Source organism: Enterococcus sp. AZ129, assembly GCF_051714505.1.
GTDB lineage: Bacteria > Bacillota > Bacilli > Lactobacillales > Enterococcaceae > Enterococcus > Enterococcus faecalis.
This window is the reverse complement of the sequence record NZ_JBIORY010000001.1, coordinates 1,684,901-1,800,243: the sequence shown is the minus strand read 5'-3', so window position 1 is coordinate 1,800,243 and position 115,343 is coordinate 1,684,901. Positions and strand designations below refer to the sequence as shown.

Annotated in this window: 114 protein-coding genes, 1 other RNA gene and 4 pseudogenes (2 of these 119 running past the window's edge); 90 read left to right on the top strand and 29 right to left on the bottom strand. The window is 36.4% G+C overall.

Going from position 1 to position 115,343, the window contains the following annotated elements; all coding sequences use genetic code 11:
• From IGJ90_RS08980 to IGJ90_RS08905, 16 genes are all read left to right on the top strand, one after another.
• On the top strand, positions 1 to 481 hold the end of the coding sequence (locus tag IGJ90_RS08980; RefSeq protein WP_002366903.1) for an NAD(P)/FAD-dependent oxidoreductase. It extends 731 nt beyond the left edge of the window; 481 of the gene's 1,212 nt are visible here — the last part of the coding sequence; its start codon lies off the left edge, out of view; the stop codon is at positions 479 to 481.
• Positions 482 to 794: 313 nt separating this feature from the next.
• On the top strand, positions 795 to 3,218 hold the full coding sequence (locus IGJ90_RS08975) for a DNA translocase FtsK (RefSeq protein ID WP_002366902.1): 2,424 nt from the start codon (positions 795 to 797) through the stop codon (positions 3,216 to 3,218).
• Between the two features lie 130 nt (positions 3,219 to 3,348).
• The gene (locus IGJ90_RS08970; protein WP_002356983.1) at positions 3,349 to 4,050 is read left to right on the top strand and encodes a GntR family transcriptional regulator; all 702 of its coding nucleotides are present in this window, start codon (positions 3,349 to 3,351) and stop codon (positions 4,048 to 4,050) included.
• A 117-nt stretch (positions 4,051 to 4,167) separates the two neighbouring features.
• Positions 4,168 to 4,917, top strand: a complete 750-nt coding sequence (locus IGJ90_RS08965) for an ABC transporter ATP-binding protein (protein WP_010822976.1) — start codon at positions 4,168 to 4,170, stop codon at positions 4,915 to 4,917.
• The gene (locus tag IGJ90_RS08960) at positions 4,907 to 6,736 is read left to right on the top strand and encodes an ABC transporter permease (protein ID WP_010713274.1); all 1,830 of its coding nucleotides are present in this window, start codon (positions 4,907 to 4,909) and stop codon (positions 6,734 to 6,736) included. Before IGJ90_RS08965 ends, IGJ90_RS08960 begins: the two co-directional genes overlap by 11 nt.
• Positions 6,737 to 6,860: 124 nt before the next feature.
• Positions 6,861 to 7,934, top strand: a complete 1,074-nt coding sequence (gene rlmN / locus IGJ90_RS08955) for a 23S rRNA (adenine(2503)-C(2))-methyltransferase RlmN (RefSeq protein WP_002356987.1) — start codon at positions 6,861 to 6,863, stop codon at positions 7,932 to 7,934.
• 289 nt (positions 7,935 to 8,223) lie between these two features.
• The gene (locus IGJ90_RS08950; protein ID WP_002362058.1) at positions 8,224 to 9,552 is read left to right on the top strand and encodes an APC family permease; all 1,329 of its coding nucleotides are present in this window, start codon (positions 8,224 to 8,226) and stop codon (positions 9,550 to 9,552) included.
• A gap of 240 nt (positions 9,553 to 9,792) precedes the next feature.
• Positions 9,793 to 10,761: a competence type IV pilus ATPase ComGA gene (gene comGA, locus IGJ90_RS08945; RefSeq protein ID WP_002374519.1), complete on the top strand. Its 969-nt coding sequence runs from the start codon at positions 9,793 to 9,795 to the stop codon at positions 10,759 to 10,761.
• Positions 10,718 to 11,764 carry a competence type IV pilus assembly protein ComGB gene (comGB, locus tag IGJ90_RS08940; protein ID WP_002366897.1) on the top strand — a complete coding sequence of 349 codons (1,047 nt, stop codon included), beginning with the start codon at positions 10,718 to 10,720 and terminating at the stop codon, positions 11,762 to 11,764. The genes comGA and comGB overlap by 44 nt, the downstream gene beginning before the upstream one ends.
• Positions 11,764 to 12,039: a competence type IV pilus major pilin ComGC gene (gene comGC / locus IGJ90_RS08935; protein WP_002366896.1), complete on the top strand. Its 276-nt coding sequence runs from the start codon at positions 11,764 to 11,766 to the stop codon at positions 12,037 to 12,039. The genes comGB and comGC overlap by 1 nt, the downstream gene beginning before the upstream one ends.
• Positions 12,036 to 12,482: a competence type IV pilus minor pilin ComGD gene (comGD, locus tag IGJ90_RS08930; RefSeq protein ID WP_002366895.1), complete on the top strand. Its 447-nt coding sequence runs from the start codon at positions 12,036 to 12,038 to the stop codon at positions 12,480 to 12,482. The genes comGC and comGD overlap by 4 nt, the downstream gene beginning before the upstream one ends.
• Positions 12,448 to 12,774, top strand: a complete 327-nt coding sequence (locus tag IGJ90_RS08925; RefSeq protein WP_025186644.1) for a type II secretion system protein — start codon at positions 12,448 to 12,450, stop codon at positions 12,772 to 12,774. The genes comGD and IGJ90_RS08925 overlap by 35 nt, the downstream gene beginning before the upstream one ends.
• Positions 12,764 to 13,198: a competence type IV pilus minor pilin ComGF gene (gene comGF / locus IGJ90_RS08920; RefSeq protein WP_002366893.1), complete on the top strand. Its 435-nt coding sequence runs from the start codon at positions 12,764 to 12,766 to the stop codon at positions 13,196 to 13,198. The genes IGJ90_RS08925 and comGF overlap by 11 nt, the downstream gene beginning before the upstream one ends.
• Positions 13,198 to 13,551, top strand: coding sequence for a competence type IV pilus minor pilin ComGG (comGG, locus tag IGJ90_RS08915; RefSeq protein WP_002366892.1), 354 nt, complete (start codon positions 13,198 to 13,200; stop codon positions 13,549 to 13,551). Before comGF ends, comGG begins: the two co-directional genes overlap by 1 nt.
• A gap of 128 nt (positions 13,552 to 13,679) precedes the next feature.
• On the top strand, positions 13,680 to 14,687 hold the full coding sequence (locus IGJ90_RS08910) for a class I SAM-dependent methyltransferase (RefSeq protein WP_002357063.1): 1,008 nt from the start codon (positions 13,680 to 13,682) through the stop codon (positions 14,685 to 14,687).
• A 24-nt stretch (positions 14,688 to 14,711) separates the two neighbouring features.
• Positions 14,712 to 15,899 carry an acetate/propionate family kinase gene (locus IGJ90_RS08905; RefSeq protein ID WP_002357064.1) on the top strand — a complete coding sequence of 396 codons (1,188 nt, stop codon included), beginning with the start codon at positions 14,712 to 14,714 and terminating at the stop codon, positions 15,897 to 15,899.
• 111 nt (positions 15,900 to 16,010) lie between these two features.
• On the opposite strand, the gene IGJ90_RS08900 is transcribed toward IGJ90_RS08905, so the two are convergent.
• The 4 genes from IGJ90_RS08900 to IGJ90_RS08885 all read right to left on the bottom strand — a co-directional run bounded on the left by IGJ90_RS08900 (position 16,011) and on the right by IGJ90_RS08885 (position 18,544).
• Complete coding sequence (locus IGJ90_RS08900; protein WP_002357065.1) at positions 16,011 to 16,484, bottom strand: universal stress protein; 474 nt, start codon at positions 16,482 to 16,484, stop codon at positions 16,011 to 16,013.
• A gap of 176 nt (positions 16,485 to 16,660) precedes the next feature.
• On the bottom strand, positions 16,661 to 16,993 hold the full coding sequence (locus IGJ90_RS08895; RefSeq protein ID WP_002357068.1) for a hypothetical protein: 333 nt from the start codon (positions 16,991 to 16,993) through the stop codon (positions 16,661 to 16,663).
• A 7-nt stretch (positions 16,994 to 17,000) separates the two neighbouring features.
• A non-coding RNA gene (gene ssrS, locus IGJ90_RS08890) (6S RNA) lies at positions 17,001 to 17,194 on the bottom strand.
• A 72-nt stretch (positions 17,195 to 17,266) separates the two neighbouring features.
• Complete coding sequence (locus IGJ90_RS08885) at positions 17,267 to 18,544, bottom strand: replication-associated recombination protein A (RefSeq protein WP_002366890.1); 1,278 nt, start codon at positions 18,542 to 18,544, stop codon at positions 17,267 to 17,269.
• A 128-nt stretch (positions 18,545 to 18,672) separates the two neighbouring features.
• Here IGJ90_RS08885 and IGJ90_RS08880 point away from each other — a divergent pair, with 128 nt between their 5' ends.
• The 29 genes from IGJ90_RS08880 to IGJ90_RS08740 all read left to right on the top strand — a co-directional run bounded on the left by IGJ90_RS08880 (position 18,673) and on the right by IGJ90_RS08740 (position 47,971).
• Positions 18,673 to 19,350 (top strand): DNA-3-methyladenine glycosylase, encoded by a 678-nt coding sequence (locus IGJ90_RS08880; RefSeq protein WP_002366889.1) that lies wholly within the window; start codon positions 18,673 to 18,675, stop codon positions 19,348 to 19,350.
• Positions 19,307 to 19,792, top strand: a complete 486-nt coding sequence (locus tag IGJ90_RS08875) for a DUF3013 family protein (RefSeq protein WP_010713278.1) — start codon at positions 19,307 to 19,309, stop codon at positions 19,790 to 19,792. The genes IGJ90_RS08880 and IGJ90_RS08875 overlap by 44 nt, the downstream gene beginning before the upstream one ends.
• A 15-nt stretch (positions 19,793 to 19,807) precedes the next feature.
• Positions 19,808 to 20,755: a 50S ribosomal protein L11 methyltransferase gene (prmA, locus tag IGJ90_RS08870; RefSeq protein WP_002366887.1), complete on the top strand. Its 948-nt coding sequence runs from the start codon at positions 19,808 to 19,810 to the stop codon at positions 20,753 to 20,755.
• Between the two features lies 1 nt (position 20,756).
• Entirely contained in the window at positions 20,757 to 21,509 is a 753-nt protein-coding gene (locus IGJ90_RS08865; RefSeq protein WP_104659670.1) for a 16S rRNA (uracil(1498)-N(3))-methyltransferase, read from the top strand.
• Positions 21,510 to 21,723: 214 nt separating this feature from the next.
• Complete coding sequence (locus IGJ90_RS08860) at positions 21,724 to 23,937, top strand: RelA/SpoT family protein (protein WP_002366884.1); 2,214 nt, start codon at positions 21,724 to 21,726, stop codon at positions 23,935 to 23,937.
• Positions 23,938 to 23,960: 23 nt separating this feature from the next.
• The gene (gene dtd / locus IGJ90_RS08855; protein WP_002366883.1) at positions 23,961 to 24,407 is read left to right on the top strand and encodes a D-aminoacyl-tRNA deacylase; all 447 of its coding nucleotides are present in this window, start codon (positions 23,961 to 23,963) and stop codon (positions 24,405 to 24,407) included.
• A gap of 139 nt (positions 24,408 to 24,546) precedes the next feature.
• Positions 24,547 to 24,768: a hypothetical protein gene (locus IGJ90_RS08850; protein WP_002383130.1), complete on the top strand. Its 222-nt coding sequence runs from the start codon at positions 24,547 to 24,549 to the stop codon at positions 24,766 to 24,768.
• Entirely contained in the window at positions 24,765 to 26,066 is a 1,302-nt protein-coding gene (gene hisS / locus IGJ90_RS08845) for a histidine--tRNA ligase (protein WP_002366882.1), read from the top strand. The genes IGJ90_RS08850 and hisS overlap by 4 nt, the downstream gene beginning before the upstream one ends.
• A 17-nt stretch (positions 26,067 to 26,083) precedes the next feature.
• The gene (gene aspS, locus IGJ90_RS08840) at positions 26,084 to 27,853 is read left to right on the top strand and encodes an aspartate--tRNA ligase (protein ID WP_002366881.1); all 1,770 of its coding nucleotides are present in this window, start codon (positions 26,084 to 26,086) and stop codon (positions 27,851 to 27,853) included.
• 149 nt (positions 27,854 to 28,002) lie between these two features.
• Positions 28,003 to 28,839, top strand: coding sequence for a bifunctional hydroxymethylpyrimidine kinase/phosphomethylpyrimidine kinase (locus IGJ90_RS08835; protein WP_002394562.1), 837 nt, complete (start codon positions 28,003 to 28,005; stop codon positions 28,837 to 28,839).
• Positions 28,823 to 29,329, top strand: coding sequence for an ECF transporter S component (locus tag IGJ90_RS08830; protein WP_002357086.1), 507 nt, complete (start codon positions 28,823 to 28,825; stop codon positions 29,327 to 29,329). The genes IGJ90_RS08835 and IGJ90_RS08830 overlap by 17 nt, the downstream gene beginning before the upstream one ends.
• A complete protein-coding gene (locus tag IGJ90_RS08825; protein ID WP_252654238.1) occupies positions 29,326 to 29,895 on the top strand; it encodes a TIGR01440 family protein in 570 nt (189 codons plus the stop codon). Before IGJ90_RS08830 ends, IGJ90_RS08825 begins: the two co-directional genes overlap by 4 nt.
• 142 nt (positions 29,896 to 30,037) lie before the next feature.
• Positions 30,038 to 30,916 carry a YitT family protein gene (locus IGJ90_RS08820; protein WP_002357090.1) on the top strand — a complete coding sequence of 293 codons (879 nt, stop codon included), beginning with the start codon at positions 30,038 to 30,040 and terminating at the stop codon, positions 30,914 to 30,916.
• 421 nt (positions 30,917 to 31,337) lie between these two features.
• Positions 31,338 to 32,375 (top strand): sugar-binding transcriptional regulator, encoded by a 1,038-nt coding sequence (locus tag IGJ90_RS08815; protein WP_002357092.1) that lies wholly within the window; start codon positions 31,338 to 31,340, stop codon positions 32,373 to 32,375.
• A gap of 39 nt (positions 32,376 to 32,414) precedes the next feature.
• On the top strand, positions 32,415 to 33,416 hold the full coding sequence (gap, locus tag IGJ90_RS08810; protein WP_002357093.1) for a type I glyceraldehyde-3-phosphate dehydrogenase: 1,002 nt from the start codon (positions 32,415 to 32,417) through the stop codon (positions 33,414 to 33,416).
• 126 nt (positions 33,417 to 33,542) lie between these two features.
• Positions 33,543 to 34,736 carry a phosphoglycerate kinase gene (locus IGJ90_RS08805; RefSeq protein ID WP_438768001.1) on the top strand — a complete coding sequence of 398 codons (1,194 nt, stop codon included), beginning with the start codon at positions 33,543 to 33,545 and terminating at the stop codon, positions 34,734 to 34,736.
• A 48-nt stretch (positions 34,737 to 34,784) separates the two neighbouring features.
• Positions 34,785 to 35,540 (top strand): triose-phosphate isomerase, encoded by a 756-nt coding sequence (gene tpiA / locus IGJ90_RS08800; RefSeq protein WP_002362045.1) that lies wholly within the window; start codon positions 34,785 to 34,787, stop codon positions 35,538 to 35,540.
• A gap of 131 nt (positions 35,541 to 35,671) precedes the next feature.
• Entirely contained in the window at positions 35,672 to 36,970 is a 1,299-nt protein-coding gene (gene eno / locus IGJ90_RS08795; RefSeq protein ID WP_002357098.1) for a phosphopyruvate hydratase, read from the top strand.
• A gap of 353 nt (positions 36,971 to 37,323) precedes the next feature.
• Positions 37,324 to 38,148, top strand: a complete 825-nt coding sequence (locus IGJ90_RS08790) for a toll/interleukin-1 receptor domain-containing protein (protein WP_002360036.1) — start codon at positions 37,324 to 37,326, stop codon at positions 38,146 to 38,148.
• 16 nt (positions 38,149 to 38,164) lie between these two features.
• On the top strand, positions 38,165 to 39,526 hold the full coding sequence (locus IGJ90_RS08785; protein ID WP_002366879.1) for a deoxyguanosinetriphosphate triphosphohydrolase: 1,362 nt from the start codon (positions 38,165 to 38,167) through the stop codon (positions 39,524 to 39,526).
• A 211-nt stretch (positions 39,527 to 39,737) separates the two neighbouring features.
• Complete coding sequence (locus IGJ90_RS08780; RefSeq protein ID WP_002357102.1) at positions 39,738 to 39,953, top strand: hypothetical protein; 216 nt, start codon at positions 39,738 to 39,740, stop codon at positions 39,951 to 39,953.
• Positions 39,954 to 40,096: 143 nt separating this feature from the next.
• On the top strand, positions 40,097 to 42,868 hold the full coding sequence (locus tag IGJ90_RS08775) for a sigma 54-interacting transcriptional regulator (protein ID WP_438767998.1): 2,772 nt from the start codon (positions 40,097 to 40,099) through the stop codon (positions 42,866 to 42,868).
• Positions 42,869 to 42,939: 71 nt separating this feature from the next.
• The gene (locus IGJ90_RS08770; RefSeq protein WP_002389037.1) at positions 42,940 to 43,359 is read left to right on the top strand and encodes a PTS sugar transporter subunit IIA; all 420 of its coding nucleotides are present in this window, start codon (positions 42,940 to 42,942) and stop codon (positions 43,357 to 43,359) included.
• Between the two features lie 11 nt (positions 43,360 to 43,370).
• Positions 43,371 to 43,841, top strand: coding sequence for a PTS sugar transporter subunit IIB (locus IGJ90_RS08765; protein WP_002357106.1), 471 nt, complete (start codon positions 43,371 to 43,373; stop codon positions 43,839 to 43,841).
• Between the two features lie 15 nt (positions 43,842 to 43,856).
• A complete protein-coding gene (locus IGJ90_RS08760) occupies positions 43,857 to 44,648 on the top strand; it encodes a PTS mannose/fructose/sorbose/N-acetylgalactosamine transporter subunit IIC (RefSeq protein ID WP_002374532.1) in 792 nt (263 codons plus the stop codon).
• On the top strand, positions 44,629 to 45,462 hold the full coding sequence (locus IGJ90_RS08755) for a PTS system mannose/fructose/sorbose family transporter subunit IID (RefSeq protein WP_002384383.1): 834 nt from the start codon (positions 44,629 to 44,631) through the stop codon (positions 45,460 to 45,462). Before IGJ90_RS08760 ends, IGJ90_RS08755 begins: the two co-directional genes overlap by 20 nt.
• A 10-nt stretch (positions 45,463 to 45,472) precedes the next feature.
• Positions 45,473 to 46,549 (top strand): SIS domain-containing protein, encoded by a 1,077-nt coding sequence (locus IGJ90_RS08750; RefSeq protein ID WP_438767995.1) that lies wholly within the window; start codon positions 45,473 to 45,475, stop codon positions 46,547 to 46,549.
• Positions 46,543 to 47,547, top strand: coding sequence for an SIS domain-containing protein (locus tag IGJ90_RS08745; protein WP_002357110.1), 1,005 nt, complete (start codon positions 46,543 to 46,545; stop codon positions 47,545 to 47,547). Before IGJ90_RS08750 ends, IGJ90_RS08745 begins: the two co-directional genes overlap by 7 nt.
• Before the next feature lie 73 nt (positions 47,548 to 47,620).
• Positions 47,621 to 47,971, top strand: coding sequence for a DUF2200 domain-containing protein (locus tag IGJ90_RS08740; RefSeq protein WP_002366875.1), 351 nt, complete (start codon positions 47,621 to 47,623; stop codon positions 47,969 to 47,971).
• Positions 47,972 to 48,170: 199 nt separating this feature from the next.
• Here IGJ90_RS08740 and IGJ90_RS08735 read toward each other — a convergent pair whose 3' ends face one another.
• On the bottom strand, positions 48,171 to 48,530 hold the full coding sequence (locus IGJ90_RS08735; protein WP_002364154.1) for an iron chaperone: 360 nt from the start codon (positions 48,528 to 48,530) through the stop codon (positions 48,171 to 48,173).
• Positions 48,531 to 48,680: 150 nt separating this feature from the next.
• Positions 48,681 to 48,830, bottom strand: a complete 150-nt coding sequence (locus IGJ90_RS08730; protein WP_002357118.1) for a hypothetical protein — start codon at positions 48,828 to 48,830, stop codon at positions 48,681 to 48,683.
• Between the two features lie 208 nt (positions 48,831 to 49,038).
• Here IGJ90_RS08730 and IGJ90_RS08725 point away from each other — a divergent pair, with 208 nt between their 5' ends.
• Positions 49,039 to 50,874, top strand: a complete 1,836-nt coding sequence (locus IGJ90_RS08725) for an LTA synthase family protein (protein WP_002370980.1) — start codon at positions 49,039 to 49,041, stop codon at positions 50,872 to 50,874.
• A gap of 35 nt (positions 50,875 to 50,909) precedes the next feature.
• Here IGJ90_RS08725 and IGJ90_RS08720 read toward each other — a convergent pair whose 3' ends face one another.
• The 3 genes from IGJ90_RS08720 to yeiL all read right to left on the bottom strand — a co-directional run bounded on the left by IGJ90_RS08720 (position 50,910) and on the right by yeiL (position 53,333).
• A complete protein-coding gene (locus tag IGJ90_RS08720; protein WP_002366871.1) occupies positions 50,910 to 52,091 on the bottom strand; it encodes a multidrug effflux MFS transporter in 1,182 nt (393 codons plus the stop codon).
• Positions 52,092 to 52,200: 109 nt separating this feature from the next.
• The gene (locus tag IGJ90_RS08715) at positions 52,201 to 52,596 is read right to left on the bottom strand and encodes a DUF3224 domain-containing protein (RefSeq protein ID WP_002366870.1); all 396 of its coding nucleotides are present in this window, start codon (positions 52,594 to 52,596) and stop codon (positions 52,201 to 52,203) included.
• Positions 52,597 to 52,667: 71 nt separating this feature from the next.
• Positions 52,668 to 53,333 carry a transcriptional regulator YeiL gene (gene yeiL, locus IGJ90_RS08710; protein ID WP_002366869.1) on the bottom strand — a complete coding sequence of 222 codons (666 nt, stop codon included), beginning with the start codon at positions 53,331 to 53,333 and terminating at the stop codon, positions 52,668 to 52,670.
• An 89-nt stretch (positions 53,334 to 53,422) separates the two neighbouring features.
• On the opposite strand from yeiL, the gene IGJ90_RS08705 reads away from it, so the two are divergent.
• From IGJ90_RS08705 to IGJ90_RS08690, 4 genes are all read left to right on the top strand, one after another.
• Positions 53,423 to 54,073 carry a YczE/YyaS/YitT family protein gene (locus tag IGJ90_RS08705; RefSeq protein ID WP_002366868.1) on the top strand — a complete coding sequence of 217 codons (651 nt, stop codon included), beginning with the start codon at positions 53,423 to 53,425 and terminating at the stop codon, positions 54,071 to 54,073.
• Positions 54,074 to 54,390: 317 nt separating this feature from the next.
• Positions 54,391 to 57,096 carry a cation-translocating P-type ATPase gene (locus IGJ90_RS08700; RefSeq protein ID WP_002377094.1) on the top strand — a complete coding sequence of 902 codons (2,706 nt, stop codon included), beginning with the start codon at positions 54,391 to 54,393 and terminating at the stop codon, positions 57,094 to 57,096.
• A gap of 69 nt (positions 57,097 to 57,165) precedes the next feature.
• Complete coding sequence (locus IGJ90_RS08695; RefSeq protein WP_002366867.1) at positions 57,166 to 57,702, top strand: GNAT family N-acetyltransferase; 537 nt, start codon at positions 57,166 to 57,168, stop codon at positions 57,700 to 57,702.
• Between the two features lie 69 nt (positions 57,703 to 57,771).
• Positions 57,772 to 58,212: a hypothetical protein gene (locus IGJ90_RS08690; protein WP_002385841.1), complete on the top strand. Its 441-nt coding sequence runs from the start codon at positions 57,772 to 57,774 to the stop codon at positions 58,210 to 58,212.
• Positions 58,213 to 58,292: 80 nt separating this feature from the next.
• Here IGJ90_RS08690 and IGJ90_RS08685 read toward each other — a convergent pair whose 3' ends face one another.
• From IGJ90_RS08685 to IGJ90_RS08675, 3 genes are read right to left on the bottom strand one after another with little or no spacing between them, the layout of a single operon-like run.
• Positions 58,293 to 58,466 (bottom strand): hypothetical protein, encoded by a 174-nt coding sequence (locus tag IGJ90_RS08685; protein WP_016630088.1) that lies wholly within the window; start codon positions 58,464 to 58,466, stop codon positions 58,293 to 58,295.
• Positions 58,453 to 58,614 carry a hypothetical protein gene (locus IGJ90_RS08680; protein ID WP_002357133.1) on the bottom strand — a complete coding sequence of 54 codons (162 nt, stop codon included), beginning with the start codon at positions 58,612 to 58,614 and terminating at the stop codon, positions 58,453 to 58,455. Before IGJ90_RS08680 ends, IGJ90_RS08685 begins: the two co-directional genes overlap by 14 nt.
• Positions 58,615 to 58,647: 33 nt before the next feature.
• The gene (locus IGJ90_RS08675) at positions 58,648 to 59,004 is read right to left on the bottom strand and encodes a hypothetical protein (RefSeq protein ID WP_002357135.1); all 357 of its coding nucleotides are present in this window, start codon (positions 59,002 to 59,004) and stop codon (positions 58,648 to 58,650) included.
• A gap of 179 nt (positions 59,005 to 59,183) precedes the next feature.
• Here IGJ90_RS08675 and IGJ90_RS08670 point away from each other — a divergent pair, with 179 nt between their 5' ends.
• The 5 genes from IGJ90_RS08670 (at position 59,184) to IGJ90_RS08650 (ending at position 66,333) form a co-directional block, all read left to right on the top strand.
• Complete coding sequence (locus IGJ90_RS08670) at positions 59,184 to 60,518, top strand: FAD-dependent oxidoreductase (RefSeq protein WP_104659667.1); 1,335 nt, start codon at positions 59,184 to 59,186, stop codon at positions 60,516 to 60,518.
• A complete protein-coding gene (locus IGJ90_RS08665) occupies positions 60,508 to 61,974 on the top strand; it encodes a helix-turn-helix domain-containing protein (protein WP_002390305.1) in 1,467 nt (488 codons plus the stop codon). The genes IGJ90_RS08670 and IGJ90_RS08665 overlap by 11 nt, the downstream gene beginning before the upstream one ends.
• A 276-nt stretch (positions 61,975 to 62,250) precedes the next feature.
• Entirely contained in the window at positions 62,251 to 63,756 is a 1,506-nt protein-coding gene (glpK, locus tag IGJ90_RS08660; protein ID WP_002357138.1) for a glycerol kinase GlpK, read from the top strand.
• Between the two features lie 20 nt (positions 63,757 to 63,776).
• A complete protein-coding gene (gene glpO / locus IGJ90_RS08655; RefSeq protein ID WP_438767989.1) occupies positions 63,777 to 65,606 on the top strand; it encodes a type 1 glycerol-3-phosphate oxidase in 1,830 nt (609 codons plus the stop codon).
• A 7-nt stretch (positions 65,607 to 65,613) separates the two neighbouring features.
• Positions 65,614 to 66,333 (top strand): MIP/aquaporin family protein, encoded by a 720-nt coding sequence (locus IGJ90_RS08650; protein ID WP_002357140.1) that lies wholly within the window; start codon positions 65,614 to 65,616, stop codon positions 66,331 to 66,333.
• A 79-nt stretch (positions 66,334 to 66,412) separates the two neighbouring features.
• Here the strand turns inward: IGJ90_RS08650 and IGJ90_RS08645 are convergent.
• Positions 66,413 to 67,917 (bottom strand): annotated as a pseudogene (locus tag IGJ90_RS08645) (helix-turn-helix domain-containing protein).
• Between the two features lie 561 nt (positions 67,918 to 68,478).
• The gene (locus IGJ90_RS08640) at positions 68,479 to 70,398 is read right to left on the bottom strand and encodes a PfkB family carbohydrate kinase (protein WP_438767987.1); all 1,920 of its coding nucleotides are present in this window, start codon (positions 70,396 to 70,398) and stop codon (positions 68,479 to 68,481) included.
• A 146-nt stretch (positions 70,399 to 70,544) separates the two neighbouring features.
• Here IGJ90_RS08640 and rihC point away from each other — a divergent pair, with 146 nt between their 5' ends.
• The 3 genes from rihC to IGJ90_RS08625 are packed head-to-tail and all read left to right on the top strand — an operon-like array spanning position 70,545 to position 73,388.
• Positions 70,545 to 71,498, top strand: coding sequence for a ribonucleoside hydrolase RihC (rihC, locus tag IGJ90_RS08635; RefSeq protein WP_002383111.1), 954 nt, complete (start codon positions 70,545 to 70,547; stop codon positions 71,496 to 71,498).
• 16 nt (positions 71,499 to 71,514) lie between these two features.
• Positions 71,515 to 72,888: a C4-dicarboxylate transporter DcuC gene (gene dcuC / locus IGJ90_RS08630; RefSeq protein ID WP_002360057.1), complete on the top strand. Its 1,374-nt coding sequence runs from the start codon at positions 71,515 to 71,517 to the stop codon at positions 72,886 to 72,888.
• A gap of 11 nt (positions 72,889 to 72,899) precedes the next feature.
• Positions 72,900 to 73,388 carry a GNAT family N-acetyltransferase gene (locus IGJ90_RS08625; protein ID WP_033625524.1) on the top strand — a complete coding sequence of 163 codons (489 nt, stop codon included), beginning with the start codon at positions 72,900 to 72,902 and terminating at the stop codon, positions 73,386 to 73,388.
• Between the two features lie 215 nt (positions 73,389 to 73,603).
• Here the strand turns inward: IGJ90_RS08625 and IGJ90_RS08620 are convergent, their stop codons facing one another.
• On the bottom strand, positions 73,604 to 74,632 hold the full coding sequence (locus IGJ90_RS08620) for a lactonase family protein (RefSeq protein ID WP_002366856.1): 1,029 nt from the start codon (positions 74,630 to 74,632) through the stop codon (positions 73,604 to 73,606).
• A 191-nt stretch (positions 74,633 to 74,823) separates the two neighbouring features.
• On the opposite strand from IGJ90_RS08620, the gene clpX reads away from it, so the two are divergent.
• Both clpX and yihA read left to right on the top strand, forming a co-directional pair.
• Positions 74,824 to 76,077, top strand: coding sequence for an ATP-dependent Clp protease ATP-binding subunit ClpX (clpX, locus tag IGJ90_RS08615; protein WP_002357154.1), 1,254 nt, complete (start codon positions 74,824 to 74,826; stop codon positions 76,075 to 76,077).
• A 97-nt stretch (positions 76,078 to 76,174) separates the two neighbouring features.
• Positions 76,175 to 76,756 carry a ribosome biogenesis GTP-binding protein YihA/YsxC gene (gene yihA / locus IGJ90_RS08610; protein WP_002357155.1) on the top strand — a complete coding sequence of 194 codons (582 nt, stop codon included), beginning with the start codon at positions 76,175 to 76,177 and terminating at the stop codon, positions 76,754 to 76,756.
• Between the two features lie 16 nt (positions 76,757 to 76,772).
• Here the strand turns inward: yihA and IGJ90_RS08605 are convergent, their stop codons facing one another.
• On the bottom strand, positions 76,773 to 76,925 hold the full coding sequence (locus tag IGJ90_RS08605) for an SPJ_0845 family protein (protein ID WP_002357156.1): 153 nt from the start codon (positions 76,923 to 76,925) through the stop codon (positions 76,773 to 76,775).
• Positions 76,926 to 77,102: 177 nt separating this feature from the next.
• Between IGJ90_RS08605 and yidD the strand changes: the two genes are divergently transcribed.
• On the top strand, positions 77,103 to 77,405 hold the full coding sequence (yidD, locus tag IGJ90_RS08600; RefSeq protein WP_002357157.1) for a membrane protein insertion efficiency factor YidD: 303 nt from the start codon (positions 77,103 to 77,105) through the stop codon (positions 77,403 to 77,405).
• 2 nt (positions 77,406 to 77,407) lie between these two features.
• Positions 77,408 to 78,289 carry an ROK family protein gene (locus tag IGJ90_RS08595; RefSeq protein WP_002360061.1) on the top strand — a complete coding sequence of 294 codons (882 nt, stop codon included), beginning with the start codon at positions 77,408 to 77,410 and terminating at the stop codon, positions 78,287 to 78,289.
• Positions 78,290 to 78,329: 40 nt separating this feature from the next.
• Here the strand turns inward: IGJ90_RS08595 and IGJ90_RS08590 are convergent, their stop codons facing one another.
• A complete protein-coding gene (locus IGJ90_RS08590) occupies positions 78,330 to 78,941 on the bottom strand; it encodes an FUSC family protein (protein WP_002366855.1) in 612 nt (203 codons plus the stop codon).
• A 102-nt stretch (positions 78,942 to 79,043) separates the two neighbouring features.
• Here IGJ90_RS08590 and IGJ90_RS08585 point away from each other — a divergent pair, with 102 nt between their 5' ends.
• From IGJ90_RS08585 to IGJ90_RS08565, 5 genes are all read left to right on the top strand, one after another.
• Positions 79,044 to 80,003, top strand: coding sequence for an aromatic acid exporter family protein (locus IGJ90_RS08585; RefSeq protein WP_002360063.1), 960 nt, complete (start codon positions 79,044 to 79,046; stop codon positions 80,001 to 80,003).
• Between the two features lie 117 nt (positions 80,004 to 80,120).
• On the top strand, positions 80,121 to 81,074 hold the full coding sequence (locus IGJ90_RS08580) for a hypothetical protein (protein WP_002360064.1): 954 nt from the start codon (positions 80,121 to 80,123) through the stop codon (positions 81,072 to 81,074).
• 154 nt (positions 81,075 to 81,228) lie between these two features.
• Entirely contained in the window at positions 81,229 to 82,566 is a 1,338-nt protein-coding gene (gene murC, locus IGJ90_RS08575) for a UDP-N-acetylmuramate--L-alanine ligase (protein ID WP_002357163.1), read from the top strand.
• A 198-nt stretch (positions 82,567 to 82,764) separates the two neighbouring features.
• Positions 82,765 to 83,250: a MaoC/PaaZ C-terminal domain-containing protein gene (locus tag IGJ90_RS08570; protein ID WP_002357164.1), complete on the top strand. Its 486-nt coding sequence runs from the start codon at positions 82,765 to 82,767 to the stop codon at positions 83,248 to 83,250.
• Complete coding sequence (locus IGJ90_RS08565; protein ID WP_002360066.1) at positions 83,243 to 83,929, top strand: Bax inhibitor-1/YccA family protein; 687 nt, start codon at positions 83,243 to 83,245, stop codon at positions 83,927 to 83,929. Before IGJ90_RS08570 ends, IGJ90_RS08565 begins: the two co-directional genes overlap by 8 nt.
• Positions 83,930 to 83,974: 45 nt before the next feature.
• On the opposite strand, the gene IGJ90_RS08560 is transcribed toward IGJ90_RS08565, so the two are convergent.
• The 3 genes from IGJ90_RS08560 to IGJ90_RS08550 all read right to left on the bottom strand — a co-directional run bounded on the left by IGJ90_RS08560 (position 83,975) and on the right by IGJ90_RS08550 (position 87,082).
• On the bottom strand, positions 83,975 to 85,777 hold the full coding sequence (locus IGJ90_RS08560; protein WP_002366851.1) for a glycerophosphoryl diester phosphodiesterase membrane domain-containing protein: 1,803 nt from the start codon (positions 85,775 to 85,777) through the stop codon (positions 83,975 to 83,977).
• Between the two features lie 100 nt (positions 85,778 to 85,877).
• Positions 85,878 to 86,486 (bottom strand): TVP38/TMEM64 family protein, encoded by a 609-nt coding sequence (locus tag IGJ90_RS08555; protein ID WP_002383106.1) that lies wholly within the window; start codon positions 86,484 to 86,486, stop codon positions 85,878 to 85,880.
• Positions 86,487 to 86,707: 221 nt separating this feature from the next.
• Entirely contained in the window at positions 86,708 to 87,082 is a 375-nt protein-coding gene (locus IGJ90_RS08550) for a VOC family protein (RefSeq protein ID WP_002419919.1), read from the bottom strand.
• Positions 87,083 to 87,279: 197 nt separating this feature from the next.
• On the opposite strand from IGJ90_RS08550, the gene IGJ90_RS08545 reads away from it, so the two are divergent.
• The 4 genes from IGJ90_RS08545 (at position 87,280) to rplS (ending at position 90,494) form a co-directional block, all read left to right on the top strand.
• Positions 87,280 to 88,641 (top strand): Nramp family divalent metal transporter, encoded by a 1,362-nt coding sequence (locus tag IGJ90_RS08545; protein ID WP_002360069.1) that lies wholly within the window; start codon positions 87,280 to 87,282, stop codon positions 88,639 to 88,641.
• A gap of 107 nt (positions 88,642 to 88,748) precedes the next feature.
• Positions 88,749 to 89,273, top strand: a complete 525-nt coding sequence (rimM, locus tag IGJ90_RS08540) for a ribosome maturation factor RimM (RefSeq protein WP_002360070.1) — start codon at positions 88,749 to 88,751, stop codon at positions 89,271 to 89,273.
• Positions 89,263 to 90,003, top strand: a complete 741-nt coding sequence (gene trmD, locus IGJ90_RS08535; protein WP_002381776.1) for a tRNA (guanosine(37)-N1)-methyltransferase TrmD — start codon at positions 89,263 to 89,265, stop codon at positions 90,001 to 90,003. Before rimM ends, trmD begins: the two co-directional genes overlap by 11 nt.
• Positions 90,004 to 90,146: 143 nt before the next feature.
• On the top strand, positions 90,147 to 90,494 hold the full coding sequence (rplS, locus tag IGJ90_RS08530; protein ID WP_002357176.1) for a 50S ribosomal protein L19: 348 nt from the start codon (positions 90,147 to 90,149) through the stop codon (positions 90,492 to 90,494).
• Between the two features lie 121 nt (positions 90,495 to 90,615).
• Here the strand turns inward: rplS and IGJ90_RS08525 are convergent, their stop codons facing one another.
• A complete protein-coding gene (locus IGJ90_RS08525) occupies positions 90,616 to 91,521 on the bottom strand; it encodes a polysaccharide deacetylase family protein (protein ID WP_104659665.1) in 906 nt (301 codons plus the stop codon).
• Positions 91,522 to 91,751: 230 nt separating this feature from the next.
• Here IGJ90_RS08525 and yqeK point away from each other — a divergent pair, with 230 nt between their 5' ends.
• The 8 genes and pseudogenes from yqeK (at position 91,752) to IGJ90_RS08485 (ending at position 99,674) form a co-directional block, all read left to right on the top strand.
• On the top strand, positions 91,752 to 92,330 hold the full coding sequence (yqeK, locus tag IGJ90_RS08520; RefSeq protein ID WP_002385850.1) for a bis(5'-nucleosyl)-tetraphosphatase (symmetrical) YqeK: 579 nt from the start codon (positions 91,752 to 91,754) through the stop codon (positions 92,328 to 92,330).
• A gap of 90 nt (positions 92,331 to 92,420) precedes the next feature.
• Positions 92,421 to 92,528, top strand: a pseudogene (locus IGJ90_RS08515) (DUF4767 domain-containing protein); the annotation flags it as partial.
• A gap of 231 nt (positions 92,529 to 92,759) precedes the next feature.
• Positions 92,760 to 93,003, top strand: a pseudogene (locus IGJ90_RS08510) (hypothetical protein).
• Between the two features lie 82 nt (positions 93,004 to 93,085).
• Positions 93,086 to 94,488 (top strand): annotated as a pseudogene (locus tag IGJ90_RS08505) (IS3 family transposase).
• 717 nt (positions 94,489 to 95,205) lie between these two features.
• A complete protein-coding gene (locus tag IGJ90_RS08500; RefSeq protein ID WP_002374582.1) occupies positions 95,206 to 95,904 on the top strand; it encodes a hypothetical protein in 699 nt (232 codons plus the stop codon).
• Positions 95,905 to 96,021: 117 nt separating this feature from the next.
• Positions 96,022 to 96,678 carry a hypothetical protein gene (locus IGJ90_RS08495; protein ID WP_002374584.1) on the top strand — a complete coding sequence of 219 codons (657 nt, stop codon included), beginning with the start codon at positions 96,022 to 96,024 and terminating at the stop codon, positions 96,676 to 96,678.
• Between the two features lie 22 nt (positions 96,679 to 96,700).
• Positions 96,701 to 98,491 (top strand): C47 family peptidase, encoded by a 1,791-nt coding sequence (locus IGJ90_RS08490; RefSeq protein WP_438767983.1) that lies wholly within the window; start codon positions 96,701 to 96,703, stop codon positions 98,489 to 98,491.
• A gap of 430 nt (positions 98,492 to 98,921) precedes the next feature.
• Entirely contained in the window at positions 98,922 to 99,674 is a 753-nt protein-coding gene (locus tag IGJ90_RS08485) for a DeoR/GlpR family DNA-binding transcription regulator (protein ID WP_002369238.1), read from the top strand.
• Between the two features lie 40 nt (positions 99,675 to 99,714).
• Here IGJ90_RS08485 and IGJ90_RS08480 read toward each other — a convergent pair whose 3' ends face one another.
• From IGJ90_RS08480 to IGJ90_RS08470, 3 genes are all read right to left on the bottom strand, one after another.
• On the bottom strand, positions 99,715 to 101,118 hold the full coding sequence (locus tag IGJ90_RS08480; protein WP_002357183.1) for a PTS galactitol transporter subunit IIC: 1,404 nt from the start codon (positions 101,116 to 101,118) through the stop codon (positions 99,715 to 99,717).
• Positions 101,119 to 101,212: 94 nt separating this feature from the next.
• Positions 101,213 to 101,515: a PTS fructose transporter subunit IIB gene (locus IGJ90_RS08475; protein WP_104659664.1), complete on the bottom strand. Its 303-nt coding sequence runs from the start codon at positions 101,513 to 101,515 to the stop codon at positions 101,213 to 101,215.
• A 1-nt stretch (position 101,516) separates the two neighbouring features.
• Positions 101,517 to 102,011, bottom strand: a complete 495-nt coding sequence (locus IGJ90_RS08470) for a PTS sugar transporter subunit IIA (protein ID WP_002397416.1) — start codon at positions 102,009 to 102,011, stop codon at positions 101,517 to 101,519.
• Between the two features lie 222 nt (positions 102,012 to 102,233).
• Between IGJ90_RS08470 and lacA the strand changes: the two genes are divergently transcribed.
• Both lacA and lacB read left to right on the top strand, forming a co-directional pair.
• On the top strand, positions 102,234 to 102,662 hold the full coding sequence (lacA, locus tag IGJ90_RS08465) for a galactose-6-phosphate isomerase subunit LacA (protein WP_002357188.1): 429 nt from the start codon (positions 102,234 to 102,236) through the stop codon (positions 102,660 to 102,662).
• Between the two features lie 25 nt (positions 102,663 to 102,687).
• The gene (lacB, locus tag IGJ90_RS08460; RefSeq protein ID WP_002357189.1) at positions 102,688 to 103,203 is read left to right on the top strand and encodes a galactose-6-phosphate isomerase subunit LacB; all 516 of its coding nucleotides are present in this window, start codon (positions 102,688 to 102,690) and stop codon (positions 103,201 to 103,203) included.
• A 245-nt stretch (positions 103,204 to 103,448) separates the two neighbouring features.
• On the opposite strand, the gene IGJ90_RS08455 is transcribed toward lacB, so the two are convergent.
• On the bottom strand, positions 103,449 to 103,715 hold the full coding sequence (locus IGJ90_RS08455; protein WP_438767980.1) for a hypothetical protein: 267 nt from the start codon (positions 103,713 to 103,715) through the stop codon (positions 103,449 to 103,451).
• Positions 103,716 to 104,316: 601 nt separating this feature from the next.
• Here IGJ90_RS08455 and IGJ90_RS08450 point away from each other — a divergent pair.
• From IGJ90_RS08450 to IGJ90_RS08430, 5 genes are all read left to right on the top strand, one after another.
• Positions 104,317 to 104,748, top strand: a complete 432-nt coding sequence (locus tag IGJ90_RS08450) for a PTS sugar transporter subunit IIA (protein WP_002419913.1) — start codon at positions 104,317 to 104,319, stop codon at positions 104,746 to 104,748.
• Between the two features lie 14 nt (positions 104,749 to 104,762).
• Positions 104,763 to 105,260, top strand: coding sequence for a PTS system mannose/fructose/N-acetylgalactosamine-transporter subunit IIB (locus tag IGJ90_RS08445; RefSeq protein ID WP_002357192.1), 498 nt, complete (start codon positions 104,763 to 104,765; stop codon positions 105,258 to 105,260).
• Positions 105,261 to 105,293: 33 nt separating this feature from the next.
• Positions 105,294 to 106,145 carry a PTS mannose/fructose/sorbose/N-acetylgalactosamine transporter subunit IIC gene (locus IGJ90_RS08440; protein ID WP_438767978.1) on the top strand — a complete coding sequence of 284 codons (852 nt, stop codon included), beginning with the start codon at positions 105,294 to 105,296 and terminating at the stop codon, positions 106,143 to 106,145.
• On the top strand, positions 106,120 to 106,989 hold the full coding sequence (locus IGJ90_RS08435; RefSeq protein ID WP_181038684.1) for a PTS system mannose/fructose/sorbose family transporter subunit IID: 870 nt from the start codon (positions 106,120 to 106,122) through the stop codon (positions 106,987 to 106,989). Before IGJ90_RS08440 ends, IGJ90_RS08435 begins: the two co-directional genes overlap by 26 nt.
• Positions 106,990 to 107,063: 74 nt before the next feature.
• Positions 107,064 to 108,050 (top strand): hydroxyacid dehydrogenase, encoded by a 987-nt coding sequence (locus IGJ90_RS08430; RefSeq protein WP_228241911.1) that lies wholly within the window; start codon positions 107,064 to 107,066, stop codon positions 108,048 to 108,050.
• Between the two features lie 421 nt (positions 108,051 to 108,471).
• On the opposite strand, the gene larD is transcribed toward IGJ90_RS08430, so the two are convergent.
• The 4 genes from larD to larA are packed head-to-tail and all read right to left on the bottom strand — an operon-like array spanning position 108,472 to position 112,523.
• Positions 108,472 to 109,182 carry a D/L-lactic acid transporter LarD gene (gene larD / locus IGJ90_RS08425; protein WP_002357197.1) on the bottom strand — a complete coding sequence of 237 codons (711 nt, stop codon included), beginning with the start codon at positions 109,180 to 109,182 and terminating at the stop codon, positions 108,472 to 108,474.
• 14 nt (positions 109,183 to 109,196) lie between these two features.
• Positions 109,197 to 110,471: a nickel pincer cofactor biosynthesis protein LarC gene (gene larC, locus IGJ90_RS08420; RefSeq protein WP_002408834.1), complete on the bottom strand. Its 1,275-nt coding sequence runs from the start codon at positions 110,469 to 110,471 to the stop codon at positions 109,197 to 109,199.
• A complete protein-coding gene (gene larB / locus IGJ90_RS08415; protein ID WP_002379543.1) occupies positions 110,468 to 111,211 on the bottom strand; it encodes a nickel pincer cofactor biosynthesis protein LarB in 744 nt (247 codons plus the stop codon). Before larB ends, larC begins: the two co-directional genes overlap by 4 nt.
• Before the next feature lie 37 nt (positions 111,212 to 111,248).
• A complete protein-coding gene (gene larA / locus IGJ90_RS08410) occupies positions 111,249 to 112,523 on the bottom strand; it encodes a nickel-dependent lactate racemase (RefSeq protein WP_104659658.1) in 1,275 nt (424 codons plus the stop codon).
• A 159-nt stretch (positions 112,524 to 112,682) separates the two neighbouring features.
• Here larA and IGJ90_RS08405 point away from each other — a divergent pair, with 159 nt between their 5' ends.
• The 4 genes in view from IGJ90_RS08405 to IGJ90_RS08390 are tightly spaced (at most 18 nt apart) and all read left to right on the top strand, a layout consistent with a single transcriptional unit that may run on beyond the window.
• Complete coding sequence (locus IGJ90_RS08405) at positions 112,683 to 113,339, top strand: Crp/Fnr family transcriptional regulator (RefSeq protein ID WP_002361998.1); 657 nt, start codon at positions 112,683 to 112,685, stop codon at positions 113,337 to 113,339.
• Between the two features lie 18 nt (positions 113,340 to 113,357).
• Positions 113,358 to 114,344: a cobalt transporter CbiM gene (gene cbiM, locus IGJ90_RS08400; protein ID WP_002408836.1), complete on the top strand. Its 987-nt coding sequence runs from the start codon at positions 113,358 to 113,360 to the stop codon at positions 114,342 to 114,344.
• The gene (locus IGJ90_RS08395) at positions 114,344 to 115,129 is read left to right on the top strand and encodes an energy-coupling factor transporter transmembrane component T family protein (RefSeq protein ID WP_010816597.1); all 786 of its coding nucleotides are present in this window, start codon (positions 114,344 to 114,346) and stop codon (positions 115,127 to 115,129) included. The genes cbiM and IGJ90_RS08395 overlap by 1 nt, the downstream gene beginning before the upstream one ends.
• Position 115,130: 1 nt before the next feature.
• Positions 115,131 to 115,343 carry the beginning of an ABC transporter ATP-binding protein gene (locus IGJ90_RS08390; RefSeq protein ID WP_002361995.1) on the top strand. The gene runs 501 nt beyond the window's last position, so 213 of the gene's 714 nt are visible here — the first part of the coding sequence; the start codon lies at positions 115,131 to 115,133; its stop codon lies beyond the right edge, outside the window.

Sequence of the window (115,343 nt, the reverse complement as noted above, 5' to 3'; positions counted from 1 at the left end):
AGCAGGCGACTTGGCAGAACTTTCTGCTAAAACAATTATTTGGACAACGGGTGTTAGTGGGAGCCACGTTGTAGGCGATTCTGGATTTGAAGCTCGTCGTGGTCGTGTCATGGTTCAACCAGATTTAACAGATGCGAACCATAGCAACGTCTATATTATTGGTGACTGCTCAGCAGTTATGGATACAGAAACCAATCGACCTTACCCAACAACAGCACAAATCGCCTTGAAGATGGGCGCTCATGCTGCTAAAAATATTCAAGCACAATTGAAAGGGGAAGCAACTAAACCTTTCAGCTTTAAATCACAAGGTTCTGTTTGTTCTGTCGGAAATACACGTGCTTTAGGAATTGTTGGTAAAACAGACATTAAAGGATACCCAGCTTCATTCATGAAAAAAATTATCATGAACAAAGCGCTCTTTGAAACAGGTGGTACCAAAGAAATGATGGCTAAAGGTCGTTTCGACTTATACCATTAAGAATCAGCAAAATAAGAAATAATGAGGTCGGGACAGAACCGTTTAGCTCCGAGAAATAAGAAGAAATTTCCGAAAATTGCTCTTTAATTTTTGGAGAATTTCGGCTTATTTCCGAAGGAGTTGGTTCTGTTCCCGCCGTTTATCAGTTTTTGAGCGTAGAGCAAAAATCCAAAGTGATTTTTGTCCCACGCTCATTTTTCTTAAATGAAAGTTTTTAAAAAATTTCCATGATTTTTCAAGTAAAATGAGGTGGGCACTTTTGTTCGATTCCATTTTTATGTATAATGAGAAGTGATGGAAAGAGGGAAGTTAAATGGCACAAAAAAGAGCAACAAATAAGAAAAAAAGTACGACAAAGAAAAAGACCAAAAAACAACAGCAACAACAAGAACGTTTAAATTATATGTTTCTTGGCCTGATTTTTATTTTATTCGGTGTCTTTGGACTCTTTCGCTTAGGGTTTTTAGGCACGTTATTAGCGAATTGTTTACGCTTAGTTGTAGGTAATACCTTTCCATTTGCAGCGATTTTACTAATCCTGTATGGCTTATTAGTCATGATTTATGGGAAAGATTTTCCGTTAAAAAGAGGGCGCCCTATTTTTGGGGCTGTTCTGATTTATATTAGTGTTTTGTTATTTTTCCATGCCTTTATGTTTCGAAATGTTAGTGGCAGTCAACCAGATATTTTAGGTAACACTTGGGAATTTTTGCAAAGCGATTTAAAAGCCAACCAAGTGACGCAAAACGTAGGGGGCGGTATGATTGGCGCGCTGCTTTATCAAGGAACGTACTTTTTGGTGGCACAATTTGGCAGCTATTTAATTGCCACATTGCTACTGTTAGCGGGTATTTTCTTGATGAGTATGTGGGATTTTCAGCAAATTGTTGATCATTTCCAAAGTATTCAAGATCGCCTAAGTCATGTTTCGGCAAAATCACAGGCGCGACAAGAAGAAAAAGAGGCGAAGCGAGCAGCGAAGAAAGAAGCCAAAGCTGCAGAACGCCAAGCAAAAATTGAAGCCGCTGCCCAACAAAAATTACAAGAGCGGGAACGCATGGAACAAGCGGCAGCCGAGCGCTTAACAAAAACACCAGTTGAAACCCACCAACCAATGGTGGAAGAACCGGCTGCACCAACGCCTGTTCAAATTGATTCGTTTCAACAGCAAAATCAGGCGATGCCTGTACCACCAATCGCAGCAACAAAACCGCAACGAGAGCAGGAAGAAGAGGCGTCAGATGAAGCTGGTGTTCTCGAATTTGAAATTTCTGAAGAAGCGGAAGATCGTGATTATCAACTACCACCAACTGATTTGTTAGATACAATTCAAGCAACGGATCAAAGTGGTGAATATGAAAAAATCGAAAAAAATATTGGCGTCTTAGAACAAACCTTCAAGAGTTTTGGTGTTGATGCTAAAGTAGTCAAAGCTAGTTTAGGACCATCTGTCACAAAATTTGAAGTTCAACCCGCTGTTGGGGTAAAAGTTAGCAAAATTGTTAACTTGACGGATGACATTGCTTTAGCGCTTGCGGCCAAAGATGTTCGTATGGAGGCTCCAATTCCTGGGAAATCACTAATCGGGATTGAAGTTCCTAATAGTGCAATTAGTACAGTATCCTTTAGAGATATTGTTGAGGCACAACCAAGTCATCCAGACAAACTATTAGAAGTACCTTTAGGTCGAGATATTTCAGGGATGGTTCAAACTGCGGATCTATCAAAAATGCCGCATTTATTAATTGCGGGATCGACAGGGAGTGGGAAATCGGTTGCTATCAATGGCATCATCACAGGTATTTTGATGCAAGCGAAACCCCATGAAGTAAAATTAATGATGATTGACCCGAAAATGGTAGAATTGAATGTGTATAACGGGATTCCTCATTTATTAACGCCAGTGGTTACTAATCCGAGAAAAGCGGCCCAAGCCCTACAAAAAGTAGTTCAAGAAATGGAATTTCGTTATGAAAAATTTGCAGCAACAGGCGTCCGAAATATTACTGGTTACAATCAACTAATTCAACAGAAAAATGCGGAAGATGGCGAAAATCGTCCGATTCTGCCATTTATTGTTGTCATTGTGGATGAGTTAGCTGATTTAATGATGGTGGCAAGTAATGAAGTAGAAGATGCGATTATCCGCTTAGCCCAAATGGCACGGGCAGCGGGTATTCATATGATTTTAGCGACACAACGGCCAAGTGTGGATGTCATTACAGGAATCATCAAAGCAAATGTCCCTTCTCGAATGGCTTTTGCGGTCTCAAGTGGGACAGACTCGCGTACCATTATTGATACCAACGGGGCGGAGAAACTATTAGGTCGAGGCGATATGCTCTTCTTACCAATGGGAGAAAATAAACCAATTCGTATCCAAGGGGCCTTTATCTCTGATCAAGAAGTCGAACGAGTGGTTGCGTTTGTAACGGACCAACAAGAAGCTGAATATCAAGAAAGCATGATGCCAACAGATGAACCGACCACTTCAGGCGGTGGCGAAGCTCCTCAAGATGAGTTGTTTGAAGAAGCGAAAAACTTGGTGGTTGAAATGCAAACAGCTAGTATTTCATTGCTACAAAGACGTTTTAGAATTGGCTATAATCGTGCGGCTCGCTTAGTAGATGAATTGGAAGCACACGGAGTTATTGGACCATCAGAAGGTAGCAAACCAAGAAAAGTCTTTCTACAAGCGGAATCAGAAGAGGCAGCACCTGAAACACCAGAACAATAAACAAAAAGAACAAAAATAGATAAATTTATCTATTTTTGTTCTTTTTTTATAATTTCAGCAAAGCATCATGTTATAATCATAATTTTCTGGTAAAATAGAAAGGAATAGTGCGGTTGGGAGGGAGCGTATCATGAGAAGAAAGAGCGTGCTTTATTTAGAAGTAGCAGATCAGATTAAAGAAGATATTTTGAGTGGCAAGTATCCAGTAGGAACGTTTTTACCAACAGAAACAGAATTGGAAGAGATGTTTAACGTTAGTAAAATTACGATTCGGCGGGCAATCGAAATGTTAGCAACAGAAGAATTTGTTGAGAAAAAAAGTGGCCGAGGCACAACTGTGTTAAGCAATCGTCCCTATAATAAACTATCAAAAGCAGGGACATTCACTGAATTTTTGAATGAATCAGGTCAGAAAGTAACTAAAAAGGTTTTACAAGTTGAAAACTTGACGTTGTCAAAAGAGATGCCTGCTTATCAATTTTTAGGAGAAGAAGTGGTTCACCTTTCACGGTTATATCTAATCGATGAACAACCCTATATTTATTTTAATTACTATTTGCCAGCTGCCATGAAAGACGTATCATTGACTGAATACAAAGAAGAATCCTTGTATCGTTTGATGGATCGACATGCCATTGAAATTTATAAATTTGAAGACCGTTTTGAAGTTGCAACTTTGACAGAAGCAGAGCAAAAGATGTTGCAAACAACTGAAACAACGGGCTTAAAAAGAATTCGGCGTTCGTTAAGCCCAACAGGTCGTTGCGTAGAATATTCAGAAGCTATTTATAATACGAAGATTCATCCTTATGTGATTGAATATGAAGCATAACTTTTAAAAGAATAACAGTGCACTTACAGTAATGTAAGTTCATTGTTATTCTTTTCTATTGTCGTTTTTTTTCGTTTTCGATACACTAAATGAGTGAGAAGAATAGGAGTGGAAAATATGTTAGAAGTACAAAATTTGAAAAAAGTTTACGGAAACGAAATTAAATATGAAGCTTTAAAAGGGATTAATTTAACTGTCCAAGATGGTGAATTTATTGGTATTATGGGACCTTCTGGAAGTGGGAAAAGTACACTTTTAAATTTATTGGCAACAATCGATAGTCCAACAGACGGTGAAATACTTTTAAATGGAAAAAATCCAAACAATTTGAATCAAGAACAAATTGCTAAATTCCGTCGTACAGAATTAGGATTTGTTTTTCAAAGCTTTAATTTAATGCCAACATTAACTGTTGAAGAAAATATTATTTTGCCATTGACGCTTGATGGAGAAAAAGTCTCTGTAATGAAACGACAATTAGCAGAATTAAGTGAGCGTTTAGGTATCAATCATCTGTTGAAAAAACGAATTGCAGAAATTTCTGGTGGACAAGCACAGCGTGTCGCCGTTGCTCGGGCAATGATTCATCATCCACAATTATTATTGGCTGATGAACCAACAGGAAACTTAGATACGAAATCATCTAAGGATGTGATGGGCTTGTTACAACAATTAAACGAAGAAGAAGCGGCGACTATTTTAATGGTAACCCATGATCCGCTAGCCGCAAGTTATTGCAAGCGCATCGTCTTTATTAAAGATGGTGAATTAATCGATGAAATTGTCCAAAACGGCAACCAAAAAGAGTTCTACGATTTAATCATGATGAAACTGGCTGAGATTGAAGGTGTCGATAATGAATTTTAATCAGTTTGTTATAAGAAACACGATTCGAAATAAGCATTTATACTTGGCTTATTTCCTAAGTACAATGTTTTCTGTGATGATCTTTTTTACGTTCACTGGTTTTGTCTTTCACCCAGCCTTAGCTAATGGTTTAAATCCTAAAGCACAAATGGGAATGACGGCTGCGGCAATTATAATCTATGGTTTTTCTTTCTTATTCGTTTTATACTCGATGGATGTCTTTATCCAATCTCGGAAAAAAGAGTTTGGAACCTTGATGATTCAAGGGATGAGTCCAAAACAGTTAAAGAAAATGATTTTTATTGAAAACTTAGTGATTGGTTTCTTTGCTACAATTTTTGGTAGCATTTTAGGTGTTGGATTTTCACAGTTTATTTTATGGATTAGCAATTTATTGATGCATCTAGGTTTAGGTTTTTATTTGCCAGTGATGCCGTTTATCATTACTGTCATTTCATTTGCGGTCTTGTTCTTAGTAATTTCTTTCTTTATTCAATTCCGCTTGCCAAAAGCGACACTTCAAGAGCTCTTAAAAGCAGGAGAAATGGGTAAAGGTGAAATCAAAAGCTCTAAAGTTAAATCTTTCTTAGCCGTGTTGCTTTTAGTTGTCGGTTACGGAATTGCTTTAGTTGCTAAGGGACAGTTGGTTTTAATGGTGATGTTCCCAGTAATTTTCTTAGTTATTTTAGGGACAAAATTCTTATTTGACCAATTGAGTGTTTCTGTCATTGAACGTTTAAAACGGAAACCAAAAATCTTTTGGAAAAAAACCAATATGGTTGTTTTATCAGATTTGGCTTTCCGCATGAAAGATAATGCACGTTCGTTCTTCTTGGTTTCGGTGATTTCAACGGTCGCTTTTGCTGCCATTGGAACGTTATACGGCGTGAACGAGATGATTTTTAAAGGAATAAGTTCTGTACCGTACGAACTGACATTGTCTGATTCGACCAACCCAGAAAATCAAGAAATGAAACAATTTGCGACAAAAACATTCCAAGAAAAAAATATTCAGTTTGATGAAGTGGAGTATCCACAATTTACAACAAATGAAGGTATCCGCTTAATTCAAGCATCAGAATATAATAAGTTAGCAAAAATGATTGACGAACCAACGATTGATGGGAATAGCGTTGTTAATTTAAAACAAGAAAATGTTCCTTCAGATATGTTTGTGGACGTAAAAACAGTTAGTTTAGCTAACAATCAAACTTTAAAAGTCGATAAAATCTCTAAAACCAATGTTTTGCCAACAGCTGGAGGGATTTTAGTTGTTCCTGATACAACACCGTTAGACGGAGTTAAAAGTGAAATAAATACCATTTGGCAGCCCAAAGCAGGAACTGATCGTGAAGAATTGATAAAAGCAGAAAATATCATTGGTGACAAGTACCCAATGTTACTAGGAACAGCTGCAATGTCGGCAGCCATTACGCAATTTTATACGCCAGTTCTTTTTGTCGGACTATTTATCGGTATCGTGTTCTTTGTTTCGGCGGGTAGTTTCTTATACTTCCGTTTATACAGTGATATGAATACGGATGTTGAAAAATTCAAGATGATTTACAAACTTGGCTTGACGAAAAAAGAATTGAAGAAAATGATTTACCAACAAGTAGGTATTTTATTCTTTACCCCAATTGTTGTTTCATTTATTCATGGAGCTGTTGCTTTGAAAGCAATGTATGCTGTCTTAGATCAGCCAATGCAATTAGCTGGCTGGGAAGTTTTAGGTGTTTTCTTATTGATTCAGGTCGTTTACTATTTAATTGCCAGAACGTTCTACTTCAAAAAAGTTTATCACTTAGTGAAAGATTAATTATAAAAAATCGTTAAGCATGCGTGCTTAACGATTTTTTATGAGGATCTTCGTGATATTGCATTCAAAGTGAGAATACGTTATAGTTATGAAGCGAATGTAATAGCAGAAATGAGGAAAAGAAATGCAGAAAGAATCCATTTATGGACTGACGAGAGAACAGCTTGTGGACTGGTTTTTAGCCCATGGCGAGAAGAAATTTCGCGCAACACAAGTGTGGGAATGGTTGTATACAAAACGTGTTGCTTCGTTTAGTGAAATGTCGAACATTTCTAAATCGTTGATGACTTTATTAGAAGAAAATTTTTCATTAAATCCATTAAAACAAGTCATTGTGCAAGAAGCGCAAGATGGTACCGTGAAATATTTATTTGAATTACCAGATAAAAATATGATTGAAACAGTCTTGATGCGTCAAGAATATGGATTATCTGTTTGTGTGACCACTCAAGTTGGCTGCAATATTGGGTGTACATTTTGTGCTAGTGGGCTATTAAAAAAACAAAGAGATTTAACTGCTGGCGAGATTGTTGCCCAAATTATGTGGGTGCAACATTATTTCGATGAACGTGGGTTGGATGAACGTGTTAGCCATGTCGTTGTGATGGGAATTGGTGAACCATTTGATAATTATGCAAATGTCATGAACTTTTTACGAACGATTAATGATGATAAAGGTTTGGCCATTGGTGCCCGCCATATTACAGTTTCAACAAGTGGTTTAGTGCCAAAAATTCGTGAATTTGCAGACAGTGGACTACAAGTAAACTTAGCAATCTCATTACATGCTCCTAACAACGAAGTCCGTACATCAATTATGCGGATTAATCGTAGTTTTCCAATTGAAAAATTAATGGCAGCAATTGATGAATACATTGAAAAAACCAACCGACGTGTTACATTTGAATATATTATGTTGAGTCAAGTGAACGACCGACCAGAACATGCTCAACAATTAGCAGATTTACTACGGAATAAGAAAAAACTTTCTTATGTTAATCTGATTCCGTATAACCCGGTGAGTGAACACGATCAATATAGCCGAAGCTCTAAAGAAGCGGTTTTAAAATTTTATGATGTACTCAAAAAGAATGGCATCAATTGTGTTATTCGTAAAGAACACGGAACAGATATTGATGCGGCTTGCGGACAATTACGCAGCAAACAAATGAAAAAAGAAAAAGTCAAAAACCAATAACGTAGTTAAAATCGGATCAGAAAGGTTTCTTTTTGATTCGATTTTTCGTTTATTTAATAAAAAATCGTCGGTTTTTCCATTCTTGCTTATAAACAAAAGATGAATGCTCTAAAACTTTTATGACAAATTTTCTTTTTGTGGTTTTCAAACTTGAAATTCTAAAAGAAATAGCTATACTGAAAAGAGATCGTCACAGAATTTTTCATGAAAACAGCTATTATTTTCGTTATCTTTTCAAGAAAGTGAAATTTTGTTACGCTTGTTTAGTTTAAATGAAATGAGGGAGTCTATGGAGAAAAAGCAATTAAAAAGAGAGATAACAACGTTTGGTGCGTTATCCACGGTAATGGGTACGGTGATTGGCGCTGGTGTTTTCTTTAAAGCTGCGAGTGTCGTTGGACACGCACAGTCAGCTAGTTTAGCTATCTTTGCTTGGGTGTTAGGTGGTGCCTTAACCATTTGTGCAGGATTAACCAGCGCCGAACTTGCTACAGCAATCCCTGAAACAGGTGGCGCAGTGAAGTATATTGAATATACATATGGTAAATTAGCTGGTTTTCTTTTAGGGTGGGCACAAAGTATCATTTATTATCCTGCCAACATTTCGGCGTTATCCATTATTTTTAGTACACAACTAATCAATTTGTTTCATCTATCGGCAAATTTATTGATTCCAATTGCCATTCTTGCGGGAACCAGTATCACGATAATTAATTTATTAGGAACAAAAATTGCTTCTTTGGTCCAATCAACAACATTGGTGGTAAAACTGATTCCAATTGCCTTGATTTCTTTAGTAGGATTATTTACTCCAGGACAGGTAGCTGTTTCACTTTTTCCTGTTGAAACAACAGCGAATACTGGCTTTTTAGTTGCTTTTAGTGGCGCCTTAGTCGCCACCATGTTTGCTTATGATGGCTGGCTAGGTGTGGGTAACGTGGCTGGTGAAATGAAGCGACCAGAAAGAGACTTGCCTAAAGCCATTATTTTTGGTTTGTTATTGATTACTTTAATTTATGCTTTAATTAATTTTGTGTTTCTAAAAACATTACCAATTGAGCAAATCGCTGGGAATTTGAATGCAGCTTCGGATGCTTCTGTGGCTATTTTTGGACCAATTGGCGGCAAAATCGTAACTATTGGGATTTTAATCTCTGTATATGGTGCGTTAAACGGCTACACAATGACAGGGATTCGGATTCCTTATGCCTTAGCCTTAGATAATCTGATGCCTTTTAGCCGTCAGTTTCAAAAGTTGTCTAAACGCTTTGTTGTTCCTTACGTTGCTGGAATTTTCCAGTTAGCTGTAGCCATTATCATGATGTTTTTCGGGACCTTCGATTTATTGACGGATATGTTAGTTTTTGTTATGTGGCTGTTTAATCTATTAATTTTCTTAGCCGTTTTTATTTTAAGAAAACGAGAACCTGAATTAAAACGACCGTATAAGGTTCCTGGCTATCCAATTATTCCAATTATCGCAAGTCTAGGTGGTATCTTCATCTTGGTTACAACGAGTATTACACAGCCTATTCTAGCATTGATTGGTATAGGAATTACGCTTCTAGGAATTCCAGTTTATTTAGTTAATAAACAAAAAACGAAGCCAAAAACGTAAACGATCCAATCGGATTATCATAGTTTTTCTCAAAAATTTTGTGATTCAGAGAAATTTTTGAAAACTAAACGCAAGATTTTTTTAGTATAATACTAAGTGTCTAGGAGTTCCACTATTTTGGGGAAGATAGATGGACAGCGCAAACTTCAAAAAAAGAACCTTCATCTTACTGGTGAAGGTTCTTTTTTTTGCTGAAATCATAAAATAAATGCGTAGTTTATTAGTGAGAGGAGGAAATGAATGACTGAAAATGTAAAAAAATTAGCTCATCAATTAATTGAATGGGGCGTCCTTCATGGGGCGCAAGACGTTTATTTTTTACCCAATGATACCGAAATAGCTATCTCTTTTCGGACAGGGATGCAACGGACACCTTACACACAAGTTTCCGCAGAAATAGGCGAAAAGTTAATTTTCCACTTTAAATTTATAGGCGGCATGGATGTCGGAGAAAGACGAAAAGCACAATTAGGCGCGACAACTTATCTAATTGGCGAGACGAAGCAACGCTTGCGTTTATCATCTGTGGGAGATTTTCAGAATCGAGAGAGCTTGGTAATTCGTTTTTTGCACCGATTTGGTGAACAAGCTGAACATTTTTTCTTTCCCCACCAGCTGAATGAAATTGAAGCATCTTGTCAGAAACGAGGACTTTATTTATTCAGTGGGCCAGTTGGTTCTGGGAAAACAACAACCATGTATCGTGTGGCTAAACAAAGAAGTGGCGAACAACAAGTGATAGCGATTGAGGATCCTGTTGAAATTGAGGAAAAGCAGTTTTTACAGTTGCAAACAAATGAAAAAATTCAGTTAACGTACGAAGCCTTGATCAAAGTTTGCTTGCGCCATCATCCTGATATTTTGATTATTGGTGAAATTCGTGATGGCGAGACGGCTCAAGCAGTTATTCGAGCAGCCTTAACGGGTCATACTATCTTTGCGACAATTCACGCCCGTAACTTATTGGGGGTGCAACGGCGTTTGATAGAATTAGGTGGCCCAGAGCATGAATTGGCTGAATGCTTGCAAGGTATCATTTACCAACAGATTTTGACAACCACGATTAATAAGGAACAAGTAGCGGGAATTCTATATGATTATTTCTTCTTTAAGGAAGCCGTTATAAAGAGTAGTTGGCAAAAGAATCTAAGAAAGGCGTGGGCGTATGGGTTTATTACAGAAAAAACGTATTTTCAAGCCATCGAATAAATTAACGAAAAAACAACAGCAGCTTTTTCTGAAACTATTAGCGGATTTACTTGCAAATGGTTTTAATATACAAGAAAGTTTTTCCTTCATGAAAAAATCAAACGCCTTACCTCAGCACAGTATAACTTTTTTAGTTGAAGGCTTTTCCTCAGGCATTGCCTTACAAGCTTTAGTTGAAGAATTAGGATTTTCAACAATGGTCTCGGCACAATTGTCGTTTGCTACTGCACACGGGGATTTGGTAGGGACACTACAAGCGATTTCCGAACATTTTTTTCAAACGGAAAAATATCGGCAACAGTTCTATAAAATAATTAGTTATCCGCTGCTCCTGATTGTTTTTTTGATTCTCGTCATTGTTGGTATTCGGCAATTTTTATTGCCCCAATTAATGGAAAATGATGCCAATAGTTATTCTAAAAATATTGGGATTCTTCTGATTGTTTACAGTCCATACATTCTGGTTACCTTAGTTTTTGTCCTCTCATTTAGTTTCTTCATTTTAAACCGTTATTTGAAGCATCAGTCTGCTATTCAGCGGGCCTTCGTATATCTGAAACTGCCAATTATTCGTGGCCTTTATCGGGAATACGTCAGTGCTTTTTTTGCACTAGAATGGGGGAAGTTGCTTGCACAAGGATTAGAAATGAAAGAGGTCATCGATTTGATGCGCCATACAACCAATTACCCCTTAATGAAAGAATTAGCTGGAGCAATTAGTGAAGGACTGCTAGTTGGTGAAACCTTACATAGACAATTAGCTGCTTATCCTTTTTTTACAAAAGCATTGGGCTTAATGATTCAACAAGGAGAAGTAAAAGGAAAATTAGGCAAGGAGTTGATGGTTTATAGTAATGTCTGTTTCCAAGGTTTTTTCAAAAAAATTGAACGAGTCATTACCCTTGTTCAACCATTTGTTTTTATCATAATTGCTTGTTTAATTATCGGTGTCTATGGGGCGATGTTGCTGCCTATTTATGGCAATATGGAAGGAGTTTTATAATGAAAAAGAAACAAAAATACGCGGGGTTTACATTATTAGAAATGTTGATTGTCTTATTGATTATTTCCGTATTGATTTTACTTTTTGTCCCTAACTTAGCGAAACATAAAGAAACAGTTGACAAAAAAGGCAATGAAGCAATCGTAAAAATTGTAGAATCACAAATCGAGCTCTATACACTAGAAAAAAATAGGACGCCTTCCTTAAATGAATTAGTCAACGAAGGCTACATTACTAAAGAGCAGTTAGATAAATATACAGCAGAAAAGCAATGAACAAGTCAGCAGGATTCACATTAATGGAAACACTTGCTAGTTTAACGATTGTTTGCTTTATGACTATGCTCCCAACACTCGCTATTCACCGCTGGCAAGAAACGTTAAAAATTGAACAGTTTCTTGCTACGGTAGAAAAACAACTTCGTTTTGCACAACAGCAAGCAATTGTTTTAGAGGAAACACAAGAAGTTTGGTTTTTTGAAGAACAACAAAGCTTTTCATTTCCTGATAAATTGAACCAATCAGCTCGAAGGACTTCGCTAGCTGTACCTGAAAAAATGACAGTGAGTGGTCCAAGCAAGCTCAGTTTTCTTCATTCGTCAGGGAACAATGGCCGTTTAGTGAAATATATTTTTACTTGGACTGAAAAGAAACAGCAACTTATTTTACAATTTCAAATGGGGAGTGGCAAATATACGAAGAAAATTAACTATTTATAGCGGTTTTATTTTATTAGAGAGTCTCGTTAGTTTTAGTATTGTATGTGTGGTAGCAGGGATATTCTCCCTGACTATTACACAATTAATTCAGCAAAATTATCAACGTGAGCAAGAATTAACGCGCACTCGTCTAGGATACGAAGCAATTTTATTTTTAGAGCAGACGGGTGATTTACGTTTCAAAGAGCGGATATATCAAGGAGAAACTTACCGATTTTCTTTGATGGAGAACAAGGGAAGATGGATACTAAAAGTCACAGATTCAAGAGGAGCGATTTTGATTGGTCAATAAAAAATATGCGGGTTTTACGATGTTAGAGTGTTTAGTGGCACTAGTCGTTTTAAGTTGTATGTGTCAATTGTTTCAGTTGATGATTCAACAAAGTTTTATCGGAAATCAATATTTGAAAAACAATGATTCGAAATCCTGGCATATTTTTTTAATTCAATTAGAAAAAGAATGTCAAAAGCTCGTTTTCCAAACAGGCTCTGCTCAAGAGATTTCTTTCCTCGACTCAGAAACAAACAAGACTATTTCAATTCAAATCAAAGAAGATAAAATTATTAAGCGAGTCAATGGTAAAGGCTATCAACCGCTGTTAATTGGTATCAAAAATGGACAGTTTAAAAATGAAGGACAATCGTTTACTTTGGAAGTTACTTTTACTTCTGGAAAAACATTTGATAGTTCTTTTCCAATAAAGGGAGAATTTTAATGAGGCAAAAATATTCAGGAAACTTATTGTTCACGGCCGTGGCATTTGTTTATTTGATGAGTTTTCTCGCCCTTCAGTTACTAGAAGAACGTCAGTTAACACAAAAATTTACGCAAGCTACCCAGGAATACTATGCAGGGAAAAGTATCCTTCATTTATTTCTTGCAGATGTTAAACAAAATAGACGAAAGTTAAAAACAGAAGAAAAGCTCATGTACGAGCAAGTAACCCTCGATTATACATACAAAAATGAACAATTAAGAATAACTGTTTTATTAAACAAATCTGGTCGAAAATACCAATATCAAGAGAGAGTTTCTCATCAAAAAAAAGCGGAAACAATGCTGGAATAGCGTTGTTTTTCTACAAATTATTAGATTTTAGAAGAAAGACAGTAAAGGCATTGATTATTCTTTCTTTTTTCGTTAAAATAAAACAGGTATGGAAGTTGTTACATTTTGAATAGAATAGAGGTGCTAATTTGTTCCCAGAAAAAATTGAAGAGGCTTTCGAGCCAATGGAACAAGCAATCCAGTTATTGCAACAGTCATTGGATACTTCTTTTTTAGATGCGTATATTGAAAATGGTGAAAATATTTTAGATGATTTTCAAGTACGAGTACTTGACGGAGTACCTAATCCAGAGACAGTGAAACAATTAGAAACGCTGTATCATACGATTAAAAAAATTGATTTAGCTCCTGAAGATGTGCGACGCTTGTCCCAATTACTTTTGTTAAAAGGAACGAGAAAAGAGCAGCTTCAAGCAAATCATCAATTGACGCCAGACGGTATTGGCTTTTTGTTTGTTTATTTAGTAGAACAATTAACAAATAAATCAGAGCCATTAAAAATTTTAGATCCTGCTTCAGGAATGGGAAATTTACTGTTAACGGTTCTGCTGAACCTTGAAACAGCTGGTTACAAAGTTTCTGGTTATGGTGTGGATATCGATGAAACACTTTTGGCAGTATCTTCTGTGAACAATGCTTGGTCACAAGCCAATATTCAGTTGTTCCATCAAGACGGATTGCAAGATTTGTTATTGGATCCAGTTGATTTAGCATTAAGTGACTTGCCGATTGGCTACTATCCAAATGATGAGCGAGCAAAGGGATTTGCTGCTGCTGCGGAGGAAGGCCATAGTTATGCGCATCATTTATTAATGGAGCAAGCTATGAAATACGTGAAGCCAGCAGGGTTTGGCTTATTCTTAATCCCGACCAATATTTTAGAGACTGAGCAAAGTGAATTCTTTAAAAATTGGTTGACAAAAAATGTCTATTTACAAGGAATGATACAGTTACCTGATGAATTGTTTAAGTCAGAACAATCACGTAAAAGTATCTTGCTTGTTCAAAACAAGGGTGCAGATGCTGAGCAAGTGAAGGAAGTTTTGTTAGCAAAACTTGCCTCTTTGAAAGATATCAATAAAGTAACGGAGTTCTTTAAACAATTTGAAGCTTGGAAAGCTTCAAATTTAAAATAAAATAGTAACGAAGAGGAGAAAATTATGTCTAAAACAATTGCAATTAATGCAGGTAGTTCAAGTTTAAAATGGCAATTATACCAAATGCCAAATGAAGAAGTGATCGCTAAAGGAATCGTTGAACGTATTGGCTTAAAAGATTCTATCTTCACAATTAAATATGGTGAAGGACAAAAATATGAAGTAATTGTTGATATTGATAACCATGAAGTGGCAGTAAAAATGTTACTAGACCAATTAATCGACTTAAACATTTTAGGTTCTTATGATGAAATTACTGGTGTTGGTCACCGTGTAGTTGCTGGTGGAGAAGAATTTAAAGATTCTGTTGTTATTACAGACGAAGTATTAGAAAAAATTGAAGCTTTATCTGAATTAGCACCTTTACACAACCCAGCGAATGCAATGGGGATTAAAGCATTTAAACATATCTTACCAGAAATCATTAGCGTGGCAGTCTTTGATACGTCGTTCCACACAACAATGCCAGAACACAACTATTTATATAGTGTACCGCGTGAATACTATGAAAAATTTGCTGCACGTAAATATGGGGCACATGGAACAAGTCATCGTTATGTCTCTCAACGTGCTGCAGAAATGTTAGGTCGTCCAATTGAAGACTTGAAAATTATCACTTGTCACTTAGGAAATGGTGCTTCAATCACTGCAGTTGATGGTGGTAAATCAGTCGATACATCAATGGGCTTCACTCCTCTTGCTGGCGTTACAATGGGGACTCGTTCAGGGGATGTTGATGCGTCACTATTGCCTTATTTAATGACAAAACTTGGCTTGACTGATGTACAAGACATGGTTGATATTTTAAACAAAAAATCTGGTTTATTAGGTTTAACAAATGGTTTATCAAGCGACATGCGTGATATTCAATCAAACTTAGATAAACCTGAAGTTCAAACAGCATACAACATTTTTATCGATCGTATTCGTAAATACATTGGTAGCTATGTCACTGTTATGAATGGCGTTGATGCGATTGTCTTTACTGCTGGAATCGGTGAAAATGCAGTTGGCGTTCGTAAAGATATTATTGATGGCATGACTTGGTTTGGTTGTGAAATCGATGATGACAAAAATAATGTACACGGTGAAGAAGCAGTTATCTCAACTGATGATTCAAAAATCAAGCTTCTATTAGTACCAACTGATGAAGAGTTAATGATTGCCCGTGACGTAGAACGTCTAAAATAATTAAACGAACACACCTTGTGAGATGCTCTCACAAGGTGTGCTTAATAGGTAAATAAGAAGAAACTGAGCCAACTATCAAAAGTGATAGTTGGCTCAGTTTCTTTTTATTCTTTATTTTTCTTCATTTTTTGGTAATTTGTTGTCTAAATCCGTCCGTACAACGAGAACATCGCAGCTAGCGTTACGGATAACTGATTCAGAGACAGAGCCAATAAATAAACGCTCAACGGCATTTAATCCAGTTGCTCCTAACATAATTAAATCAATGTTGTATTCTTTTGGTAATTCTTTGGCAATAATGTTCTTAGGAGAACCATAGGCTAGAACGCTAGAGACTTTTGTTTGTCCCATATCCACCGCTTGTTGTTGGTAGGTGTCTAAGGTTTCTTTTGCCATTGACATTGCTTCTTCTGCTAGCGCACCATCAAAAGAGGACACTGATTGGAAAGAGCGCGTATCAACAACATGTGCTAATAGTAATTCAGCATCGTTTCGTTTAGCGACGTTGACCGCTTTTTTAAAGGCTAAGTCTGCTTCGTCAGAACCATCGATTGCTATCATAATTTTTTGATATTGTTGTAACATAATAACCGCTCCTTTCAGCGTAAAAAAATCATTAATTGTTTCTATAATAATTGTAAAACAAACAAAGAAAAAAAGAAACTGAAACCGCTTCTTTTTTTCTGAATATTGGCATTTTTTTGTAAAAAAAACTTCGTTCAAAAAAATCTTTTTGAACGAAGTTTTAAATTCATCGTCTTTTATGACATTTTTTTTGCAAAAGTTAAACTAAACAACGTTGAAAGTAATAAAACAAAAAAGATAAAACCAATTGACAATAACGGGCGATTAAAAATAGCCGCTAGAACACCTAGAATGGCGATAATCAAGTAATAACGCCCAAAACGTTCGATAAACTGTTGACTTTCTGTTGCAGTTTCTTTTTTTAAGAGTGGTAAAAAAGCTGCACTTTTCTTCATCAAATAATAACTGGCTACGCCTGTGACAACGGCGAGTAATAGTACGAGTATACGAATCATCTTGTCCTCCAAAAAAAAACAACTTGCCAGAGCAAATTGTTTAGAAATCTTCATAAAAATGGTAAAATCCGTCGATGCCGGTAATCGTCCTAGAGTATTGAACCCGCAAGATAAGCAGGTGGGTTCCTCGATCGCAGTATTGAACTACCAAAAGAAAAGGCATGTTACCAACTTTGATACAAGCAGGATCCCTAGATATCAATAAAAATGTTCGGTCAACACAGTGAAAGGACAACGCGTACATCACAGATTTACCATCTTTATAATAGCATACTCTCTCAAAATCGGCAACGAGATTGTTTCTTTTTTTGAAAGCGTATTATTTTGTTATTTTTTCTGTTTCCATTCTTGGATACGCTTGAGTTGCTGATGTAAGGCTTGTTCATATTTACCAATATCGATCGGTTCGTAATAACGTGCCTCTTTTAATTTGTCAGGTAAGTATTGCTGATTGACCCAACCGTTTTCAAAATTATGTGGATATTGATAACCAATACCACGGTTTAATTCTTTGGCTCCAGCATAGTGGGCATCACGCAAATGATCAGGAACGTCTCCCACAGAGCCTTGTCGAATATCTGCCAAAGCAGCATCAATCGCTGTGACTGCAGAATTTGATTTTGGCGATAAACATAAATCAATGACGACACTGGCTAGAGGAATCCTAGCTTCTGGAAACCCTAGCTTTTCGGCGGCTTGAACAGCGGTGACTGTCCGAGCGGCGGCCGCAGGATTCCCAAGACCGATATCCTCGTAAGCAATGACCATTAAACGACGACAAATAATCGGTAAATCACCTGCTTCAACTAAGCGACCCAAATAATGAAGTGCAGCATCTACATCGCTTCCTCGAATTGACTTTTGGAAAGCGGAAATCACGTCATAATGGGCATCGCCATCTTTATCATGCGTTAAGGCTTTTCGTTGCACGCACTCTTCAATAATCGGTAAGGTGATCTTAATTTCGCCTTGTTCATTTTTGGGTGTTGATTTAACAGCTAATTCTAGTCCATTTAGCGCACTACGTAAGTCACCGTTCGTTGCGCGTGTCAAATGTTGTAATGCTTTTTCTTCTAAGTGGACGGGATAATCGCCTAAGCCACGTGTGCTATCGGTTAAGGCTTCTTGAATCGCTTGCTGAATGTCTGTTTCTGTTAAGGGCTTTACTTCAAAAATTTGCGTGCGACTACGAATCGCAGGGTTAATTGTAATATATGGATTTTCGGTAGTTGCTCCAATCATAATAATTCGTCCGTTTTCTAAATGAGGGAGCAAAAAATCTTGTTTTGTTTTATCTAATCGGTGAATTTCATCAAGCAGTAAAATCACTGTGCCACTCATTTTGGCTTCTTCAGCAACGATTTGTAAATCCTTTTTGGTGTCTGTGGCCGCGTTCAACATGCGAAAGGCATAATTTGTTGAACCAGCGATTGCGCTGGCAATACTGGTTTTTCCAGTGCCAGGCGGCCCATAAAGAATCATCGATGAAAGCATTTTGGCTTCGACCATCCGACGAATAATTTTACCAGGGTCGACTAAATGTTGTTGACCAACTACTTCGTCTAAGTGACGAGGTCGCATTCGATAGGCTAAAGGTTGTTGCATAAAAGGACCTCCTTTTTCATAATCATCTTATTATAACATAAAGAACGTACATTCGCTTTTTGGTGGTTTTTTGGGTTTTAGATGGATATAGCGGAAGGTTTCGTGTATGATAGGGAGTGGTGAAAGAAATGAAAGAAACGATAAATATCTTTAACACAAAAACAACTGAAGAAGTGGCACAATACTTGTTAGGGATGTATTTAGAGCACGAAACAGCAACAGGCGTTTTAGGTGGGTACATTGTGGATGCAGAAGCTTATTTAGGTCCTGATGATGAGGCGGCCCATAGCTTTGGCTTGAGAAAAACGCCACGCTTACAAGCCATGTATGACAAACCAGGCACGATTTATTTATATACTATGCACACGCATTTAATTTTAAATATGGTGACACAAGAACAAGGCAAACCACAAGGGGTGATGATCCGCGCGATTGAACCTGTTGAAGGTGTCGACAAAATGATTGAAAATCGCCAAGGACGTCAAGGCGTGGAATTGACCAATGGACCAGGTAAATTAGTTGCAGCCTTAGGAATTGATAAGCAATTATATGGGAAGTCGATTTTTTCTAGTTCGTTACGGCTCGTGCCAGAAAAACGAAAATTTCCGAAAAAAATTGAGGCACTACCACGAATTGGGATTCCCAATAAAGGTCGTTGGACAGAGTTGCCTTTAAGATACGTCGTGGCTGGCAATCCATATATTTCTAAACAAAAAAGAACAGCAGTAGACCAAATAGATTTTGGCTGGAAGGATGAAGAAAATGAAAAAAGCAACAATGCTCACATACTTAGAGGAACAACTTGAAAAACACTTAGCAGATTACGAAGTAGGCCTTGATTGGGATCGCAAAAACCATACCATCGAAGTCATTGTTCGTTTATATGCAGAAAACAATGAGCAAGTGGCGATTGATGATGTTGATGGTACGCTTTCAGAAGAAGAATTCATTGAATTTGAAGATGGTTTGTTATTTTACAATCCGCAAAAGTCTGTCGTTGATGACGAAGAGTATTTAGTCACAATTCCTTATGAAGGAAAAAAAGGGCTACGCAAAGCAGTTTTAGACGGATTCATTCACTATTTAAAAGTGGTTTTAGATGAAGGGCAAAGTGATTTGTTAGACTTTTTATCAGATGAAACAGCGGAAGTTTTTGAATTGCATTGGGAGCCAGCAGATTTTGAAGCGATGATTAAAAAAGTGGCAGAAACAGAAAAAGAACAATGGATTGCGTATCCAAGTTATTAATTTAGAGGTGAGAACATGAAGTGGACAGAAGTAAAAGTAGAAACGGCTAGCGAAGCAGTTGAAGCAATTTCAAACATTATGATGGAAGCTGGCGCAAGTGGTGTGGCCATTGAAGATGCGTTGGACATTGAAAATTTTGAAAGTGATCTGTATGGGGAAATTTTAGATAAAGAGCAATTCACCCACATTAAAGAAGGGGCGATTGTGATGGCTTATTTTCCTGAAACAACCTTCTTACCAGAAATTTTACCATTTATGAAAGAAAATATTTTACGCTTGCCAGAGTACGGCTTATCCATTGGTAAAAACGAAATGACAATTAGTGAAGTAGCAGAAAGCGACTGGGCAACTGCTTGGAAAAAATATTATCATCCTGTCCGTGTCACACGATTCTTAACGATTGTTCCAAGTTGGGAAGCCTATCACCCACAAGATGAAGCAGAAAAAATTATCACATTGGATCCGGGCATGGCTTTCGGTACAGGCACGCATCCAACGACTCGTTTAACCTTGCAAGCTTTAGAAACTGTTTTACGTGGTGGCGAAACAGTTCTAGATGTAGGAACGGGTTCTGGTGTTTTGAGTATTGCAAGTCGCTATTTAGGGGCTAAAGACGTCTACGCATATGATTTAGATGAAGTAGCAGTTGCAGCGGCAAAAGAAAATATGGATTTAAATCCCATTGCGGCCGATGTTCATGTGTCAGCCAATGATTTACTAAAAGGGATTGACCATTCTGCTGATGTAATCGTCGCAAATATTTTGGCAGATATTATTGTGTTAATGATTGAAGATGCTTGGCGTTTGCTAAAACAAGACGGTACCTTCATTATTTCTGGAATTATTGAAGATAAAAAAGCAATGGTTTTAGAAGCACTAACGAAAGTCGGTTTTGTGGTGGACCAACTCTTTAATCAAGGCGATTGGTATGCGATTATCTTGAAGAAACCAGAGGAAGAGTAAAATGCAACGGTATTTCATGAAAGAAGATTATCAAGAAAAAGATTTGTATAAAGTCGCAGATGAAAACTATCATCATATTGTGCGAGTTATGCGAATGACGCCGAATGATCGTTGTTATTTAGTATTTCAAAATAAAACTGCCATTTTAGCTGAGATTGTGGAAATTGATTCAACATCTGTTTACTTTAAAGAAATTAGTAAAGAAGAAATGGACAAAGAATTGCCAATTGAAGTGACGATTGCGTGTGGGTTACCAAAAGGGGACAAGTTAGAATGGATTGTTCAAAAAGGCACGGAGCTAGGTGGCAATCAGTTTATCGGCTTTCCTGCGAAAACTTCCGTTGTCAAATGGGACCACAAAAAAAGAGCAGCCAAAGAAAAAAGATTACAAAAAATTGCCACAGAAGCGGCGGAGCAATCGCATCGGCAGCAGACACCAACTGTTTCTTTGGTGGAAAAAACACAAGAAATCATTGCGCAATTTGACTCATATGACACAGTCTTGGTTGCGTATGAAGAATCAGCAAAACAAGGAGAAAAAAGTCAATTAGCACAAGTGTTATCCACTTGCCAGCCAGGCGCACGTTTGTGTGTGCTCTTTGGACCTGAAGGTGGCTTTGCACCGCAAGAAATTGAACAATTTCTGCAGGCTGGGGCGAAACTTTGCGGGTTGGGTCCGAGAATTTTACGAGCAGAAACAGCACCGTTGTATCTTTTAAGTGCGGTTAGCTACCAAATGGAACTTTTAAATTAAACGAAAGCCCGCCTGTAAAATTCTTGTAGGCATTCTCTTTGAATAAAGAGAGAGTAAAAAAGCGACAGTGATTGAAATTTAAGGGAAATTTAGTATAATAGAGTTGTTGAAAGTGCTACTGTTTCAAGTGGTACTTTTCTTTTTTATTAAAATAGATAAAACGTGAACGAAGTGTTCTTTATCCAAAGGTCACCTTCATAGAGGAGTGAATACCATGCCAAAAGAAGAAATACTGACAGGCCCAGCGGTCATCAAAATTGTAAGTACCTATATGGGACCAGAACATGTTGAGTTGGTTCAAAAAGCATTAACTTATGCTGAAAAAGCACACGAAGGTCAAGTCCGACAATCAGGTGAACCTTACATCATCCATCCGATTCAAGTGGCAGGCATTCTGGCTGAATTACATATGGATCCCCATACTGTAGCAACAGGATTTTTACATGATGTTGTCGAAGATACGGACGTAACACTGGACGATTTAAAAGAAGAATTTGGCGAAGACATCGCAATGTTAGTCGATGGCGTAACGAAACTAGGAAAAATTAAATATAAATCTCATGAAGAACAATTAGCCGAAAATCATCGGAAAATGTTATTGGCAATGGCGCAAGATTTACGGGTTATTATGGTGAAACTAGCCGATCGTTTGCACAATATGCGCACATTAAAGCATTTACGTGAAGATAAGCAACGACGGATTGCACAAGAAACTTTAGAAATTTATGCGCCTTTAGCACATCGCTTAGGGATTAGTCGAATTAAATGGGAATTAGAAGATACGGCCTTACGTTATATTAACCCCAACCAATACTATCGAATTGTTAATTTGATGCAAAGCAAACGCGATGAACGTGAAGCTTATGTGGCAGAAGCAGTCGAAGATATTCGTTTAGCTACGGAAGATTTAGAAATTTACGCAGAAATATATGGTCGACCAAAACATATTTATTCAATCTATCGTAAAATGAAGGACCAAAAGAAACAATTTAATGAAATCTATGACTTATTAGCCATTCGTGTTATTGTCGATTCCATTAAAGATTGCTATGCCGTGTTAGGGGCGATTCATACACGTTGGACACCAATGCCAGGTCGCTTTAAAGATTATATTGCTATGCCAAAAGCGAATATGTATCAATCTATCCATACGACAGTTATTGGGCCAAAAGGGAATCCAGTAGAGGTCCAAATTCGGACCCATGAGATGCACCAAATCGCCGAATTTGGGGTGGCAGCTCACTGGGCCTATAAAGAAGGCAAAGCGGAAAAAATTGAAACAGATGAACTGACGAAGCAAGTCGATTGGTTCCATGAAATTATTGAATTACAAGATGAAAGCTATGATGCTTCTGAATTTATGCAAGGTGTGAAAGAAGACATTTTTAGTGACAAAGTCTATGTCTTTACGCCAAGTGGAGATGTAACCGAACTGCCAAAAGGCTCCGGACCACTAGATTTTGCCTACAGTATCCATACTGAAATTGGGAATAAAACAACCGGTGCGAAGGTCAACGGCAAAATGGTACAGTTAGACTATGTCCTAAAAAATGGGGATATTATTGAAGTCCTAACATCACCGAATTCTTTCGGACCTAGTCGCGACTGGCTGAAAATGGTTAAAACAAGTAAAGCCAAAAATAAAATCAAACGTTTCTTTAAAGAACAAGACCGTGAAGATAACATTATTAAAGGGCATGATGCTGTCATTAAATACATGACAGAAATCGGCTTTACACCGAAAGAATTTTTAACGAAGAATAAAATGGCGGAAGTGCTAGATAAATTTAAATTTCAAACGGAAGATGATTTATTTGCGGCAGTAGGTTATGGCGAAGTAAGTGCGCAAGTAGTGTGCAATCGTTTAACAGAAAAAGAACGCCGCGAACAAGAGTTGGAACGCCAACGTCAAGAAGCAGAAGAGTTGCTAAATCAGCCAGCTAAAAAAGAATCAGAAAAAATGAAAGTTCGTCATGAAGGCGGCATCGTGATTCAAGGGGTGGACAACCTATTGATTCGTTTAAGCCGCTGTTGTAATCCAGTGCCTGGTGATGAAATCGTTGGTTACATTACCAAAGGACGGGGCGTTTCAATTCATCGTGCGGACTGTCCTAACGTACAACATCAAGAAGAATTATCACAACGTCTAATTGAAGTTGAATGGGAAGATACCGAGCACAGTCGCAAAGAATATGCTGCCGATTTGGAGATTTACGGCTATGATCGTAGTGGCTTACTGAGTGATGTTTTACAAGTCATTAGTTCGATGACAAAAAATTTAGTTGGCGTTGAAGCTCGTCCATCCAAAGATAAGATGGCCCAGATTCATGTCACTGTGAAAATTCAAAACCTTTCTCATTTAAAAACCATCGTTGACAAAATTAAAAGTGTACCAGATGTTTATAGTGTTCGTCGAACCAATGGGTAAGTGTTAAAAGTGAGGCAAAAAAGATGAAAGTAGTTATTCAAAGAGTCAGTCAAGCACAAGTTGCGATAGAAGAGCAGATAGTGGGACAAATCAAACAAGGCTTCATGGTGCTGGTGGGCATCCATCAAGAAGACACGCCAGAAGATGTGGCTTATGTTGTTGGCAAAATCAGTAAATTACGTGTTTTTGAAGATGACGAAGGAAAAATGAATCGCAGTATTCAAGAGATTGAAGGATCAATTTTGAGTATCTCTCAATTTACCCTCTATGCAAAAACTAAAAAAGGCAATCGTCCCAGTTTTATTGAAGCGGCTCGTCCAGATGTGGCGATTCCTTTGTATGAATTATTTAATCAACAATTAGAAGCAGAAGGAATAGCGGTAGCCACAGGAGAATTTGGCGCGGATATGCAAGTGTCGTTGAACAATGATGGTCCAGTGACCATTGTGATTGATACACGAGAAAAATAATTGATTTTCCTGTCGGAACCCCTTGACTTTCTAAGAGAACTTTAGTAGTTTATAGATAATATTAAAAATCTACGAAGGAACGAGTAAGTTTCATCTGTCTGCGAAGAGAGAGTTGCCGTGGCTGAGAGCAACTTCAACAGTGAAAGTGAAAGACATTCTGGAGATGGACGGAAGAAAAGCCGTCCCGTTACGAGCGTTAATCGTTGAGGAAAGAGTAAAATCTTTCAAAACTAGGTGGTACCGTGTAAAAGAGACTTTTACGCCCTTGTATGTTCAACATACAAGGGCTTTTTTCATTTTTAGAAAAAAGAAAATGGCGCACACATTTTTGTGGAATGATAGAAGGAGAGAAAGACAATGAGTTATCAAAAACCAAAAGGAACAAACGATATTTTGCCAGGAACTTCTGAAAAATGGCAATTTGTGGAAGAAACAGCTCGTTTGATTTTTAAAGATTATCAATACCAAGAAATCAGAACCCCGATTTTTGAACATTATGAAGTGATATCTCGCAGTGTTGGCGATACTACAGATATTGTTTCAAAAGAAATGTATGATTTTTATGATAAAGGAGATCGTCACGTGACGCTACGTCCTGAGGGGACAGCGCCAATTGTTCGGGCCTTCGTTGAAAATAAATTATATGGTCCGGAATATACGAAACCATATAAAACCTATTACATGGGGCCGATGTTCCGCTATGAACGCCCACAAGCTGGTCGTTTGCGTCAATTCCATCAAATTGGTGTGGAAGCATTTGGTAGTGAAAACCCAGCATTGGATGTTGAAATCATGGCTATGGCTTTGGATTTCTTCAAACAATTAGGCATCCAACAAATCAAATTAGTCATTAATTCCTTAGGGGATAAAGAAACACGTGCTACGTACCGTCAAGCATTAATTGATTATTTAGAGCCCCATATGGCAGAATTAAGCGAGGATTCACAACGTCGCTTACACGAAAATCCATTGCGGGTGTTAGACAGCAAAGATAAAAAAGATAAGGTGATTGTCGCAGAAGCGCCCTCCATTTTAGATTATTTAAATGAACCATCTAAAGCACATTTTGAAGCAGTAACTGATATGTTAGATTTACTAGAAATTCCTTATGAAATTGATAGTAATATGGTTCGCGGCCTGGATTATTACACACACACAATTTTTGAAATTATGAGTGAAGCGCCTAAAATGGGTGCGCAATCAACTATTTGTGCAGGAGGCCGATACAATGGTTTAGTTGAAGAATTAGGCGGCCCAGACACACCAGGTTTTGGTTTTGGTATGGGCATTGAGCGAGTGTTGTTAACAATGGAAGCTGAAGAAGTTGTGATTCCAGCGTTATCTGAATTAGACGCATATGTGGTTGGGATTGGTTCAGACACCAACGTCGCAGCTTTGCAACTTGTTCAAAGCATTCGTAACTTTGGTTTCTCAGCTGATCGTGATTACATGAATCGCAAACCAAAAGCGCAATTTAAAACGGCCGATAAATTACAAGCAAAATTAGTTTTAACAATCGGTGAAAATGAATTGAATGAAGGCATTGTCAACGTAAAATCAATGGCAACACGCGAAGAAAAAGCCTTCCCGTTAAGTGCTATTCATGATTCATTTGATGAAGTGTATGACGAAATGATGACAAAAATGATTGAAGAATAAAAAGGAGAGATTGAGAAATGGCAAAACGCACAACCTATTGCGGCAATGTATCTGCCGAATTTATTGAAAAAGAAGTTGTATTAAAAGGATGGGTTCAAAAACGTCGTGACTTAGGAGGTGTTATCTTTATTGATTTACGTGACCGTGAAGGAATCGTCCAAGTGGTCTTTAACCCAGAAAAGTCAAAAGAAGCATGGGAAATTGCTGATAAATGTCGTAGTGAATACGTCATCGAAGTTAAAGGTCAAGTCGTTTATCGTGATAAAGAAGCGATTAATCCCAAAATGAAAACTGGCGAGTTTGAAGTGATGGCGACTGACATTACGATTTTAAATACTGCGAAAACAACGCCATTTACCATTGAAGATGATAATAACGTTAATGACGAATTGCGCATGAAATATCGTTATTTAGATTTACGTCGTCCATCAATGACAAACAACATTAAATTACGTCACCAAGTAACGAAAACAATCCGTCACTATTTAGATAATCATGACTTTTTAGACATTGAAACCCCTTATTTAGGCAAATCAACACCAGAAGGCGCTCGCGATTATTTGGTTCCTTCTCGTGTCCATGCCGGTCATTTTTATGCTTTACCACAATCACCACAACTCTTTAAACAATTATTAATGGGGGCAGGCTTCGATCGCTATTACCAAATCGTTCGTTGTTTCCGTGATGAAGATTTACGAGGCGACCGTCAGCCAGAATTTACACAAATCGATATCGAAACGACCTTTTTAACACCAGAAGAAATTCAAACATATACAGAAAATATGTTGGCTGAAGTGATGAAAGAGACAAAAGGAATTGAGATTTCTGTTCCGTTTCCACGAATGAGCTATGATGAAGCAATGGCACGCTATGGTAGCGATAAACCTGACACTCGTTTTGCTATGGAATTAATTGATGTCGCAGATGTAGTGAAAGACGTAGACTTCAAAGTTTTCCAAGCAGCGTTGGAAAATGGCGGACATGTGAAGGCTTTAAATGCAAAAGGCGCCGCAGATAAGTATTCTCGTAAAGATATGGATAACTTAGGTAAGTATGTGAGTCAATTTGGCGCAAAAGGCTTAGCTTGGTTAAAAGTTGAAGAAGATGGCTTAAAAGGACCAATTGCTAAATTCTTAACAGAAGTTAGTGATGAATTAATTGCTGCTACCAATGCAGAAGTCGGTGATATTTTAATGTTTGGTGCCGATAAACCTGAAATCGTAGCCGCTGCTTTAGGTGCGGTACGTACACGTTTAGGTAAAGAATTAGGTTTAATTGATGAATCGAAATTCAATTTCTTATGGATTGTGGATTGGCCGTTGTTTGAATATGATGAAGAAGCTGGCCGCTATGTTTCTGCTCATCATCCATTTACACAACCAAAAGCAGAGGATGTGGCCCGCTTAGCAATAGACCCAGCCTCTGTGTATGCTGAAGCTTACGATGTTGTCTTAAACGGCTACGAATTAGGCGGTGGCTCATTACGGATCCATACACGAGAATTACAAGAAAAAATGTTTGAAACGTTAGGTTTTACAAAAGAAGAAGCACAAGACCAATTTGGTTTCTTGCTAGACGCATTAGATTACGGCTTCCCGCCACATGGAGGGATTGCTTTAGGGCTAGACCGCTTAGCAATGCTATTGGCTGGGGAAGAAAATATTCGTGAAGTGATTGCCTTCCCTAAAAACGGGAAAGCAATTGACCCAATGAACAACGCACCAAGTTTAGTTTCTCCATTACAATTGTTTGAATTAAACATTGATGTAACAGCCATTGACGAATAAATGTTAAATCTAAAGAAAGAGTGACTTCATTGACGGATGAGGTCACTCTTTCTTTGGGAAGGAAAAGGATAACAAAATAAAAAGTGGCTGAGCTAAAAATCTGCCAATTGGCTGTTTTTTCTTTTTAGAAAACTTTGTATGATAACTGAGTGCATAAAGGAGCGAAACAAATGACAAAAATAATTTTAACAATTGGCGGTTCCGATCCTTTTTCAGGTGGCGGGATTCAAACAGATTTAAAAACGTTTGAAAATCATCAAGTCTTTGGCTTATCAACTTTAACTTGCCTTGCTACAGCCCCCAAGAATCATTTTCAGATTCATGACCTGGAGACTTCTTTGGTGAAAGAGCAACTCGCTTCCATACCTGCCGGGAGTTTAGACGGCATCAAGATTGGCTTGATTCACAGTGAAGAAAGTATGTTACAAATTGCAACCTTTTTGAAAAAGCACGCAGGTCTGCCGGTGGTGTTGGATCCTGTCTTGGCTTTTAAAGAAACGACTTCAGTTTATGAAAAAAGATACATGCAGTTATTGATTGAAAAACTTTTTCCATTTGCAACGATTATAACGCCTAATTTAAAAGAAGCAGAATTACTCATTGGCAGAAAATTAACAACCGTCGAAGAAGTTCAACAAGCGGCGGAAGAGTTAAACTCTTTAGGAGCGGCAACGGTGGTGATTAAAGGTGGTAATCGTTGGCTTGGCCAAGAAGCACGTGACTTTTTTTATGATGGACAACAACATATTCAATTGGTCAAAGAAAAAGTAATGGCCCACACCATTGATGGCGCTGGTTGTTCCTTTGCCTCTGCAATTGGTGCGAATTTAGTTAAAGGATATCCGTTAATTGAAGCAGTTGATTTAGCAAAAACATACGTTCATGAAGCCATTGTTTCTGGGGTCCAGCTAAATGCAGCTTTTGGAAGTGTGTGGCATGAAGGATTACTAGCAGGAGGTGTGGCGGATAATGACAAGAAAAATTAGTCTATATGCAGTAATTACCGCTTTAACAGTGGCTGTGTCAATGGTCTTTATTATCCCCGTCCCAGCAACAAATGGCTTTGTTACATTGGCGGATGCAGGGATTTACATTGCTAGTTTACTTTTTGGTCCGATTGGTGGCTTGACAGTCGGAGCTTTAAGCGGTGGTTTAATTGATTTATTGTCAGGCTATCCACAATGGTTCGTTTTTTCGTTATTGATTCATGGCGGACAAGGTTGGTTAGCAGGGCACTTCTTTAATAAAAATAAAAAGATGCAAACGCTAGGATTACTTTTAGCCAGTCTCCTCATGATTAGCGGGTATGCTTTAGCGACTAGCTGGCTTTACGGCGTGGGTGCGGGGATTGCCTCATTACCAGGGAATATCATTCAATCCTTATTTGGGGTGATTGTAGCATTGCCTCTTAGTCAAACATTAAAACGTGTGTTACCAAAAAATGGTCGTTTAGAAGAAAGAAGGATGAACAAATGACTATCGATGAAAAAATGTTAAAAGAACAGTTAGTGACAATTACAGAAGAAGTCATTACAGCAGGAAATTTACAAAAAGGGGACCTATTTGTTTTAGGTTGTACCACTAGCGAGGTAGTAGGTGGCGTCATTGGTAAAAATTCCAGTGCCGAAGTAGGACAATGGATTGTCTCAACCTTAATTGAACAATTAGATAAAAAAGGAATCTCTTTGGCTGTCCAAGGATGCGAACATATTAATCGTGCTTTAGCGATGGAACGTCGTGTGGCTGAAGAAAAAGGCTTTGAAATTGTCTCTGTAGTACCGCAATTACATGCTGGCGGTTCTTGTTCAGTGGCTGCCTTTGAAAATTTTGATGAACCTGTGGAAGTGGAGCATATTGTTGCTCAAGCAGGGATTGACATTGGCGATACATCTATCGGTATGCATGTAAAACATGTGCAAGTTCCTCTTCGCTTGAGCATTCGAACGTTAGGTGCGGCTCATGTTACAGCATTATATTCTCGTCCTAAATATATTGGTGGACCAAGAGCCCATTATGAAACAACCCAAGAACGAAATCGTTAAGATTTCGTTCTTTTTTCATTTCTATAAACATTTGATGAATCTTCCGTAATTATTATAGGAATCTCTTTTTTTCTCTCGGTAAACCACGTATAATATGAAAAGAAATGTAATTTATTGAAAACCTGAAACGAGGCTATTATTTATGAAAAAAATTTATGACGGACTGCCAGTTCATGACTATACAACAAAATTTTCTGTGTCGATTGTCTATGCTATTCTTGCATCAATTGCCATGAACTTTTTCTATCAACCAGGAAATATTTATTCCAGTGGCTTAACAGGCTTGGCACAAATTTTAACAACCCTCTCAACAAAAATTGTCGGTTTTAATGTGCCTGTCTCCATTACATTGTATCTGTTAAATGTGCCGTTATTCTTTATTGCGTGGAAAAAAATAGGTAAGAAGTTTACAATTTTTACTTTCATTACCGTGACTTTAACTTCATTATTTATGCATATTGTTCCGCAAACGGTGATGACCCAAGATCCAATTATCTGTGCTATTTTTGGTGGGGCGATTTCTGGATCAGGAATTGGTTTTGTCTTAAAAAACGGGGTTTCTTCTGGGGGCTTAGATATTCTAAGCATTACCATTCGGAAAAAAACGGGGCGTTCCGTTGGCTCGATTTCAATTTATTTTAACGCACTAATTGTCTTCGTTGCAGGTTATTTATTTGGCTGGCAGTACATGTTCTACAGTGCGTTATCAATTTTTGTAAGTGGGAAGGTCACAGATGCCGTTTATACTAAGCAAAAGAAAATGCAAGTTATGATTGTCACCAAAAACCCAGATCGAGTCGTGGATGAGATTCAAAAGAAAATGCGCCGCGGTATTACAATTATTCATGAAGCGGAAGGGGCATATCGCCACGACCGCCAAACTGTTTTGCTAACTATTGTGACACGCTTTGAGTTGCCAAGTTTAGAAGCAGCCATGAAAGAAAGTGATCCGAATGCCTTTGTCAGCATCTCAGATAATGTTAAAATTTTAGGACGTTTTTACGAAGAAGATTACAAATAAAAGGATATGAAGCAACGAGAGAATGGCTGTGTCTATTCTTTCGTTGCTTTTTTTTGAAAAATAAGTAAAAAAATGCTTTGTGAGAGGACCTGAAATTTCCATTTAAACAAGAAGTTAATTGAAAGACGTTCGTGAATTCCTTTGCTTTTGGTTTAATTAGATCTAATTATTCGGAAATAAGTTGCTATTATTTCCCACAAACGAATGCTTTGTTTGGATTTGAAAGAAAACGATGAAAAAAGAATCATTTTTATTGAAAAGACCTAAAAAAACTGGTACACTAAGTGTGTAATTGATAAGTACTTTTAATACTGTTATGAATAAATAGTAGGAAAAACGAACATCAATTCTATTTTTTTAAAGTTCATAGGTCGTTTTCAGTCTTACTTGGACATATTTCGGCCCACAAAAGGAGCGCATCATGTTAAAAGAATTTAAAATGATTGAAGCAGTTGCTCCAGATATGCTCGATGTATTACAAGAAAGATTCCAAATTCTTCGCAATATTTATTGGATGCAACCTATTGGACGTAGAAGTTTATCAGAAACGATGGGAATTACAGAGCGAGTCTTGCGTACAGAAACAGATGTTTTAAAGCAACTCAACCTGATTGAACCTTCAAAAAGCGGAATGACATTAACAGAACGCGGTTTGGAAGTCTACCAAGGCTTAGAATTAGTCATGAATCAATTGCTTGGCATGCACCAAATCGAAAAAGAAATGACACAGTACTTTGGCATTCAACGTTGTATCGTTGTTGCAGGAGATAGTGATATCCAAAAGAAAGTTCTTTCGGACTTTGGAGATGTCTTAACCAATACGCTGAATTTACTCTTACCAAATGGTGAGAATACAATTGCGGTTATGGGTGGGACAACAATGGCCATGGTGGCCGAAAATATGGGATCACTAGAAACTGAAAAACGTCATAATTTGTTTGTTCCAGCCAGAGGAGGGATTGGTGAAGCAGTTTCTGTCCAAGCCAATTCAATTAGTGCTGTAATGGCCAACAAAACGGGTGGTAACTACCGGGCGTTATATGTCCCAGAACAATTGAGTCGTGAAACGTATAATAGTTTATTACAAGAACCCTCGATTCAAGAAGTTCTTACGTTAATTAGTCATGCCAACTGTGTGGTGCACAGTATTGGTCGAGCGTTGCACATGGCGGCACGCCGAAAAATGTCTGATGACGAAATGGTTATGCTCAAACAAAAAAATGCCGTGGCAGAATCGTTCGGTTATTTCTTTGATGAAGAAGGAAAAGTGGTCTATAAAATTCCACGAATTGGTCTTCAATTAAAAAACTTACAAGAAATTCCCTATGTCGTCGCAATTGCGGGCGGCAAAACGAAAGCCAAAGCCATTCGCGCATATATGAAAAATGCACCAAAACAAACGTGGCTCATCACAGATGAAGCTGCTGCAAACGAGATTTTAAAAGGGGTAACCCTTTAAAATAAAAAATTTTTGATTTTCATAAGGAGGAAATCTTTAATGACAGTTAAAGTAGGTATTAATGGATTTGGACGTATCGGACGCTTAGCTTTCCGTCGTATCCAAGATGTAGAAGGAATCGAAGTAGTTGCAATCAACGACTTAACAGATGCTAAAATGTTAGCACACTTGTTAAAATATGACACAACTCAAGGCCGTTTCAACGGTACAGTTGAAGTTCACGAAGGTTCATTCAACGTTAACGGCAAAGAAATCAAAGTTTTAGCTAACCGTAACCCTGAAGAATTACCATGGGGCGAATTAGGCGTAGACATCGTTTTAGAATGTACTGGTTTCTTTACTTCTAAAGAAGCTGCTGAAAAACATTTAACTGCTGGTGCAAAACGTGTAGTTATTTCAGCTCCTGGTGGTAACGATGTACCAACAATCGTTTACAACACAAACCATGAAACATTAACTGGAGAAGAAACTGTAATTTCAGGCGCTTCTTGTACTACAAACTGCTTAGCTCCAATGGCTAAAGCTTTACATGACAACTTTGGTGTTGTTGAAGGTTTAATGACAACTATCCACGCTTACACAGGTGACCAAATGACATTAGACGGACCACATCCTAAAGGCGACTTCCGTCGTGCGCGCGCTGCTGCTGCAAACATCGTACCTAACTCAACTGGTGCTGCTAAAGCAATCGGCTTAGTAATCCCAGAATTGAACGGTAAATTAGATGGCGCTGCTCAACGTGTTCCTGTAGCTACTGGTTCATTAACTGAATTAGTTACTGTATTAGACAAAGAAGTTACTGTTGATGAAGTAAATGCAGTAATGGAAAAAGCTGCTAACGAATCTTATGGTTATAACACAGACGAAATCGTTTCTTCTGATATCGTAGGTATGACTTACGGTTCATTATTCGATGCAACTCAAACAAAAGTTATGACAGTTGGCGACAAACAATTAGTTAAAACTGTTGCTTGGTATGACAACGAAATGTCATACACTGCTCAATTAGTTCGTACTTTAGAATACTTCGCTAACTTATAAGATTCATTCTTATCATTAGTGAAATTTGAACAATTGTGAAATAATAAGCGGGGAAGCAACGCGCTTCTCCGCTTTCTTTTTTTAAAAAAGAAAAATCCTAAAATTGACAATACAGGAGGTCTACTCATGGCTAAAAAGACAATTAAAGATGTAGATTTAAAAGACAAAAAAGTCCTTGTCCGTGTTGACTTTAACGTTCCGTTAAAAGATGGCGTGATCACAAACGATAATCGTATCGTAGCGGCTTTACCAACAATCAAATACGTGATTGAAAATGGCGGAAAAGCAATTCTTTTCTCTCATTTAGGTCGTGTAAAAACAGAAGAAGACAAAGCTGGCAAATCATTAAAACCAGTGGCTGAACGTTTAAGCGAATTACTAGGTCAACCAGTTACTTTTGTTCCAGAAACACGTGGTAAAGAATTAGAAGACGCTGTTAACGATATGAAAGACGGCGACGTTTTAGTATTTGAAAACACTCGTTTTGAAGATGTTGACGGCAAAAAAGAAAGCGGCAATGACGCTGAATTGGGTAAATACTGGGCTTCTTTAGGCGATGTATTTGTCAATGATGCTTTTGGTACTGCACACCGTGCACATGCCTCAAACGTTGGAATTGCTTCAACTGGTATCCCAACAGTTGCTGGTTTCTTAATGGAAAAAGAAATTAAATTCATCGGCGAAGCTGTTGAAAATCCAAAACGTCCATTCGTAGCAATCTTGGGTGGCGCAAAAGTTTCTGACAAAATCGCTGTCATTGAAAACCTAATTGAAAAAGCCGATAAAATTTTAATCGGTGGCGGTATGGCTTACACATTCATGAAAGCACAAGGCTATAGTGTTGGTTTATCTTTACTTGAAGAAGATAAAGTGGACTTAGCGAAAAGCTTAATGGAAAAAGCTGGCGACAAATTAGTTTTACCGGTTGATACAGTTGTCTCTAAAGAATTCAGCAATGACGCTCCTTTCCACACGGTTCCTTCAACTGAAATCCCAGATGATGAAGAAGGCTTGGATATCGGTGAAAAAACAATTGAATTATTCGCTAACGAATTACAAGGTGCGAAAACAGTTGTTTGGAATGGTCCAATGGGCGTATTTGAAATGAGTAACTTTGCCAAAGGAACAATTGGTGTTTGTGAAGCGATTGCTAATTTAGAAGACGCAACAACAATCATCGGTGGCGGGGACTCTGCTGCTGCAGCAATTCAATTAGGCTACGAAAACAAATTCTCTCACATCTCAACAGGTGGCGGAGCAAGTTTAGAATTATTAGAAGGCAAAACTTTACCAGGTTTAGCTTCTATTAACGATAAATAATCAGTTTAAAAGACAATATTTTTAAAAAAAGAAAAGGATGTGCTTTTCATGCGCAAACCAATTATCGCTGGTAACTGGAAAATGAACAAAACTTTAAGCGAAGCACAAAGCTTTGCAGAAGCAGTAAAAAATGCTGTTCCATCAAACGACGTTGTTGACGCTGTGATTGGATCTCCAGCATTATTCTTAGCTCCTTTAGCTTGGAACCTAAAAGATTCTGAAGTGAAATTAGCTGCACAAAACTGCTACTGGGAAAACGCTGGTGCCTTCACTGGTGAAAACTCACCAGCTGCAATTGCAGATTTAGGTGTAAACTATGTGATTATCGGACACTCTGAACGTCGCGAATATTTCCACGAAACAGATGAAGATATCAATAAAAAAGCCAAAGCAATCTTTGCAAATGGTATGACACCAATCTTCTGTTGTGGTGAAACTTTAGAAACGTATGAAGCTGGTAAAACAGCGGAATGGATCGAAGGTCAAATCACTAACGGCTTAGTTGGTTTATCAAACGAACAAGTTGCTTCAATGGTTATCGCTTACGAACCAATCTGGGCAATCGGAACTGGTAAATCTGCAGATGCTAATATTGCAGATGAAATCTGTGGTGTTGTTCGTTCAACAGTTGAAAAATTATACGGCAAAGAAGTTTCTGAAGCTGTTCGTATTCAATACGGTGGTTCTGTTAAACCAGAAAACATCGCTGAATATATGGCAAAAGAAAACGTTGACGGTGCTTTAGTCGGCGGCGCAAGCTTAGAAGCAGACTCATTCCTAGCTTTATTAGATGCTGTAAAATAAGAAATCACTAACGGTAACGTTTTCTCAATGACTTTTGCAAAAAAATGTTTGCATAGTTTGCGAGAATTAACTACAATCATACATGAGGGAATCCCCTTAGTATAAATACAAACTCAAAGGAGAGACAAAACATGTCAATTATTACTGATATTTACGCACGCGAAGTCTTAGACTCACGCGGTAACCCAACAATCGAAGTAGAAGTTTACACTGAAAGCGGAGCTTTCGGCCGTGGAATGGTTCCTTCAGGAGCTTCAACTGGTGAATACGAAGCAGTTGAATTACGTGATGGCGACAAAGCTCGTTACTTAGGTAAAGGTGTTACTAAAGCTGTAGATAACGTAAACAACATCATTGCTGAAGCAATCATCGGTTACGATGTACGCGATCAAATGGCTATCGATAAAGCAATGATCGATTTAGATGGAACTCCTAACAAAGGTAAATTAGGTGCTAACGCTATTCTTGGTGTGTCTATCGCCGTAGCTCGTGCTGCTGCTGATTACCTAGAAGTGCCTTTATATCACTACTTAGGCGGATTCAATACAAAAGTATTACCAACTCCAATGATGAACATCATCAACGGTGGATCACATGCTGACAACAGTATTGACTTCCAAGAATTCATGATCATGCCTGTAGGTGCGCCTACATTCAAAGAAGCTTTACGTATGGGTGCAGAAGTATTCCACGCATTAGCTTCAATCTTAAAAGGTCGCGGCTTAGCTACTTCAGTAGGTGACGAAGGTGGTTTCGCTCCTAACTTAGGTTCAAACGAAGAAGGTTTCGAAGTAATCATCGAAGCTATCGAAAAAGCTGGCTATGTTCCTGGTAAAGACGTTGTTCTTGCTATGGATGCTGCTTCTTCAGAATTCTACGACAAAGAAAAAGGCGTTTACGTTTTAGCTGACTCAGGCGAAGGCGAAAAAACAACTGAAGAAATGATCGCGTTCTACGAAGAATTAGTTTCTAAATACCCAATCATTTCAATCGAAGACGGCTTAGACGAAAACGACTGGGACGGATTCAAAAAATTAACTGAAGTATTAGGCGACAAAGTTCAATTAGTTGGTGACGATTTATTCGTAACAAACACAACTAAATTAGCTGAAGGTATCGAAAAAGGTATCGCTAACTCAATCCTAATCAAAGTTAACCAAATCGGTACTTTAACTGAAACATTTGAAGCAATCGAAATGGCTAAAGAAGCTGGCTACACTGCAGTTGTATCTCACCGTTCTGGTGAAACAGAAGATTCAACAATCTCTGATATCGCTGTTGCAACAAACGCTGGCCAAATCAAAACTGGTTCATTAAGCCGTACTGACCGTATTGCTAAATACAACCAATTATTACGTATTGAAGATCAATTAGGCGATGTAGCTGAATACAAAGGCTTAAAATCTTTCTACAACTTAAAAAACAAATAATTCATTTAATGAATAACGCTTAAAGGGACAATTGGTTAATGAACCAATTCTCCTTATACTCGGACGTAAAAACACGCCTTTCTGTAAAGAAAGGCGTGTTTTTTTATATTTATAAAAATATTGAAAAAAATAGATTAGAAATAACTTCAACCGTACATCGCTCTATAATCACTTGTTTAAAAATAACAAAACATTAACAAAACAACATTATATAAAAATTTAATAAAACAAAATAATTGTTATTTTATAATTTTAGTATTGACTGGTTTCAGATAACGCTGTACGCTTAAAGAAATAGTATAGAATTTCACAAAAAAATGAAAACACAAATTTAACTTGGAGGATGTTGAGTAGTGAGCAATGGGAAAAAGATTTTTATTAGTCATAGTTCAAAGGATCAAGAATATGTGGATGCGTTTATCCAATTATTGAAAAAGTTTGGGTTTCGAACACAGGATATTTTTTATAGTTCCACTATTGAAACAGGTGTACAGCCAGGAGAATTAATTTTTGACACGATTAAAAGGGAGCTAACCAATCAACCTGTCATGCTGTATTTTTTATCTGATCATTATTATCAGAGTATTCCATGTTTAAACGAAATGGGTGCTTCTTGGATGCTATCAGATAAGCACTATCCAATTGCGTTAAATAATTTTTCTATGAAAGATATGAAAGGTGTTATTAGCAGTGAGCGTTTGGCGATTGCGTTTAATGATAAGACAAGTACTAATGAAATCAACTGCTTATTAAAAAAGTTATCTCATGACACAGATGTACAAGCTGAGCCAGATTTTGAACTAAACGTTGAGAAAAATATTCAGCCATTCCAAAATAAACTGACACAACTGATTCGGCAAGCAAGTTATTTAAAACCTGATGAAAAGGGATATTTTGAAACGACTCTTAGCACTCATCGTCCTGTGTATGGTACAGCAAAAGGGGTCTATGACTGTTTTAAATTACCTAGCTTAATTGAGCCTAAAAGTTTAGGTTTAGACACGCTATCAGAGGATGAAAGCCATTGGCTATTCTTTTTTCTTACGTGGGGAACTTTTCAAGAAGGCGAAAAAGTGCGGTTTAAATTGAAAAAGGATAAGGCGTATAACAATCGGGAATTTAGTGATATTGGTAAATGTAAAAATATTTACGTCTCTTATTTAGAGAAGGTAGAGTAATTGGAGGAGGTAATAAATGAAAATGAATTGGCGTCAGTTGGTTGGTACATATCGTATTTCTGATAATGGTAAACAATATCAAAATGACTGGTTAAATAAGCAAGTTGATTTAGCCACAGAACTTCGTAAATCTTTTGATAGTGACTATCGTAGAGTAATTAAAAGTGATGCATTTAGACGTTTACAAGACAAAACACAAGTTTTTCCTTTAGAACGTAATGATTTTGTAAGAACGCGTTTAACACATAGCTTAGAAGTGGCAATGCATAGCAGGGATATACTTAGATTAGTTATTTCACAGTTGAACGAACGAAACATTGAGGTTATGGAATTATCAGAATGCTATCGGTTGTTAGAGACAGCTGCATTAATCCATGATATCGGCAATCCCCCTTTTGGACATTTTGGGGAAGAAGCCATTCGTATTTGGTTTGAAAAAAATGGTCCTTTGTATGCTTGTTGGTCTGATTTTTCGGAGCAACAACAAAATGATTTTCTTAACTTTGAAGGAAACGCTCAAACCATCCGACTTTTAACAAAACTGCATCATGATAATGGGACTTCTAAAGCAGGAATGAAACTAACCGCCACGACATTAGATACAGTTATCAAATATACGGCATCTTCAGATCAATTAAATAAGCAACAGCTTTTGTCTAAAAAAGTTGGCTATTTTTACTCGGAAAAACAAGTCTTTAACGCCATTAAATTTGCGACAGGAACACAAAATAAGCGACACCCATTAGTCTTTTTGCTAGAAGCCTCAGATGATATCGCCTATACTTTTTCAGATATCGAAGATGCCTATAATTATGGTTTATACAGCTATCAAGATTTAAAGCAGTTTGTTGATGCGCAAACAGGAACAAAAAAATTTTTAATGTTAGAAAAAGATAAAACAGAAGAAGCTACCTTACAAGAATTTTTGAGAAAGACACAAAGGGCTGTTTGTCAAAGCGTAGCGAAAAATTTTGCTAATCATTATGACTTAATTATGAGTGGTATCTATCAAAATGAAATTATCATTGAAGATTGTGATGAAGTGAAATGCTTTCAGGCATTAAAAAACTTTTCTAGAGCCTATGTTTTTCAAACAAAAACAATTTTGGATCAAGAGGTATTAGGCTTCAATATCATCAATCGTTTACTAGATGAATTTGTTCCAGTCGTACTAAAATACGAAAAAGTTTCCATGAATAAGTATGAGGAGCGAATCTTTAATAATATTTCGGAAAGCGCGAAAGCGTTGTATAGAAGAGAAGCAAAGAACGCTACAGAAGCAGAAAAAGACTATTATCGTTTGAAAATGGCGGTGGACTTTGTATGTAATATGACGGATGGATATGCCAAAAAAGTTTATGATACATTATTCACTTAAAATTTGAGAAAAAGCTTCTCAGCGGTTGCCGCCGCTGAAGAAAACTAGTTCAGTGCACAGGCTGATCGTTTCAGTAAAAATTTTAAAGATGCTAGTAATTTCACTGAAAATCGGGTACACTAAAATTAGCTAGTGTAACTAGCAAAAAAGGCAACTGGAATAGATAGGTTGTGCTGTCTATGAAGGGCTTTGTTTGTCAGGTGGTGCTGACATGCAAAGTGCCTTTTTTCTTTTTCTCAACATTTTAAGGACAAAAAACGATTGCAACATGTCACAATCGCTAACCTCGGAGAAAAAGGAATTTTTCTCCAATGGCCATTTCGATAACCTGTTGTGTGTTTCGAAACATTCAGAACGGTGGTGCGTTCTTTCAGTGCCTAATTATCCAATTCGTTTCTTGTTCCTCTATTTACAGTATACTGAATGAAAGCCTATTCTGCAATGATAGAATCAGGTTCCTGTGATTAAATAACATAAAAAATGGGCTCCTTATATAAAGAAAAATAACAAAAGAAATTTTGAATATTGACGTTTTTTTTAGGTACGTTATGATAAACGAGAGGTGATTTTATGTTAAAAACGCAAATTGTTGATTATTTACGCAATCAAACAGCTTTTTTTGAACCATCTTTAGTCAGTGAAATTTTCACAGCAAGCAATATTGCAACGACATTTTCTATCAAACGAAATACAGCTAGTCACTATTTAAATCAGTTAAACGAAGAAGGAATTCTAGTTAAGATCAATACACGACCAGTTTACTTTTTTCATAAAGAAGCGTTTCAACAACAAAACTATCTTTTAAAAAGAACTGTTTATCAAAGTTTCCAAGAAATGATCGATGAACAGCCTGTTTTTGATCGCAAAAGTGATTTTTTTCAGTCGGTCATTGGTTATCGCGGTAGTTTAGCCCAGACCATCGAACAATTAAAAATGGCAGCGCTTTATCCTGGCGGTGGATTGCCTGTCTTAATTACAGGTGAAAGTGGTACGGGTAAAAGTTTTTTAGCATCCTTATATTATCAGTTTTGTCTTTCAAAAGAACTACTTGACGATTCAGCACCTTTTGTGACAGTTAATTGTGCGCAATATGCCAACAATCCAGAGCTTTTAACTAGTCAATTATTTGGGCATCTTAAAGGCGCTTTTACGGGAGCAGATTCCGATAAAATTGGAGCCTTTCAAAGTGCAGAAGGGGGCGTTTTATTTTTAGATGAAGTTCATCGTTTGAGTCCTGAAGGGCAGGAAAAGTTGTTTACATTTTTAGATCAGGGTATCATTTATCGGATGGGTGAAACCAATCGGCCCATTCCTGTTACGTGTCGGTTGTGCTTTGCCACAACTGAAGAAATTTCTAGCACCTTTTTAACGACATTTTTAAGACGAATTCCTATTCAAATTAAAATCCCAAGTCTTGCTGAACGCACTCAAGCGGAAAGAAAACAATTAATTATGCGAGCATTTTATGAGGAACAGCAAGCTATTCAAAAAGCAGTTACTATCACGCCACAAGTTATCCAACTTTTAGAAAACCACCATTATGTAGGCAATGTGGGTGAATTAAGAAATAATATAAAAATTATTACTGCACGCAGCTTTGCCGCTAATCTTGATAAACGTGTTATTCCAATCACTTTGCACGATCTACCGAAAGAATTTCTGGATCAATCGATCAGACTAGCTCCTGATGAAAATGAATTGCCTATTCGTTTAGATGGGCAAACAAATCTGGTTAGTTTGTTAGAGGAAACAGAGCTTGCGCAAAGAAGAATTATCCAGAGTTATGAACGAATCCTTCGTCTTTATGTCTCTCACCATCATCATCTTTCCACTGCCAATAACGACATCTCGAAAGAAATTGAACGCTTATTCGATGATTTATTATTTGAAAAGAAGCGAGAGAAAAATCACGAAATGCTATTGTTTATTACGCAAAATATCCGTCAATTATTGGAAACGATTGAATCGTCTTATCAAATTCGGTTTAATGGCAGTTTAGTCTATGCATTAAGCACCTATCTGTTTCAACGAAGATGTATTGATTGGTTTCCAGAAAAAGAACCTACAACAGTCATTGACGAACTTTTAACAGAAGTTCAAACTAAATTAGCAACTAGTTATGGCTACGCTGAACAACTGTTAACTTTAGTGAAACGTTCATTAGATATTGAACTATCCCAGATGGATCGAATTATTGTCACCATTTATCTTCACTATTCGGGTTCAGTAAAGGAAAGTCACTATCCGAAAGCGGTGATTGTTGCCCACGGATATGCCACAGCAAGTAGTATTGCGAATGTTGCAAATCGGCTGTTAAATGTGCCAATTTTTCAATCGTTTGACATGCCGTTAGATGTTACTCCCAAAAAAATTTCCGAACACTTAATTCACTATATGGAACGTCAAGAAACGAGGAATGGTTTAGTAATTCTTTTTGATATGGGTTCATTGAAAGAAATTTATCAGTATTTTCCGGCAGAAGAAGAAGGTCCTTTTTTATTAATGAATAATGTGACAACAAGCTTAGCTCTGTCTATAGGAGAAGCCATTAAAGACGAAGTTTCTTTTGAAGAATTGCCCCAAAAAGCGTTAACAGTTCATCCAAATGAATGGGAAATCATATTACCTGAAAATAAAACGGAACGTGTCATTTTAACAACGTGTAGTACCGGAATTGGCACAGCCGTTAAAATTAGAGATTTACTTGAAAAAAGTTTACCTGCGGAAGCACAATTAAAGATTATTCCTTGTGAATATAATCAATTACGTAATGCAGAGTCGATTAAAGAAAGTTTTCCAGAATATGAGATTGTCGGCATCATCGGTACAAACAACCCGTCTTCAAATGACCTCCCGTATATCTCTTTAGAAGAGTTGATTGCAGGAAAAGGAATTACGACCCTTTTAGAATGGACAAAGAGAGAATTAACTAAAGATATGCTGTCTTATGTAAATCATGAGTTGATTCGGAACTTTTCATTAGATCGGGTCATTCAATCAGTGACGATTTTAGATACAGAAAAAATTATTCGACAAGTAGAAGTCTTTTTAATTCAATTAGAAGAGCGGTGGCAACAAACAATTCAAAATGATCGTAAATTAGCGGTATATGTCCATGTCAGTTGTTTAATTGAACGATTAATCCGGAATGAACCTATTGAAAATTATAATGGCGCCGAACAATTAAAGCAGTGTCAAAGAATGGTCTTGCAAGAGTTAAAAGAGGCGTTTAGTGTCATTGAAAAAGTTTATAGTGTCAATATACCTGAATCGGAGCTTTTTTATGTCTATGATGTGTTGTTTGGAAAAACGGAGTTTAACAACGCAGAAAGCGATTTTTAAAATAAAAAGGAGGGAGTGCCACTTTTTTGGCACTCTTTTTGCTATATAAAGAAGTAAGTGAGGTGAAGAAAATGGAACGTAAAATTATTCTGGCAACACATGGTAATTTCGCTGCAGGGATTCAGACATCATTAGCTTTAATTTGTGGTGAAACAAAGAATGTGGAATGTCTTTGCGCTTATATGGAACAACCTTATGATTTAGCCAAGACGGTCAAAGACATTTTAAAGAACAATCAACAAAATGAATTAATTGTGATTACAGACCTATTTGGCGGAAGCGTGAATAACGAATTCTTTAATTATGTGGGGAAACAAGCAATGCATTTAATTTCAGGATTAAATTTAGCAACATTAATTGAAATATATACCCAAATAAATACTGTTGATTCATTAGTTGATTTAGTAAAACGTGCCGTTGAAAACGGACAAGAAAGTCTTTGTTATTGTAATGAGTTATCTAGTAAAGAAATTTTAGAAGAAGAATTTTAGGAGGAAATGAAATGATTAAATTGTTAAGAGTCGATCATCGCTTGTTACATGGTCAAGTGGCTTTTTCATGGACCCAAGGCTTAGGCGCCGATTGTATTTTAATCGCAAATGATGACGTACCTAAAAATGATATTCGAAAAACAACCATTAAGCTAGCTAAGCCAGCAGGAGTAAAACTGGTCATTAAAACGATTGAAGATGCGATTGCCGCACTAAAAAGTGGTGTTACAGAAAAATACAAACTTTTTATTGTAGTTGAGAGTGTGGAAGATGCTTATCGATTGGCTACTGCTTATCCAGAAATAAAAGAAATTAACTTAGGAGGGATGAAAGTAAGGGAAAATACTCGAAACATTTCTAAAGCAATTAATATCACACCGGATGAAGAAAAAATGGTTAAAGAATTGGTCGCAAATGGTTGTGAAGTTGAAATTCGACAAGTCCCAAATGACAAAAAAGTAGCAGCATTAAATGTCTTGTAGAAAGGAGAAATACAAATGATAGGACAAGCGATTCTTTTAGGTTGCATCGCTTTTATTGCGCAGTCGGAATATGCTTTAGGAACCTCGTTGCTTTCAAGACCAATTGTAACCGGTTTATTTGTCGGAATTGTATTAGGTGATGTCAAAACGGGCGTAATCATGGGCGCGACCTTAGAGTTAGCTTTCATCGGTTCTTTTTCAGTGGGCGCATCAATCCCACCTGATGTAGTGACTGGTGGGATTCTTGGTACAGCGTTTGCTATTACTGCTGGCGCAGGAACAGAAACAGCCTTAGTCTTAGGCTTGCCAATCGCAACGTTAACGTTGATTCTTAAAAATATTTATTTGGGTTTGCTCATCCCAATCATGAGTCAAAAAGCTGATCAGTATGCTGAAGAAGGAGCATATAAAGGGGTGGAGCACATGCATTTACTTGCAGGCTTTGGCTTATCGTTCATGCTAGCGCTCATTGTAACTATTTCATTTGCCGTGGGCAGCAACACCATTAAAGGCTTACTTGATCTGATCCCTGAATTTATTCAACATGGGTTGTCTGTTGCAACGGGGATTATTCCAGCGCTAGGATTTGCGATGCTTGCACGCTTACTGATTAACAAACAAGTGGCGCCATATTTCTTTTTAGGCTTCGTCTTAATGGCCTACTTTAAGTTACCTGTAACAGGAGTAGCAATTTTGGGTGCCATTACAGCAGTAATTGTTGTGAATATCATGAATTATGCAAAAGGAAAGAATGAAACAATACAAACAACAAGTGGGGAGGTAATTGATGATGACGAAGACTTCTAAAACTAAGACAGAAAACTTAATTACAAAAAAAGAACTTAATCAAGTCTTTTGGCGTTCATTTCAAATGGAATTTTCATGGAATTATGAACGTCAGATGAATATGGCTTATGTTTATGCCATGATCCCTATTTTAAAGAAATTATATCCTCAAAAAGAAGAGATGGCGGCAGCTTTAAAACGGCATCTTGCTTTCTTTAATACCACGCCGCATATCGTGACGTTTATTTTAGGAATTAATGCTGCAATGGAAGAAGAAAATGTTCTGGACGAAAATTTTGAAGTTGGAACAATCGATAGTATTAAAACCTCGTTAATGGGACCTTTAGCTGGTTTAGGTGATTCCTTTTTCTGGGGAACCTTACGCTTGATTGCAACAGGTGTTGGAACTTCGTTAGCTTTACAAGGGAATGTGTTAGGGCCAATTCTATTTTTACTCATTTTTAACGTCCCCCATGTGATTGTTCGTTATTTACTGAATCGTTGGGGCTATAAATTAGGAACTGGTTTTCTCAAAAAGATTCAAGCAAATGGCATGATGGAAAGTCTCACATTAGGCGCTTCAATAATTGGCTTGATGGTGGTAGGTGCTATGACCGCCTCCATGATTGATTTAACTATCCCGATTACAATCAGCGGAAGTGGCAAAAATGCAGTCACGGTTCAAAGTATCTTTGACGATATCATGCCTAAATTATTACCGCTTGCATCTTTTGGTTTTGTTTTTTATTTATTGAAAAAAGAAGTAAAACCTTTAGCGATTTTAGGTGGCATGGCAATTGTCGGAATTCTTGGCTCATTAATTGGTCTATTTTAGGAGGCAAAATATGAAAACGATGCTGGATTATATAAATGAGGAGCAAGCAGCCCTAACTCAGAGTCTTAACCAATTTCAATTAACTAATACAGACGTTTCAAAGGTCACGCACTGTCTAATTTTAGCAACTGGCTCGTCACATAACGCTTGTCAGGCGGCTAAAGTTTACCTTGAAGAAGTGGCGCCTATTTATGTGGAAATCCAAGAGCCGTTCAATTTTGCTCATTATGGCAAAGTGGATGATCGGTTTGATCTGGTCGTAGCAGTTTCGCAAAGTGGTAAAAGTGCTTCAACAATTGATGCCATTGCAAAAATTAAAAACCAAACGTCTGTAAAAACAGTGGCCTTGACAAGTGATGTCACCAGCCCGATTACGGAGGTTGTGGATGAAGTCCTAGATTTAAAAATGGGGCTTGAAACAGTTGGTTTTGTCACAAAAGGCTATACGGCAACACTTTTAAATTTATTTCTATTTGGTTTGAAACTGGGCTATCAAAAGCATCAATTAACAAAAGTAGAGGTTGAAGAAGAATTAGCAAAACTTGCCAAAGCAATTCAGGAAATCGATTCGGTGATTTATAAAACCGAACAATTTTGGCAAAAAACGAAAAAAGAATTAACAGAGGGGACACGATTTATCGCAATTGGTTATGGGCCCAATATTGGTACGGCAAAAGAGTTTGAGACGAAGTTTACAGAAACAGTTCGCTTACCTTCCCAAGGATTTGAAGTAGAAGCCTATATGCATGGGCCTTATCTTGAAGCGGATACTACACATCTTTTGTTTTTTGTTGAAAATCAAAGTCCTATTCAAGCACGTAGCCAAGCCTTGAAAAATTATCTAGCCAGTTATGTTGGCCAATGTTACACAATTACAACGCGTTCAACGAGAGCATCAAATACGTTAGGTTTAGCAAGTGATGTCGAAGAAAAAATTAGTCCTTTATTGTTAGTTATTCCATTTCAATATTTGGCGTATCAAGTAGCTACAAGTAAAGGAATTGATTTATCTCAACGGATTTTTGATGATTTTGATTGTGTCCTAAAAAGTAAAATAGCAAAGAAAGAGGGAAATCAGCCATGTTAAAATTTAATGAAGAACAACAAATCAAAGACATACGAGGTGCCTTAGCCTTGCGTTCAGATGTTGAAAAAGTTGTTGATCAAGTTTGGACGAAAGGATTTGATGCGGTTTATTATTTAGGAATCGGCGGTACTTATGCTTCAGCCATGCAAGCAGTTACTTATGCGAATGGAAAAAGTAATTTACCAATCTATGTTCAACATGCTGCTGAGTATTACACAACAGGCAATAAACGTTTAACAGAAAAATCATTCGTCATCTTGTCTTCCGTTACTGGGACAACACAAGAGGTGGTGCAAGCCGTTCAAGAAATCAAAAAGGTCGGGGCGACGTTATTTGGTTTTATCGATGCAAAAGACAGTCTTTTAGCAGATTTATGTGATTATGTGGTGACTTATCCAGCTCCAGGAACTGAGCAAATCAAGTTCTTTATGGTAGCTGATCGTTTAATGCAAAAAAACAACGAATTTACAGATTACGAAAATTATTACCAAGAATTGGAAGAATATTTGCCTACAGGCTTAGCTGAAGCCGAAAAAAGTGCCGATGCGTTTGGCTTAGCTTTTGCGGAAAAACATCGTCATGATAGCATTCACTATTTTATTGGCGCAGGGAACCAATGGGGAGCGGTCTATTCTTATGCAATGTGCTATTGGGAAGAGCAAAGTTGGCTTCGCTCAAAATCAATTCATGCAGCAGAGTTCTTACATGGGACGCTAGAAATTGTAGATGAAACTACGCCAGTAACGTTGTTTATTGGAGAAGACGAGCAGCGACCGTTGGCAGAACGAGTAGCAAAATTATTGCCGAAAATCTGTGCCAATTATACAATTATTGATTCGAAAGCGTATGAACTTCCAGGAATTAGTGAAAAATATCGTGGCCGAGTTATTTCATTTCTACTAATGCATGCGGTAACGCAACGCATTGATGCGCATGTAGAAAAATTGAATTGTCACCCATTAGAGATTCGTCGTTATTATCGTCAATTTGATTACTAAGACAAAATAGCCTCTTTTTCCAGCAAGCCTGTGGTAGACTGAAGAGAGAATACTTCAGAAAGTAGGAAAACCAATGACAAAACCGAAAATCTATACAATGACCTTTGCCAGTGTTTACCCGCTATATATCCAAAAAGCAGAACGTAAAAATCGAACGCAAGCGGAGGTTGACGAAATTATTTATTGGTTAACTGGTTATGATGAAAAAGGCTTGCAACAACAATTGGCTCAAAAAGTAACGATGGAAAAATTTTTTGAAGAAGCACCCAGTTTTAATGAAAACGCCCAATTGATCAAAGGCGTAATTTGTGGCTATCGCGTGGAAGAAATTGAAGATCCTTTAATGCAAAAAATCCGTTACCTAGATAAGTTAATCGACGATTTGGCCAAGGGAAAAGCGATGGAAAAAATTTTAAGAACATGAAGAGGTCGGGACAGAAGTGTTTAACTCCGAGAACCAAGTAGGTACTGTTTAACATCTATTTGCTTTGCAAATAGTGTTTCTCAGCAATAAGAAGGAATTTCCGAAAATTGTTCTTTAATTTTTGGAGAATTTCGGCTTATTTCCGAAGGAGTTGCTTCTGTTCCCGCCGTTTATTAGTTTTTGAGCGTGGGACAAAAATTCAAAGTGATTTTTGTCCCACGCTCTTCATGTTTTCTTGTACACGGAATTTAACTATTTCCTGTATTAATGAAAGAGGTAACTCTTGCGTGTAGGGAAATTGAATGGCACCTTTCGAGGTTTTAAAAGGGCGTAATTCTTTGCTGAAACGTTGGATGGCTGATGGCGTAGGATAGAAACCTAAATGTTGCTTGGCCGCCGCAAAATGCACTAAATTGCCATTTAAGTAAAAGGTCGGCATTCCATAAGCGATTTTTTCAGTAGTCTCCTGAGGAACAACCGCTAAAATTGCTTGGTAGATTTCTGTTAACTGTGTTTGATGTTGGGGTTGCTGGCGAATATAGTTTGCAATGATGGTCATCTAAAAACACCTCCGTTTGTTTCAGTATACTATGTAAAAAATAAAAGGCGAAGAGGATACAAAAAAACCGTCTAGTATTTTTTCTTTACTAAACGGCTTTTAGCTTAAATAACTACCTAAAGGGTCTTGCATGGAAATGTTTGTCACTCCTTAGTTTAATTGTTTTAAGTGTGCAATTGCTTCTTCAATTGTGTGACCAGTTGCTGTTTTACTTTCATTTTTTGCATCAAAAACAATGAAAATATTTTTGTCTGTGTCTAATTGAATACGGTATTGAATGTTTTTTACTTTGTAAGTCATAGTTATTCTCCTTTCATAAAGTACTCTAAAAAGGCGACGATAACTGATAACGAAATTCCATTGTTACTATACCACTGGAAAATTATTTTTGCAACAAATAACATTTTTTCTTTACCATTCCTTAGACTTCTTTGCTAGCTACTTCTTTACATTCTTTTTCAAGAAGCATAAAATAAATATATTACTAGTTTTTGAATAGGAGATCGATGTGAAAAAGAGAGTTGAGAAATTTAGACGATGGCCCTACCGCTACCTTTTGTATGGAATCGGGTTCATCTTATTAATTATTTTTAGTAATTTATATTTGCAATGGTGTCAGAATAACTTGTCTGTTGATTTAGCCTTCAAGTTTGCTTTTTCGTGGCATACGGAAAAGTTTTTCTTAGGTTGTTTTGTGCTAAGCGTTTTTTTACTTTTTTTATGTAGTTTGGCAGGTTCATTAGGAGTTGGCGCTCTTTTATATAGTGTCATAATAGGTGTTTTAGGATTTGCGGACTATCAAAAGATGTTTTATCGTGTCGAACCTATTTACCCAGACGACTTAAAAATGATCACAGAAGTTAGTTTATTAAAAGAAATGGTTGGTTTATGGCCGTTTATTTTTGTGGTAGCGTTAGGTTGTGTAGCACTTTTTTTCTTAGGAAAAGCCTTTTATAAAAGTTTCTTTTTATCGAAGAAAAAACAAACGATTCGTGTGTTAAGTCTTGTTCTTTCGATTGGTCTATTTTCATATATTGGTGATTTTAACAATCCGCAAAATTTGTTACGTAAAGCCTATAATAAAACCGCGTTATGGATTCCTTACAGCCAAAAAATGAATTACTACAATACAGGATTTATTGGTGGTTTTCTATATAATTTAAAAGTAGAGGCTATGGACCAACCAAAGGGTTATTCAAAAGAAGCTATTTCAGAAATTACTCAGAAATATCAAAAGTTGGCCGAGGCGAAACCAGTGCCGAGCAATGAGCAACCAAATATTGTGTTTGTCATGAGTGAAAGTTTTTCAAATCCAGATCATCTGAAAGGTTTGTCCATTATTGGTAACCCTTTAGCTGATTATCAGCAAATCGCTGATAAAACTTACAGTGGCCAGATGCTTTCACAAAACTACGGGGGCGGAACTGCGAATATTGAATTTGAAGCCCTAACAAGTTTTTCGATGGAATTAATGAATGCCCAAATGACTACACCTTATACAATGATGATTCCTAAGATGACGGAATTGCCTTCCATTGTTTCATTACTTAAGGAACAAAAGTACCAAACAACGGCTATTCATCCGTACAATACATCTATGTATAAACGAAAAGATGTGTATAAAATTTTAGGTTTTGATCAATTTATCAATGAAAAAACAATGAACTATACGGATAAACTAGAAAATAATCCTTACATTTCAGATCAAGCAGCGTATCAGGAAGTGACGACACTGCTTAAAGAAAAAGAGCAACCGCAATTCATTCATTTAGTTACTATGCAAACACATATGCCCTATGAAAATAAATACACAACGTCCAATTATTTTTCTCAAGGAAACGGCAATCAAGTCGCGCTCAATAATTATTTGCAAGATATTGCCTACAGTAGCGAAGCTTTGAAAAATTTCCTACAAGAAATCGAAAAAATGCCCAAACGCACATTAGTCGTTTTTTGGGGAGATCACTTACCAAGTATTTATGATGAAAACATTCAAGCGTTGAATGAAGGGGCAGCCCTTCACCAGACAGAATTTCTAATGTATGATACGGCGAACCAGTTAACAGAAAAAAATCAGCATCAAGCAACCATTAGTCCATTTTATTTTGCTCCCTCACTTTTCCAACAAAGTGGCTTACCGCAATCGGGATTTTACGCTATGCTAAATGAGGTACAAGAACAATTGCCTGCTTTTGAAAAGGGGAATTACTATCTCGGTGGGGAATGGAAAAAAACAGTAGAAATGAATAAAAAGCAAGAACAACTATATGAGGAATACCGACTGATTCAATATGACATTGTTTCAGGGAAGCAATATAGTTTAGAAAATCAATTTTTTAGCTAAAAAAAACACACGAAATATTCGTGTGTTTTTGATTTTTATTTTAAAGTTTTACGATAAACAATGACATAATAGCTGAAAGCTAACAGACAAGCAAAACTTAAAAAGTAAAGCGGTAAGACCCAAATGGTGCCATTGTGAAAGTAACTAATCAAATAGGTAAAGAAACTAACAAACAAGTAATAGACAAAACTAAAAATTCCACTGGCAGTACCAATTACAGATTCATAGCCTTTTAAGGCCATACTTAAGGCATTGGGCAAAGTAATATTAATCCCTAAGAAAAAGAGAAAAATAAACAAAATAAGACCAATGATTGTTTCAAATTGTGTCATTATTAATAAACAGCAAGCCGCAAAGATACTTAGCAGCAAACCAGTAAAGGCAATTTTTTCCGCTGACCAATATCCTAGCAACCAATTGATAAGAACCGCAGCAAGAATACTAGACACAGCTAAAACTAAACCAAGAAAGCCATATTGGACACTGCTAAAGCCAAAGTGATTGATGAAAATAAACGGAGCTTCTGCATAGTAGCTAAACAATAAACCATTAATGCCCCCAATCAATAAGCCGTAGCACCAAACTTTCGAGTCGAAGGAAAGGCGTTTCGCCACGGACCAAAAAGGCGCTTTCGTTAAGGTATTTCCTAAGTGAAAGGTTTCTGGCAAACGATAAAAACTATAGAAAAGTAATAGAACAGCCATGACAATTAAGGTGCTAAAGACATGCTGATAGCCAAAATAGGTTTGAACAAGTCCGCCGACTAAGGGTCCGATGGCAGGAGATAGCGATAGAGCAGCGCTTGTTTGAGCAAAAATTTTCCCTCTTTGAAGATCGTTAAAGCTTTCCCGCATCATCGATTGGGTAATAACAGAACCAACGCTTGCACCAAATGCTTGAATTAAACGGAAGAATAACAGCCAAGGAAATGTCGGACTCAAAAAAAGGCCAATATTTCCAATTAAATAGCATAAAATTCCTAATAACATAGCTGGGCGACGTCCAATCGTATCGGATAGAATTCCCCAGAATAAAACGCCAACGGCAAAGGCAACAAAATAAATACTCATGGTTAATTGTGCCACGCTATCGTGAATGTTAAAAGCAGAACTAAGCGCTGGCAAAATGGGTGTGAAAATCGACTCGCTGATTTGTGGAAATCCCACAAGCAAAATAATAATTAGTAATGATGGGACGGTGTTTCGGGTGTTTTTCATGATTTTTCTCCTTAAAAGTTTAATCTAATCAAAAACACCCATTGTCTTTTACAACCGCCAAATTTAAAATAAGTAAAATAATGTCACCAACTTTCCTTGAAATTTTTTATTATACAAAGTCTAAATGAAGAAGCGCTTCTTCTTGACTAAATTCATAAGTGTAGCGACCAGATAAACTGGCAAGCTCACCTGATGCTTGAAATAGTTCACCTGGGCAGTCTAAAAGACCCTGTGTAAACGTCCCTTTTTCGCAAGCAGTAAAGGTGCCTTTTTTTCCTAAATAAGTTCCTTCGAAATGTAGGAAACCGACCACTTGAGCCACAGCTTCAAGCCCATCTGCCATTGAAGAGCCTTGATAAGTCATTAAGTATTCCACAGAAGCTGTCCCAGATAAGGCGCCTGACAATTGATAAGTAGCGCTCGCTTGATTCACTGGGAAATTTTCATTAAGATTGTCAATCGGTTGTTCTTGCCAACTAGATACAGTAAATGATGCTTGCTCCATTGCTGTCCCTTCTTTCTTATTAATAAGAATAGGGTAGCGGGAAGCACACTATTTGTCAACAATCCACCACTTTAACTCTTCATTTTTTGCACAAAAGAATGTAACGCTAAGCGGTTGATGTGATAAGCAGTTCCTTGTTTTTGAATAAAGCCGCGCTCTCGAAATTGTTTGAAGGTATAAATAAGATGGCGATAACTAACCCCTAAGTATTCGGCAATCTCAGTATGTTTTTCTTTATAAACATCTTCGTGATTAGCGGCAACCAATAGCAATTCCGCTAGCCGATAACTTAGTTCATAGGTCTGATTCGTTGTAAAGTGGTCCACCCGTTGGATCATTTTTTTCCCTAGATAATGGCTGAGTTGCTGCATAAAAAGCACCTTGTTTTTTAAAACAGTTTCTGCGTAAGCTAAAGGTACAGCCAAACAACAGGTTTCACCTAAGGCGATAACGTCCTTGGTTATCGTTTCCGCTTGAACTAATGTTAAATCGCCAATTAAATCACCTGTCGTTAAAAACTGAACAATGGATTGGCGGCCATTGCGTTCTGTTTTTAAAATTTTCGCTTTTCCTTTGATTAAATAAAAAAGATAATTTAATGGCTCTGCTTGGTGATGAATGAATTCTTGATTTTCAAAATCGATAATAAAACTGTGTTTTAAATCAGTTTCATTAAAAAAAGGCGTATTTTTAGCTAATTCTTGTTTCGGTGATTGTTGGTAGGCTGTTTTAAGCATTTTTTTCTCCTTATAATAGGAGATATCTCCTATTTGTTTCTTCTATTGTAGCACATAATAGACGTATCAAGAGTAGAGGAGTTTTTATAATGTGGAAGAAAAAAATTGTACTATCGTTTCTTTTTTATTTAATTAGTGCATTGGGCATCAGTTTGACAATTCAAGCAGGCATCGGGGTTAGCAGTTTTAATGCGTTTAATGTGACCTTTGCAACACTTACACATTTAAAAGTCGGAACTGTTACCACAGCTATCAATTTCGCTTTTTTAGGCACGTGTTGGTTGTTAGATCAGCAGCGTAAAATTCAGGACTATTTGATTATTTTGGTGGCGTTAATTGGCTTTGGTTTTGTCATTAATTTTTTCTTATATCAATTATTTGGTTCGCTTGTTTTTCAAAATTATTTGGTTAAAATTGTTCTATTTATTTTAGGGACAATCATAGCAGGAATCGGGACAGGACAGGTAGTTGCGCTAGGTGTTTTGCAATTTCCCATTGAAAAATTTTGTACACTTATTTCTGAAAGAACGCGCTATAGTTTTCAGGTTTATCGTTATTTAGTTGATATTTTTTGTGTCAGTTTAGCACTAGGATTGTCCATTAGTTATCATTTGCCGATTTTTGTTCGTGAAGGAACCGTGATTAGTCTTTTCTTACTTTCTTGGGTTATTAGTTGGTCGAGAAAGCGGGGACAACAGCGTATTTTACGAATACAAATCAAGAAACTGGAATCCGAATGAAAGGATTTCAGTTTTTTTCAAATGAGCAGAACTTTTATTTGAAAAAAAGAGTGGAAAACGGTATACTAATTAAGTAATTATTCATAACATTGGTTCTCCAATCAATGTTAAATAGTTTTTTCATGAGGGAGTAACTGACAGTATTTATGCTGTGACAACATCACCAACTCCGAAAGCAATTTCTGGTGTTGTCTTAAACGGTGAGACTTATGTATGTTCGACGAAGTAGCATACACAAGTCTATTTTTTTTCATTTATTTTTGATGAAATGTAAAATAGTACTTGAAGGATGCTGCAAAAAATAGAGGAGGAAGAACATGTCAGAAGAAAAGAAAACACAATTGTCTGAAGCGTTTTACGCACAAGACGACACAGTTGTTTTGGAGAAAATGAACACAACAACTGATGGATTAAGTGCACAGGAGGCTCAAAAGCGTTTAGAAACGTACGGGGAAAATGTGCTAGATGAAGGGAAGAAAAAATCACTTGCCGTGAAATTCTTTGAGCAATTCAAAGATTTTATGATTATTGTTTTATTAGCGGCAGCGGTCATTTCAGCCGTCTTTTCCCATGATGTGGTAGACTCGATTATCATCTTAGTGGTTGTTATCTTGAACGCCATCTTTGGGGTCATCCAAGAAGCAAAAGCGGAACAAGCCATTGAAGCATTAAAAGAAATGTCTTCACCAAATGCGAATGTTCGCCGTGATGGACACGTCATTACTGTTAAAAGTGATGAATTAGTGCCAGGTGACATTGTTTTATTAGAAGCAGGGGATGTCGTTCCAGCCGATTTACGTTTATTGGAAGCGAATAGCTTAAAAATTGAAGAAGCAGCGTTAACCGGTGAATCTGTTCCAGTTGAAAAAGAAGTAACCATCTTAGAGGGAACCGATATTGGTATCGGTGACCGAATCAATATGGCTTATTCCAATAGTAATGTGACGTATGGACGTGGTCTTGGCGTTGTGGTTGGCACAGGAATGAATACAGAAGTCGGTAAAATTGCTGGCATGCTAGCAAGCGAACAAGAAACGGAAACGCCTTTAAAACAAAACTTAAACCAATTGGGTAAAATGTTAACAATTGCCATTTTAGTCATTGCAGCGGTGATGTTTGTGGTAGGAATGATGAATGGTCGTTCATGGATTGACATGTTATTAACGTCAATTTCGTTAGCTGTAGCGGCAATTCCAGAAGGATTACCAGCGATTGTCACAATTATTTTGGCTTTAGGTACCCAAAAAATGGCCAAGAAAAATGCGATTGTCCGTAAGTTACCAGCCGTTGAAACATTAGGAAGTACAGACATTATCTGTTCAGATAAAACAGGTACGTTAACCTTAAATCAAATGACCGTTGAAGCGTTGTATACAGATGGTCAAGTTTTATCTGCTTCCACAGAAATCCCTGCCGATAATATGGCTTTAAAAATCATGAACTTTACGAATGATACAAAAATCGCTCAAGATGGTTCATTAATTGGTGACCCAACAGAAACTGCCTTAGTACAATTTGGTTTAGATCATGCGTTTAACGTAACCGAAAAAGTAGCAGCTGAACCTCGTGTGGCAGAGATTCCTTTTGACTCTGATCGTAAATTAATGACTACTGTTCATGAATTAAAAACAGGTGGCTTCCTAGTTTCTGTCAAAGGTGCACCAGATGAATTATTGAAACGTTGTACGGAAATCTTATCAAATGGAGAAACAAGTCCATTAGATGAAACAAAACGTCAAGAAATTTTGAAAACCAACACCTCATTAGCGAAACAAGCCTTACGTGTTTTAGGAATGGCTTATAAATATGTTGAGACGATTCCAGCCGAAATGAGTTCTGAACTTGTGGAAAAAGATTTAACATTTGCTGGTTTAGTCGGTATGATTGACCCAGAAAGAAAAGAAGCTGCAGATGCTGTAAAAGTCGCGAAAGAAGCGGGTATTCGTCCAATTATGATTACGGGTGACCACCGTGATACAGCAGAAGCAATTGCGGCACGTTTAGGCATCATCAAAGAAGGCGACGACGATGCAGTCATTACAGGCGCTGAATTAAATGAATTGTCAGATGAAAAATTCGCACAAGTCGTGGGACACTACTCTGTCTATGCTCGTGTTTCACCAGAACACAAGGTTCGGATTGTTAAAGCGTGGCAACAAGAAGGAAAAGTGGTTGCGATGACTGGTGATGGCGTAAATGATGCCCCAGCCTTAAAAGCTGCTGACATCGGGATTGGTATGGGAATTACCGGAACAGAAGTATCAAAAGGTGCTTCAGATATGGTACTTGCCGATGATAACTTTTCAACAATTATTGTAGCGGTAGAAGAAGGACGTAAAGTCTTCTCAAATATCCAAAAAACGATTCAATATTTACTTTCAGCTAACTTAGGGGAAGTATTAACCTTGTTTATTGCAACAATGCTCAATTGGGATACCTTGTTACCTGTTCACTTATTGTGGATTAACTTAGTAACGGATACTTTCCCAGCGATTGCGTTAGGTGTGGAACCAGCAGAACGTGATGTGATGAGCCATGAACCTCGTGGTAAAAAATCGAACTTCTTCTCTGGCGGCGTTTTAAGCAGTGTTGTTTATCAAGGGATTACGCAAGGGGCATTGACTTTGATTGTGTACAAAATGTCAATTATGTTCCCAGCACATACCGCAGCTAACACAAACTTATCGGCGCAAGCGTTGTATGATTTACAACACGGCGATGCTTTAACCATGGCCTTCGCTACTTTGGGATTAATTCAATTGTTCCATGCCTTTAATGTGAAGTCGATTTATCAATCAATTTTCAAAGTTGGCTTATTCCGCAACAAATCATTTAACTATGGGATTCTTGTTTCGTTCTTGCTATTAGCTGCAACGATTGTTATTCCAGGATTTAATGATTTATTCAGCGTCACACATTTAGATGCATATCAATGGGCAATTGTAGCAGGTACTTCTTTTGCTATCATCCCAATTGTGGAAATTGTGAAGTTCTTCCAACGTAAAGCAGGTAAAGGTGCTTAATAAATAAGAAAAGAAAATTGGCTGGTACTTAAACCAGTCAATTTTTCTTTATGTAAGGAGTGAAAGGGCTTGAAACGGAAAATTATTTTCGAAACACAACGACTTATTGTCAGAGAATGGCAGTCGGAAGATGAAGTGGAATTGAAAAAATTTTTGCAAGATGAAAATGTGATGTATGCCTATGAACACGCTTTTTCTGATGAAGAGGTTGCAAACTGGCTAAAGTGGAACTTACAGTCCTATCAAGAATGCGGCTACGGCTTATGGGCGTTAGAGAAGAAACGAACAGGCGAAGTCATCGGCGAGTGTGGTCTCACCAATCAATTAGTAAAAGGCAAGAGCTATCCAGAAATTGGTTATCATTTATGTGTGAAAGAATGGCACAAAGGGTATGCGATTGAAGCTGCCGCAGCGACAAAGCAATACGCATTCGATGTATTAAATTTTCCAGAAGTTATTTCAACGATTCGTGATACGAACTTAGCCTCTATGAATGTCGCTATTCGAAACCAGATGCTTGTTAGGGATCGATACATTAAAACATACCGTGGCAAAACGATGCCTCACTATGTTTTCTCTGTTAAAAATCAAAAGAATGAAGACTGAAAAAGTGCCACTTGTCAGATGGAATAGAAAAAGTGTAAAATGGAGTGAAAGAGAAAAGGGAAAAGAGGGATAGTTATGAGACCAAATTTAGGATTTTACGTTCAAACAATTAATGATATCGTTAAAACAACAGAAGACATTGGCGAAGTCATGAATCCATATTACGAAGAAGTTCGTCAAGCGATTGATAAGAATAAAGTGAATGATTTAACAGCCGAACGAATTGCAGAAATTCAAGCAAAATTTAAAGAAGGTACTGAAAAATATGAATTAATGCTCAAAAAAGTCGGAACATTAAAACCAACACCACAAGTACTTGGCATTCACAAAAAATTTCAACATGCTTATACAGAATATGTAGCAGGATGCAATGAAATGATTTTAGCAACAGATCCAGAAACAGGTATTGATGCAGATTTATTTAATGCTTCAGAGGAAAAGCAGGATCAAGCAACGGATGAATTAACCTTTGCCATTACGCGAATGAGCAACATTCTTTTGAAAAAATAAAAAACTAATAAAAATAACTAACGAATTTAATATTTTTTTCATGTCTTTTTTATGGACAAAAGAGAAAGTGTATTGTATTATTAATTCATACCAACAACAACCTTTTTATTTTTCATTTTACTCTTATTGAGTAAATACTCCTTTTCCATCGGCAAAACTGCCGGTGGTTTTTTTGTTATTTTTTTATTTAATAATAAAACAACCTTTGATTTTAATAAAATCAAAGGTTGTTTTAGCTTGTTAATTTTCAACATTTCGCACATAATCATCAAAGTATTGAATTAACTCTTTCTTGATTTGTTGATAATCTGCTTCAGAATAGTTCTTTTCTTCTAGCGTACCATTAAAAAATGGCAAATTTAGTTCTTCTTTTAAACGTTCAATCACTTCTTCTTGCTTCATAAGGACCCCTTCTCAACGAATTGTTCTCTTCTATTATAGAACATTGTAGTCATCCGTCAATTGTTCAAAGGCAATTTTCATTTCCTCTAGACGTTCATTCAATTGATTGGTTTCATCTTCTTCATTGAAAAAATGTTGTTTTAATTCAAAATAAAAATTTTCGAAGGCTTGGAAAAAAGGCTCAGACTTGTTGTTTTCAAGAGCAGGAACACTTGTGTAGAGAACACGAGCGCTATGGTAGTAAGTGAAAACCTCGTTAATATTTAATAAAATACGCGCTTCTTCTGGGCGTGGTCGACTTGTAACTAAGTCATGTAAAGATAAACTTTTTGTATGGGTTTCAGATAAATAAAATAAAAATAGTTCCAATTGCTCTTTCGTTGCAGACATGAAAACTCCTCCTCAAACAGTAGTAACATTTATTATAAATGAAAATGAAAGTGCTTGAAAAGCAATGCGCTCAGCAAAAATAATTATTTTAAGGGAAAACTATAGTTGTTGCTTTAGCATTCTTTTTAATCATGATAAACTGAGAGAAGTATAGTAGGTCCTGACAGAGGAGGAAACAAATGAAAATTGTGATTATTGGTGCATCATTCGCAGGTATTTCCGCAGCAATTGCTTCAAGGAAAAAATATCCCCAAGCAGAAATTTCTTTAATTGATAAACAAGCAACAGTGGGGTATTTATCTGGTGGCTTAAGTGCGTATTTTAATCATACCATCAATGAATTACACGAAGCACGTTACATAACGGAAGAGGAATTACGTCGTCAAAAGATTCAGTTGCTTTTAAATAGAGAAGTCGTGGCAATGGATGTTGAGAACCAACTGATTGCTTGGGCGCAAAAGGAAGAACAACAGTGGTATTCTTATGATAAATTGATTTTAGCGACAGGCGCGAGCCAGTTTTCCACGCAAATTCGTGGTAGTCAAACAGAAAAATTACTCAAATATAAATTTTTATCAGGTGCTTTAGCGGCTGTTCCATTACTGGAAAAGAGCCAGACAGTAGCCGTCATTGGTGCAGGACCCATTGGAATGGAAGCTATTGATTTTCTTGTGAAAATGAAGAAAACTGTCCATGTCTTTGAAAGTTTAGAAAATCTATTGCCTAAATATTTTGATAAAGAAATGGTTGCAGATGTTCAAAAATCTTTGGAAAAACAAGCAGTAATTTTCCATTTTGAAGAAACGGTCCTAGGAATTGAAGAAACAGCAAATGGTATTGTTCTTGAAACAAACGAACAGAAAATTTCTTGTGACAGTGGGATTTTTGCTTTAAACTTACATCCTCAATTAGCCTATTTGGATAAAAAAATTCAACGGAATCTGGATCAGACAATCGCGGTGGATGCTTATTTACAAACTTCAGTGCCGAATGTTTTTGCCATCGGAGATTGCATTTCAGTTATGAATGAACCAGTCGCGGAAACTTTTTATGCTCCGTTAGTGAACAATGCGGTACGAACTGGCTTAGTAGTCGCCAACAATTTAGAAGAAAAAACACACCGATTCATTGGCTCTTTGCGAACAATGGGAACAAAAGTGGGGGACTATTACCTTGCTAGTACAGGTCTAACCGAAACGGAAGGTTTATTTTTTCCGCAAACACTTGCTTCCGTAATTGTTAGACAGCCAGCGCCGCCTCTACAACATGGGACAGAAATTTTAGGCAAATTAATCTATGATAAAGTGACGCAACGGGTCCTTGGTGCACAGCTTTGTTCAAAAAATAACTGTTTAGAAAAAATAAATACGTTAGCATTAAGTATCCAAACAGGTCAGACACTGACAGACCTATTACAAAAAGATTATTTTTATCAACCTTCCTTAACCAATATTTATGATATTACAAATTTGATGGGTGCTTCGGCTTATTGGAGAGAGAACGATGAAAGTTGAGACGTTATTGGAAAAGAAAGCGATGCGACAATTATTAACGGTGCAACAAACCATCTTAGCAGGCGGTACCTGCTCAGTCTCTGATTTAACAGCATTTTTAGCGGTCACAAAAGCCTCCTTTGAAAAAGACTTAGAGGATTTACATTATTTTTTGAAACCTTTTGGACAGGACTGTCAGCTTACTTATGATGGCCAGCAGCTATCAATCACCTTATCGGATTTTTTTTCGTTGAATCATTTAATTGAAGCATTTGTAAAAGAGTCTCTTAAATTTCAACTTTTAGATTATTTATATCGTAATAAAGAGTTTTCTATTGTTCAATTAACGACTAAATTTATGATTAGTGAGTCTTCTTTATTTCGAAAGATTAAGGAACTCAATCAATTGTTAGCCGCCTTTGATTTGCAAATAAAAAATGGACAACTACAGGGAGAAGAATTGCAGATTCGTTACTTTTACTTTCAGTTGTATTGGTATATTACTCCCTATGAAATACACCAGAAAAAAACGATGTCGCCGTTAAATAAACGGATAATTGAAGGGATTGAGACTGGCTTAGGTTTTACTTTTAATGAACATAATGCGTTAAAAGTTAGCCTTTGGTTGAGTATTACGAAAAAGCGCCTAGCGGTCACTTCAAAAAAATATCAACAATTGAGAAAGAAAATGATTGATTTTAAAGAAGATCCGTTATTTAAGCAAGTTCGACAATTGTTTTTCCGTTTTTCTAGTCGTTATTCATTAGAATTAGATGAAGGAGAAAGCATGATTCATTTTGTTTTTCTAATCACAATGTCGGTCTTACCAGAATCAGCTTTTGATGAATATTCCTTAATTCGGGGACGTCGTTCCGCTGTTTCTTTAGCTGATACGTTTATCTTGGAAAATGTGGTCTTGTATTATCGGCCCCATAAATTTGAACCTACTCTTGAGAAAACCATGGCTTACTATTTTTCACAAATTCATGGAAAACTGTATTTTTTTAAAGGAGAATTGGAAGTTTTTGATCGGGCCCATATCTGGGAAAAAGAACAGCAATTATCCAGTCGGGAATTAGCTTCTTTTTCAACAACGTTATTAGAAAAAGCTTTAGCTTGTTTTGATGAAACGTATCAACCAGGAGATAGTTTGCATGAACTTTCTCTGGTCAAATATTTAAGCGTGTTGGCATTAATTGAATTTAAAATGATTGGTGAAATAAAAATTGGAATTCATTTAGCAATGGATGCTCTTTATCAAGCGGCGTTAACACAAGTATTAATGCTCAGTCTTAAAAATATGAATGGCACGCTGGTGGAGAGGTATCAGCCTGAACAAACATATGATTTAATTGTGACCAATTATCAGCAAACAAGCTATCAAGGAACACCGGAAGTCTATGTTTTGTCAGAATTAAGTTCGACCTATGATGTGCAACAATTAAAAAAGAAAATACGCGCCTTGCGGGAGAAATAAAAAAAAGGTTGGTGTGACGGAAATTGTCTGATCCTCGCACCAGCCTTTTTACAACTAAAAGTCGAAAATTAGGCTTTTTTAAACAAAAATGTTTCTTTTTATTGAAAAATTAGAGATAATAAAAGTATTATTGAAAGCGTTGTCTTTGTTGGTTTTAGTAGAAATCCTTTCAATTTTTTTAAAATAAAAAAAGTTTTTGACATGTTTAGTTATTCTTTTGTTTGTAAGATAGGGACATAAAGAAAACGATTTCAAAAACGTTTAGGAGGAATTATCATGGCAGAAGAAAAATACATTATGGCGATTGATCAAGGAACGACTAGTTCTCGTGCAATTATTTTTGATAAAAAAGGAAACAAAATTGGTAGTTCACAAAAGGAATTTACTCAATATTTTCCTAATGCAGGCTGGGTGGAACATAATGCCAATGAAATTTGGAATTCTGTTCAATCCGTTATTGCAGGTTCTTTAATTGAGTCAGGAGTGAAACCTACAGATATTGCTGGAATTGGGATTACAAACCAACGGGAAACAACCGTTGTTTGGGACAAAGCAACTGGGTTACCCATTTATAACGCAATTGTTTGGCAATCACGCCAAACGACACCTATTGCCGATCAACTAAAAGAAGATGGCTACAGCGAAATGATTCATGAAAAAACTGGGTTAATCATTGATGCTTATTTCTCAGCAACGAAGGTTCGTTGGATCTTAGATCATGTAGAAGGTGCACAAGAACGTGCAGAAAACGGCGAATTGATGTTTGGAACAATTGATACTTGGCTCGTTTGGAAATTAACGGGAGATACTCATGTCACTGATTATTCAAATGCAAGTCGGACGATGTTGTTTAATATCCATGATTTAGATTGGGATCAAGAAATTTTGGATCTTTTAAATATCCCACGAGTGATGTTACCGAAAGTCGTTTCGAACTCTGAAGTGTATGGACTAACAAAAAATTACCATTTTTACGGAAGTGAAGTTCCTATCGCTGGGATGGCTGGTGACCAACAAGCCGCCTTATTTGGTCAAATGGCCTTTGAACCTGGGATGGTTAAAAATACCTATGGAACAGGCTCATTTATTGTCATGAACACTGGCGAAGAACCTCAACTTTCTAAAAATAATCTGCTTACCACTATTGGCTATGGCATTAACGGCAAAGTATATTATGCCTTGGAAGGAAGTATCTTCGTGGCTGGTTCAGCGATTCAATGGTTACGAGATGGCTTAAAAATGTTGCAAACGGCTGCGGAATCTGAAGCAGTAGCCAAAGCGTCAACAGGGCACAATGAAGTTTATGTGGTTCCTGCATTCACTGGTTTGGGTGCACCATATTGGGATTCACAAGCGCGTGGGGCTGTCTTTGGATTGACACGCGGTACCACGAGAGAAGATTTTGTCAAAGCGACACTTCAAGCAGTTGCGTATCAAGTTCGTGACATTATTGACACGATGAAAGAAGATACAGGCATAGATATTCCCGTCTTAAAAGTAGACGGTGGAGCAGCAAACAATGATTTCTTGATGCAATTCCAAGCAGATATTTTAAACACTGCTGTTCAAAGAGCCCATAACTTAGAAACAACGGCCTTAGGCGCAGCTTTCTTGGCGGGCTTAGCGGTTGGCTTCTGGAAAGACTTAGAAGAAATCAAAGCATTCCAAGAAGAAGGACAACAATTTGAACCCATTATGGCGGAAGAAGAACGAGAAGATTTATATGAAGGTTGGCAACAAGCAGTAGCAGCTACCCAACAATTCAAACGTAAAAATAAGTAAATGGAAAAGGGGAATTTTCTATGACTTTCTCAATAGAAACACGCCGACAATCAATCGACGCTTTAAAAACACAACACTTAGATGTCTTAATTATTGGTGGTGGCATTACTGGCGCAGGCGTTGCCCTGCAAGCCAGTGCCGCTAAAATGAAGACAGGGTTAATTGAAATGCAGGATTTCGCAGAGGGCACCTCTTCACGATCAACCAAATTAGTTCATGGTGGTATCCGCTATTTGAAAACGTTTGACGTGGAGGTGGTGGCAGATACAGTGAAAGAACGAGCCGTCGTTCAATCCATTGCGCCACACATCCCTAAAGCGGACCCCATGTTATTGCCGATTTATGATGAGCCAAATGCAACATTTAATCTATTTTCTGTCAAAATAGCAATGGATTTATATGATCAGTTAGCTGATGTAACAGGTACCAAGTACGCCAACTATCTGTTAACAAAAGACGAGGTTTTGGCACGTGAGCCACAACTAAAAAGTGAAGGTCTACAAGGTGGCGGTGTTTATTTAGATTACCGAAATAATGATGCTCGTTTAGTTATTGAAAATATTAAACAAGCAGTAGCTGACGGGGCGCATGCTGTGAGTCGGGTTCAAGCGGTGGGCTTTTTATACAATGATGAAGGGAAAATTACTGGCATTCAAGCAAAGGACCTACTAACTGACGAACAGTTTGAGATTCACGCAGATGTTGTGATTAATACTACTGGTCCTTGGTCAGATAAATTAAGAGGCTTAGACAAAAACGATTCATTTACACTACAAATGCGTCCAACCAAAGGGGTCCACTTAGTTGTCGACAAAAGCCGTTTAAATGTTCCTCAACCAACGTATTTTGATACAGGTAAACAAGATGGCCGCATGGTCTTCGTTGTTCCAAGAGAAGAAAAAACATATTTTGGGACGACGGATACAGATTACCATGGAGATTTTCAACATCCAACAGTAGAACAAAGTGATGTGGATTACCTATTGGAAGTAGTAAATAATCGTTATCCAGAGGTGCAATTAACAATTGATGATATTGAAGCCAGCTGGGCTGGCTTACGACCTTTAATTTCTGCTAACGGTGGCTCAGATTATAACGGGGGAAACAATGGCAAACTTTCAGATAAAAGTATTGATGAAGTCATTGATGTCGTTGACAGATACCAAAAAAACCAAACAGATAAACGAGAAATTGAAGAAGTCCTAAACCATCTAGAAGACAGTTTGGTGGAAAATAAAGTCAATCCTTCAGCTGTCTCTCGAGGCAGCTCATTGGAAAGATCAGCGGATGGCTTGCTCACTTTGGCTGGTGGGAAATTAACAGATTATCGTAAAATGGCAGAAGGTGCGATGAAAATGATTCAAACCATCTTAGCAGAAGAATACCAAAAAGAATTCACCTTAATTGATTCTAAAAACTATCCAGTTTCAGGCGGGAAATTGAACCCTGCAACGGTAGACGAAGAATTAGAAGCGTTGGCAAAACATGGCGTATCTAAAGGGTTAAGTGAAAAGGATGCACTATACTTAGCTCATTTATATGGCTCCAACGTACCAACTGTTTTTGAAATGATTGATGATGCCAAAGTAATTCCTGGTTTAACCTTAACAGAAACTATCTCTTTAAACTATGCGATGGAAGAAGAAATGGCTTTAACACCCGTCGACTTTTTATTGCGACGGACCAACCACTTATTGTTTATGCGTGATCGTTTGGACCAAGTGAAAGCGGGAGTCATTGAAGAAATGGCACAGCATTATCAGTGGACAGCGGAAGAAAGAGCACGACACATTGAAACATTAGAAAAAGTAATTGAAGAATCAGATTTAAAAAATTTGAAAGTAGGGTGAAGAAAAAATGGGAACTTCGATGATGACACAATTATTCGGTGAATTTTTCGGAACGATGATTTTAGTTTTACTAGGGGATGGCGTCTGTGCCGCAGTTAACTTGAAGAAAAGCAAAGCCTTTGCTTCTGGTTGGGTCGTTATTGCTTTAGGTTGGGGCGCTGCTGTTACATTAGCTGTTTACATGTCTGGGTATATGAGTCCAGCGCATTTAAATCCTGCTGTAACAGTTGCGATGGCAATTACTGGAAACTTTGAATGGGGCATGGTTTTACCTTATATCGTAGCTCAAGTCCTAGGCGGTTTTATTGGTGGTTTAGTTGTCTGGTTAGCTTATTTACCCCATTGGAACATTACAGAAGACAAAGGTGCTATTTTAGGAACCTTCGCCACTGGTCCAGCTGTCCGTAACTATCCAGCCAATGTTTTAACAGAAATTATCGGCACATTTGTCTTGGTTTTTGGTTTACTAGCCTTTTCTCAAAACGACTTAGCGGCTGGCATTAATCCAATGCTTGTTGGGATTTTGGTCTTAGGACTAGGTCTATCATTAGGCGGACCTACAGGTTATGCAATTAACCCTGCACGTGATTTAGGACCTCGTTTAGCGCACCAAATTATTCCTGTGAAAACAAAAGGTGATTCTGATTGGGCTTATTCTTGGGTGCCAATTGTGGGACCTATCTTAGGTGCTTCATTAGCTGCAGTAATTTATTTATTCACTATTTAATAGAAAAAACGAATAACTAACTGAATAGAAAAAAAGAACGAACCCAGAAATCTACACTAATTTTTGGGTTCGTTCTTTTTTATTGTAAATCGAAAATAGCGATACTTATTTTACTGAAAATTAATTCCCAATCTTCCCGGGTTAACTCTTCTTCTAAAATATAAATTCGTTCAATTTTTTTAGGCAAATTAAACATAGGATAATCAGTAATTACAATGTCGCAAGTAGAAAAATTCGTTCGTTCAAAAATAATGTCCTCACTAAACGCTTGTTTAATTTTCATCATGATAAAACTCGCAATGTAAAAATCGCGAGAATACGACACGCCAATTTTTATTTTAGTACGTGGGCTATAATGTTTATAGATTCTTAGTAGTAATTCGCATATCCAATTAGGATTTTCTTGGTCTTTAAATTCTAATTGATAAGGGAAGTTACCTGAAAAACTTTGATAAAAATCATAAATTTCCTTCTGTAAAGTCTTTTGGCTAGCACTGTTTTTATTGACTAAGAAATCTAGAATTGCTGTATTTGGTTGTTTAGAAATAAACAGTTGATTGTAAACAACATTTTTAAACAAAATAAGTAAAAAGTAATGACGATCAACTTCGCGCATTTCTGAAATCTGAAAAACTTGGCAAAAATCGGTTAGTAAGGCATCTACGTAGTAATATTCGGGACAAGAAATTTCAATTAAAGAAGCCAGTAAATATTCAGCTTGTTTTGCTGAATCAAAATTATCAATTGCGATTGGTGCAATGATATTGATGACTTCTTTTTGTGTTTTTGAAAAATCTGATTGACAACAAAAGATAGTTTGAGTAGGTTCCGAATAAAGTGATAAATAAGGGTGCTTTTCAAATTCTTTTTGGAGTTCTACTTCACAAGTATAGGGGAAGCGGTATTTCGCAATGTGTAAGAGTAAATTTAATTTTAATCGGGAAGCAAACTCTAACCGTTCAAGTATTTCTGGTTTAATGTGTTGCGTCAGTATATCTTCAAAATAAGTAGACGTATACTTTGGTAAGGCTAAAGTATTTAAGAATATAGTCCAATAAACATCTAGGAATGCATAGATAACTTGAAACTCAGTACCTTTTATCACTTTGCTAGCTGAAGGTGAAAAATGTACCGAAATACCGTAAAGAGCTAGTAACTTATTAATATTATTGAGTCTTTTATAAATATAAGAAGAACTAAAATTTGTTTCTTGACTGACTTTCCAGACAGAATTGTTTTCTTTTTTGATAATTGCTTGGAAAAGAATAAAGTCAGTAGAATTTAAACAATAATAGTTAAACAATAAGAAATAATGAGAAAGAAAATCATTTTCAGACGTATGTAACGAAATTTTTCCATGATTTATTTGGATTTTTAAGGTACTTTCATTAATTTCGGCTAAGTCTTCTTGGATTTCATGAAGATAGATTGATAAATTTTTATTGGACAAATCGAATGTTTTTGCAACGCTAGACAAATTAAGATTGGTTTGTTTAGCCAAATATAAAAAAACAGCCAACTTTTTTTGTGTTTTTTTGACAGTAGATATTTTTTTATAGCATCCTGGGTTTTTATAGGACTCACTCCTTAAAAATAATTTCTCTTTTATTATAAAAGTTATTAAATAAAAAAGTAATAAAAATGCTTAATACTTGTAGTACTAAGACAAAGGTCTGTCATTTAATAACCAGGCGCTCACTAAATTTTTTTAATAGGTGAGTAACCTAATGTATAGAAATTGATAACACTGGAGATTAATACCGTAAGAATGGTTCTGTATATTTGTAAAATAAAAACGAGCCTGGGAAAAAATCCAAAGTGATTTTTTTCCCAGGCTTAAAAACTGATAAGCGGTGGGGACAGAAGTGCTTACGACGAAGATTGCTCTATGATTACTCGACGCAATTAGGACTTTGAGAGGCAAGGATCGAATCACATCAATCTCTACATGAAAATTACTAAGAATTGAGTTATTTCACTGCAAAAAAGGAACAGTTGAAAGCAATGTATTTACATGGGGAAAGAATGGGCCTGCCCAAATTAAAGAACACTAGGCTTTTTCAATTCTAGTATGTTTCATGCGAATTTTTGGAAATTCCTTCTTATTTGTTTTTTTCATGGAATCAGTTGTCTCTGTTGAGCCTTTTAGAAATCTGTCCTGACCTCGTTACGATGAGCAAAGAGAGCGGGTTCTTTTTTTATCAAATAATTTTCCAAAGTGACATGATCAACTAAAGAATCAATCACCCCTTCTTTAGAAACTGAAAATCCTGCAGCCTGAATTGCTATTTGAATGGATGCTTCAGTCGGATAACCTTTCGAAAGATAGGAGGCGAGCGCACTGATAAAGCTGTCACTGGCACCAGTGCTATCCACAGCTATATTTTCTGTTGCAGGGAAATAGTGGCACACTTGGGGTGTTTTTAATAACACGCCTTTTTTTCCTAAAGTAACAATGACATTTTTTACGCCCATTTCTAAGAAGTACGCCGCTTTCTCTTCTAAGGTACCAGTATCTGGTTGAAGTTCCAATAATTCATCTTCATTGGGAATGAAAAAATCAACCTTTTCTAGTATATTCACTGGAATATGATGAATAGCAGCTGGTTTTAAAATAATCGGTACCCCTGAATGTTGGGCGATTTCACAAGCTTTCTCAACAGCAGACAAAGGAATTTCTGTTTGAATGAGACAAAAACTGGCATCCATAAATAGGTGTTTTTGCTGTGCGATTTTTTTAGGTGTAAGCGCTGTGTTTGCACCAGGTAAGATTGAAATCATGGAGTCGCCGCTTGTCTCAACATAAATATAAGCTTGACCAGTCTCAGTATCTTGAATACGTGTGATACCATCTGTCGTAACGTGGTATTTTTCTAATTCTTTATATAAGTAATTCGCATCTGTGTCTGAGCCTAAACAACCAATTAAGGTGGCCTGATGCCCCAGTTTGGTTAAGCCAACAGCTTGATTTAATCCTTTTCCGCCGGGGAATTTAGCATAGCTAGACAAAAAATTTGTTTTGCCGTTATGTGGTAAATTTGTTGAATACAGATAATTATCAACGTTTAAACTACCCACTACAATCATTTTGCTATGTGGATTAACACTAGACATGCCTAATGTATTTTTGTGATCTAGCACCAATTTTTCAGCCTCATTAATCAAGGCTGTTTTTTCTTTGCGTTTGTTAAGCAATGATAAGGCTAACTGGCTGCCAAACGTCTCTGTATCTAATAAGACGGAAGAAATATGATCAGGTAAAAATGAACGATCAATTTTTCGCTTAATTGCGAGTAAAGAGTAATTATCAGGGGTTCGCAAACCGCTCTGCTTTAAAAGCTGTTCCAAAAAGACAGCCTGGGTATAGTCATCGGTAAGGATACCCGTAATCCCATCTGTGATAAGCTGATTACTGAAATCAGCAGGGATAGTGGTTAAAATATTTTCTTTATTAAAGGGTAAATTGACATCAAATAAGGCTTTTTTATAGCCTGCAATAATTGCTTCTTTATATTTTGGGTTAGTGACGAAATAACTAATTTTTTTATGGTTATTCTGTAATAATTCTTGGGTTAAAACATAACTAGCTTCTTCATAAAGCCTCGCTAGAGAAGGCAATTCGTTAGTTGAGTGATTGACGAAATAGTAAGGAATCGTTAATTCTTCTATAAATTTCGCGTATTGTTTACTGTTTTCATTGATTGGGTCCCAAATAATGCCACTGGCTTGTTTTAAAGTTGGCGAGGTAATATTTTTCAGTTCTTGTTCTAAACTACCGTGACTATTTAAAATCAAGCAGTTATAGCCATTTTCTTGAGCTTTATCAATAAAGCTCGTAACCCAAGCTTCAAAAGTTTCATGGCTATTTAATAATAACACGAAGGTTTTTGTAGTACTATTTGTGACGAGATTTGCTGAGTAAGGTGTGTAGTTGTAATCTCGAACGATTTTTAAGACACGCTCACGGGTTTCTTTACTAATAGTTTGATCTTTATTATTTATAATTTTGGATACAGTTGAAGCGGAAACGCCAGCTAATTTTGCAATATCTTTAATATTCATCATTTTCGTCCTTTCACTGAACTCTTTTTTATAGTAAGCATTCTAAAAGCAGAAAGTCAAGAAAAAGCCTAATTATTTATTATTTAGAAATTCTGCTTGACTTTTAATGAAAGCGCTGTTAATCTCAAATTAAGAAAACGTTTCCGGAAATGTTTTTCCTAAATGTGAATGGAGGAAGAAAAATGGATACAAAGAAAAGACCGATCATTATTGATACGGACCCAGGAATTGATGATGCTGTAGCTTTAGCGATTGCACTGAATCATCCTAACCTAGAAGTTCGCTTAATAACGACGGTTGCAGGGAATGTAGATGTAGAAAAAACAACAAATAATGCTTTGAAACTTGTCGATTTTTTTGGGAAAAAGGTTCCTGTAGCCAAGGGGTGTAATTGTCCGTTACTTATTCAATTGGAAGATTCTGCTGAGATTCATGGGGAGACTGGCATGGATGGCTTTGAGTTTCCGCAACCTATCTCTACGTGTTTAGATATTCATGCAGTGGAAGCTATGCGAAAAGAAATTCTGTCTAGTGATGTTCCTTTGACCATTGTTCCAATTGCTGCATTAACGAATATTGCTTTGTTACTGACCCTCTATCCAGAAGTCAAAGAAAATATTGCAGAAATCGTCATGATGGGTGGCTCATTAGCAAGGGGAAATACAAATACAAGTGCCGAATTTAATACGTATGTCGATCCACACGCTGCACAAATTGTTTTCCAATCAGGTGTCCCGCTAACAATGGTAGGATTAGATGTTACAAGTCAAGCTGTGTTAACGAATCATGAAGTAACAGCCATCAGAGCGCTTGGCAGAGTTGGGGAAATGTTTTATGGTCTTTTCCGTCATTATAGAGGCGGCAGTTTAACTACAGGTTTGAAAATGCATGATGTCTGTGCGATTGCCTATTTAACTTCACCAGAATTATTTGAGACAACTGAAACGTTCATTGAAGTTGCTTTGGAAGGTCCAGCTGCGGGAGCTACTGTTGCGGATTTAAAAATGAAGTATCATAAAAACACGAATGCCGTTGCCTGTATAGATGTAAATGTTGAAGCTTTTCAAAAATGGGTTGTCGAAAAAATGAAAGCGGTTAATTAACTGAAGGAGGATAAGTATGATTGAAAGTTTATTGGTATTGGTCGTTTTAGTTGTTGTAGCCTATTTGATTGTAAAAAATTATCATCCCGCACTCAGCTTAATTATTGGTGCGCTTGTTCTACTTGCATGTGCATGGATGTTAGGACATCCCATTTATCCTGCAGGGGAAGGAACCGGTTTTGGATTATTTGATATTTTCTTGAAGTTTAAAGATACAATTATTGCACAAGTGAGTTCAGCAGGAATTGTAATTATGATTCTTTTTGGTTATTCAGGCTATATGAATGCAATTGGGGCCAATCAGATGGCTGTCAACTTTTTGGTGAAACCATTAATGAAGATTAAACGTAAATCGTTATTTGTCCCTGTGGTCTTTTTAATTGGAAATTTAATGTCACTAGTAGTTCCTAGTGCATCAAGCTTAGCGATTATTTTAATGTCTATATTATATCCGATGCTAGCCAGCATGGGGATTTCATCATTAACTGCTGCAGGTGTGATTGCAATGACGGCAACTATCATGCCAACACCTTTAGGCGCGGATAACGTAATCGCCGCAAATACCCTTGGTTATGATGTGTTAAATTATGTTGTATGGAATGCCAAAATTTCGCTGCCATCGTTATTAATCATTGCGGTTGCACAGTACTTCTGGCAAAAATACTGCGATAAAAAAGAAGGCGAGGCTGCCTATGTTTCATTAAATGAAGAGGGCTTAAGCAAACAAAAAGAATTTGATGTTCCTAAATTTTATGCAATATTGCCAATATTACCGCTATTATTAATTGTTGGAGTGGGAATCGCAGGAATGTTTATTAAAGGAATAACGATGGATATTTTTGTTCTTACATTTATTTCTTTCTTCATCGCTGTATTAGTTGAGACTCTTCGCTTGAAATCTTTTAAAAAGGTTCAAGATACGGCTGTCGAGATGTTTAAAGGAATGGGGCAAGGGTTTAGTCAAGTTGTGATGCTTGTCGTAGGCGGTTCATTGTTCACGTCTGCGATTCAAACGTTAGGAATTATTGATAGTATTATGGCATCTGTCGAAGCGTCAAGTTCAGCAGGAATTGTCACGACCTTAATTTTCAGCGGTGCAACGACCCTTTTTGGAATTTTAAGCGGTGGTGGACTGGCAATGTTTTATGCGGTTATCGAACTAATCCCTGGGATTGCCGAAAAAGCTGGGATTGATGGTATTTTAATTTCCTTGCCAATGCAGATGATTGCGAATTTAACTAGAACGATTTCTCCTGTAGCAGCAGTTGTCATGATTGTCGCATCAACAGTAGGAGTTAGTCCCATCAGAATTTTAAAGCGGACGAGTGTACCGACCATCATTGGCATTATTAGTGTGATTGTCTTGTCGATTCTATTGTTACCTTATTAAGAGAATAAACAATGAAAATTAGAGTGGCTGATGAGAAAGAGTTACCGATGATTCTTCAATTTTTAACAGAAGTAAAGGCATACATGGACGTTGTGGGCATTACACAGTGGACAAAGGACTACCCTTCTCAAGAAGATATCCAAGAAGACATTACAAAAAAACGATTGTATTTGCTAGTGCACGAAGAAATGATTTTTTCAATGGCAACGTTCTGTATGGAGCAGGAACAAGACTTTGTTTGGCTAAAGCGCTTTGCAACTTCGCCTAATTATATTGCCAAGGGTTATGGCAGTTTATTGTTCCATGAATTGGAGAAACGAGCAGTCTGGGAAGGAAGACGTAAAATGTATGCTCAAACTAATCATACAAACCATAGAATGATTCGATTTTTCGAAAGTAAAGGGTTCACAAAAATTCATGAATCTTTACAAATGAATCGCTTAGACTTTGGCTCTTTTTATTTATACGTTAAAGAATTGGAGAACCAATCCATCGTTTAAAATAAGAAAACAGGGAGCGTGGGACAAAAATCACTTTGGATTTTTGCTCCACGCTCAAAAACTGATAAACGGCGGGAACAAAAGCAACTCCTTCGGAAATAAGCCGAAATTCTCCAAAAATTAAAGAACAATTTTCGGAAATTCCTTCTTATTTCTCGGAGTTAAACGCTTGTGTCCCGACCTCCTGTTATTTTTCAAGGAAATAGTCAACTTAATTATACAAATAAAACACAAACACATTCGGGAACGGCAACATCTTTTTGAATCATTTCTAATAAGCCTGTTTCTTGGTTCCGACGATAAAGTGTTAAGTTATCAGAGTCTTGATTAGCGACAACAACGAAATCTTCAGAAGGATCTAAATCGAAATCTCTCGGAATATCGCCTTCTGTTGAAATTAATTGAATTCGTTCAATCGCTTCGCCATTTTCTGAAACAGCATAGACAGCAATTGAGTTATGGCCACGGTTTGAAGCATAAAGGAAACGGCCATCAGAAGAAATACGAATCGCAGCACCACCATTAAACGCATCATAATCAGCAGGTAAAGTAGAAACTTTTTGTAATTCAGTGAAAGAACCATCTGTTTCATCATATGAAAGAACTGAAACAGTGCTATCTAATTCACCAAATAAATAAGCCAATGATTTTGTTGGGTGGAACACTAAATGACGTGGACCAGTCCCTGGCTCAGTCACGAATTGAGCGATTTCAGAAAGCTTTCCATCTAAGCTAACATTATACGTATACACACGATCGGTTCCTAAATCACAGACGACTAAGCGTTGATCAGGTGTTAAATCTGTGTAATGAACATGGGCATTGTTTTGGTTTTCATGAGGACCAGTTGGCTCTGTATGAATCACTTTGTCAGCATCTTCCAAAGAACCATCTTCTAAGATACGATATACGTGAACGATACCTTGGTGATAATTTGCTGCATAGACAAGTTGTCGGTTTTCGTCAACAGCTACATAACATGGCGGCGCACCTTCCTCAGTTACTTTATTCAATAAGTTAAAATGGTCCATTTCTGGTTGATAAGCGGCAGTGCCACCTTCACCGTCAACACTAGTGACGCTAAAAAGTTCACCCTTTTGACTCAGAGCAAGATAGGTAGGACTCGTTTCTTCTAACAAAAGTGTCGCTTCTGTTAAACGACCTTGTGTCGTATCTAATGCAATTTTATAAATGCCTTGGCTGGCTCTTCGAGTATAGGTACCTAGTAAAATTTGTTCTAACATCACAATTCCTCCAATTTGTTTCAACACAATCACTTTTTATGAAAGTGCTTTTATATAATGTAGTATACCATAAGAAGTCTAAGAACAATAAAACTTTCTATCTGAGATGTTCGCATTTTAAAGTGGTTTGTGCTATTATGATGAGAGACTGTGATGACAGTCATTTTTTGATTTTTAGAGGGGTGACGAACATGTACGACAATACGGATAATAACGGGACCGTTCGTTGTTCATTTTGTGGGAAAACACAAGAAGAAGTAAAAAAAATTGTTGCTGGTCCGGGTGTCTATATTTGTAATGAATGTATTGATCTATGTAAAGAGATTATTGATGAAGAATTTTATGATGAAGCAGTCCGAGAATTAACGGATGTGCCAAAACCCCAAGAAATTTTAAATGTTTTAAATGAATATGTTATTGGACAAGAACGTGCAAAACGCACACTTTCTGTTGCTGTTTACAATCACTATAAACGTGTGAATCAATCAGAAACAGCTGCAACTCAAGATGACGTTGAATTGCAAAAAAGTAACATTTGTTTAATTGGACCAACAGGTTCAGGTAAAACTTTCTTGGCTCAAACGTTAGCAAAAACATTAAATGTACCTTTTGCAATCGCTGATGCGACCAGTTTAACAGAAGCAGGTTATGTAGGGGAAGATGTTGAAAATATCCTTTTAAAATTACTACAATCTGCTGACTATAATGTTGAACGTGCGGAAAAGGGCATTATCTATATTGATGAGATTGATAAAATTGCCCGTAAGAGTGAAAATGTTTCGATTACTCGAGATGTTTCAGGTGAGGGTGTTCAACAAGCCTTACTAAAAATTCTTGAAGGGACAGTTGCAAGTGTACCACCACAAGGGGGCCGCAAACATCCACATCAAGAATTTATCCAAATTGATACAACGAATGTTCTCTTCATCGTTGGTGGAGCATTTGATGGAATTGAAACCATTGTTAAAAACCGCTTAGGCGAAAAAACTATTGGTTTTGGTAAAACTAATTCTGCTTTAAATGAAGAAGAAAGCATCATGCAACATATTATTCCAGAAGATTTATTGAAATTTGGTTTAATTCCAGAATTTATTGGACGCTTACCTGTAATGGCTGCGCTTGATAAATTAACGAATGATGATTTAGTTCGAATTTTAACAGAACCGAAGAATGCCTTGGTGAAACAATATCAAAAATTATTGTCTCTTGATGACACTAAATTAGAATTTGAACCAGAAGCATTAAAAGCCATCGCAGCCAAAGCCATTGAACGTAATACAGGCGCACGCGGACTTCGTTCAATCATTGAAGAAATTATGATGGACGTAATGTTTGATGTTCCTTCAGATGAAAGCATTGAAAAAGTTATCATTACTAAAATGGCAGCTGAAGGTACCGGTAAACCAACAATTATTTATAACAAAAAAGATAAAGAAGCTGTATAAGATTGAAGCTGAAAACAGCTCTTTCGGCGGATCTCCGAAAGAGCTGTTTTTGTTAAGCTTTTGAATGAAAGACTGAATAGAAGAACGGAGGAAAACAATGAACGTACATAATGCAGAAATCGTGATTAGTGCGGTATCCCCTAAACAATATCCTGAATCTCAGTTACCGGAGATTGCTTTAGCTGGACGTTCGAACGTTGGGAAATCATCTTTTATTAATACCTTGATTAATCGTAAAAATTTAGCAAGAACTTCAGGTAAACCTGGTAAAACGCAAACGCTAAACTTTTATTTAATTGAGGATGCCTTACACTTTGTGGATGTTCCTGGCTATGGTTATGCCAAAGTTTCTAAAACAGAACGTGCGAAGTGGGGAAAAATGATTGAAACGTATATCACGCAACGTGAGCAATTACGTGCAGTCGTTTCTTTAATTGATTTACGTCATCCGCCGACCCAAGATGATATCCAAATGTATGAATTTTTGAAATACTATGATTTGCCAGTTATTATTGTGGCAACTAAGGCAGACAAAATTCCGCGGGGCAAATGGAACAAACACGAGAGTGTCATCAAAAAAGCCTTGAATTTTGATAAACAAGATGACTTTATTATTTTCTCTTCTGAAACAAAAGAAGGAAAAGAAGCAGCTTGGACAGCAATTGAAAAATTTCTATAGAAAAAAACAAGCAAAATTACTCTTTTGCTTGTTTTTTTGCTTCTTCTTTTTTTACTTCTTGTCGTTGTTTTGCCAGTTCTTCAAGAGGTACTTCTTTCTTTAATGGATCAACGGCGAAAGAATCGAAGAGTTTATCTAAGTCATTGGAACGTTCAAATTTTAATCCCATTTACTAAGCCTCCATTCCTTTTTTTATAGTGTAGCACGTTTTTTTTCATTTGGATAGCAACAGAAATGTAAGAATTCGTCATAGTTGGGTCTAGTGTAATTTCTCGTAACTAGGACTTGCCAAACATGAAAAAACAAGCTATTCTTTAGTAAGAATTAGTTAGAAAGAAGGCACTTTATGAAAAATCCGTTAATCGGCGGTGTTCGTTTTTATCAACGATTTATTTCTCCAGGATTGCCTGCACGTTGTCGCTATTACCCAACGTGTTCACAATATATGATTGATGCAATTCATACACATGGAAGTGTCAAAGGAACAACGATGGGGGTAGCACGGATTTTACGATGTCATCCTTTTGTTAAAGGCGGCATTGACTATGTTCCGTTGAAATTTCGCTTGACGAAAAATCCTGATGAGACCTATCATGGACCGTATACGTATCGAAGAAATAAGAAAACAGAAGTAGAAAAGGATGGATAAATATGGCAATTTTAGCATTTGATCTTGGCGGTTCTTCCGTGAAATACGGCGTTTGGACAGGCAAAGAATTAACAAATCAAGGGAGCTTTCCAACACCTGGCTCTTGGGAAGAAATGAAAGCGCATTTATATTCGGTTTATGCAGACAAAAGAAATGAGTCGATTAGTGGTGTTGCTTTTAGTTCACCTGGAGTAGTTGACGAAAAAAGTCAACAGATTTTAGGGATTTCCGCCATTCCATATATTCATCATTTTAACATTTATGAAGAATTAGAAGCGTTGTTTGGCTTACCAGTGACTATCGAAAATGATGCGAATTGTGCTGGTTTAGCTGAGATATATGAAGGCGCGGCGAAAGGGAAAAAAGAAGTGCTTTTTGTCGTTATTGGGACAGGAATTGGCGGAGCGATTTTTCGCAATGGTGAATTGTACAAAGGCGCTCATTTATATGGAGGCGAGTTTGGACTGAACTTTTTAAGTAATGGCCAAACATTCAGTGAAATTGGCACAGCTGTCAAAATGGCTCAGCGCTATTGTGAACGAATTGGAGTCGAAAAACAGGCGGTGACAGGAGAAGAAGTTTTTGAATTGGCACAACGAGGAGATGAGATTGCTCGCGAAGAAGTCAATAATTTTTATGATTATTTAACACAAGGATTATTCGGCTTACAGTTTTCTTATGATCCTGAAATGATTGTACTTGGAGGCGGTGTTTCTGCTAAAGAAGGCTTATTAGCAGAGATTAATCGCAGGATGCTAACGCATTTACAGACCTTTGAATTAAAAGATTTTGTTCCAGAAATCGTGACCTGCCATTATCAAAATGATGCCAACTTGATTGGTGCAGCCGCCAACTTTCAAGCAAAAACGAATTGGGAACTATAAAGAAACAGCCGATTGTTATTCTCTTCAATCGGCTGTTTCTTTATTTATTTGCCTTGTCGTCAGTGTTTTCTTCTGCAGCAATCCGCGCTTGAACTTGTTGGCGTAAAGCTTCTAGTTCTTTTTCTTTCTTTTCTAATTCAGCTAAATCTTCAGAAATTTCATGGGCTTCTTCTGCTGGCTTAGGTTGTAAAAAGACGTTTAAACCAATCGCTATAAAGGTCCCAATGAATGTATCCAACACACGTTCCATTGCATATTGAAAGGAATCGCTTTGCGGAATACTTAAAGAAATCATTAAAAGTGTCGCAGTTGCAGAAATGATTCCAGCATTGTTATTAATCCCATCAGAAACAACGATGACGATAATGACTAAAAGTGGTAGTAGCATTAATTCTACTAAGTTTTGATTAGGAAAATAATCTTGTGCTAATACATAAAGCAAAGCTAAAAAGCCACCCAATGTGTTTCCAATAATGCGCGATTTTCCAAAAGACAAACTGGTATTTAAATCTTGTCTTAGCGAAAAAACAGCTGCTAAACAGGCAATCATAGGTGAGCCACGATGGAAAAATTGAAATAAAAGAATACACAGCATGACAGCAATTGCTGTTTTTAACGTTCGCATGCCTAAACGAAATCGACCCACTATCATAAATATTCGCTCCTAAATAACTTTTCTCTTTAATGATAACCGAAATAGAGGTAAAATTACTAGAGAAAAGTGAAGAATTATTATTTTTTAAGGGGAGTATGCATGAAAATTGGTTTACGAACAGTCAAGACAGCCATTAGCGCTGCATTAGCAATGATTATTGCGGAAAAACTGGGATTACTTTATGCCCCTTCGGCAGGGATTATTTCAGTTTTAAGTGTTACTAGCACGAAAAAAACATCTGTCATGACAGGAATTTATCGTTTGTTATCCTTAGCTTTAGCAACTATTTTAGCGTATATTTGTTTTACTTTTTTAGGTTTTACAGCGATTGCTTTTGGTATTTTTTTGTTATTATTTATTCCAGCAGCTGTGTATTTTCAATTATCTGATGGGATTGTTGTGAGTTCCGTTTTGGTAACTCATTATTTAGTCGAAAAAAATCTTTCTTGGGCGATTATTGGAAATGAGTTTTTATTAATGAGTATTGGTGTGGGACTAGCGTTATTAGCTAATTCTTATATGCCTGATACAGAAAAACGTTTAAGAGAAGACCAAGAAGTCATTGAAACAATGTTTCGTAAAATTTTAAGGGAAATGGCGCTACATTTAAACAACGCTGCAGGAGAGCGAAATTTGGTCATGCATTGTGCAGATTTAAAAACCTTTATTCGTACAGGTGAGACGTGGGCCAAAAATCATGCCGAGAATCAATTGCTGTCTACCAATACGTACTATTTAGAGTACTTTGCGATGAGAAAAATGCAAAGTAATATTCTAAAAAACATGTTGGAATTATTAGAAGATATTACTGTTGATGCGCAACAAGTTCGCTATATTCAACAATTGTTGGAATATACGGCAGAAACATTTGCAGAGAATAATGATGGACAAGAAATTATGAATCGAATTAAGACCGTTTATGAAACCTATCGCACAAAACCATTGCCGCAAACAAGAAGTGAATTTGAAAATCGGGCGCGACTCTTTCAGTTTTTACAATTGTTTCAGTCATTCATTCAAGTCAAAGCGGACTTTGCCAAATTACAACTAGATAAATAAACAAAAAAGAAACCTTTTTAAACGGAGGTTTCTTTTTTTGTTCTCTTAAAAATTCAGGCAAGTTCTTTAGTATTCATTGAGAATGTGTTAAACTAATGAGAAAGAAAAATAAAAGGAATGACCGCAATGGATAATGCTCAAGTGAAGAGAAAACATTTCCGTTTTCCAGCATATGATGATGAACAGGGCGTAAAATTACCAACAGATAATGAACGTAACTTATTTCAAGATGATCTGATTGGTAAAGCAATGTCTGGTAGCAGAAGAACTGCAACATCTGCCGAAGATACTAGACAAAGCACACCATCCGTCCAACAACCAACAACGAATCAATCAACTACAAATAAACAAACACAACAATTAACGGCAGCACAACAAGAGCAATTAGCACGTCATCGTTCTAATTTGCCAGACTACACAAAACATGCTAGTAAAGCAACGAAAAATAAACAAGCAACGAAAAAAAATAATAGCCTTTTTGGGACGCCAAAAGGAAATGGCTGGACACAAACGTATAAAAAAAAAGAAGTCGTAGCGAAACCAAGTAGACCTGCCGCATCACCATTAGTGCAGAAAACGACACCTTCTTATTTTGTTCCTAAATATATCCCGGCTTCTGTGATTCCTGAGGAACAGGAACCTAGTTTTACTGAAGAAGAGTTGCTAAAAGCAATGAAAAAAGATCGGCGTTCATATGTCATTCTTGATGATGAACCAACGGCTTTTCAAGTGAAAGATACGGAAGAAGATCCAACGGTGCGGAAGTTTAATATTCCAACCTCAGAACCTGAGATTCCTTTAACTAGACGACAATATCAACAAATCAAACCAGACTTAGAACGTTTTGGCGAAGATGCGTTGGATTTACGTTCGCGTTCCCGTTTGAATGCTGCAAAGAAAAATGCTAAAAGTCAAACTGCTTATGGGAAAAAATTAGCTAAAGCGAATGCTCAAGTGGAGCCGGAAGCACCTGTGACAGAAGAAAAGAAAAAGGGTATCTTGGATAAACCATTAAGTGGGATGCTAGAAGATTCAAGTTCTGTATTAGAAAACAGTAAATATTTTAGTTAAGAGATGAAACTTGCATGTGGAATTGAAACATGTAAGTTTTTTATTCTGTTTTAATAGTTGATTATTTTTTTGTTTTATACGATAATGAATCTCGTATGATTGAAATTTTTTTAAAAAAGGTATGTTTTATATAGTGACAGAGAAGAGGATTATAATGGGAAATCAAGAGAACAAATTATACCATTTTGTCGGAATTAAAGGTTCTGGCATGAGCTCATTAGCGTTGGTCTTACACCAAAAAGGCTACAACGTTCAAGGATCAGACGTAGAAGAGTATTTCTTTACACAACGGGATCTTGAAAAATCAGGTGTCCCTATTTTACCATTTAATGCAGATAATATTGATAAAGACATGATTGTTATTGCTGGAAATGCTTTTCCAGATACCCATGAGGAAATCGCCCGCGCCATCGAATTAGGCGCAGAAGTAATTCGTTACCACGATTTCATTGCTCGTTTTATCGAACCGTACACAAGCATTGCTGTAACAGGGTCACATGGGAAAACAAGTACGACTGGTTTGCTAGCACATGTATTAAGTGGTATCAATCCAACTAGTTATTTAATAGGGGATGGCACTGGCCACGGCGAACCAGATGCTGATTTCTTTGCATTTGAAGCGTGTGAGTATCGCCGTCATTTCTTGGCTTATTCACCAGATTATGCGATTATGACGAATATCGATTTTGATCATCCAGATTACTACAAGAGCATTGAGGACGTTTTTTCAGCGTTCCAAACAATGGCTCATCAAGTCAAAAAAGGAATTTTTGCTTATGGTGATGATAAGTATCTTCGCCAGTTAGAATCAGAAGTGCCAGTTTATTATTATGGTGTCAGCGAAGAGGATGATATCCAAGCACGAAATATTCAACGAACAACGGAAGGCTCATCTTTTGATGTTTATCACAAGGATGATTTTGTAGGTCATTTTGTCTTACCAGCATTTGGCCATCACAATATCATGAATGCGCTAGGTGTGATTGCTGTGGCTTATTTTGAAAAACTTGATATGCAAAAAGTCGCAGAAGAAATGCTAAGTTTTAAAGGTGTGAAACGTCGTTTTAGCGAGAAAAAAGTCAGTGACATGATTATTGTTGATGATTATGCGCACCATCCAGCTGAAATTAAAGCAACGATTGATGGCGCCCGCCAAAAATATCCTGACAAAGAAATTATTGCTGTCTTCCAGCCACATACATTTACACGAACAATTGCCTTAATGGATGAATTTGCTGAAGCACTGGATTTGGCAGATGAAGTATTCTTATGTAATATTTTTGGCTCTGCGCGTGAAACACAAGGCGAGGTACGCATTGAAGATTTAGGTGAAAAAATTCAAAAAGGTGGACAAGTAATTACCGAAGATAATGTGTCGCCTTTACTAGATTTTGAAAATGCAGTGGTGGTCTTTATGGGTGCTGGCGACGTTCAGAAATTTGAACAAGCTTACGAAACATTACTAAGTAACACAACTAGAAACGTTTTATAAGAGAACATAAACAAAATCGGGACAGGGGTATCTGGCTTCAAAAAATAAGAAGCTGCTCCTGTTCCGTTGTTTGTTTTTAGAATGCTAGCATGGTAGATAAGTTGGTTTTGTTTAAACATCCTTTAAGGACTACTTTTTAGCTTGCCTTTTAAGTACATTTTGGTACAATTATCTTATCAATAACGGAGGTGTACTAATTTGAATATCGGAAAACCGAGAAAATTAGGCAAAACCATCGAAGATATCGAAGAGGGAGATTCGTTGTCCTTGACAGAGTCAATTGAAGACAAGGACTTATTACTTTACTTGGGCTTGACCAATGATGCGAATCCTTTATATATCCAACATGATTATGCCCAAAAAACAGAATATGAAAAACCAATCGTACCATCAATTATGCTGATGGGAATTATCACTAGTGCGATTTCAAAACATTTACCAGGACCAGGTTCACATGTTGTGAATTTCTCTGTGAACTTTGTGGAACCCGTTTTTCATTACGAAACATTGACTTTCCAATTAGAAGTAATCAAAGTCGACAAAATGAAAGATGTGATTACCATTTCAGTTGAGGCTGTTAATGAGCAAGAAAATCGCGTGTTAGATGCAGTGGTGATGGTTCAACCACCCCAAGTGACGATTGATGAACTAACAGAGAAAGAAGGGACTTTAACTTATGAATAATCAAGAGTATATCCAAACTGGCACAGGTTTGAATAAATTTTATGCCAAAATTTACGGATTTTTAGCGTTAGGAATTGGTATTAGCGCAATCATGGCTTATGCAATGACGACTGTCTTTTTACCTGTTCTAGCTACTTTATTCAAATCAAGCTTAGCTTTTTGGATGATTTGGCTTGTTGAAATTGGCTTAGTTTTATATCTAGGCGCAAAAGCACAGAAGAATCCAACCATTGCGATTGCAGGATTTGTTGCGTATGCATTATTAAATGGTGTCACTTTATCCGTGACGTTATTAATGTATACTGGTGGAACAGTGGCCGGCGCATTTTTAAGTGCAGCAGCTACCTTTGGCGCGATGTCATTAGTAGGTGTCTTTACGAAGAAAGACCTATCAGCAGTTGGTCATGCCGCTTATAGTGCCTTAATCGGAATTATCATTGCGATGTTGCTAAATATGTTCCTTTTACACAGTAATGCTGTAGAATTCTTTATTTCCATTTTAATGGTCCTAATTTTCTCAGGGATTACTGCTTATGATAACCAACGTATACGCCAAGTCTATGCGCAAACAGGTGATCAAGCAGGTACTGGGATGGCCGTTTTCTTCGCATTACAATTATACCTTGACTTCATCAACTTATTCTTAGCTTTCTTAAGAATTTTTGGTAAAAACAACTAACATGAACGTAAAAGAGCCAATCTGCTCAGCAGATTGGCTCTTTTTTTAACCCATTCCAATAGCGAAATTCAACAGTTTATCGGAGTACGTTGGATTTTCTAAATCGGTTTTCATTGTTTCGTTCAGTAGACTGAGCTGATCGGTAATGATGCCATCGACGCCATAAAAAATCATTCGCGTCATAACATCTTCATCATTTGCTGTCCAAGCATAAACCTTTTTCCCATCATGATGAGCGGCATTTACAAAGTTACGATTCATTGTACTGTATTCCATAGTAAAAAAGTCAACTGGCATTTTAGGTGGTCCCACAATGTTAAAAGGAATAACGTAGCCTACATAAAAGCGTGGTTCTTCTTTCTTTAAGGCCATCGCCGTATCATAGGTTAAGGTATGAAGGATATGACCGTTTTCTAAAATATTTTCACGGTATTGTTTGACAAAGCGCTGCACTAAATCAGGGCTATCTTGAGGCGTGGTTTTGATTTCAATTAATAAACGTTGTTTTAATTGATTGGCTTTGGCTAAATAATCATCGAAAGAAACCATTTTAGCAGTTTGACCATTTTCTGTGACATTCATATTCGTTAATTCTTTAAGTGTTAATTGATTCGGTCGTTTATTAACGCCCGTTAACGCCCGTAAATTAAAATCGTGCATGACAATAAATTGATGGTCTTTGGTTTCTTGAATATCCATTTCAACATAATCAGGTTTTGCCTTATTGGTCTCGATTAAAGAGTCTAAGGTGTTTTGAACGCCATTGTTACCATTGACACCACGATGGGAGATGGTAACCGGTTTTCGGTCAGGTGTATGACTTAGGTAATTCGTATTATAGGTGCCTACACCAATTCCGAAGATGATTGCAATCAAACAAAAAAGAACGACTCTGAAGGTGGTCCATTCTACCCGAACCTCTGATTTCGGGGTGAACCATTCTGGCGTGTCAGGCAAAATCCCTTCATCCTCCATATCATCAACAATAATGTAAAAAATAGCAACACTAGACAACACCAAGTTTAAAAGCATCATAACCTGAAGGAGTGTCATAGCGATGACAGCGCTAGGTAAAGACCACTCAGGTTTAAACGTTTCAACGGCGGTTTGACCTAAAAATATCAAGAAATAGCCAGCCGTAAAAATCCCTAAAACAGTTCCTCCAATGATAATAAATTGCCCTAAAATCTGGAAAAAGCGTCGCTTTGTAATTTGCCAACTACGTTTCAAAGACTCACGAAAACCAACATCACGTAAAATCAACTCTGGAAGGGCAAAAGCAAGTCGAATCGCTAAATATAAGATAATCAGTTCTAACAATACGAAACCAATAATAATAATGACGCGATTTGCAAAAATAAAATCTAAGATAAAGGCTGGAATCTTAACTCTTGTTAATAAATAAGAGCGGAAGGTTAACCCACTTAATGGTAAAATCAAAAAGAAATATGACAGGAAAAACAGAAAGGTAATTCCTCGAACTTTTTTGATCTGAAGCAAGGTGCCGTGCAATAATTGCGTTAGAGTAATTGGTTGCTTTTTCTTAATAAAATAAACACTAAGCAATAAAAAGGTAAATTCAAAAAAGAGCGCCAGTAAAATTAATAGCCCAATTAGTAGAAAAGTCAAAAGGACATAGGGATGTTGCGTAGCAATTGCCCCTAAGTTATCGTAGGAAATATAATCAATCCCACCTTCTTTGAGTACCAATTTGGACAAACTTGTCAATAAAGGCAATAGAACGAATAACATAAATCCGTGCATCAAGAGCACGTCGCGAAAATACGCCGTTGTTCCTTTAAGAAAATCTAGCGTATTCACAATACTATTTTTAAAATAACTAAACATCAAAAGTCCCCCAGTTTCTACCAAAATTCCATAATAAAAGGACTAAATCAAACTGACACAGGCAGAGTTTTGATTTAGTCCGTTCGCTTTTTTATTTATTTTACATTCCCAGTAAGCTAGTTAAAAATGTACCGCCATAAATTAACGCAAGACTATATAAATAGATAGAAGCAGGTTTTGCTAGTAAAATAATCAGAGTAAATTTTTTCACAGACATTTTTGTTAAACCGGCCATTAAACAAAGCGCATCATCCGGTGCAATCGGGAAGAAAATTGCTAAAGCAAACAATCGTTCAAAACGTTTTTCATTGTCTAACCAACCGATATACTTGTTATATGTTTTATCACTGACAAGGCTCATAATGAATGGTTTCCCATAATTACGACCTAATAAGAAAATGATAATAGAGCCAAGTGCAATACCAACGTAATTATAGACGAAGCCCATTGTTGGCCCGAAAATCAAGACCCCTGCAGCACAGCTAACACCACCAGGAATAATCGGAATAACCACTTGAATAATCTGAATTAACATGAAAATAATCGGACCGAGAATGACAGATTGCCCTACTAGTCCTCTTAGTGCATTGATGTCCTTGAAGACACCTAATCGGATAAAATAGATGGTTGCAATTATGGTTGCAACAATGCCCAAAATGGAAATAATATTAACAATTTTTCTAGATAGGGTAACACTCACATTTCTCATCTCCTTTAGTTATACTCATCGTACTTTTAGTATATAACTTTTTATCAATAAAAAACATCGTTTGTTCTTTCTGCAAACGAACAAAGTTGTAAGATACGCATCATTTGATAAGTTTATTATACAAAAAAAGAGACAGAAAAGACATCCTACTTAAGACCCATTCTGCACTGATCTTTCGAAAGAGAGTTGAAGAAACGAAAGTGGCACATCTTTTAGTAATATTATAGAGGGGCAAAGAGTGAAATTAAATTTGCATCTACGTCTTTAATGATTGCGTATCGTTGGCCCCAAGGTGCATTCCAAGGTTCTTTAAAAACAATGTAACCAGCTTGGCTCATTTTTTTCACGGTGCTATCAACTTCTGCGGCCGTTTCACAAAGAAAAGCAAGTTCGATTTTATCGCCTTGCTGACTAGGCGCAAACCCATAGACGCCAGTAATCATTTGTAGTGAATTTAAAGAAATCCTGACGCCATTGTTTTGTAATTCTGTGTAATCGGGCGAAGCTTCTCCCAGCACGTTAAAACCTAGCGTTTGGTAAAAAGAGAGTGCTTGTGTCATATCGTTGACGATAATACCGACCATATCTAACTTCATCCTCATAACCTCCGATCTATGATAAAATAAGTGTAAGGGATTTTTTGGTAAAAACCAAACGATTTATAGCGAAAGTGCTTAAAAAAATTAGAATGTAACAGTTTACAACGAAGAATAAGAAGACTATAATTATGTTAACTAGTTTTAGGTATACCTAAAAGTGAAATGTGTGAACAAGATAGATTGAGGGATGTTGGATGAAAGAAAAGAAAACGGAAAAAATGCTTAATTATGCAAATGGGCCTAGTTTAGAAGAGATAAATAATACCGTCGAGGTACCTAAAAACGCAAGCTTTTGGCGAACTTTGTTAGCCTATAGCGGACCTGGCGCTTTAGTGGCTGTTGGTTATATGGATCCAGGAAATTGGATTACGTCAATTGCTGGCGGAGCGGAATATAAGTACACGTTACTTAGTGTGATTTTGCTTTCTAGTTTAGTTGCCATGTTACTACAAAGTATGGCTGCGCGCTTAGGAATCGTGACAGGAATGGATTTAGCCCAAGCGACTAGAGAGCATACAAGTAAACGAACGGGCGTTGCCTTGTGGGTGGTGACGGAGTTAGCCATAATGGCTACAGATATCGCTGAGGTAATTGGTGGTGCCGTTGCTTTGCAATTATTATTTGGTTTTCCATTATTAATTGGTGTGTTGATAACAACGTTTGATGTTTTATTACTTTTGCTACTGACAAAGTTAGGCTTTCGCAAAATCGAAGCAATTGTTTCTTGTTTAATTGCAGTCATCTTTTTTGTTTTTGCTTATGAAGTGGCATTAGCAGATCCAAATGTTGGTGAAGTATTACGAGGTTTTATTCCAGACACAAAAATAGCGACAGATAAATCCATGTTATTTTTAGCCTTGGGAATCGTTGGAGCGACAGTCATGCCTCATAACTTATATTTGCATTCTTCCATTGCGCAAGCTCGGAAATTTGATCGTAACGATGATGCTGAGAAAGCCAAAGCAATTCGTTTCACTACTTGGGATTCAAATATTCAATTAACTGTTGCTTTCGTCGTAAATTGTTTGTTGCTAATCCTAGGGGGAGCATTATTTTATGGAACCAACAGTGAATTAGGTAAATTCGTTGATTTATTTGATGCTCTGAAAAATCCAGATATTGTTGGTAATATTGCTAGCCCAGTGTTAAGTATTCTTTTTGCAATTGCTTTACTGGCTTCGGGTCAAAATTCAACGATTACAGGTACGCTGTCAGGACAAATTGTAATGGAAGGCTTTATCCATTTAAAAATGCCGTTGTGGGCAAGACGAGTGTTAACTCGTTTGTTAGCAATTGTGCCAGTCATTATCTGTGTCATTATTTATGGCGGTAGCGAAACGGCTGTTGAAGACTTGTTGCTTTATACGCAAGTTTTCCTAAGTATTGCTTTGCCAGTGTCGATTATTCCTTTAACGATGTATACAAGTGATAAAAAATTAATGGGCCAATTTGCGAATCCAGCGTGGGTGAAATTTTTAGCTTGGATTATTGCAATTGCCTTGACGTTATTGAATTTATTTTTAATTTATGGCACATTAACTGGTTTAACGAATTAATAAAAACAAAGGCTGACTGGAAAAGTTGGCCTTTGTTTTTTCATAGAATTTGCGCGTAAGAAATGGTAGAATAGGAAAGATGAAATACAAGGAAGAGAGGCTTTCACGTGACAGATTATTTAAATGTAGGAAAAATTGTGAACACACAAGGAATCAAAGGAGAAGTTCGGGTCATTTCGAAAACGGATTTTCCAGAAGAACGTTATCAAAAAGGGGCAACGTTACTGCTATTTCAAGAGAAAAAAGCACCAATTGAATTGGTCGTGAAGTCCCACCGCAAGCATAAGAATTTTGACATTTTAAGCTTTGAAGGACATCCAAATATCAATGATGTTGAAAAATATCGTGACGGTATTTTAAAAGTTGCAAAAGACAATCTCGCTGAATTGGCAGAGGACGAATTTTATTATCACCAAATCATTGGTGCCACTGTTTATGATGAAACCGGTAGTGAACTGGGAAAAATTAAAGAAATTTTATCTCCTGGTGCGAATGATGTGTGGGTCGTCCAACGACCAAAGAAAAAAGATTTGCTTTTACCGTATATTGAAGGCGTTGTTACAAAAGTCGATGTCGAAAATCAACGGATTGATGTGGACATTCCAGAAGGATTGATTGACGATGAGAATTGATGTATTAACTCTTTTTCCTAGAATGTTTGAAGGACCAATGGGGGAATCAATTATTGGGAAAGCTCGGGAAAAGCAGTTATTAGAATTGAATGTCTCTAATTTTCGCGATTTTTCAGATAACAAACACCAAACGGTCGATGATTATCCGTATGGCGGTGGCGCGGGGATGCTTTTAAAAGTACAACCGATCTATGATAACCTAAAAGCAATTGAAGAAGAGACAAACCAGCAGCCAAAACGGGTCATCTTATTAGATCCAGCAGGAAAACCGTTTAATCAAAAAATGGCCGAGGAATTTTCACAAGAAGAACATTTAGTTTTTATTTGTGGACATTATGAAGGCTATGATGAGCGAATTCGCACGATGGTCACAGATGAAGTTTCATTGGGGGATTACGTTTTAACAGGGGGCGAATTAGGCGCAATGGTCATGATTGATGCGACAGTCCGTTTATTACCTGATGTCTTAGGTAACAATCTTTCTGCACAAACGGATTCACATTCCACTGGCCTATTAGAGCATCCACAATATACCAGACCTGCTATTTTCAACGATATGGAAGTCCCTGCCGTGCTAACGAATGGTAACCATAAATTAATTGCAGAATGGCAACTAAAAGAATCATTACGACGGACCTTTTTGCGTCGACCTGACATGTTGGAATCAGTAGAAATGACGCCTGAAATGTTGAAGTTATTAGAGGAAATTAAACAAGAAGAGCAAAAATAAGGGAACTTTCAAGAAAATTCTCTTTACAGCTTATTTTGTCTGTGGTAAACTAATTTGGTGAGTGCAATGCGCTCTAACTATTACAATATTCCGCTGTGGCAGAAGTGACCATAAGAATATTTGGGAATAAGGAGAAGGATAAAATGAATCCATTAATTCAAGAATTAACACAAGAACAATTACGTACGGATATTCCTGCGTTCCGCCCTGGTGACACTGTTCGCGTTCATGCGAAAGTAGTCGAAGGTACTCGTGAACGTATCCAGTTATTCGAAGGTGTTGTAATTAAACGCCGTGGTGCTGGAATCAGCGAAACTTACACAGTACGTAAAGTTTCAAATGGTGTTGGTGTGGAACGTACATTCCCATTACACACACCACGTGTTGCTCAAATTGAAGTGGTTCGCTACGGTAAAGTACGTCGTGCAAAACTTTACTACTTACGCGCATTACACGGAAAAGCAGCTCGTATCAAAGAAATCCGTCGTTAATCTTTACTATTCGACAAACGAACACCCTCTTGCTGAGCAAGAGGGTGTTTTTGTGTGTAATTAAGCAGAAAATCAACATTGACTAAGACCAGAAATACTTCCTTTAGTGCTCCGAGTTGCTCTAATATAAGACACCAAATTGATAACCATTTGCTTGATAAAACTCTATTAATTGTGGCAATGCTTGTTTTGTTAATTCCTTATCTACTGAATCATGCATTAAGACTACTCTAATATTATAATCCGGATAAACCTCAAGTGAATGTTGATGGAAAGCGAGCATTTCTGCGACTGTAGTAGGCTGTCTGTCTAACGGCTCCGCATCCCCAACCATCGCATTCCAGTCAATCCAATGGATGCCAAGTTGTTTGAATAATTCATCAGATTTTTCTGTACCTCCCCATGACATATGACCTCCTGGGTATCGCCAGAGAGTTGTTTGAAATGTTTCGCCCAGTATTTTTTTTAGAGAGTTCTCCATGTCCGCTATTTCCGCTTGTATTTCTTCAGTGTTGACAATCCCGTTTGGATATAACGTTGCATAATCATGAGTTGAACTATGAAAGCCTATTGAATGCCCTTCTGCGACTTCGCGTTTCACTATGTTTTGATTTTCGGAAGTTAGGGTATTTCCTACAAGAAAAAAAGTTGCGTGGACGTTATACTTTTTTAATGTATCTAGGACTTGTGGGGTTATTTGATTATTAACGCCATCATCAAAGGTTAAGAATACTAATTTTTCACCTTTGTAAGGTTCTTCTCCAGTTATATATTTTCTGATTTTGTCTGCTGAATAAGCATATTTTTTTGATGAAATAGTCATGTATGTTGATTCCTTTTCTAACTTGGTCGGGGAATCTTTTTTTGCAGTTGAATTTTTAGTCGATGTCTGCGTAGTATCATCATTTTTACTTGTTATCTTGGGTTGAGTTAATAGGAACGTTTGAATGAAAACAAGAACAATGAGGATTAACGCACTAAATAATACATACCCGTTTATTTTGAATTTTCTTTTCTTATGTCGCATACTTTCACTCCTCTTTGGTTAATGAAAAAGTTAAAAAATACACCTCCACGTTATACAAAATTGAACGTCCTATTAGTTATAGACGAATTTGAGGACCAAAAAGTTTCAATTTTTTCAATTTAGTTAGTTGTTTATTTAATAAAAAATAAAAGGTTGCTAGAGGATGAAAGGAGTATACTTTATTTATCTAGAAGAGTAATCGTAATGAGAAATGAGAAAGGGCTGTGGAAATGGATCATCAACAGGTGTTGAAAAATGAAATTAAACAATATTTAGTGAGTAAAAACTGTGAGAAGACGTATTATCATTGTATGGAAGTTGGAGAGTATGCCTATCAACTTGGTGAAAAATATTTAACTAGTCCAGAAAAAGTAAGTATTGCAGGATATTTACACGATATCTCTGCGATTTATCCAAATAATCAGAGAATTAGTGTCGCACAAAAATATGGGATTGAATTAAACGAAGCAGAAATGGCCTTTCCAATGATAATTCATCAAAAAATTTCTAAGTCTATTGCGAAAATGGATTTTGGTATTGAAGACAATGAAATTTTATCAGCTATTGAATGCCATACAACATTGAAGAAAAACTATTCGGACATAGATTTAGTTTTGTTTGTCGCTGATAAAATAAAGTGGGATCAAGAAGGGAAGCCACCATACTTAGATGGTTTATTACAAGCTTTAAATTGTTCTTTAGAAAATGCCGCATATTTCTATATCGATTATATTTTGAAACACGATATTAAAGTCGTGCATCCTTGGTTATGGGATGCTTACAATCAACTTAATTTGATAATTAAATAACAAATAAACATAGTCGTTTTTAGTCGAGTTTTGCTGGTGAGAAAAGTGGAAAAGTAGTACAGTATTCTTGTCAGAAAGAAGGGATTCCCAATGAAAAAAATAATCTTGATAGGTCTTTTATTGAGTATTTTATCAGGATGTTCTTCCAACAAAAGTGGTGATAGCACTGCAAGCAAATCAAGCAAGCCGACAGCAACTTGAATAAGACAAAAGCTAGTTGTGTATTATTCAACTAAAAATAAAGGGGTCAAAAACTTAAACGTTTTGACCTCTTTGGTTTGTATTGATGTACTTGTTGAATTCAATAGTTTTGAAAAATTTGTGTTCAGAATAAATATTTTCCTATGTAATTGCAACTTATGATGTACCAGTAGGATGAAAAAAATAGTGGTTGATGTCCATCAATAAAAAGGGAAGGAAAAGGTTTGTATGCAAATTTATGCTCATGAAAGAGGAAATTCTTATAGATGTACCTATTTTATAAGTTTTCATGAAGAAGAATTAGTAATAGCGTTGGTATGGGAAGATATTTTTTTTTACTTATAACAAGGAAGAGATAGAAAGTAGAATAAACAAGGTGATGGATTTGGGAACTTCAGTAAAACTAGCTCTTTATCAATTCATAGAAAAAACAAATTATTTGCTGTATCTATCTTACAAGGAATTACACTAAAATTATGCACAAAAAAAGCAATCGACCTGAGCCGACCCCCAAAAGTTAGACCTAGAAATCTAACTTTTGGAGGTTTTTTTGTATGGCAAAATACAGTTTTGAATTTAAACTTAAACTTGTTCATGACTACTTATCTGGTCAAGGAGGTCTAAGGTTTCTCGCAAAGAAGTATGGGTTTAAAGATAGTTCTCAAATAAGCAAATGGATAAATGCCTATAAAGAACTTGGTGAAGAAGGCCTACTTCGCAGTCGAAAAAATAAGAATTACTCTGTTCAATTTAAGCTAGATGCGATAGAGTTATATTTAACAACAGAGTTGTCCTATCAAGAAGTAGCTAATCTTCTAAAAATGAACAATCCATCATTGATTGCGAATTGGCTTAGAGCGTATCAGAAGTTTGGTATAGAGGGACTCTCTAAACAGAAAGGACGTCCACCTACCATGTCTAAAAAGAAACGAAATGAACCCCAACCACTACCAAGTGAACGATCTCAAGTAGAGAAACTAGAAAAAGAAAATAGAATGTTAAAAATTGAGAATGCCTATTTAAAAGAATTGAGGAGACTGCGTTTAGAGGACGAACAAAAAATGAACGAATCGCACGAATCATTCACAGTCTCCGAAGACACTTTCGATTAAAAGATATTTTGGAAACCCTAAGGTTTCCAAAATCTACTTACATGTACTGGCAAAAACGCCTCGACAGAACAGCTTCAACACAAATCATTGAAGAAGAGATTCAAGCGATTCGTAAAAAACATCAACATTATGGCTATAGAAGGATAACCCAAGAATTGAAACGACGTGGATTTCAAGTGAATAAAAAGAAAGTCCAGCGATTAATACAAAAGTTAAAGTTACAAGTCAAAGCTTTTACTAAGAAATCCAGAAAATATAATTCCTATAAAGGAATCGTTGGTAAAATCGCTAAAAATTTGATTCGTCGCCGATTTAAAACCTCTGTTCCTCATCAAAAAATTACAACTGATACAACTGAATTTAAGTACTTTGAAGCAGATAACGCAGGCATCTTTCGTCAGAAAAAACTATACTTAGATCCATTTATGGATATGTATAATAGTGAAATTCTAAGCTATAGCCTTTCTACTCAACCAAATGGTAAAACAATTATGGAAGGTCTGAAAGAAGCAATTTCTCAAACAAATGATTGTCCCTATCGGCGCACCTTTCACTCTGATCAAGGCTGGGCTTATCAAATGAATGTCTATATACAAACATTAAAGGACAACAATATCTTTCAAAGTATGTCTCGAAAAGGAACCTGTTTAGATAATTCTCCTATGGAGAATTTCTTCAGTATCCTAAAACAAGAAGTGTACTATGGAAAAATCTATCAAAGTCAAAATGAATTGATAGAAGCAATTGAGAACTACATTTATTATTACAATCATCACCGAATCAAGGAAAAACTTAACTGGAAAAGCCCAGTAGAATTTCGACAATTCAATCAAAAAACTGCATAAAAAATAGAGTGGAAAAATCCACTCTATAAAAAGTCTAACTTTTTGGGGTCGCTACAACCACTGATTGTTTTTATTTTATTTACCAGATAAATAGCCAGCCGTTTTCAGACGACTGGCCAAAGAGATAAATTTGTAAAGAAGTGATTTTTGCTTCATATAACCATTCTATACCATTTAATGATTTAACAAATAATTATTTTATTAAAAGAGATTAAAAAAATAGAAAACACAGGATACTTCGTTGACGGTCAAAATTTTAGAGACCAGAATACTTTTAAAATAACTATTTGTTTTGTTTGTATTTTATGTATTCATAGAATGTTAAAAATAAACAGACACTGAAGAATAATGTTAAAACTAACTTAGAAACTACACTATTAACTTGATATATTTGTAACAAGAACACAAAAGATACTATCAAATTACTCAACGATTTTGATTTAGAATACTTTTTCTTTTTAATTTCGTACAAAATTGAAAACAAAAGCCAACCTATAAGTACTAAAATTAGGATAGGTTGTTCCCAGGCTCTGGAATAACCAAATTTGATGAAGAAAAATAATAATGTGAAAATTAGAATAACCGTATAAATTAAATAGTTTTTGTATGATATCAGATTCATGATTATCCTCCTAATATTTGTTGTTTACACAATTCTAATACAGGTGTACAATAATGTAAAGGCTTACAAAAAATATTTTATAGAGGAGAGTTAATATGAAAAAGTTTTTTTTGTGTTCTATTGTTGCAATTAGTTTAATGGGTGGGATTGGTGTGCCAAGTGTGGCTATGGCAGCAAGTAATGAAGAAATGAATATGGTTGAGCAAAGCAAAGAGGAAGAAGTAGCTACAAGAGAATTTTTAGCAATGCAAGATCAGATTACTTCGGTTTTACAGATTGAAGATGGTCATTATGTTTACAACAAAGATGATGTAAGAAACATTGTTTATAGTTTTGATTTTGATAAACTTAATCAGCAATTAGATTTAAATTACACTAAAGAAACATTTTACAATATTGCTATAGAGTCAATCGATCAGACTAAGTTTAAAGAGAATAAGTTCACTACTTACAATACAAACCCTTATAATAAAAATGATTTTCAAGAAGGATGGAATTACTATCGTAGTTGGCAAGATCATAACACTGCAAAAACCTCTATAAAAAATATGTATGATGCTGCTGATGTATTAACAGCAGGAGCTGGTATAGGGGGAATAGTAGGAATATTTTCTTCAGGACCATTAGCGCCTTTTGTTGGTATTATGGCTGGTGTTTCTGGTTTAACAGCATTGTATTTCCAAAATATGGCTAGAAACACTGAATATAAAAATAATTATTCAGGGATTGTTCTTGAAGTGAATAAATTTACGGCTGTATATGATGTATGGTCTCAAAGTGAATATAAAGGTTAACCAGAATTTTAAAAGATTTTTTCCTGCAATATTTTAAGAGAGTATTCTTAATATTGCAGGTATTTTTGCAAAAATATTGGTAAGTAACAAATCAATGAAGATGAGGAGTGTTAATCTTTGAAAAAGAAAAAAGTTTCTTTCTTTAAATTATATATGTTAATTGTTTCACTAACTTTATTTTTGGGCTGTGGAAGCCAAGTTTTTGCTGCTTCAGCACCTCAAATGAAGAGCTTAGAAGGATTCAATTCTCTTGAAAAATATGACGATTTGCAAGGAACTGAGCATGCTTTTGCGAAGGTTCTTAATTACAAAACGAAGCGAACAGATATTACTGCTAAATCTATTTTAAAATATGTCTATCCTACAAGAAGGGATAAAGAACTAGAAAATTCTTCAGCGTCTATAAAAGATTGCATGAGATATGCAGAATCTTTGGGAGTTACTATGCAATGGAATGATGAGACTACAATTAAATATGACAATATTAAACAACAAATTGACAGTTTAAATCCCGTTCTTTTGTGCTTTAAACCAGATAAATTCGATTGGATGGAGCCTTATTTACTTACAGTTGCATATGGATATGTATACGTTGAAGGAGATGGTCAAGTGAACAAAAACTTTATGATGGCTAGTATTTGGAATTCCAAATATATAACGCCAACCACAATTAATGTGAATAGTAATGTGAATAATTTACGTGTAACTGATTTTTCAACAAATGGGAATCCCCAAAAAGATTATTCATACATTGGATCTATTACACTAAATTAAACATTTCAAGGAGTGAATTTAATTGAGAGCAAAAAAAATTTTTGGTGGTATGATTTTATTTGTATTGAGTATGTTAGTAGGAATTCCAGCATTTGCAGCAGAATCTAATACTTCTTCTTTGTACATTCAAACAGAGGCAGTGAATCAAGAACTGACAGCGCAAGCACAAAAAAATTGGAAATTTTATTTCGAAAATTTGTCAATAATGGAAAACACAGATTCTTTGAATGTAGATGAATTCTATTTAGGACAGCCATTTTTGCTTACAAATGAAGTAATCTATGAAGATGCGTTCTTTCCTATTATTAACAAACAAACAGGAACTATTGCAAATCTTTTAGAGATTTCAATGATAAATAGCAAACCGTCAATAACAATATCAAGTCAATTTGTAGAGCAATTAAATAATTTGACAACTACATCAGAAGGTTCATGTTTTTCATTGAAAGTAGATAATGACACACAACAACTAGTTATTGAAAAACAAGCTTACAATGATCAGTCAGTAAATATTATGCAAACAGCAAAAGAATCTACTAGACAGAAGCGCTCTGTACCAGATGATATTGTACCAGAGTACACTAGAAAAGTTATACCAAACTGGATGATTACTGAAACTCAAACATATGCTCCCTGGTGTACACGGTATGCTCTGACAGCAATGATGAACACTGTGGAAGGAAATGAAATTTCTAATGCAAAAGATTTATTAAAAAAAGAATATCCTAATGCTACAGAAGAGCAACTACTGAATACTGATTATGTCACTGGAGGAACTATGTCAGAAGTCATTAAGGTGATGCAAAGAGAATATGGTTATACATTAGACATGGCTATAAAACCTTTAGATAGAAATGGTGTGAAGGAACAAATCGATAAAAATGCACCAATTTATGTTTCTTTAAAACCCACATACGAAGGCTCGGATTATAAAGGGCATGCAATTGTGTTGATGGGGTACATCGTTCCAAGTAACCCTTCAGCTGAATCATATTATTATTTTTGGAATCCTTGGTGGAATAAAGTAATGTTAACGAATCAACAAGATATTAGTCATTGGAATTTAAATTCGTACGTATATAATTGGGCATTCTCGGGAATTAATTTACGTAAAGAACCCTTAAAAGTTTCTGAAAATCCAGTGACGGTTACTGAGGTAAGTAAAACAATGATGGTTAATAACCAGTCTGGAACAATTAAAACTTTACCAACAGGACGTATTGGATCAGAATACATTAATTCTTCTGGAAAATTTGCTGGATGGGTCGTAACGGCTACTCAAGAAACTGGAACAAATTTGTATTGTAATGAATTAAAAGGATGGGTTGAAAAAAGTGCATTGACAGAAGTAATTTCAATGAGTATTCCTACAAAAATCGTTAATTCAGGCTTTTCTATTGATTATATTCCATGGCAATCAGGTATTCAGCACATAGGATACACAAAAGACCATATAAATCAGTCTGTAACCATAATTGCTCGTAATGGTTCATATTACTTCGTGCCAGATTTAGGTTGGATAGATAAGGAAGCGTTTAGTGTAAGCACACAAAGTCAAGTAGATGCTATAAAGAACAGCAATACTGTTACTAATACAAAATGGACTATTAAAAATACAGAAAATCATTTAACTGTTTTGAACAATGGAAAATCAATAGACACTTTGCCTTGGGGGAAAAAAGGATTCAATAACTTAAGTAATGTCAATAATCATGCTAGTCAATATATTCACATCACGCAGGATGCAGGTTCGTATGTGTATAGTCCAGACTTAAGGGGCTGGGTAGATAAAAAAGGATTAAATTTTAAATGATATTTATTTTAGAAAATAAATTTACAAAAAAGTACCAGCATGGTATGGAACTGATCCAATAAACTAAGACAAAATAAAAAAGCACCTCTTGTTGAATTTACGGTAAAATGAATTTAACTAGGAGGTGCTTTTTCAATGGGAAATCGAGTTTCTTATCCGATTCACATCAAAGAAATGGCTATACAGGCGAAAAAAGAGAATATTCCTGTAAAAATAATTATGGGAAATTTTTATGCTAGATCTCTATTTGACTAGGCTCAAATAGATCTAAATCAATCGTTGGAGTGATATCTGTTTATATAAAGATAGGCTAAATTGTCATTTTTTTACGAATCGTCGTTCATGTTAAAATAAATGGAGAAATGTTTTAGTATTCATAGTAAGTATTTTATCGTAGAATAAAAGATATACTAACAATGGAGCGATGAAAATGCTAAAAGAAGAAAGATTAAATGCGATAGTCTCTCTAGTAGATCAAAAAGGGGCAATCAAAGTTACTGAAATTATGGAACGATTAAATGTTTCGGATATGACTGTTCGTAGAGATTTGACAGAATTAGAAGCAGCGGGGCGTTTAAAACGAGTACATGGAGGAGCTAGCAGTTTAAATACATATCGTCCACATGAATTGTCTCATGCTGATAAACAAATTATTAATAGTGTTGAAAAAAAAGAAATTGTCCAAAAAGCATTAAGTTTAATTCACGAAGAAGAAACTATCTTCCTAGGACCAGGAACAACTATTGAACTTTTGGCCGAGGCAATGGAATTTAAACATTTAAGAGTAGTAACAAACTGTTTGCCTGTGTTTGAAACGTTAAGTAAAAAAAAGAATGCGTTGACCATTTATTTGGTTGGTGGAGAAATGCGACTTTTAACTAAATCTTTTTTTGGTGAAATCGCTAATAAAGCATTAGAAGAAATGCATTTTCATAAAGCATTTTTTAGTTGCAATGCGTTAAAAGATAATAAAATTATGACAGCCACTATTGAAGAAGGACAAACACAAGCAATTGCATTAGATAACTCAATAGAAAAATATTTGTTAATGGATACTTCTAAAGTAGAGAAACAGGATTTTTATTCTTTTTATCAATTAGAAGAAGTGACAGCGGTAGTTACAAATAAAGATAAATTTGACACATCTAAAGTATTGGAAAAAGTTGTCAGGGTGATCTACTAAAAAGAAGAGGTGCAGATGCACCTCTTCTTTTTAGTTTCCCTTATTGAGCTTTTTGAGCATAAATAATATTTCGCTTCTTCATTTGTTTTGCATACCAAATGAAAATCAGTAGATAGGCGACTAGCGCCAGACATGCGTATAAAATAAATTCGAGTTGACCTTGTGATGCATTGCCGACTAAGTATCCTAAGAATTTTTCCATTGGCCCTTCCATGGTAGTATGTGAAATTAAAGTATTATTATTTAGACCCGCTGGGAAAGCGCCAACTTTTTTTGCGGTTTCGGTAACGAACGGTGCAATTAGGGTACCAGACCATAAGAACAAAGGTAATTCGATTGCTCCAATGATAATCATTCGGATGAGTTTACCTCTTGTTACTACTAGTAGAGCAGGGGTTACACCCATTGCAATAATTCCGCCAAGTGGTAAAAGTTTATTGCCAGGTAGGACAATGGCTTCTAATAGCATAATTGGAGCCAATACGTTAGCTGCTGCCCAGATTTCAGCACGACCAGCTAAGAAAGGCCAATCTAAACCAATATTAAGTGTACGCCCTTTTAATTTATTCGAAGCAAAATCAGTGATACCTTGTGATAAAGGCTCAACTGCAGCGATAAACCAAGTTCCAATTAAAGAGAATAGTTCCAAACAGACTGCAGCCGTAAAGGATAGAGAAAAAATTTGCGTGGGTGTTTGGCCAGCTAAAAGACCCACAAAAATCCCTAAGTAAATCCCGATGGCAAATTTTGATCCCCAAAAGCCAATTTTACTATTCAATTTGGCAGCGTCAAAATCGTATTTATCTAACCAAGGGAAAAGCTTATCAAAAATTTTATCAAAAACCATAATGATTGGGTTCATCATATAGTTCATATGCGTGGTAGTCATAGGATTGGTATCTGGGGCGTTAAGTAAATCGTTAAACGTTGGTTTCATTAAGTCAGAATTGATAATTTTTAAAACACCTATGAAAATAACTAAGATTGTTGCAATTATTAAGTTTGCGCCACAAAAAATAGCAAATAAACCAACAATCGATAGATGCCAAATGTCGAAAATATCCACATCTAATGTGTTTGTTTTATTTAGAATTAACATAATGACATTGACAATCACCATAATTAAAAGAAAGTAAAGCGTGTAAGGAGATCCCCAAGTGATGGTGGCTAAAGGTGCCCAACCAACATCAGTAATATTTAAAGAAATTCCTGTACGTTCTACGAAAGAGGCCATTGCATCTGAGAAAGCAGTAGTTAAAATTCCTATAATAGCACTGATACCAGTTAAAGCAATTCCTAGTTTAAGACCACCTTCTAATGCGCGAGTGGGTTTTACCTTAAAACAAAGGGCAATCAGTGTTAAAACAATAGTCATTAAAGGAGCAGCACCTAAATCAATTAAAGGTTTAAAAATTGTATTTGCTAGGTCAATAATCGTATTCATTTATTTTCTCCTTCATAAGCTAAGATAACAAAATTTTTATCTTAGTTTTGTTATTGTTGACAGTGAAGCGTAAGTAATTAGTCTAAAAAGGAAATCATTTGTTTAAAGAGTGAATGATACTTTCCATTTGTTGATAAACAGGTTCAGCCATTGCTGGAATTCGATAAAGAATTGCGCCTGCATCAACTACAGGAATCGTGATTGGGAAACCCAAATCTGTTTTGGCGATTTGGGCGAAAATATCATAATGGGATAGCATCTCTTGATTGATATCTTTAATCATTACGGCATCGCAAGAAACTCGGTAGCCTCTTTTAGATAATTCTGTTTCTAATGCAGATTTGATTTGATGGCTAGAGTTTACCCCAGCCCCACATGCAGCTAAAATTTTAATCATGTTAAATCTCTCCTTTAAAATTTTTTTGTAAAAAACGATAAACTTCTTCTTTATCTTCATATTGAAAAAAAGCCAATAGTGATGAACGGTCTGTCGTGTTAATAAAATCCATGATAGTCGCTAAAAGACCCGTTTGTTCAATACCGTTTTCATTTAAAATCATGAAAAGAAAGGAAACAGAGAGCGTTTCATCTGGGATAATCATGTTATGAAATGATAAGGATTGTTTCAATTTAATCGGGATAATTCTTGTCGTCCGTACAAAGGTACTTTCGGTATGCGGAATGGCGATATTCGGTAGTGCAGGATCAATCGGTGTTAAACTTAAACCAGTCGGATAGTTATGTTCTCGTTCCAATAAATTAGTTAGAAAATCAGGTGTAACTAATTTCTTTTTTAACAAGTCTAAATAAACTTCTTCAAAAACTTCTTCTTGTGTTTTTTTGTTTGAAATATAGGTAGTATCTAATGAAAAAATCGATGTTTTAATAACCATAGAACCCCTCGTTTCTTTAATATATTATTATTTATTTACAAGTATAATATAAAACGCTTTCAAAAAGATGTCAACACAATATTAAACAATAATAAACAAAAAAGAAAATAAATGTTGAATAAAGTTCGATATTGTTTTATTATGTTTTCGAGAAGGGGATTTGAGTTTAAAGAAAGGGACAGAATTTTAATAGTAGATACACGAGGTAAGGAGGAAAACAAAATGCGTGTCATACTTGGTTCAGATTTAGATGGAATAAAATTAAAAGCAGAAATGAAACAATACTTATTGCAAGAAAAAGTTGAGGTAATCGATAAAAGTGAAAGTGCTTCGGAAGACTTTATAGAAGCAACGCTTGCTGTTGCTCATGAAGTTTTAAAGGATACTGAAAGTTTAGGAATCGTTTTTGATGGTTATGGGGCAGGTAGTTTTATGACTGCTGCTAAAATTAAAGGAATGATTGTCGCTGAATTGTCAGATGAGCGTTCTGCATATATGGCGCGAGAACACAACAATGCTCGGATGATCACGGTGGGCGCAAAAATTGTTGGAACGGAACTAGCCAAAAACATAATAAAAGAATTCTTAACAGGTCATTATGCAGGCGGGCGTCATCAAATACGTGTAGATATGTTAAATAAAATGGCTTAACAAATAATAGAAAGGAAGCGTTTTTATGAGAATTGCCATTGGTTGTGATCATATTGTGACGGATACCAAAATAGCAGTTTCTGATTTTTTGAAAGCAAAGGGATATGAAATTTTAGATGTAGGCACGTATGATTTTACTCGAACTCACTATCCTATTTTCGGAAAAAAAGTGGGAGAAGCCGTAATGAGCAATCAGGCTGATTTGGGTATATGTATTTGCGGAACAGGCGTTGGAATTAACAATGCGGTTAACAAAGTGCCGGGTATCCGTTCTGCTTTAGTTCGCGATATGACTACAGCGTTGTATGCGAAAGAGGAATTGAACGCAAATGTTATTGGTTTCGGTGGGAAAATAACAGGAGAATTCTTGATCTGTGATATCGCTGCTGCTTTTATTGAAGCACACTATCATCCAACAGAAGACAACGAACAACTAATTGAAAAAATTAATCAAGTTGAAAAACAACATCCAGAACAACAAGATGCGCACTTTTTCGATGAATTTTTAGATAAATGGCAACGAGGAGTCTATCACGATTAGTACGTAATCAATGAGGGTTATTTGAGAAAGCGGTCTTAAATAATAATCATTGGTATTTGAGTTAAATTCCCCTTCATTAATTTTTATTGCTGTTTTAATGTGGCACTGTAAAGAGCATTATTAAGAAAAAGAAGTAACAAAGGAACAAATTGAAGGCTATACAGGTAACCATAAAAAGTACACGAGAAAAGAACTCGTGTACTTTTTATGGTTTCGCTGATTGTTTTATTTTAGTAATTATTTTTCTATAAAAATAGTCCCAGAATTATTAAAATAATCCCGATAACTAAACTGCCGATGCCAGAAGCCGTACCATATTTTTTACCTAAATTTACATCAGTAGTATTTTTAGGAATCAAGTTTGAGAAAAAATAAAATTTTTTTACCAAGATTAGATATGCAGCAAGTAAAAGTAATAGTCCTAAGAGAAGATAACTAAGATTTTCAGCTAATAAATCTAGATGAGCTAATAACAATATCCCTAAAAAGAGGCCTACCAATCCATATTTCATCGTTTTTTCTTTTGCTGACATATAAATATCCCTACTTTACTTTTTAATTTATTAAGAGCATAAAACATAGATTCGATATAAGTTCATTTTGTTGTATCCAAAAGAGGATGACCTGGAATGACCTATATAATTAGAAAATTGGAGTGATATATAGTTATTTTACCATAGCTTAAATGAGTTGATTAACTCCGAATAATGTACAACTATGTACACCTATTGTGGGTGGAATGTGTGTTGGGACTTTGCTAACCTAATAGTTGAAAAAATGAATCAATAAATTTAGAAAAGGGACTATTCAAAAGCAACTTTTTTGGGAAATTGCTATATTATTTATTTTTTTAAGCGTAATCAACTAAATGTTTTTATGGATAAAGAAAGTCATTGTTCCTTGTCATCAAGCTACAACAGCCAAATTCATTAGAACTTTTTTAGTGAATGACTTTAATTTTAGAAAGGTACTGTTGTTAAACATTCATGCTATCAAAGGAGTGTGAGTCGAACGAAGCAAGTATTTTCATTTTATAAAAGTTGTATTATGGACTCTTAAAAAGAGGTGATTTAAAAAATTTTGAAGTGGAAATGTTAAGAAAGGAGAGAGGAAATGACTTATTTAGTTCTGGTCAGTCATGGCGATTTTGCTAGAGGTTTAAAAAATTCATTAGGGATGTTTGCTAGCGATGAGATAGAGACAGTCAGAGTGTTTGGCTTACAACCTGGTGAATCTACCGATAATTTTAGTAAACGGTTTCTTTATGAGGTTGAAAAATTACCGCAGGAAACGAGGCTAATCGTTTTGGCTGATATTGTAGGCGGGAGTCCACTTGCTACTATTTGTAAAGTATTAGATAAGCAAAAAATGCTAGAAAATTCTCTGATTGTTGGAGGAGTGAATTTTCCAATGGCTTTAAATGCGCTTCTATTGAAAGAAACTAGTGAATTATCTGACTTAAAAAAAATGATAGTAGCAGATGCTTGTCATGGCATTAGAGAGTTAACTATAACTGAAGACGATGTAACTGAAGAGGATATCTAAAGGAGAAGATGAACATGTCAATTTCTTTTGTTCGAATCGATGATCGAATGATTCATGGCTTAATTACTTTACGTTGGACTAAAGAAATGCCTTGTGATGGCATTATAGCTGTGAATGACAAAGCAGCAAGTAACCCTATTTTAAAGGAAGCATATAAAGCAGCTGCACAAGATAAAAAAACCTTTATTTGGACAATGGCGCATTTTTTTGATGTAAAGGATAAAGTATTAGCGTCTAAGTCAAAATACTTTTTGATTACAAAGAGCCCTTTGGATATGAAAAAAATTTTGGTAGATTGGCATTTTGTTCCAAGTGAAGTAAAAATGATTAATGTTGGACCAGGGAATGATCGCGAAGGGACAATTAAATTGGGGGATAACCAATCCTTTACAGCAGAAGAAGCAGCGGCTTTTGAAGAAATTGAAAAGGCTGGTTACAAAGTGGATTTTGCCTTGTTACCTGATCAACGAATTGGTTCTTGGGCGCATTTTAAAGCTAAATTTGGTTACTGATTCTAGAAGTTTTGAAAAGAGGAGAGTAGTATTATGACAATCAACTGGATACAAGCGGCTATTTTAGGCCTATTTGCTTGTCTGTGTTCAAATTCTTGTATGGCTGGACAAGCGGTGGGAAATTATACGATTGGGCGTCCTTTAGTCGGCGGATTAGTTTGTGGCATTATTTTAGGAGATTTAAAATTAGGAATCGCTTGTGGCGTAGCGATGCAATTAGTTTACATTGCTTTAGTCACACCTGGAGGAACAGTGTCTGCTGACGTGCGGGCAATTTCATATATCGGGATTCCTTTGGCGATGGTGGCGATTTCGACCAAAGGGTTAGATCCACTTGGCGGCTCTGCAGCCGACCTGGCTAAATCGGTCGGCACATTAGTTGGAACGATCGGAACGGTATTATTTTATTCTGTTGCCGCGTTAAATTTAGTTTGGCAATCGTTTGGTTGGAAAGATATAAAAAAAGGCAAGCTTGATCATTTATATGCCATTAATTTTGGTTGGCCGTGGCTTTCTCATCTACTTTTTTCCTTTTTGCCAACCGTGATTTTAACCTATTTTGGGGCTACGGCTGTTACAGCAATGAGAGATGCATTACCTATGGATGGTCTTGCAATGAAAACGCTTTTTACTGTAGGTGGCATGCTTCCGTGTGTGGGAATTGCAATTTTGTTACGTCAAATTGTTAATAAGAACATTGATTTTGTCCCTTTTTTTGTAGGGTTCACATTAGCTGCTTCATTAAAACTTAATTTAGTCTCAATAACGATTATTGCGCTTCTTTTTGCTGTAATTTTTTATAAAATTGCTTTAATTAAAAACAATACTAAACTGGTTGATTCAACAGGAAGTCTGACGAATGATGACGAAGAGGAGGACATATGAGATGGAAGAGTTGAAAGCCAATAAATTAGACCAAAAAACGTTAAAGCATTCTTTTCATTTATGGTTTTGGGGAGCGTTAACTTGTTTTTCACAACAGCATATGCAAACGTTCGGCTATCTTTCTTCAATGCTTCCTATTATCAAAAAACTTTATCCGAAACATGAAGACCAAGTGAAAGCCATTCAAGCATATACAGCTTTTTTTAACACAAATCCAATGCTTGGAACGGTCATTGTTGGTGTGACTGCTAGTATGGAAGAGGCTAGAGCAAGTAAGAATGAAATTGATGGAGAAACCATTAATGATATGAGGGCAGGATTAATGGGGCCAATTGCAGGGATTGGTGATTCATTAGTTGATGGTACCTTAATTCCTATCTTGTTAGGAATTTCCTTAGGAATGTCTACGGGCGGTTCGCCAATTGGTGCCATATTTTATATTATTGTTTGGACGTTAATTTCCTATTTTGGCCAACGCTTTTTGTATTTTAGAGGCTATCATTTTGGCGATAAAGCAGTAAGTTTCTTAGTTGGGAAAGAAGGAGTCGCCGTTAGAGTTGCTATCGGAGTTATTGGTAGTATGGTTGTCGGTGGGGTCCTTGCATCTTGGGTAAATGTGACTACTTCTTTTAAATTAATAGGTGCTGACGGAAAAGTTTTCCTTAAACTGCAAGATAAAATTGACAGTATTTATCCAGGATTATTAACGATACTTGTTACCTTGTTTTGTTGGTGGTTAATGTCCAAAAAACATGTTTCCGCTATTTGGACGATGCTTATTTTAGTTGTTATTTCTCTCGTTGGCGTTTTATTAGGTGTTTTCAATCCAGGATTAACTTACTGAATAATCACCAAAAGGGCTCTAAGTGTTAGAGCAAACTGGCTTATGTGTATTTAAAAAGTTCTATGGAGGCATGTATGTTAAAATTATTATTAAGTGAAAAAATAAGTGAAAAAGCAATTAAGCTTTTAAAAGATGCAGGATTTTTAGTTAAAATTTCTCCTTCAACTGATGAAGAGGTCATGGAAAAAGAAGTTAGAGACGTAGATGCGGTATTAGTCCGAACTACTCCTATAACTAAAAAGATAATGGATAGCGGAAAAAAGTTACAAATTATTGCACGACATGGCACAGGTATAGATAATATTGATGTTGTAGAAGCAACAAAAAAAGGTATTTTAGTAACAAATGTTGACGGGGCAAATGCGTATTCTGTGGCTGAATATGTTGTGGCTTCAATGCTGACCTTAAGTAGAAAGTTATATAAATCTAATCATTTATTTACGGAAGGGCGTCTATCAGTGAAAGGGTCATCCCTACCAGCATTGGCCAGTCGATATGATTTGAATGGCAGTGAAATTCGAGGAAAGAAGCTAGCTATACTTGGTCTTGGCAAAGTCGGAATTATTTTAGCTAGCTTAGCAGAAAAGATGGGTGTCCAAGTTGTTGCATATGATCCATATCTTACAAAATCGCCAGTACCGTTAATTCCTAATTTAACAGAAATTTATAAAACAGCAGACTTTATTTCAATCAATATGCCTCTTACTAGCCAAACTAAGAATATGATAACAAAAAAAGAACTTCAAAACATGAAAAAAAGTACATTTATTATTAACGCAGGTCGTGGTGGCATTATTAATGAACAAGATTTAGCTGATGCACTTAACGAAGAGCTTATTGCAGGAGCAGCAGTAGATGTTTTTTTGCCAGAACCTCCTGAAAAAAACAATCCACTACTTACAGCAAAAAATAGTTTATTGACTTGTCATATTGCTGGAACTACTATAGAGGCAATTGAATCATTAGGTATAGAGGCTGCAAACAGCATTATTGATTATTTTAATGGTCAAATGCCGAAATTTCCTGTAAACCCTGAAATCGCTAAGGAGTTACGTGCATAAAAACTAAGAAGCTCATTATTGCTATTTAGATTTTCTGATTAGTTTCCAATGCTTTTACTATTCCAATTCTATTTTACTAGTTAGGCAAGATCTGCTAGATTTAGAAACGATACTTTAAAAAAATACTTTTTGAATTTTTAAAGTAATACAAAAGTTTGCTACAAGACTAATTATGATTTTAACTTCCGCTTACACGATAAGCTATGGCTGGATGTATTAGTATGATCAATAATAAAATAGTCCAAGATGTCTTTCCTATCTAAAAATTAATTAGACTACTGGAAAAGCTGATAAATTGAATTATTGTTCTCTAAGACACAGAAAAAATCTTGTGATTAAAATAAAAATATATAAAATAGAAGAAATTTAGAGACTAGCTTCTATTTTATATATTTTTTTGTTTTAGAAATTTAGTGGTTTATTAGAATTTTAGGAAAAATTTTACGAAAAGTGTTGCAAAAATGGCTCCTAAAAACGGTGCAGTTCCGGGAACAATCAACCCATATTGCCAATCATTATTGGTTTTATTTTTGATTGGTAAAAGTTGATAGGCGATACGAGGGCCTAAATCACGTGCTTGATTCATTGCGAATCCTGTAGTACCACCTAGCCCCATGCCGATTGCCCAAACAAGCAAGCCAACAGCAATGGGTAGTTGTGTTTCGTAGGAATGTGCAATCGCTAAAATAGATGTTAAAAAAATGAATGTTGCAAAAGTTTCAACAAAATAGTTTCTTGGTAAATTTCGTTGGTTCGGATTTGTAGAAAAAATATTACGAATAGCGATTGGATCGACACTATCGGCGGATAGCTTGAAATGATCAGCATACATAATATAAACAATGACGGCGCCACAAATGCCGCCTAACATTTCAGCGATGACATAGGGAATGAAGTAAGACCATGGAATCATTCCTAAAATAGCTTGAGCGAGGGCCATTGCAGGATTAATACAGACTCCGCCAAAGACGAACAGAACAACAGAGATCCCAAAAGCCCAAGTAGTGATTGCAAACATGTGACCAGAACCAGCGTATTTTGTTCGTTTTAGGACATCGTCGCAGTGAACACCTACCCCAAATACGATCATTAATGCAGTTCCCATAAATTCTGATAAGATATGATGAAACATAAGATAAAGCTCCTTTAATCAATAGTTTTGTTATTTAATGTTTGGACGAGCCGATAGACTTCCTCGATTGTAAAATTATATTGTTTAGCAATTCGTTCACAATCTTGGTATTCAATAGACTCTTTCAATAGGCCATGATAATGATTTTTTTTAATATGGACCTTACCAAAAGGTGTTTCCAAGATTTTGAAAGAACGGTCCATCACACTACGTTCCATTGTTTGAAAACGCACACCAATTGTAGAAGTATGTTTAAAGAGTAGTTCTGTAAAATATTCTTTTTCCTCTGTTGTTGTTAAAACCGTTAATAGAATGGCACTTCGGTTTTTTTTCATATGAATGGGCGTGAAAAAAACATCTAGAGCACCATGTTCCAATAATAGATCCATTACGTAACCTAACTGTTCAGGTGTTTGATTGTCTATATTTGTTTCAATTTTTAAGACTTGGTCATGGTGTTCTGTCCTCTTTTTTTTACTATGTGTTTCAGTAAAGATTGATCCTCTGAGGGCATTGAACTTGCCTGTTTCCCGTTTGCCAAATCCGTAACCTATTTTTTCAATTAATCGTTGTTCTGGTGCGACAAATAGAGGGCTAAGTTCTTTAAAAATAGCTAAGCCAGTCGGTGTGACAAGTTCAGTTTTTATCTCAAAGTCTTGTTGAATGATTAAATTCGTTTCTTTACGTAATTCCATCACCGCAGGAACTGGTATTGGCATGACTCCATGGGCAATTGTGATAGTGCCACTTCCATCTGTAATTGGCGTTGAATAGACTTGTTCAATCTCTAACTGTTCCCATAAGATAAAAAAGCCAACGATGTCAACAATTGAATCAACTGCTCCAACTTCATGAAAATGAATAGTGTCAATTGTTTGTTGATGAACAGCAGCTTCAGCTTTTGCAATGTCATAGAAAACATTTTTACTATGTTTTTTTACAAAATTGGACAAGTCGCTTTTTTCAATTAATGTATAAATATCTTTTAAATTTCTAGAATGGCTATGATGATGTGCATGTTCTTTCGTTTCATGATGTTCATTTTCGTGGTGAGGAGAGAGACTGTGTTTTATACCGTAATCCTTTTTTCCATGTTGTAGGAGAACATCGAAATCTGTTCCGTAAATACAACTTTTAGCAATTCGTTGGGCTTGAATGGTGAACCCATCGATGGGAAGTTTTTTTAATTCGATTAACAGTTTGCTTAAATCCCCGCCTAAGTCAAGCAACAATCCATTTAACATATCACCACTAAGACCAGAAAATGGTTCTAAAAATAAGCTTTTCATAGTGAAGACTCCTTTATTTGATTAATCATACTTGCATTATAAGCGGCACCAAACCCGTTATCTATGTTGACTACACTAACGCCAGAGGAACAACTATTTAGCATTCCTAAAAGAGCAGTCAGTCCTTGGAAATTGCTGCCGTAGCCTATGCTAGTAGGGACGGCAATCACTGGCACGCTAACTAGTCCGCCTAGCACGGATACCAGTGCGCCTTCCATGCCTGCAATCACAATAACCACCGAAGCCTGCTGAATCTCATCTAGGTGAGCGAACAAACGATGAATGCCAGAAACGCCTACATCATAGATACGTTTTATTTGATTCCCGAAAGTTTCTGCAGTGATTGCTGCTTCTTCAGCAACGGACATGTCTGACGTTCCAGCAGTAACTATCGCAATATAGTTTTTTGTTGTAGTCTCCATTTGGTTGATAACGAAACAACGTGCAAGTTCATAGTAGGTTCCATGAGGAAAGTTCGACTCTAAAGGTTGGGCTTTTTGTTGTGAAACGCGAGTAACTAGGATTGTATTGTTTTCTTTTCTTAAGCTATTGATAATTTTGATGAGTTGCTCAATTGTTTTTCCTTCCCCATAAACAACTTCTGGATACCCAGTTCTTTCTTTACGCTGCGTATCAATTTTTGCAAAGTCTAATTCGCAAAAGCCATTTAATTTGTTTGTTGCTTCTTCTAAAGATAATTTTCCCTCTTTAAAAGCTCCTAAAATTTCTTTCGGTTGCATAATACAACGCTCCTTATTTCTGATTTCTCAAGGATCATTATTCTACAATGACAGACAAGCCATCTCGAATCACAGTCACTTTTGCATTTAGACCTTCTCTTTCAAATGCTCGCTCTAACGCTTCATCAAACGTTTTTGCTATTTCCATATGCATCGAAGTGATAAGCTCAGGATCAACAAGATCTGAAACAAAAATTATATGATGATGAACTAAAATTCGCGCTAAAATTTGCGAAGTCCATTGATCTGGCACGGTTTCTAATCGTGGTGTATGGATGGCTGCTTCTAAAAATTCGTTTGGATTTTTAACATTGGCAATATTTTCATAAAAACCTTCACCACCGTGACCATCACGACAACCAGCGACCATAATAATGACACCGCCGTCTTTATTGGTTGCTTCTGCAGCGGTCATCCCTTTAACTGCTTGATAAATATTTTGATCAAGTGGAAATCCGCCGTTCGTTGAAACCGCAATGTCGCAAGGTATTTTTTTGACACGGGCAATTTCTTTTACAAAGTTACAACCAACTTTATGCGCTTCAACCATATCGCCTGCAAAGGAACCAATAATTTTTTTGTCACCATCTAAAACGACATTAACAATAAAAGCTAGATTCGCTTTAGCGGCAGCGTAGACCATATCATTATGAATCGGATTATCCGTTAAATTTCCTGTCCGTGAGTTGGAGGAATCAATAAATTCTCCAGAATGGTTAGCCATGATGGTTTTATAAGAAGCAATTCCAGGTAAAACAGATTTACGTCCACCAGAAAATCCTGCAAAAAAGTGTGATTCAATAAATCCTTCGGCCAGCAGTAAATCTGCTTCTGCTGCAATGTGATTAATGATACAATCGCCCCCTGAAGGTAGTTGACCGATTTTGACCATTGAGGAATCATCAGTAGAGATATGCATAACGATTTCTTCATTCTCTACGATCTCTTTACCATATTTACTAATCAGTTCTTCTCGTGTAGAGGGGCGATGAAAACCTGTAGCAACTAAAATCCGGATTCTAGCTGTTTTGTTCACTGAACGAATTCTACGCAAAATAATTGGGGTGATAATATGTGAAGGAACGGGACGTGTGTGATCGGAACTAATGAGGACAATGTCTTTTTTACCCTTAGCTAATTCTTCTAATGGAAGGCTTCCAATAGGATTGTCCAGCGATTTTTCGACTGTTTCTTTCTCAGTATATGGATTTGAAAAATGTTCAGCTTTTGATTCGAGAAGCCCAATAAAATTTTTATCGGGAATTCTTGCAGTAATCATTTTCTTGTCATAAGGTAGGTTAATTTCTACCATAGCAATCATCTCCTAAGTAATATTTTACGAGACTAAGTATAATGAAATTTAGAAATCACACAGTCCTTATTGTGGGTAACATTTGCTAACAAAAGGTTGGTGAGAGTGTTTATAATAGTTAACGAATCAAACAGAAACTTAGTCAAAGGAGTGACAATTATGGAGTCAGATTATCTTACAGCTTTCTTAGATAGAAAGAAGACGCCGATTATCAAAAAAAAACGCCATACTTATCTCGCTTATCATGGATTGGAGGAAGCGTACACCTATGTATTAAAGAAAGGGGTCGTTAAGACGAGTATTATTTTAAAGGATGGACGAGAATTTAATCTGTCGTATATTGTGTCTCCTGACATTATTTCATTGTTACGTGATGAAGTATCAAATTATACATCTGCTCCTTTTAATATCCGCATTGAGTCGGAAGAGGCTAGCTTTTATCGGATACCAAGGACTGTATTTTGGGAATATGTTAGAGAAGATGCTGTTCTTCAAGATTATGTACGGGATTACTACCGAGCAAAATTATCGGAGAGTATTAGTTCCTTACAGAATATGACAATGAATGGTAAGAAAGGGGCTGTTTGTACTTTTATTTACCAATTAATTGATTTGTTTGGTGTACAGACAGAGGAAGGAATATTAATTGATTTTCAAGTAACTAATGAGGATATTGCGGGGTTTTGCGGGATTTCAACGAGAAATAGCGTAAACCGAATTATCCATGATTTAAAAGAGGAAAAAGTCATCGATATCAAAAAACAAAAAATTGTGATTTACGATCAAAGTTATTTAGCTGATTATATTGATCGATAAGATAGGAGTCTGACGAACATGCATATTCCAGAAAATTATTTAAGCCCACAAACTTGCGCAGTGATGGGCGCGATTATGGTACCTGTCTGGTACCGCGCTGTAAAAAAAGTTGACGTTCAAATTAAATTAAAAAAAGATACAGGGACCATGTTAGGGATTTCCTCCTCCTTGTCATTTTTAATAATGATGTTTAATTTGCCAGTACCTGGTGGAACAACTGCGCACGCTGTTGGGGCTGTTCTCATCGCATTATTGATGGGACCTTGGGCCGCGACGCTGTCTGTTTCGGTGGCTTTACTATTACAGGCTTGTTTATTTGGTGATGGTGGTATATTGGCTTTTGGTGCAAACGCCTTTTCTATGGCGTTTGTGATGCCATTCGTGGGATATGGAGTTTATAAGCTAGTTACGCGTGTAAAAAAATTTGAAACAATGGGTCTTTTCTTAGCTGGGTATCTTGGTGTAAATGTTGCGGCACTTTCTACTTCTGTATTATTAGGTATCCAACCCTTACTATTCCATGAAGCGAATGGTACCCCACTTTATAACCCATATGGTCTTTCTATAACTATACCAGCAATGATGAGTGTCCATCTGTTAGTAATAGGAATTGTTGAAGGTCTCTTCACCGTGTGTGTCTATAATTTTGTAAAAAGTGTGTCAAAAGATGCAATTTTTATCGAAGAAAAGAAGAAAAGGACTCCGTTGTTGCGATTAAAGAGACTGTTATTGGTCATGGTAATTTTATGTCCATTAGGTTTGATTGATCATGCCACCGCTTGGGGTGAATGGGATTTATCTGAATTAGTCAAGAATTTAAAACAGAATCATTTGCCTGCGGTACAACCAAAAGGTATGGTGAATGGTTTTTCATTTCATGCACTTTTCAGTGATTACTTTATTCCAGGACTGCCATTAGCACTTGGGTATATTTTAAGTGGCGTAACAGCCATAATCGTTTTTTTACTCATTTTTCGTTTATTTAATGGAAGAAGGCAAAGTTGATGCCTGAATGGATGAAAGAATCTTCCGCGTCCTTTGAACCTAATAAAAAAGAAACCTTTATGCTTAAAAATCGAAAAGGAATCCTTTTTTTATTAAATAAATTTCAGGTGAGTGGGAAACGCAATAAGACTATTCTCAGCGATATACACCCAGCAATTCAACTGATCAGTACTTTTTTACTAATTGTTTTAATCAGTACTACACAAAAAGTTCTTGTTTTGTGGCTCTTAGGCATCTACCTAGGCATGTTACTTTTAGTTGAAAAACCAACTATTCTACGAAACATTGTCAAAAAAGCTAGTATCCTCATTTTGATGCCGCTGATTATCTATTTACCGATCTTTTTTTTAGGTCAATTTAGTTTATTATTTATTGTTCATTTGTTTTTTTTAGCCATAGCGATTAGTCAATATATGGAAACAACCAACATGAATCAATTTATAGCAGCATTAAAAATCTTTCATTTTCCGAATATAATACTTTTACAATTAGATATTACGATTAAATATATCTTTTTCTTTGGAAATTTCTTAAACCAACTGCTTGCCGCTGTAGAAGCTAGAGCAGTTGGTGGGAATATCCAGTTGAGTACGGGTAGTAATTTAATCAGTCTTATTTCTATAAAATCTTTTACGTATGGGGAAAAGTTGGACATGGTGATGGAAGCAAGAGGATATACTGGTCAATATTATCGAGTAAAGCAACCATTAAAAACGAAAGATTTTTTGGTTAGTATTGCCTATCTTTTATTTTTCGGGGGGTTGCTTTATTTAGGGAGGAACTAATATGTATCGAGTAAATCATTTGGTTTATCGCTATCAAACGAAGCCTGTTTTTTCGCCTTGTAATTTGGAAATAGCCAGAGGAGAATATCTGGTTTTGATGGGAGATAACGGCAGTGGAAAATCCACTTTTTTAAATTTGCTCGCAGGTTTTTTAAAACCTTCCGAGGGAACGATTTATTTTATGGAACAATCATTAACGGCCTGGAAAAAAGAC

Coding starts and splice junctions, on each gene's coding strand:
- IGJ90_RS08755 (WP_002384383.1), top strand. CDS start 44,629: ATGATGACGAAGACTTCTAAAACTAAGACAGAAAACTTAATTACAAAA.
- dcuC (WP_002360057.1), top strand. CDS start 71,515: ATGATTGAAAGTTTATTGGTATTGGTCGTTTTAGTTGTTGTAGCCTAT.
- comGA (WP_002374519.1), top strand. CDS start 9,793: ATGACTGAAAATGTAAAAAAATTAGCTCATCAATTAATTGAATGGGGC.
- IGJ90_RS08685 (WP_016630088.1), bottom strand. CDS start 58,466: ATGTTGAAAATTAACAAGCTAAAACAACCTTTGATTTTATTAAAATCA.
- IGJ90_RS08875 (WP_010713278.1), top strand. CDS start 19,307: ATGAAAAAAGCAACAATGCTCACATACTTAGAGGAACAACTTGAAAAA.
- IGJ90_RS08605 (WP_002357156.1), bottom strand. CDS start 76,925: ATGGGATTAAAATTTGAACGTTCCAATGACTTAGATAAACTCTTCGAT.
- lacB (WP_002357189.1), top strand. CDS start 102,688: ATGAGAATTGCCATTGGTTGTGATCATATTGTGACGGATACCAAAATA.
- IGJ90_RS08395 (WP_010816597.1), top strand. CDS start 114,344: ATGCCTGAATGGATGAAAGAATCTTCCGCGTCCTTTGAACCTAATAAA.
- IGJ90_RS08820 (WP_002357090.1), top strand. CDS start 30,038: ATGAAAAAAATTTATGACGGACTGCCAGTTCATGACTATACAACAAAA.
- yidD (WP_002357157.1), top strand. CDS start 77,103: ATGAAAAATCCGTTAATCGGCGGTGTTCGTTTTTATCAACGATTTATT.
- lacA (WP_002357188.1), top strand. CDS start 102,234: ATGCGTGTCATACTTGGTTCAGATTTAGATGGAATAAAATTAAAAGCA.
- IGJ90_RS08745 (WP_002357110.1), top strand. CDS start 46,543: ATGTTAAAATTTAATGAAGAACAACAAATCAAAGACATACGAGGTGCC.
- IGJ90_RS08965 (WP_010822976.1), top strand. CDS start 4,168: ATGTTAGAAGTACAAAATTTGAAAAAAGTTTACGGAAACGAAATTAAA.
- larC (WP_002408834.1), bottom strand. CDS start 110,471: ATGAAAAGCTTATTTTTAGAACCATTTTCTGGTCTTAGTGGTGATATG.
- IGJ90_RS08975 (WP_002366902.1), top strand. CDS start 795: ATGGCACAAAAAAGAGCAACAAATAAGAAAAAAAGTACGACAAAGAAA.
- IGJ90_RS08960 (WP_010713274.1), top strand. CDS start 4,907: ATGAATTTTAATCAGTTTGTTATAAGAAACACGATTCGAAATAAGCAT.
- IGJ90_RS08730 (WP_002357118.1), bottom strand. CDS start 48,830: ATGACTTACAAAGTAAAAAACATTCAATACCGTATTCAATTAGACACA.
- IGJ90_RS08670 (WP_104659667.1), top strand. CDS start 59,184: ATGAAAATTGTGATTATTGGTGCATCATTCGCAGGTATTTCCGCAGCA.
- IGJ90_RS08785 (WP_002366879.1), top strand. CDS start 38,165: ATGAAAATGAATTGGCGTCAGTTGGTTGGTACATATCGTATTTCTGAT.
- IGJ90_RS08455 (WP_438767980.1), bottom strand. CDS start 103,715: ATGAAATATGGATTGGTAGGCCTCTTTTTAGGGATATTGTTATTAGCT.
- IGJ90_RS08475 (WP_104659664.1), bottom strand. CDS start 101,515: ATGATTAAAATTTTAGCTGCATGTGGGGCTGGGGTAAACTCTAGCCAT.
- glpK (WP_002357138.1), top strand. CDS start 62,251: ATGGCAGAAGAAAAATACATTATGGCGATTGATCAAGGAACGACTAGT.
- rplS (WP_002357176.1), top strand. CDS start 90,147: ATGAATCCATTAATTCAAGAATTAACACAAGAACAATTACGTACGGAT.
- IGJ90_RS08620 (WP_002366856.1), bottom strand. CDS start 74,632: ATGTTAGAACAAATTTTACTAGGTACCTATACTCGAAGAGCCAGCCAA.
- IGJ90_RS08590 (WP_002366855.1), bottom strand. CDS start 78,941: ATGATAGTGGGTCGATTTCGTTTAGGCATGCGAACGTTAAAAACAGCA.
- IGJ90_RS08595 (WP_002360061.1), top strand. CDS start 77,408: ATGGCAATTTTAGCATTTGATCTTGGCGGTTCTTCCGTGAAATACGGC.
- IGJ90_RS08560 (WP_002366851.1), bottom strand. CDS start 85,777: ATGTTTAGTTATTTTAAAAATAGTATTGTGAATACGCTAGATTTTCTT.
- eno (WP_002357098.1), top strand. CDS start 35,672: ATGTCAATTATTACTGATATTTACGCACGCGAAGTCTTAGACTCACGC.
- IGJ90_RS08550 (WP_002419919.1), bottom strand. CDS start 87,082: ATGAAGTTAGATATGGTCGGTATTATCGTCAACGATATGACACAAGCA.
- gap (WP_002357093.1), top strand. CDS start 32,415: ATGACAGTTAAAGTAGGTATTAATGGATTTGGACGTATCGGACGCTTA.
- glpO (WP_438767989.1), top strand. CDS start 63,777: ATGACTTTCTCAATAGAAACACGCCGACAATCAATCGACGCTTTAAAA.
- dtd (WP_002366883.1), top strand. CDS start 23,961: ATGAAAGTAGTTATTCAAAGAGTCAGTCAAGCACAAGTTGCGATAGAA.
- IGJ90_RS08775 (WP_438767998.1), top strand. CDS start 40,097: ATGTTAAAAACGCAAATTGTTGATTATTTACGCAATCAAACAGCTTTT.
- IGJ90_RS08760 (WP_002374532.1), top strand. CDS start 43,857: ATGATAGGACAAGCGATTCTTTTAGGTTGCATCGCTTTTATTGCGCAG.
- yihA (WP_002357155.1), top strand. CDS start 76,175: ATGAACGTACATAATGCAGAAATCGTGATTAGTGCGGTATCCCCTAAA.
- IGJ90_RS08815 (WP_002357092.1), top strand. CDS start 31,338: ATGTTAAAAGAATTTAAAATGATTGAAGCAGTTGCTCCAGATATGCTC.
- trmD (WP_002381776.1), top strand. CDS start 89,263: ATGAGAATTGATGTATTAACTCTTTTTCCTAGAATGTTTGAAGGACCA.
- IGJ90_RS08750 (WP_438767995.1), top strand. CDS start 45,473: ATGAAAACGATGCTGGATTATATAAATGAGGAGCAAGCAGCCCTAACT.
- IGJ90_RS08825 (WP_252654238.1), top strand. CDS start 29,326: ATGACTATCGATGAAAAAATGTTAAAAGAACAGTTAGTGACAATTACA.
- IGJ90_RS08665 (WP_002390305.1), top strand. CDS start 60,508: ATGAAAGTTGAGACGTTATTGGAAAAGAAAGCGATGCGACAATTATTA.
- comGD (WP_002366895.1), top strand. CDS start 12,036: ATGAACAAGTCAGCAGGATTCACATTAATGGAAACACTTGCTAGTTTA.
- yeiL (WP_002366869.1), bottom strand. CDS start 53,333: ATGCTTAAAACAGCCTACCAACAATCACCGAAACAAGAATTAGCTAAA.
- cbiM (WP_002408836.1), top strand. CDS start 113,358: ATGCATATTCCAGAAAATTATTTAAGCCCACAAACTTGCGCAGTGATG.
- aspS (WP_002366881.1), top strand. CDS start 26,084: ATGGCAAAACGCACAACCTATTGCGGCAATGTATCTGCCGAATTTATT.
- rihC (WP_002383111.1), top strand. CDS start 70,545: ATGTTTTTCCTAAATGTGAATGGAGGAAGAAAAATGGATACAAAGAAA.
- IGJ90_RS08770 (WP_002389037.1), top strand. CDS start 42,940: ATGGAACGTAAAATTATTCTGGCAACACATGGTAATTTCGCTGCAGGG.
- IGJ90_RS08765 (WP_002357106.1), top strand. CDS start 43,371: ATGATTAAATTGTTAAGAGTCGATCATCGCTTGTTACATGGTCAAGTG.
- IGJ90_RS08555 (WP_002383106.1), bottom strand. CDS start 86,486: ATGAGAAATGTGAGTGTTACCCTATCTAGAAAAATTGTTAATATTATT.
- IGJ90_RS08860 (WP_002366884.1), top strand. CDS start 21,724: ATGCCAAAAGAAGAAATACTGACAGGCCCAGCGGTCATCAAAATTGTA.
- tpiA (WP_002362045.1), top strand. CDS start 34,785: ATGCGCAAACCAATTATCGCTGGTAACTGGAAAATGAACAAAACTTTA.
- hisS (WP_002366882.1), top strand. CDS start 24,765: ATGAGTTATCAAAAACCAAAAGGAACAAACGATATTTTGCCAGGAACT.
- IGJ90_RS08485 (WP_002369238.1), top strand. CDS start 98,922: ATGCTAAAAGAAGAAAGATTAAATGCGATAGTCTCTCTAGTAGATCAA.
- IGJ90_RS08715 (WP_002366870.1), bottom strand. CDS start 52,596: ATGGAGCAAGCATCATTTACTGTATCTAGTTGGCAAGAACAACCGATT.
- clpX (WP_002357154.1), top strand. CDS start 74,824: ATGTACGACAATACGGATAATAACGGGACCGTTCGTTGTTCATTTTGT.
- IGJ90_RS08445 (WP_002357192.1), top strand. CDS start 104,763: ATGTCAATTTCTTTTGTTCGAATCGATGATCGAATGATTCATGGCTTA.
- IGJ90_RS08680 (WP_002357133.1), bottom strand. CDS start 58,614: ATGAAGCAAGAAGAAGTGATTGAACGTTTAAAAGAAGAACTAAATTTG.
- prmA (WP_002366887.1), top strand. CDS start 19,808: ATGAAGTGGACAGAAGTAAAAGTAGAAACGGCTAGCGAAGCAGTTGAA.
- IGJ90_RS08740 (WP_002366875.1), top strand. CDS start 47,621: ATGACAAAACCGAAAATCTATACAATGACCTTTGCCAGTGTTTACCCG.
- yqeK (WP_002385850.1), top strand. CDS start 91,752: ATGGATCATCAACAGGTGTTGAAAAATGAAATTAAACAATATTTAGTG.
- larA (WP_104659658.1), bottom strand. CDS start 112,523: ATGGTAGAAATTAACCTACCTTATGACAAGAAAATGATTACTGCAAGA.
- IGJ90_RS08865 (WP_104659670.1), top strand. CDS start 20,757: ATGCAACGGTATTTCATGAAAGAAGATTATCAAGAAAAAGATTTGTAT.
- IGJ90_RS08480 (WP_002357183.1), bottom strand. CDS start 101,118: ATGAATACGATTATTGACCTAGCAAATACAATTTTTAAACCTTTAATT.
- IGJ90_RS08470 (WP_002397416.1), bottom strand. CDS start 102,011: ATGGTTATTAAAACATCGATTTTTTCATTAGATACTACCTATATTTCA.
- IGJ90_RS08885 (WP_002366890.1), bottom strand. CDS start 18,544: ATGCAACAACCTTTAGCCTATCGAATGCGACCTCGTCACTTAGACGAA.
- IGJ90_RS08900 (WP_002357065.1), bottom strand. CDS start 16,484: ATGTTACAACAATATCAAAAAATTATGATAGCAATCGATGGTTCTGAC.
- IGJ90_RS08650 (WP_002357140.1), top strand. CDS start 65,614: ATGGGAACTTCGATGATGACACAATTATTCGGTGAATTTTTCGGAACG.
- IGJ90_RS08440 (WP_438767978.1), top strand. CDS start 105,294: ATGACAATCAACTGGATACAAGCGGCTATTTTAGGCCTATTTGCTTGT.
- IGJ90_RS08880 (WP_002366889.1), top strand. CDS start 18,673: ATGAAAGAAACGATAAATATCTTTAACACAAAAACAACTGAAGAAGTG.
- IGJ90_RS08625 (WP_033625524.1), top strand. CDS start 72,900: ATGAAAATTAGAGTGGCTGATGAGAAAGAGTTACCGATGATTCTTCAA.
- IGJ90_RS08640 (WP_438767987.1), bottom strand. CDS start 70,398: ATGATGAATATTAAAGATATTGCAAAATTAGCTGGCGTTTCCGCTTCA.
- IGJ90_RS08405 (WP_002361998.1), top strand. CDS start 112,683: ATGGAGTCAGATTATCTTACAGCTTTCTTAGATAGAAAGAAGACGCCG.
- IGJ90_RS08565 (WP_002360066.1), top strand. CDS start 83,243: ATGAATAATCAAGAGTATATCCAAACTGGCACAGGTTTGAATAAATTT.
- IGJ90_RS08950 (WP_002362058.1), top strand. CDS start 8,224: ATGGAGAAAAAGCAATTAAAAAGAGAGATAACAACGTTTGGTGCGTTA.
- IGJ90_RS08430 (WP_228241911.1), top strand. CDS start 107,064: ATGTTAAAATTATTATTAAGTGAAAAAATAAGTGAAAAAGCAATTAAG.
- IGJ90_RS08700 (WP_002377094.1), top strand. CDS start 54,391: ATGTCAGAAGAAAAGAAAACACAATTGTCTGAAGCGTTTTACGCACAA.
- IGJ90_RS08500 (WP_002374582.1), top strand. CDS start 95,206: ATGAAAAAGTTTTTTTTGTGTTCTATTGTTGCAATTAGTTTAATGGGT.
- IGJ90_RS08435 (WP_181038684.1), top strand. CDS start 106,120: ATGATGACGAAGAGGAGGACATATGAGATGGAAGAGTTGAAAGCCAAT.
- IGJ90_RS08720 (WP_002366871.1), bottom strand. CDS start 52,091: ATGAAAAACACCCGAAACACCGTCCCATCATTACTAATTATTATTTTG.
- IGJ90_RS08805 (WP_438768001.1), top strand. CDS start 33,543: ATGGCTAAAAAGACAATTAAAGATGTAGATTTAAAAGACAAAAAAGTC.
- IGJ90_RS08525 (WP_104659665.1), bottom strand. CDS start 91,521: ATGCGACATAAGAAAAGAAAATTCAAAATAAACGGGTATGTATTATTT.
- IGJ90_RS08675 (WP_002357135.1), bottom strand. CDS start 59,004: ATGTCTGCAACGAAAGAGCAATTGGAACTATTTTTATTTTATTTATCT.
- larD (WP_002357197.1), bottom strand. CDS start 109,182: ATGTTTCATCATATCTTATCAGAATTTATGGGAACTGCATTAATGATC.
- IGJ90_RS08705 (WP_002366868.1), top strand. CDS start 53,423: ATGTGGAAGAAAAAAATTGTACTATCGTTTCTTTTTTATTTAATTAGT.
- IGJ90_RS08450 (WP_002419913.1), top strand. CDS start 104,317: ATGACTTATTTAGTTCTGGTCAGTCATGGCGATTTTGCTAGAGGTTTA.
- IGJ90_RS08780 (WP_002357102.1), top strand. CDS start 39,738: ATGCAAAGTGCCTTTTTTCTTTTTCTCAACATTTTAAGGACAAAAAAC.
- comGB (WP_002366897.1), top strand. CDS start 10,718: ATGGGTTTATTACAGAAAAAACGTATTTTCAAGCCATCGAATAAATTA.
- IGJ90_RS08895 (WP_002357068.1), bottom strand. CDS start 16,993: ATGAAGATTTCTAAACAATTTGCTCTGGCAAGTTGTTTTTTTTTGGAG.
- IGJ90_RS08905 (WP_002357064.1), top strand. CDS start 14,712: ATGTCTAAAACAATTGCAATTAATGCAGGTAGTTCAAGTTTAAAATGG.
- comGG (WP_002366892.1), top strand. CDS start 13,198: ATGAGGCAAAAATATTCAGGAAACTTATTGTTCACGGCCGTGGCATTT.
- IGJ90_RS08585 (WP_002360063.1), top strand. CDS start 79,044: ATGAAAATTGGTTTACGAACAGTCAAGACAGCCATTAGCGCTGCATTA.
- IGJ90_RS08735 (WP_002364154.1), bottom strand. CDS start 48,530: ATGACCATCATTGCAAACTATATTCGCCAGCAACCCCAACATCAAACA.
- IGJ90_RS08545 (WP_002360069.1), top strand. CDS start 87,280: ATGAAAGAAAAGAAAACGGAAAAAATGCTTAATTATGCAAATGGGCCT.
- larB (WP_002379543.1), bottom strand. CDS start 111,211: ATGCAACCGAAAGAAATTTTAGGAGCTTTTAAAGAGGGAAAATTATCT.
- IGJ90_RS08580 (WP_002360064.1), top strand. CDS start 80,121: ATGACCGCAATGGATAATGCTCAAGTGAAGAGAAAACATTTCCGTTTT.
- murC (WP_002357163.1), top strand. CDS start 81,229: ATGGGAAATCAAGAGAACAAATTATACCATTTTGTCGGAATTAAAGGT.
- IGJ90_RS08970 (WP_002356983.1), top strand. CDS start 3,349: ATGAGAAGAAAGAGCGTGCTTTATTTAGAAGTAGCAGATCAGATTAAA.
- rlmN (WP_002356987.1), top strand. CDS start 6,861: ATGCAGAAAGAATCCATTTATGGACTGACGAGAGAACAGCTTGTGGAC.
- IGJ90_RS08830 (WP_002357086.1), top strand. CDS start 28,823: ATGACAAGAAAAATTAGTCTATATGCAGTAATTACCGCTTTAACAGTG.
- comGC (WP_002366896.1), top strand. CDS start 11,764: ATGAAAAAGAAACAAAAATACGCGGGGTTTACATTATTAGAAATGTTG.